The following is a 115,343-nucleotide window of genomic DNA, read 5'->3' on the forward strand; positions in this document are numbered from 1 at the left end:
CAATTCGGATAAAATAACTCTAAATGTAAGCTTAGTAACTGTCTTGACGGTTGCGGACAAATTTTGGACAAGGATGGGTGAACCGCCTATGTGGAAAGAATTTAGAGCCTTTGCTTTGAAAGGAAATATTCTCGATCTCGCGATCGGGGTCATCATCGGGGCCGCCTTCGGCAAGATCGTCGCTTCGCTGGTAAGCGATATTATTATGCCGCTGGTAGGACTGCTACTCGGGGGCATCGATCTATCCGGCCTAACGTATACGATTGGGGATGCCCCATTAAAATATGGGCTGTTTTTGCAAACCGTGGTCGATTTCCTGATCGTTTCTTTTTCCATCTTCCTCTTTATAAAAGCGATCTCCAGATTCAAACGGAAGGAAGAAACCAAACCGGAGAAAGCTCCGACACCTTCCAACGAGGAAGTCCTTTTGGCCGAAATCCGGGATTTGTTAAAACAAAACGTCCGGCTGAACAAGCCGGAGGCTCGAGATTAACAAAAGTAGCGATCCCTCGGTTGACATATTTTGAGCACTTACGTGAATCCCTCATGTCGAGAATGAGGGTTTTTTCACATTCTTATGGAATTAATAGAAATTTTTTACTGTAAAAAACTAGAAAATAATAGTTTTGTATGGTATATTATGGATGGGACAAGGTAACTCCTACCCTATGTCGAAGACAGCGCGTCCTCTACTTTGCCGAAAGTGAGGTGAACGGGCTATTTTTTTGTCGCTTCAGCCGAAAGTCGTTTGTTTAGTAGAATCACTCTAAGAGAGGATGAAATCTGCTATGGGCAAATGGTTCAAGAAAAGTAGTGCACTGTCATTCAGTATTTTGTTAGCGCTTACAAGCTATTCGGGCTGGTCCTCCCTTCCCGGCAAAGCAAGCGCAGCCGCTTCCGATTACAATTATGCCGAGGCGCTGCAAAAGTCGATCTATTTCTATGAAGCGCAGCGATCCGGAGAGCTTCCCGATAACAACCGCGTGGAATGGCGTGGAGGTTCGGGATTGCAGGACGGTGCGGACGTAGGACATGATCTGACCGGCGGGTGGTATGATGCCGGCGACCACGTCAAATTCGGATTCCCGATGGCTTCAACGGCAACCCTGCTGGCCTGGTCGGTTTATGAATATCGTGAAGGTTATGAACAGTCCGGTCAACTGGATGAAATTCTGGACAATATTCGCTGGGCAACGGACTATTTCATGAAAGCGCATACAGCTCCGAATGAGTTGTGGGGTCAAATCGGCAACGGAACGGCGGACCACAACTGGTGGGGGCCGGCCGAAGTGATGCCGATGCAGCGCCCAGCATACAAAATCGACGCCACCCATCCCGGTTCCGATCTGGCCGGTGAGACGGCCGCCGCGCTGGCAGCCGCATCGATCATTTTTAAGGACAGCGATCCCTCCTATTCCGCCGAACTGCTCCAGCATGCCAAGGAATTGTATAGCTTCGCGGATCAATACCGCGGAAAATATTCAGACAGTATAACGGATGCCAAGCAGTTTTATAATTCCTGGAGCGGTTATGCGGATGAGCTCAGTTGGGGAGCAATCTGGCTGTACCTGGCGACCCAGGAGCAGGGTTACCTGGATAAAGCGATCGCGGCAAGCGATCTGTGGAGCACCAATCAGCAAGGACAATGGGATTACAAATGGACCCATGCTTGGGATGACAAACACTATGGAGCCCAGCTTCTGCTGGCCCGGATTACCGGAGATCCCCGTTTCGTTCAATCCACAGAACGGAATATGGAGTTCTGGACGACCGGCGTTAGCGGCACGAGTGAAAAGGTAACGTACACTCCCGGAGGGTTGGCCCATCTCGATCAATGGGGCGCCCTGCGGTATTCTGCCAACCAGGCATTTCTGGCCTTTGTGTATTCCGATTGGGTGAGCGATGCCACGAAGAAAATAAACGCGCGTTCATTCGCTGAACAGCAAATTTTGTATATGCTGGGCGACAATCCGCGGAATAGCAGCTATGTCATCGGCTTCGGCGATAACTCGCCACAGCATCCGCATCATCGCACCTCTCACGGATCTTGGGCGGACAGCCAGTCCGTGCCGGTAAATCATCGCCATGTGCTGTACGGCGCGCTTGTCGGCGGACCGTCAAAAACCGACGCCTACACCGACTCGATCGGGGATTACGTGTCCAACGAAGTTGCGACGGATTATAATGCCGGATTCACCGGTGCATTGTCCAAAATGATGCTGCTTCACGGCGCCGGCCAGCAGCCCCTCTCCTCGTTCCCTGCGCCGGAAACGCGCGAGGACGAAATGTTCGTGGAGGCTTCGGTCAACGCCAGCGGCAGCAACTTCATCGAGATCCGGGCCTTGCTGAACAATCGCTCCGGATGGCCCGCACGCGCTAGCGAAGACATGTCCTTCAAATATTATCTTGATCTTAGCGAAGCGGTCGCCGCAGGTTATGGTCCGGAAGATATTACGGTGGCTGCCGGAGGCTATAACCAGGGGGCTACCGTATCCCAATTACAGCCGCACGATGAAGCGAACAACATTTACTATACGACCATTGATTTCAGCGGAACCCGCATCTATCCGGGGGGCCAATCTGCCTACCGTAAAGAGGTGCAATTCCGTATCGCCGGACCGCTGAATACGAATTTCTGGGATAACAGCAATGACTTTTCTTATCAGGGAATCGGGACTGGAAGTGCGGGACCTGTAAAAACAGCCAATATTCCAGTGTTTGACGCAGGTGTCCGGGTATTCGGCGAATTGCCGGACGGAGGAGGAAATCCGGGAGAACCCAAGGTTCCAGCAGCACCTAAAGGAGTAAAAGCAACTGCAGGCAGCGGAACCGTAGACTTGTCCTGGAATGCGGTAGCGGGAGCTGCCGATTATGTGATTCAACGTTCGGAAGCAAGCGGCGGTCCTTATACTTCCGTTGGCAGCGTGACCGGAACCTCGTTCAGCGATAGCGGTCTGATTAACGGAACGACTTATTTCTACGTCGTAACGGCGAGAAATCAGGTCGGCAGCAGCCTCCCTTCCGCTCAAGTCGGCGCTACACCTCGAGAAATCCCCATTCCTACGGAAGGGGACATAAAAGTTCAATATCGCACCAACGACACCAGTGCCGAAGATAATCAAATCCGGGCCCAGCTCAAGATCGTCAACACCGGAGACGAAAGCATTTCGCTAAGCAATGTGAAGCTGCGCTATTATTACACGATCGACGGAGACAAAACGCAGGAGTTTCATTGCGATTACGCCGCCATCGGCAGCGGCAACGTCAGCGGCTCTTTCGTCAAACTGGAATCGCCTCTTCCCGGGGCCGATTATTATCTTGAAATTTCGTTTGGCCCGAGTGCGGGCACCCTGGCACCGGGTGCCGACAGTGGCGATATTCAAATCCGCTTCAACAAAACCGATTGGACCAATTATAGCGAAAGCGATGATTATTCATATGACGGAACCCGGCAAAGTTATGCCGAGTGGGACAAGACCCCATTGTACCTGAACGGAACACTCGTATGGGGAGCACAGCCTTGAGCCAAGCCTTGATTAAGCTGACTGCCAAGATCGATAATCAAAACCATTCAATCCTTACCAAATCACATTGAAGGGATGATGGATTTATGAAAAGATCGAACGTGTTCAGGAAACCCCTCTCACTCGCATTGACCGCGGCTTTACTATTTTCCCTAATGACCGGTGTATTCGGGGCCGGCGCTCCCAAAGCGATGGCCGCCTCCACGGAGGAAACCCGCTTTCTGCAGCTTTACGATCAGCTTAAAGATCCCGCTAGCGGATATTTTTCTCCCGAAGGCATTCCCTATCACGCCGTTGAAACCTTGATGAGCGAAGCCCCGGACTACGGGCATATGACGACTTCCGAAGCTTACAGCTACTGGATGTGGCTGGAAGTACTATATGGCTACTATACGGGAGACTGGAGCAAGCTGGAAGAGGCATGGGATAACATGGAGAAATATATTATCCCGGTAAATGAAGGCGACGGAAAAGAAGAACAGCCTACCATGAGCTACTATAACCCCAACAGTCCGGCGACCTATGCTGCCGAGTATAACCAACCGGACAAGTACCCCAGCCAGTTAAGCGGACAATATGCCGCGGGCAGGGATCCCCTCGATACGGAGCTGAAAGCCACCTACGGCAATAACCAGACCTATCTCATGCACTGGCTCGTTGACGTGGATAACTGGTACGGTTTCGGAAACCTACTCAACCCGAGCCATACCGCCGCTTACGTTAACACTTTCCAACGGGGCGAACAGGAATCGGTTTGGGAAGCGGTTCCTCATCCATCCCAGGACGACAAATCGTTCGGAAAACCCGGCGAAGGTTTTATGACCCTCTTCACGAAAGAGAGCAACGCGCCGGCCGCACAATGGCGTTATACCAACGCCACGGATGCCGATGCGCGGGCGATCCAGGCCATGTATTGGGCCAAAGAACTCGGTTATGACAATGAAGTGTATTTGCAAAAAGCCGAAAAGATGGGCGACTATTTGCGCTACGGCATGTACGACAAGTACTTCCAGCAAATCGGCAGCGCCTCCGACGGCTCGCCTTCTGCCGGTACGGGTAAAAATGCTGCACACTATCTGATGGCCTGGTATACCGCCTGGGGCGGCGGGCTTGGAAACACCGGCAACTGGGCTTGGCGCATCGGCGCCAGCCATGCGCATCAAGGCTATCAAAACGTGGTCGCAGCCTATGCCCTCTCCGACCCGGAAGGCGGCTTGATTCCGTCTTCGCCGACGGCGGGCCAAGACTGGGCGACCTCGCTAAAGCGGCAGCTTGAGTTCTACTCCTGGCTGCAGTCCAGTGAAGGCGCCATTGCCGGCGGGGCGACCAACAGTTATGATGGCGCCTACAAAGCCTATCCGGCAGGAACCAGTACGTTCTACGAAATGGCTTATGATGATGCACCCGTTTACCATGATCCACCTTCCAACAACTGGTTCGGTATGCAAGCCTGGCCGGTGGAACGCATTGCGGAGTACTATTATATTCTCGCTTCCAATGGAGACACCACGTCCGAAAACTTCCAAATGACCAAGCAAGTCGTTGAAAACTGGATCGACTGGTCGATGGATTACGCCTTCGCTAACAACCGTCCGGTGACCGATTCGGAAGGCTATTACCTCGATCAACAAGGGAATCGGGTACTCGGCGGCAACGATCCGCAAATCGCCACGGTCTCCGCTCCCGGGGAATTCTGGATTCCTAGCAATCTGGAATGGCAAGGCAAACCGGACAGTTGGAACGGATTCAGCAATCATACCGGTAATCCGGGCCTTCATGTTGTCACTAAAAATCCGGGGCAAGACGCCGGGGTACTCGGCAGCTATATCAAGGCTTTGACCTTCTTTGCAGCCGCTACGAAGGCGGAAAACGGCAGTTACACCGCCCTCGGCAGCCAGGCTGAACAATTGGCCAAATCGCTGCTGGATGCCGCCTGGGGATACAACGACGGCGTGGGCATCACAACGGTTGAGCCCCGCGGCGATTATTACAGATATTTCATGAAGGAAATTTATTTCCCGAACGGTTGGAACGGAACCTTCGGCCAAGGCAACGCCATTCCGGGAAGCAGCGCCGTGCCTTCCGACCCGGCCAAAGGCGGAAACGGAGTATACGCCAGCTATATCGACGTCCGTCCGGACATTACTAACGATCCTGCCTGGTCTTATCTAGAGAACAAATTCAACACATCATGGAATCCGCAAACGAAACAATGGGATAGCGGAGCTCCGGAATTCACGTACCACCGCTTCTGGTCTCAAGTCGACATGGCTACGGCCTATGCCGAATATGACCGGCTGATTAACGGTAGAGGCGGAGGCCCGGTTGATCCGGTGGCTCCAAAAGCACCTACAGCACTTAGAGCGACAGCCGGCGATGCTCAAGTCGGCTTAACCTGGAACAAATCGGCCGGCGCCGAGTCTTATACAGTCAAACGGGCGACGGTTAGCGGCGGGCCTTACACTAACATCGCCACGATTTCCGTAAATGCTTACGACGATTTCGACGTGGTCAATGACACGACCTACTACTATGTAGTTAGCGCAAGCAATGCGGTAGGTGCCAGCCCGGATTCCGCAGAGGTCAGCGCAACGCCGACGGAGGCACCGATTCCGGCGGAAGGCGATTTGACCGTCCAGTACCGGACGAATGACAACAACGCAAACGACAATCAAATCCGGGCTCAATTCAAAATCGTCAACAACGGTGATGAAGCCATTGCGTTAAGCGACGTAAAACTGCGTTACTATTACACCATCGATGGAGACAAGGCCCAGCAGTTCCACTGCGACTATGCCGCGATCGGAAGCAGCAACGTCAGCGGCGCTTTAGTCAAAGTGGATCCTGTAGTCACCGGCGGCGACTACTATATTGAAATCTCCTTCGGCAGCGGAGCGGGAAGCCTGGCCCCCGGTGCGGACACCGGCGAAATTCAAGTCCGCATCAATAAAACCGACTGGAGTAACTATGCGGAAGCGGACGACTTCTCTTATGATTCGACCAAATCGGCATACGCCGACTGGGAGCGCGTTCCTGCCTACCTGAACGGCAGCCTGGTTTGGGGACTTGAGCCTTAATCCGTAATCATCGCAATGAAAGGCCCGGCGGACTTCATCCGCCGGGCCTTTCATGAGTTCGCCATATTTTATTGCCATCAAATCTGTTCATCCTCCGGCAATTATTGTTAAATAAAGGCAAGGCTAAACTGCTACTGGAGTACACCTCGGTAGGACTTGTACTGGCAGGAAGAAATGAAACCAAAGCTGAAGAAATCGCATCCCGCTTGAACAGGCAATTCGGGGAGGACCGAGCCAGAGGGCATTATTCCGACGCTGCCGATCCTGCTTCGCTCAAAGCGGTAATGCAACCCGCGGATCTGGCCATCGTCGCCTCCAGCACCTCGCAATACACCCGTGAAATCGCTGTTGCCGCTCTGGAAACCGGCACCGACAATCTGGATATTCAATACTCTTCTTATAAAATGGCCGTCTTAAAAGGTCTGGAGCAGGATATGATCACCGCAGGCTGTTGTTTCATTACCGACGGCGGTTTTCATCCCGGCCTTGCGGCTGTTCTCGTACACCAGGCTGCGGCTTCTTTCGATTCGCTCGAATCGGCTAACGTCGGCAGCGTCATCAAAATAAACTGGCCATCGTTAAACTTAAGCAAGGCCACGGTTCAGGAATTGGTCGAGGAATTGAAAGATTTCAACACCTCCTATTTTAATCAAGGCCGCTGGAAAAAAGGCGGCATGCGCAAAATGAATTTCGGAGAGCCATTCGGCACCTCCCGTTGCAGCGCAATGATGCTTGAAGAAATGTGTTCGCTGCCCAGCCGATACCCTGCACTAAAAGAGATCGGTTCTCTCCACCATGAAGACGGCTACAAACTCACGGCAATTCCGGTAGCCGCCTGCATCCGGCAATATTTAGACGGATCGATACGGCAACCGGGATTAAGGATGCAAGCCAACCTGGTTCATGGCGGCAGATTGCTGAAAGATATCGAGACCATGGGGGTCGTCATCAAGGAAAAGGTCTAATTTTTGCAGTCTGCCGAGCAAAGCATGCATTGACTCCTTAACATAATTCGATTATCATCTAATTAAATAACAATCGAATTTCAAAAGTTTTATTTCTGTTCCGATTTGAACAGTTTAAGGAGGATTCTTTTCCATGAACCGACAGGAAGACGAAGAGCAAAAAGCGGAGCAACGAACCATGAACCCAAAACAACAGGCGACTCAGACCAACGTCATCAAAAACTTCTTTACCGCCGAAGGAAGACTAAAGGAGTTGCCCACCAAATATAAGAAGAAATTAATCGTACTTCACCATCTTGTCTCGGAGCTGGAACCGGGCCGTACTTATACGGAGAAAGAAATCAACGAGTATATCAAACCGCATCACGAGGATTATGCGACCATCCGCAGAGAGTTTATCATTCACGGGCTCATGAGCCGGGATAGGGAAATTTATAAGCTGAACCCTAAGGAACAGTGGGACAGATGGGATAATTTATCCTGATTCTTCCTTTCATAACGGCGATCTCTACCCTTCTCTCCAGCTAAACGTTTTTTCCGCAACAGAATGGGTATAAAAGTAAAGTAATGCAAACAAACTTTACCGAGAGACCAGCCACGAAAAAGGGGGATTCCCTCATGAAACTGACCCAGGAACAGCGGATACAGTTGCACGAGTTTAACAACCTGACCAAATCGCTCAGCTTTAATATGTATGACATTTGCTATACGCGAACCAAAGAGGAGCGCGAAGCCTATATCGCCTACATCGACGAGCAATACAATTCGGACCGGCTGACGAAAATCCTGACCACTGTCGCGGAAATCATCGGTGCCCATGTGCTGAATGTCGCCAAGCAGGATTACGTTCCCCAAGGGGCCAGCGTGACGGTGCTCGTCTCGGAAGGTCCAGTCGTGGAGGTCCCGAACGAATCGTTTGAGGAATCTCCCGGGCCGCTTCCCGACAATGTAGTTATCCAACTGGACAAAAGCCACATTACCGTCCACACGTATCCCGAATATGATCCGAATGAGGGCATCAGCACGTTCCGAGCGGATATCGACGTCTCTACCTGCGGCGAAATTTCGCCGCTCAAAGCACTGAACTATTTAATTCATTCCTTTGATACCGATATTATGACGATCGATTACCGGGTCAGGGGCTTCACCCGCGATATCAACGGCCAAAAGATGTTTATCGATCACGATATCAGCTCGATTCAGAACTATATTCCCGACGAGGTGCTCGATCAATACCACATGATCGACGTCAACGTGTATCAGGAACATATTTTTCACACCAAATGCAAGTTAAGGGAATTCGATCTGAACAACTATCTGTTCGGCTACACTAAAGATAGCCTTAGTTCCCAGGAACAACTGGAAATTACGGAGCGGCTGACGATCGAAATGGACGAAATTTTTTACGGAAAAAATATCATTTGACCGGCCGTAGGCCGGTCTTATTTATTTGTGAGCGTCCACCCATCCATCCGGCTATCTCGTTTCTCTGTGAATGGTATATTTTCTTAGCCGCGGCGAATATTTACGCAGTTCGAGACGTTCCGGATGAGTTTTCTTGTTTTTGGTGGTCGTATAATTTCTGTCCCCACATTCCGTGCAAGCCAGAGTGACAACTACGCGCATTTACCTTCACCTCCTTCCTTTTCGGTACAATCCATTAAATCCGGTTCAGTTGCCCACAGCCGCCTCATAGTCCTCATCGCTGATCCAGGGGAGCGGGTTGTTGAACCCGGACCAGTCCATCTTCAACTCCTCCTCAGTCAGCAGGCAATCGTCCAGGTTCCGCTCCAGCTCGCTTCGGTCCATATCGATGCCGATCAACACGATTTCGTTCATGCGGTCGCCCCAGACGGAATCCCATTTCGCCAGCACTTCCGGTTCCATCCGGAACACTTCCTGCCGTTCTTCCTCCGGCAGTGCGGCCACCCAACGCCCGGACGGGCCGAACTGGATCGAAGGGCCTGCTTGACTCAAGCTGGCCGCCAGGTCATCATGTTTTACGGCGAGCCAAACGGTCCCTTTCGCTCTTACGACTTCAACCGGCCAGTTTTCCAGCACCTTGGCGAGCCTTTCCGGATGAAAAGGTTTCGATCTCCGGTACACGAAGGAACCGATGCCGTACTCTTCCGTCTCGGGCGTATGCTCTTCCTTCTGAAGCTCCTTGATCCATCCCGCGGACAAGCTGGCTTTTTCGAAATCAAACAGTCCCGTATTCAATATCTCCTTCGGATCCACGATGCCGTTGCTTGAAGTGATCAGCTTGGCCGTAGGCTGCAGCTTGCGCAGCACCCCTTTAAGCTCCTCCAGCTCCTCATCGCCCACCAGATCGGATTTGTTCAAGATCAGCACATCGCAAGTTTCGATCTGGTCGATCAGTAAATCGACCACATCCCGGGTATCCTCTTCCCCTGTCGCCTGGCCCCGGTCCAACAGCGTTTCGCCCGAGCCGAAATCATGCCAGAATCGATAGGCATCCACGACGGTCACCATGCAATCCAGTCTGGCAAAGGCGGTCAAGTCGATTCCCGTGTCGGGATCCTCATAAGTAAATGTCTGGGCAATCGGAACCGGCTCACTGATTCCGGTCGATTCAATCAGAATATAATCAAACCGGCCTTCCGCCGCCAGCTTTTGGACTTCCCGCAGTAAATCGTCCCGGAGCGTGCAGCAAATGCAGCCGTTGGACAGCTCCACCAGCTTCTCTTCCGTTCTCGATAATTGGGCCCCATTGCTCACGAGGCCGGCATCGATATTAATTTCGCTCATGTCATTCACGATCACGGCTACTTTCATACCGCCGCGCTGATTCAGTATGTGGTTAAGCAGCGTGGTTTTCCCTGAACCCAAATAACCGCAAAGCACGGTGACCGGTATTATTTTCGTATCTAAAGTCACTAAAGTCACTTGCCCCTTTCAAAGTTATTAACGTTTTATTTAATCGTAATTATTACGATTAATAACCTTTACTATATCCCCCTCTCTCCAAGTTGTCAACGTCAGCAGCTTTATTGATTTATTTTTTCTGAACATTCATGAAAAGTTTTGCTTTTCCGTTCTGAACTCCTGACTTTCTAAATAGTAATGATTATGATTAAGTTTCCTAAAGAGGAGATTCCCGTCGATGAACGAACCGTTTCCGCTCCGTATCCTTCCTATTTTGGCGCCTGCAGCATTCATTCTGGCTTGTCTGACCGTCCTATTGCCTCTCCCTGCGGGTTCCATCAATCTGAGCTACCTCTATACGTTCAGGACAAGCTTTCTCGGCATATTACTCGAGGCGCTGCCGTTTGTCCTGCTAGGATCGCTATTGTCTTCGCTGGTGCATTTATATGTATCCGAACAACTGCTGAAAAAGTGGATTCCCAAAAACCCCGCCGCCGGAATTTTAACCGCCTGTATTCTCGGACTTTTGTTCCCGGTTTGCGAGTGCGGCATGATTCCGCTGATCCGCAGACTGATCCAGAAAGGCATGCCGGTATACATTGCGACTGTTTTTATTTTATCGGGACCGATTATCAATCCGGTCGTCTTCGGCGCGACCTACATGGCTTTTCGGATGTATCCCGAGATGGTTTACGCCCGGATGGGACTGGCCTTTTTCGTAGCCGCCTCCATCGGGGTCATGATTTACATCACCTGGAAAAGCGACCCGCTTAAAACGGCTCCTGTCTCCAAGGCACACTCCCATTCCCACCATGCTTATCATGAACATGATCATCATGACCACGACGACCCTCATGACCACCATCATAATCACGCGTGCCACCATCACGATCACCATCCCCATTCAAATCATCACGAAAAAAAGTGGACCTCCATCTTTGTACACACGGCGGATGAATTTTTCGATATGGGCAAATATTTGTTGCTGGGCTGCATGCTTACCGCAGGAATTCAATCCTTTGTGGCAAAAGAAAGCCTGGAATCCATCGGCAGCGGCCCGGTCAGTGCCTATGTGTTCATGATGGGATTCGCATTTCTGCTGTCCCTTTGCTCCACTTCCGATGCTTTTGTTGCCCAAACGTTTCTCCATTCGTTCTCGTCCGGTTCCTTGCTCGCTTTCCTTGTCTTCGGTCCGATGCTCGATTTCAAAAATACGTTAATGCTGTTGTCTGTTTTCAAAACGAAATTCGTCATTTATCTAGCTTTTCTGATTTGCACGGTGGTCTTTACGGGGGCGGTTGCTGCAGATGCTTTCTTTTTAAGCCAATAGGAGGGAACTTATGATGAAAGAAGGGCCTGTCTTCCGGAGCCATGAACTAATCCGGGCACTTATCTTACTCGGCTTCGCCTTATATATCGCACGTTTGTCCGCCACTGGATATCTTCAATATTACGTCGCGCCGGAAATGTATCCTTGGCTACGGCTGAGCGTCATTCCGCTCGTCGCGCTATCACTCAATCTTGCTTATCGGGCTTTGTTCGGGACGAAGAACGGTATGGATTGCCATTGCGAACGCCCCGTCGCCGGTTCCAAACTTAAACATTCGGCGATCTATGCCCTATTTATCCTTCCACTACTGTTAGGAAGCCTACTTCCCGACAAGGCTCTCGGGGTCACGGCCGCATCAAAAAAAGGCATGATTCTCGGATCCCCCGTATTGACCAGGGAACAGCTGGATGGCAAGTTCAAAGCACCGGACAAGTACAATGTAGAATTTGCCGAGCTAGCCAAGCTGCTATATGTGCAAGAACCGATCGAAGTTAAACCGGAAATATATTCGGAAATCGTAGGGGCCATACAACTGTTCAAAGAAGAGTTTAAAGGGAAAAAGATCAGGCTGAGCGGGTTTGTTTACCGCGATGAGGGGATGTCACCGGATCATGAATTTGTCCTGGGACGTTTTCTTGTGCAATGCTGCACGGCTGATGCCTATCCCTTCGGCGTTCCGATTAGGCTTCAAACTAATCATCCGGCAATCCGGAACGATGCATGGCTAGAAGTTGAGGGGAACCTGATAACGGAAATTCGCGAAGGCAGGGAAGTTATCGCGGTTGCAGCCGAGCGGGTGACCGAAATTCCACGACCGGATACCCCTTATATTTACCTCAACAGTAAAGAGGTGGAACAATGGATACAAAAGGCAAGAGAGTCTTCCGGAGGTATTGGACCCGGATCTGCGGAAAAATTGTAAACACAGGCCCAGGCTTGAACCTTTCCTTTTAACGGGCATAAGCATCCACTTCATCTTCCATGGTTTCCTTGTTGGCCTTACTGCTGGCGATTTCCACGTAAACTCGGTTCGGGACGCAGATGATGGTCTCATTGGGCCGGGATATGAATCCCATGGCCATGGAAATTTTTTTGGGACAATCCGCAAAAATCATCTGAATGCCCCCGTCAAACTTTTTAAGAATATTGTGTCCGAATTCGGTTTTGATCTCAATTTCTTCCGAGTCTCCGTCCAAGGGAACGGTTTTGTACAATTGGCCGTCCACCGTGATGACTGCGTTCAGGTCTGCCGGATTATACGTATTACTTTGTTCATTAAAATAGCGGAGCCCCAGCCAGAAGATACCTACTACGACAAGCACGGCGATGAGCCACAGATCACCCTTTTTTAACTTCAACATGTCAGACTTCCCCTCGCAGATCCGGGCTCAATCCCGTTTAATTGTAATAATTACGAATACAAAACAATACTAAAAAAACTCATAGTCATTTGTCAATGCGCAATGATATGGTTGCAAGCTTGGCTGTATGATAAATCTCTTATCTCTTGGAGACTCCATCTTATATAATTTGGAAAATGAGGATTACATAGGAGGTTCGATATGAGTGTATTGATTGCTTATGCCGGTAAGTACGGCTGTACGGCAAAATGCGTGTCCATACTGGAATCCCAGTTGACGGGCCCGGTAAGTATAGTTAATTTGCATCATGATCCCCTTCCCGACCTCGCTGCTTTTGAAAAGATAATTATCGGCGGATCGATCTACTATGGACAGCTGCAAAAGCCTTGCGTCCGGCTATTCCGGGAGCATCTGAAGACGCTAATGCAAAAAAAAGTCGGAGTGTTCATTTGCTGCGGGTCCCCGGAACAATCAGACGAATTTGTCACGCGTGCGCTACCGTCCGAATTGAGGGATTCCGCACTGAAAATTTCATGCTTCGGAGGAGAATTGAAACCGGATGCCATGAACTGGTGGGACCGGTTCGTTACCTCCATGGTCGCAAAGTCCGCCGCCAAAAAGAACGCGTCTCCCTCCACCATTCTGCAAGAGGCTATAATCGACTTTTCCGCCGTCATGAATAAGGCCTAAAAAAATCAAAAGGCTGCCGCATTCCTAAGATGTCTTAAGAATACGGCAGCCTGCTCAATATAGGTCTTACTTTTGATTTTGACTCAGAATCATATCCGTAAGAATATCAACCTGCTTCTCCAAATTCAAGCCGTCAACCATCCAGAATTCCTTCATATCAAGGAAATACACATGATTGTTTTTCACGGCCGGGATGTTTTTCCAGATTGCCCCGTTCATAATTTCCTTGGCCCGCTCTGCCCCGCCGTCAGGTTCATATACGGTGACAAACATATGGTCTGCCGCATAATCTCCCAGCACTTCAAGCGAAATATCCGCACCTGTTCCCGGGAACACCTCGGACTGGATTTTCGGCAACGGCTTCAGCCCGAACATTTCATACAAGTTGTATCCCGCATCTCTTGTGTTCGGCCATACCCAAAAGTTTTTGGCCCAAATCGAGTAGGTACCGATCGTTTGATCCGGTCCGATGACTTCCTGCAACTTTTGTTTCGCTTCTTCCGCTTTTTGTTTGTAACGGGTAATGAATTCTTCCGCTTCCTTTTCGCGTCCAAGCAGATCGCCCATTGTTCTTACTTCATCGAGCGGATCGATGCCTTCCCAGCCCGAAGTGGCAAGCGTTACGGTCGTGGCAATCTTTTTTAACTGCTCCACGTTTTCCGCCGGTAAATACGACGGCACGATAATAAGGTCCGGATTTAGCTCCAGCACCTTTTCAACGGAGACGTCACCGACATTGGCTACGCCCTCCAGTTCTTTTTCCAAAAGCACGGAGTTTTCCAGAGCCAGCGATCCCGCACCGACCGGCTTCACGCCAAGCGCCAGCAAATCGCCCAAATGAGTGACCGATACAATCCGCTCCGGATGGGTCGGTACTTCGATATCCCCTTTCAGATCTTTGAATACCTTAGTCTTCGCCTCTTCCTTATTCGAGGTTTGATTCCCTGCATTCTGACCTGCTTCGCTGGTGGCCGCATTGCCGCCGTTGCCGCTGTTGTTAGCGCCATTTTGGCCTCCGCAAGCGGAAAGAACGATAGACAGCAGCAATATCGCCGCCAGTGATAATAAGCTGTGTTTCATGTAACGCATGATAGACCCTCCGTCGTCATTGATAATGATTATCATTTTCTTTATGTTCTCATAATATATCAGGAAGGCCTTCCTTGTCCACAAAAAAAGATTGCCCCCTCCTTAATCATGGAAGGGACAACCTTTTCGGTTACCTCAAATAAAAACGTTATTGGCGCTCAATCGCGATCCAGCCCTCTTCATCTACGGTCACCGTTGCACCGAGGGACTCTGCAATAAAGCGTAGCGGAACATACATCGTTCCATCCTGGTGAACGAATACCGGTTGATCCAGCGTGACCTTGTTACCGTTCACGGAAGCTTCCTTGGAACCTACGGAAACCGTAATCTGCGCGCCTGTAATGTCATCGATGATAACGATTTGCTTGGAGCCCGGAGTCCATTTCACTTCGGCATCCAGTTGTTCGGACAGATAGCGAAGCGGAACGAAGGAAGTGTTCTTTTTCGAGATCACGCCGTAGTATTCATTGTAAGGATCAAGAAAAATGGACTTATGCGTAATTTGTGCTTCGTCTTTCAGCAAATTGTAAACGACCGAACCCGGTTCGAAATTGCGTAACACTTGGCCCGGTGTCAATGTACCGTCCATGACGTCAATCACGCCGGCCGACGTATCCACTTTATCCGCGGTCACCGTGCCGCCCACATTCCAGATTTCGCTTGCCACCTTGACCTTAACGGCTTGGATCGGCAGATCTTCCGAAGCCGGCAGTGCCACGGACAACTCCAGGTTTTGCTTGCGGATGTTGAGTTTGCTGTCAAAACCAAGGTCCATCTTGAACACGGTATCTTTGCTCAGTACCGTCGAAATTTCCGGCGTTTCCGCCAACAAATCCGCCACTTGCTTATCGTAATCGGCCAGGAATTTGTTTAATTCTTCCTGGATCGCAGCCGTCAATGCTGCAACCGTCACCGCTTTGGATTCAGGCAAAGTCTCCACGTCCTCGGCATCCATAAATTCGCCGCCCATTTCAGAACTCAACAACGGGTAGAACACATCGTAAAATGTACCGATCAAATCTTTAATGCCCTGTTCATCCTTTGCGACACTTGTAAGGAATGGTTTGACCAGGCCGACCAGTTCGTCTCCTCTTACCTCAACCTGCAGGTTGGTCAGATTCACCGATTCCCCGTTTACCTTGTCACTAACCTGTTTCAACGAAATCTTGCTCGGATTCGGCAAATGCTTCAGGAGAAACTCGGTTGCCTGAACCGACAATTGCTGACTTTGTTCGCTGTAGGCAGCCATATCAGGCAAACCTGCGGCGGCGGAGTCAAGCGATATGTATATCGGCTGCTTGGCTCCTTCTACCTGGATCACCAAGCCTTTCTCATCCATCGACAATTGGAAAGGAAGATTTTTGCCGTCAAATCCGACCGTCCCTTTCAGCGAGGCCGTGCTGGCATCCTGCGTTTTGGCGCTATCTACTTTTAGCGAGAAGGAATTGATCAAATCTATGATTTTCTTGTCCTCTGCAGAGATCGCACCAGCTGCCGGTACAACTTCAACCGACATAGTTTGGCTCGATTCGCTCGATACCGGCTTAACGCTTTGCAAGAGTGCCTTGTTAATGTCAAAGCCTGCAACCGCTTGGCAACCGGCAAGCACTACTAACAGCAGCGCGAGCGGAAGCGCCAGCCATTTGGTTTTTATTATCTTCATCTGTTTATTTCCCCCTTCATATATTATATTCCATTATCATCCATGGGTTTACGGTTTGTAAATAGACAAATAGGCGGAATTATATCAATATTTCCATAGGATCAAATAATAGAGCTGTGATATAATAATTGCGGGTACAAACCCGAAACAATTGAAGAAGATCCGTGCGTTATCCGCACGGGAGAGGTTCGCGAACTCCCTCTATAAAAAACTAATGGTGCCCTGCACGGATCGCATGGGCTTGTTTTTTTGCGGTGTCAGTTCATGAACTCTCTTTCTTCTATTTCCAATAAGGCGGTTCATCGCCTTCGGAACAAATCCAAGAAGAATGAGAGGTTTTTTTATGCTTAAAAATGAAAAAGCAGTCGTTGTTTTCAGCGGCGGTCAAGACAGCACTACCTGCCTGTTTTGGGCGCTGAAGCTGTTTAGGGAAGTCGAAGCGGTCACTTTCGACTACGGCCAGCGCCATTCTCTGGAGATCGAATGCGCCAAGGGAATCGCCGCTGAGCTCGGCGTCCAATTGACCGTGCTGGACATGAGCCTGCTCGGACAATTAACTCAAAATGCGCTTACCCGCACCGATATTCCGATCGTGCATGTAGAAGGAGAGCTGCCCAGCACTTTCGTGGACGGAAGAAATCACTTGTTTCTTAGTTTCGCGGCTGTTTTGGCCAAGGGCGTCGGAGCCCGCCATCTGGTAACCGGCGTATGCGAGACCGATTTCAGCGGATATCCGGATTGCAGGGATGCCTTCGTCAAATCGCTGAACGTGACGTTAAATCTGGCAATGGACTACGAATTCGTCATTCATACGCCTTTAATGTGGATCGACAAAGCCCAAACCTGGCAAATGGCCGACGAACTGGGAGCTTTTGACTTTGTTCGCGAACGTACGCTGACTTGCTATAACGGCATCATTGGCGACGGATGCGGGGAATGCCCTGCCTGTAAGCTGAGAAGAGCCGGGATGGAGAGTTACCTGCATATGCGCGGCGAGGCCGGAGATTCTCAGGCCTCCGGGATGGAGGGACAGGAATGATGAACCGGGAACCGGGAGTATTTCGCATTGTGGAACGGCTGCATGTCTTCGGAGAGGATATCTCCGAAAACCAGCTTCGTTATCATCGGCGCCGCGTTCTTGTCAGCAAGCAATTCACCTTTGATGCGGCGCATCACCTGCATGCCTATGACGGAAAATGCAAAAACCTTCATGGCCATACGTACGAAGTCGTTTTCGGGATTAGCGGAAAGCCGGATGAGCGGGGAATCGCCATCGATTTCGGTACGGTAAAACAGATTTGGAAAGACGAAATCGAGGGCTATCTCGATCACCGCTATTTGAACGAAACGCTGCCCCCCATGAATACGACGGCGGAAAATATGGTCGTATGGCTATATGAAAAAATGGAGGCGGCCCTGTCGTCGGGCCGCTACCTCTCCTCCTTGCCGGACGCACGAACCGAATTCGTCCGCCTGTACGAAACGCCGACAAGCTTTGCCGAGGCGAGACGGGAGTGGATGCAGGATGAATAGCGGTAGCGGGATTAATTCGAGCCCCGGAAACGGGAATACCGACAATCCCGTTGGTACGCCCACGATCCCCGTGCTTGAGATCTTTGGTCCCACCGTCCAGGGCGAAGGTATGGTCATCGGCCAAAAGACGATGTTCGTCCGCACCGCAGGCTGCGACTACCGCTGCCTCTGGTGTGACTCCGCGTTTACCTGGGACGGCAGCGCCAAGGATTTGATCATCAAGATGACCCCGACGGAAATCCGGGACGAGCTGCGGAGAATCGGAGACAACCGGTTTTCCCATGTTACGCTGTCCGGCGGCAACCCCGCCCTCCTACCCCAGTTGGAGGGATTGGTATCGCTGCTCCGCGGTGAAGGCATTACTATAGCCGTGGAGACCCAAGGCTCCCGGTGGCAGGATTGGCTGGCCGAGATCCATCAGGTGACGCTCTCTCCAAAACCGCCGAGCTCCGGCATGGCTACAGATTGGCCGGTGCTGGACGACATTGTCGCCAAACTGTCAGCCCGGCCCGCTCCTTTCGCGGTGAGCCTCAAGGTCGTCGTCTTTGACGAAGCCGACCTGTCTTACACCAGGCAGGTACATGCCCGATATCCGGGCGTCGCGATGTTCCTGCAGGTCGGCAACCCCGACGTGCGGCGGATGGACATCGGTCACCACGCCGCGGATCTGCTGCATCGTTACGAAGGACTTATTGACCGGGTCATGTCCCTAAGCGATTTGAACGATGTACGCGTGTTGCCCCAGCTCCACGCCCTCGTGTGGGGCAATAGGCGGGGCGTTTGAAGCAGCTAGGGGCGGCAAGGGGTGTTGGGGGTTAGTTGGCGGTTAGTTGGGGGTTAGCTTGCGCTAACTCTCGTTTAGCTGGTGTTCTTGCCGCTGAACGCGAACAAACCGGCCGAATTAACTGGAAAACATACAGTTAATTCCGAGAATAGGAAACCAATTAAAGTAATAACTGGAAAACCTACAGCTATTTCTCCTCATTTGCTAAATTTAAGCGCGAACACGCAAAATTAACTGGAGGTTCTCCAGTTAATTACGCCGGGACAACTAAAACCCCAGACTTAACTGTAGAAAATCCAGTTAATCTCGCAGATGCGGATCAACATCCCGGGCATTCGTTCAACTATCGAGGCAAAACCATAACTAATTGATCTACCAGTGATCTGAGAGTTTTTTTATACTAAGGAGGAAAATACGATGTCAGGTAGACAACAGCAAGAAATGCAGAATGTGACACTCCTGGGCCACCAGGGTGTTAAATACCCGATGACCTATACCCCGGAAATCTTGGAGAGCTTTGATAACAAGCACCCGTATCGCGATTACTTCGTAAAATTCAATTGTCCGGAATTCACCAGTCTCTGTCCGATTACGGGTCAGCCGGACTTTGCCACCATTTACGTCAGTTACATTCCGGATATCAAAATGGTGGAGAGTAAATCTCTCAAGCTTTATTTGTTCAGTTTCCGAAACCATGGTGATTTCCATGAAGATTGCGTTAATATAATTATGAACGATCTGATTCAACTGATGGACCCGAAATACATCGAAGTGTGGGGCAAATTCACTCCGCGCGGCGGCATCTCCATTGATCCGTACTGTAACTATGGGCGTCCCGGCACCAAATATGAAGCCATGGCGGAGCACCGCTTACTGAATCATGACATGTACCCCGAAAAAGTAGATAACCGTTAAAAAAACATTTCTTTTCTCGGCTACGGCTCGGGCAGCCGCAAAGACCAAGCATTAAGACCTAAAGAGAGGAGTCGCTCGCTTATGAAACCGAAAGTGTATATTGCAAGAAAGGTCCCGCCGGAGGTGGAAGCCTATATCGGGGAACATTGCCGTTACGGCAAATGGGATCACCCGGAGCCAATCCCCCGTGCACGTCTACTTGAAAGCCTGGGCGATGCGGATGGACTTCTGACTTCCGGCGGTAAAATCAATGCGGAATTGTTGGAGCATGCCCCTCATTTGCGCGTTGTCAGCAATATCAGTGTGGGCTATAACAACTTTGACGTTGAGGCTATGAAAGCACGGGGAGTTCTGGGGACCAATACGCCTGATGTCCTGAACGAAACGGTAGCCGATTTGATTATGGGATTAATGCTGTCCACGGCACGGCGAATACCCGAATTGGACCGGTATGTAAAGGAAGGACAATGGAAACGCGGGGACGACGAAATCATGTTCGGACTGGACGTGCATCATAAAAAGCTTGGGATTATCGGGATGGGCAGCATCGGTGAAGCGGTCGCCCGCCGGGGCAAATTCGGATTCGGCATGGACGTGCTTTATCATAACCGCAACCGGAAGCCGGAAGCGGAAGCCGTCCTGCAGGCGGAATACCGCCACCTGCCCGACCTGCTACGAGAATGCGATTTCATCGTGCTGATGACGCCGTTGACGCCGGAAACCCGGGGATTGATCGGGCAACGCGAATTCTCGCTGATGAAACGGACCTCCGTATTCATTAATGCCTCCCGGGGCGCTACCGTGGACGAAGCCGCCCTAGTCCATGCCTTGGAGAACAGACAGATTTACGGGGCGGGGCTGGATGTGTTCGAACGGGAACCCGTGGCGGCCGACAATTCTTTGCTCGCCATGCCGAACGTGGTCACTCTGCCGCATATCGGGTCCGCGACGGAACATACGCGCCGGGAGATGGCGATGCTTGCCGCCGAAAATCTGGTGCTTGCATTGCAAGGACATACGCCTCCGAATATGGTTAAAGAACTGCAATAAACGCTAGTCAACTCACATCAGCAAAAAGACTATACAACAATGCATCAAAAAATCCTCCGGGATCCATGAATGATGGATCCCGGAGGATTTTTAACTTCTAAAATTACATTGGAATTGAAAATCAGCAGTGACTTTCCTTATCCCTTACTTATCTTCGAATCCCGTATGATACTTCCGCTCGCTGGAGGACGACTGCTTCGTAGCTTCCTTGTCCTTCTCATCCCGGACTTGAAGGTTCAAATCCTCGACCGGAATCGGATCCACGTTCCGCTCGCTCTCAAACCTATCAAAAAGACTGGGCTGTTCCGTAGGATACTGTTCGGGATGGTCCCGATCCGCGGAAACTTTTTCACGACGGTTTTGCTCCTGATTTACTGTACCTTTTGGCATGCTCTCACCTCGTTACGGCTTTGTACTTCCTTTATACCTCAAAACCATGAGGGATAAACATGGCGCCAACCTATGCTTAATCTTCGTCCAGAGCGGAGAGAACGTCTCCTCGTTTAGCCGTCCCGCCTCCGTATCGACCAGCAGTCGGACAAGCCAGGCCAATTCGGTCTAAGCATGCTCATACCGTCCGTCCATTAAATTGCAATACGCTCCGGGGAACGATTCCCTTGGGCTCGCAATAAATCTGATAGCAGAGGGTTCACTTGATGTTCGGCTTCAGTCACCCGTTCTCTGAGAATAGCGGCGATCTTTTCGCGTTCCCCTTTCCCGGCAAACACCAGGGCGTTGTACATGAGATGAAAAAGTGGGACTTCCTCCTTAAACCGGTCCAGCAGCAATTTTTGAAAATAGGCCCTTCCTTTGTCCGTGATCCGAAATACCGTTTTGTCCGGACGGGTGTCGCTATGAATGGTCTCCACAACTTCGATATACAATTGATTGGCCGACCGGTCGACAGCATAATAAAGAGAGCCGATTTTGAACCTGCCCTAGAAATCGGGAAATCGATCCTTCATCCGGGTCCGTATTTCATAATAAGGATGCATATTTTCTTCCATCAGCAGGCCGAGAATACATTAACGGATCGATAAAGCGTGCATATTCCGCTTCCCCTATACGTGCTGTTTCTTGGCTTTGAGCTGCTTCGCCAACATGCGGTCATTAGGCATAGCTATCACGACCACAACGGTCAACACGGCCGGAATCAGTGCCCACATAAAGGTATGCGCGATCGATGAAGACATCGCATTCGTCAATTTATCCAAAATTTCAGGTGGAATCAATGCCCGCTTTTCCGGTGACAAAGCCTCGCGCGTATCGCCGAAAGCCTGGGCCCCCTGGTCCATACCTTGGAAAGCCTCGGCCATATTGTTAGCCATCAGATTTCTTTGTAAGATTCCGAAGATGGTAATTCCGAGCGTCATGCCAAGTGATCTCAGGAAGGAGTTTGTCGAGGTCGCCGCGCCGCGCTGATGCGCATCGAACGGATGTACCGCGGCCATGCCGAGAACGGAAAATGAAAATCCGACCCCAAATCCGGTAAGGATGCTATATAAGGTCAACAGCATCCGCGACGAATCGCCGTTCAATGTACTGAGCGCAAATATGCCGGATACGAAAAAGACAACGGATATTGCCATAATCGATCGATAGGAGAGTCTCGACGCCAACATGCCGCCCATCATGCTGCCCACGACGGAACTGATCATCATCGGCATCAATATGAGTCCGGAATTCGTGGCGCTTCCGCCGAATACCCCTTGTACATAGATCGGGATATACACCGTGGCCACGATAAAGACGCTTCCATAAAAAAAAGCCAACAAACTGCTTGTCGCGTAAAGCCGGTTCCGGAACATATCAAACGAAATAATCGGCTCTTTGGCTTTCGTTTCCGCCACCAAAAACACCAAAAACAAAACGGCAAAACCCGCAAACAAACCGAGAATCATCGCCGAATCCCAGGCGTATTTCTCCCCGCCAAGTTCCAGCGCGAACATCAGGCAAACGACGGCTCCGACAAGCGAAAAAGCCCCGCTCCAGTCAATCCGCTGTTTGGCACGGGACAGCGATTCCTTGTAAAAAAGAATGATCAGGATCAGCGATATGATACCGATCGGTACGTTGATGTAAAACACCCAGTTCCATCCGAGCGAATCGGTAATGTATGCTCCAAGCAAAGGACCGAATATGCTGGAGGTACCGAATACGGCCCCCATTAACCCCGTCATCTTTCCTCGTTTCTCCACTGGAAAAATATCATAAATAATCGTAAAGGCTATCGGCATCAGCGCTCCGCCGCCGATCCCCTGGATCGCCCGGAATATGCTGAGCTGCACAATGCTTCCCGCCATTCCGCACAGTACCGATCCGATCAAGAACATGATGATCCCGAACAGGAAAAACGTCTTGCGTCCGTACATATCGGACAATTTGCCGAAGATCGGCGTGCCGGCCATGACCGCCACCATATAAGCGGAGGTAACCCAAACGAATTGTTCCATCCCTCCAAGCTCGGATACGATCGTTCCCATCGCGGTCGTCACGATGGTATTATCCATCGCCGACATCAATATGGCGAGCATCAAGCCGATCAATATCAATTTGGTATTATCTTTTTTTTCAATGCTCATCATCCGGCCCCTTAGAATTATTCAAATTTGAATATCATTACACTATTTTAGTGGAAATAGAGAAAATGTAAACCCTTTTGAACAATAACTTTTCCGACTCCGTCCCCTATGTTAACGAGCAAAAAACACTTCATTGGAGGTCATACATCCCGGCTCGATTAAGGGGTTTCTTGAAGCCGGTTACTAGAAGGTGTACCCTATACTATAGAAACAAAAGTCAGGAAAGGAAGTAGTTCGCGATGAATGCACATTGGCCCGGATTGAAACAACAAATGGAGCAGCAAGGGATTCAGACCCTGCTGATAACCGATCCCAAACATGTATATTATTTGACCGGTTTTCTAAGCAACCCGCATGAACGGTTTCTGGGAATTCTTTTTCAGCCCGGCAGCGAACCGGTCCTGGTTGTCCCCGCGCTGGATGAAGAAGCTGCCCGTGCCGCAACCGGTAGTATGGAAATCATCACCCATCTGGATACGGATAACCCCTATCATTTACTGCAAAAAAGACTTCAAGGTTCAGTCGGCACGCTGGGCCTGGAGAAAGAAAATTTGACGATAGCACGGTTTGAACAATTACAGAAGGCATTAGGCTTCACTACGACCCATGATGTCGGCCCTTGGCTTCGGGATCTGCGGGTCCGCAAAACCGCCGACGAAGTCGAAAAAATGTCCCATGCCGTCCGGCTCATCGAACAGGTGCTGCAGGAATCGCTCAAACAAGTGAAAGAAGGCGTGTCCGAAAATGAGCTCGTAGCCGAAGTGGAATATCAAATCCGTAAACTCGGCGCGGACGGTCCTTCTTTCGATTCCATGGTCCTGTCCGGCGAAAAAACGGCATTGCCTCACGGCGTTCCGGGGGAGCGTAAGCTCCGCCGCGGCGACCTGCTGATGTTCGATATCGGCGTTTATGCATCCGGCTACGCTTCGGATATTACGCGAACCTTTGCCTTCGGCGAGCTCTCGGAGGAGCAAGTGCGGATCTATGAGACTGTGCTGGCCGCGAACGAAGCGGCGATTGCGGCCATTTCACCCGGCGTCACCTTCGCCTCCATCGACAAAGCCGCCCGAGACGTCATCGAGGCTGCAGGATATGGCCCTTACTTCATCCACCGCCTCGGTCACGGGCTTGGCATCGATGTTCATGAATTTCCTTCCGTTCACGGACAAAACGAATACCTGCTGAGCGAAGGAAATGTATTCACCGTGGAGCCAGGTATTTACGTACCTGGCGTTGGCGGGGTTCGGATCGAGGACGATTGCCTGGTTACTGAAAATGGCGTCCGGGTGTTGACCTCTTTTCCAAAGCAGCTCACCTATTTGTAAAATCTCGAAACGGACTGAAAATGCAAACAAACCTCCACATCGCCCAGGCGGGATGGAGGTTTGTCGTTTATGACGCCGCCTTTGCGGGCTCGTCTTCTTCATGACGGAAATTCCGGGCAATGTACAGGAACGGAGTTCCCACGGCGGTAAGGATGAATTTAAAAATATAAGTCGTAAACAGGATTTCAAGCCAAACTTGAAAGCTGTATTCGCCGATAAAGGCAATGGAGCAAAAGATGAGCGTATCCACGAACGAACTCACCATGGTACTGCCGTTGTTCCTGATCCAGAGCTGATTTCGCTTCGGATAATATTTGCGGATCCAGGAATACAGACGAACATCGAGAAATTGACTGATAAAATAAGCAGTCAGACTACCCAATGCCAACCTCGGCATCAAACCGAATATGGTTTCCAGCGAGCCCTGCGCTATATCGCTTTCCTGCGGCTGAAAAACAAGTACCATCTGCATCAGGACCGTAGTCATGATCAGGGTGAAAAAGCCGAACCATACCGCCTTTTTCGCTTCCTGGCGGCCAAACTTCTCATTCAGCAGGTCGCTGGTCAAATACAGGCTGACATACATCGTATTGCCTAGCGTCATGACAATGCCGAACATCTCCACCGTCTTGACGACTTGTATATTGGCGATGACCGTAGCCACCCCGATCCAGGCGTATAGGCCTTTTTTCCCGAACAGCTTATAACAGAGCAGGAAAAAGCAAAAATTGACGAGCATATAAAATATGCCCCAACCTATGTTAAACACACTAAACTCCTCCTAGTTTTGATTACGCGGGATGGTTACGAACCGCGGCCGAAAATAACAGCAAGTCCCAAGATACCACATCTCCGGCCAAGTTACTATCCCTTATTTCCATTCAGCATAATTTTGAAAATGAAAAAAATGAAAAACATCATTTTCAAAAGCCTTTTTTTTCTATAAAATAGCACTAATGAACACTGGTCAAAAAGAACCAGAAGCAAGCCATACTGCCTAGAGAGAAAAAGCATCTAGAAATCAGGAGAAAATGGGGAGGATTTCCATGTCCAAAAGAAAGCATTCCATTAACCGCAAATTCATGCTCACATTTGCCGTCGTCATCGTTCTTTCATCCGTCTTGTTTAGCTCCAGTTTCTTCATCGTCTCCATGGGAATCATCAACAAAAATGTTCTTCCTCAGTTCGACAAGGTGCTTCAGACCAGTTCTAAAGATATTTTTAAGAACCTGGATACGACCCAGGCCCTCCAACTGCTGACCGGGAAGGAAAATTCGAGGTTCGTTGTGGAATCCTATTTGTCGGACAAAGTGGAAGAGTATCAATTACATACAGCTTATCTTCTTGACTTGCAAGAAGATAAAGCCACTGTAATCGGCGTCAACAAAGGATCCAAAATGAAAGTAGGCGATCAGTTGGAAGTTCTGCCGCCAATGGAAGATGCCGAGTCCAAGGGCAAAGCCAGCATCAGCGAGCTGTACTCCGACCAATTCGGCTCCCATAAAACCGCATACATGGCGCTGCCGGGCAGTTCCGCCCTACTGGCCGTCGGTATGGATGCCACTTTCATTGAGCAAAAAAGAAGCGAAATCACCTGGATTTGCTTCGGTATTTTTGCCTTCGTCATCGCTGTCGGCATGGTGGTTGCCTTTATCAACAGCCGGAGAATCACGAATCCGCTCAAGAGACTGGCCGCCGTCACGGAAAAAATGGCGCAGGGCGATTTCCGCGAACAAATCGAAATCACCTCCAAAGATGAGATCGGCCAACTGGCCGATAGCTTCCGGACGATGACCGCCCAGCTCAAGGAGATGATCGGCAAAGTCCTGGAAACGTCGAATTCCGTTGTCAGCGGTTCCGACCGATTGCTTCATTCGTCGGAGACGTTTAAAGGCCTCACCGAACGATCCGGGGCGGCAACGCTCGAAATTGAAAAAGGCAGCTTCACCATCGCTTCCACCTCGGCGGAAAACGCCCGGGCCATGGAAGAAATTTCGCAAGGCGTACAGCATATCGCCACCTCTTCCGCGGAGGTAACGGAAAAGATCGGCCAAGCCTCGGAAGAATCCAATTCGGGGAATGAGTTGGCCAAAACGGCCGTGGAACAAATGAGACAGGTAGAGCAGGCGGCCATCAAATCGCGGGAATATATTTCCGTTTTGAACGACCGCTCCGAATCCATTGCCGCCGTCGTTAGCGTCATTATGGATATTACGAAACAGATCAATATTTTGGCGCTGAACGCGGCCATTGAGGCAGCCCGAGCAGGCGAGCACGGGAAGGGCTTTGCCGTAGTGGCCGAGGAAGTCCGCAAGTTGGCCGAACAATCAAGAACAGCAACCGATCAGATCAGTGAATACCTGCTCAGCATTCGCGAAGAGGCTATGAATTCCGTTAACGCCATGGAGCTTGTCAGCCAGGAAATCAAATCGGGAACTGACCGCGTCAACCAGGCGGGTATCGCTTTCGGGCAATTGACGGATTTAATCTATAACATCAATTTGACGATCCAATCGGTTTCCGCATCCACCGAGGAAGTATCCGCCGGTACCGAAGAAGTAACCGCATCGGTAGAGGAAGCCGCGAACATTACGGCAAAATCGCTCCAAAACATCGAAGAAATCGCCAAGTATTCCGGCCGGCAGATCGATGAAATGGAGGTGCACTCCAAAACGGTGGAGGCGCTGTACGAACAAGCCCGTTCCCTTCAGGAAGCGGTGGAGAAATTCAAAATTTAGGTTGCAGCAAAAAAGACGTATCCTTGGTTTCTCAAGGATACGTCTTTTGATTTGGAAGGCTTCTTTGGATTTTCTATCGAATAAACGTACTTTACTCGCTACTCATTAGTCATTATCCCGTAGATTCGCCCAATGTCCAAATGATGGCTTACATGGTCCGCCAACCGGTCAAACGCAGCTTCTTTTCTGGATGCCGCCGATAGTTCACCGGCAAGGGGAGGCAGACCTTTATCATGGCGTACGCTATTCAGCCAAGCCCTTCTCCAGGCATCATTTTGGAACAAGCCGTGCAAATAAGTGCCGAAAACCCGACCGTCCGGTGTGATACAGCCCTCATCCCGCTCCGCTCCCCTGTCCACAGTGATTCGGAAAACGGGAATCACCCGGTCGCCACCTCCGCTTGCCACCGTCCGGCCGGAATGGATTTCGTAGCCGCTAATCTCCAGGCTTTCTCCTTGAGAATAGCTTGTGAAGTATGAGGCGTTGGGGGCGGTGGTTCCGTTGACTCGCACCGTCGTTTTACCGGGAATAAAAGTCGTAGCCACCGGTAGCCAGCCGAGGCCTGCGGCCTGGCGAGGTGTCGCCGCTTCCACCGCATCGGGATCATGCAGTTCATTCCCCAGCATCTGATATCCGCCGCAAATACCTACAAGCCGGGTGTGACGCCGTTGTTCGATGATTTTGCGTATTCCCTCGTCGAGTCGTTGATTCCGCATAAATTCCAAATCACCGATCGTATCCTTGGAACCGGGAAGAATCACAATGTCCGGATCACCTAGTTGGGACAGCTTCTGCACATAACGCAGCGATACATCCGGTTCGGCGGACAAAATATCAAAATCGGTAAAATTTGAAATCCTCGGGTAGCGGATCACGGCAATATCGAGATCCTGCCCGGCGGATGACCGGACTTGATTTGGGAACGTATCCAGCACGACCGAGTCTTCGGCCTCAATTTCCAGATTGGGCATAAAAGGAAGTACGCCGAGGACCGGGATTCCCGTTCTCTGCTCCAGCCACTCCAAACCGGGCTGCAGCAAAGACAAATCGCCTCTGAATTTGTTGATTATAAATCCTTTCACCCTGGCCCGTTCGTCCGGTTCCAGCAGTTCCAGCGTCCCGACAAGAAACGCGAACACGCCGCCGCGATCAATGTCACCTACTAGAATAACGGGCGCATCCGCCCATCCAGCCAGATTCATATTGACGATATCGCGATGCTTCAAGTTGATTTCCGCCGGACTTCCGGCCCCCTCCATCACCACGATGTCGTATTCCTGCCGCAGCCGTCCCAGCGCATCCATAACCAGCGGCTTCGCAAACGGAAGGAAATTTTCCCGATAACTTACCGCGCTTAGATCACGGTACGGTTGCCCATGAACAACGATCTGCGAATGCATGTCCCCGGTAGGTTTGAGCAGGATCGGATTCATATCCGTAGTAGCCGCGATCCCGCAGGCATCCGCCTGGATGCCCTGCGCCCTACCGATCTCCTTGCCGTCCGGAGTCACATAGGAGTTCAAGGCCATATTTTGCGATTTAAACGGTGCGGTCCTGAACCCATCCCGGGTAAAAATGCGGCACAGCGCCGTGACAATTACGCTCTTCCCCACGTCAGACGCCGTCCCCTGGACCATCAATACATTGCCTCTGACTTCCGCTGTCGCATCAGCTATGGTCTCTAATTCCGATTCACTCATTCCGTCCGCCTCCATCCAATGAAAAAAAAGACCTTGCGATGGTCATACTGATCCAACGTTATAGCGTTACTTAATTCGCCATGTTCTCCTGCAGCTCGTCCATTTTATATAGCTTGTAGCTTGCACTGTCCGGGTTGTTTGGAATCCAAGTTCTAACGGACATAAGAGACCTTAAAGGTCCCGATTTCGTGAATTCCAACTTCTAACGGACACAGGAGACGTTATTTGACGAAATATCCACATAATCGGAGGCTTTACTTCATATTAAGGGCTCTGGTGTCCGTCAGGTTTCCAAATAGGCAAATTCACACCAAATAACGTCTCTCATGTCCATTAGAATAGAACGATGCCGGAGGAGTTCCGACTTACCAAAGACTGCAGGAGAGCTCGAAGTAATGTAACTGGAGTGACTTTGGTGCGATGAGACTCAAATAATCAAGTCACCGTGCGACGTTGGCGGCTTTAGTCCTCTCTCAGCGAAAGAAAATAACCGCGAGCAAAAGCAGCATAGCCTCGAGCCCTTCATTCAAAGCTCCGTATGTATCTCCAGTAAGCCCGCCGAGCCTTGAACTGATTTTGCCGGCGACCAGGGAACCTGCAAGTATGGCAAGTAATGGCGCAGCGACAAAATATCCTCCCCAGCGCAGCCAGGAGGTGGCATCCGCGCCGTCAAGAACCCCGGCGCTCCCCAGGCTTGCTACCGTTAGCATCAACGCAAAAACGGTGGCCAAGACCATATCTTTGGCGCCAAGACCGCGAAAGCGCACGGCCAGACCCTCGCCCTCGCGTGCGGTCGGCCACTTATACATAGCTCTTGTCATAAACCAGCGGCTCCAAGCCGGAGCCGTCAACATCGCGCCCGCCGACGCTGCACTTCCGAGCTCCAGCAGCGAGGAAATCAGCGATAATTTAAGCAAAAGCAGTAATACGCAGGCCAGTACTCCCATGGCCCCGACCCGGCTGTCCTTCATGATCTCCAGCATCCGCTCGCGGGAACGGTAGCTGAGCAAGGCATCGGCCGAATCCATCCAGCCGTCCAGGTGCAGGCCGCCGGTCAACCACACCCAAATAATGAGCGTTACGGCTGCCGCAGGCAAAGAAGGCAACACCCAGCCCGCCAGGGTCCCTCCTAACCAAACGGAGATACCGATCGCCGTTCCGACAATCGGATAGTATTTGGCACTTCGCCGCAAAAGCTCCGGTGAGAAATCCAGCTCGGCCTTCACGGGAAACCGGGACAAAAATTGAAAAGCGGCCAAGATCGGCCGTCCTTTTTGCTTCATAGCTTATACTCCCTGCTTTTTAGCTCTATGGCGATGCCCGCGGTTACAAGAAACACTTGATCCGAGATCGCAGCCATCCGCCGGTTTAGAATCCCGGCCCAGTCTCTATATTTCCGGCCAAGGGGATATTCGGGCACAATTCCGCTCCCGACCTCATTCGTCACCATAACCAGTGTGCCGGGATAGGCCTCTACGGCAGCAACAAGAGTATCCACTTCCAGCTGTACCTCCCGCTCTGTAACCATCCCGTCACCGGCGACGTCGGCAGCAAGCATTACGTTCGACAGCCATAGGGTCAAACAATCGACCAAAACAACCGTGGGCCATTGCTCTGGATGGAGCTCGGGCTTGGTTACGACTTCGGTCCGGAGAATGGTCTCGGGCTTGGACTTAGTCCCGGTATGAAACCGGGCCTGAGATCCGCCTCCGGTCCCGGTTCTAGCCTCAGCTTCGGCGGCATTTTCCGTCACAGGCCCTTCCCCTCTTTGCACTTCGCATAGCACATCCGCCACTTGGAGCGGCTCCTCCACGGTGAACCACCGGAAGCCGCTGTCTTCACGCTGAGCCCGGTGCAATTCTATGCGCCGAGTCATCTCTTCATCGAAGGCTTGGGCGGTTGCGATGTACAACCCGGAGTCCGCATGTTTCATGCACCATTTTTCGGCAAAGCCGCTCTTTCCGCTGCGGGCTCCTCCCGTAACCGTCACGATCATCCCTGCGCCTCCCCGGCAGTTTCAGAGCCCTCCTTACCCGTTTCTGCACCTGTGGAAACCCCTGCGCTCTCGAACGTAGCCATCTCCGACATAATCCGGCAAGCTGCGTCCACCAGGTGAAGTGCCAAAACGCCGCCCGTACCTTCGCCGAGCCGCATGTCCAGATGAAGCATGGGCTCAAGGCCAAGCGCTTTTAACAGATACACATGGCCTTGCTCCTGCGAAACATGAGAAGCGATCATATAATTCACCGACTCCGGTGCCAGCCGTTGAGCCGCAAGCGCCGCCGCTCCGGAGATGAACCCGTCCAGCACGACCGGGCAGCGATGGGCAGCAGCACCCAGGATAACCCCGGTTAATCCGGCAATCTCAAGGCCTCCAACCTTGGCGAGCACATCTACCGGATCAGACAGATCCGGACGGTTTAATTCCAATGCCCGTTCTACGACCAGGACTTTATGACGCATCCGTTCATCGTTGATTCCCGTTCCGCGGCCGACCGTTTCCAAAGTCGCGATCCCGGTAAACGTGCTCATGAGCGCCGCGCTGGCTGTCGTATTGCCGATACCCATTTCCCCGGTAACAAACAGGGAGATTCCTCTGCGGATTGCGTCCTCTACGACTTCAACGCCAGCCATAATGGCGGCTTCGGCTTCTTCCCGGCTCATGGCCGGCCCGGATATCATATTGTCCGTGCCGTAACGAACCTTCCGCGAGATGAGGCCCGGATGGTTAATCTCCGCATTGACCCCTACATCGACGCACATCACTTCCGCTCCCGCTTGGCGGGCAAGGACGTTCACGGCCGCGCCTCCGGAAAGAAAGTTAAGCACCATCTGAGGAGTAACTTCTGCGGGAAACGCGCTGATCCCCTCTTCGCAAACCCCATGATCGGCGGCCATGACGACCACCCCTCGGTGACGGAAGGACGGCTGCACCTTTCCCGTGATTCCTGCCAGTTTCACCGCTAAGGATTCCAGCTTGCCGAGACTTCCGGGCGGTTTGGTCAAACGGTCCAAATGCTCTGCCGCCGCTGCTGAAGCAGCCGGATCCAGGGCTTGTACCGATCCGGCGATATCCATTATGGAGCGACTCATCGGCTAACACCTCTCTTTTTTCGTCTATGGTTCCATTGATACTATTCTACCATTATTATCTTGAACGGAAAAAGAACAGCATCATTAATTACTAGCTTAATCAGCCTGCTTTCCCGTCGCCTTCTGCAACAGCAGTTGAGGAACACCGGTATCGGGATGAGCCACGCTGTGGGATTTCACTTCAAATACCGACTCAATCATTCCCGGAACCAGGATTTCGGACGGAGTTCCTTGAGCTGCCAAACTGCCTTCGTTCAAAACAAGCAGGCTATCACAGTAAAGCGAAGCCAGATTCAGATCGTGCATGACGGAGATGACGGTTAGTCCTTCCTCGTGTTGCCAGCCTGCAACAAGCTCCATGAACTGCATCTGATAACGGATATCAAGATAGGTTGTCGGTTCATCAAGCAAAACGACCTCAGGTTGCTGCGCCATTACCTTTCCAAGCGCGGCCCGCTGCCTCTGGCCTCCGCTGAGACTGCTAAGCGGACGTTCCGCCAGACCTCCAAGTTCCAGCCTATCCATAATATCCTGCATTAATCTTTCCGCGTGTCCGTCTTTTTCCCTTCCCCGCCAATCCTGAAAAGGGAACCGCCCCATCTCGATGACTTCCCGGACGGTAAAAGAAACAGGCGGAAGCCCGTCTTGCTGAAGTACCGCGAGCTTCCGGGACAACTCCTTCCGGTTATAAGAGGACAGCGGCCGACCAGCCAGCTTGATTTCCCCCCGGTCCGGCGACTCAATCCCGGAAATCAGACCAAGCAAAGTGCTTTTTCCGCTTCCGTTGGGTCCGATTACTCCCCAGAACTCTCCGGGCTGCACCTTCCAGTCGATATCTCTGAGCGCGTTCAGACGCCCGTATGATTTTGCGGCATTTTTCACCTCGATCATGATATCTCCCTCTCCCGCGCTTTTTTCTTTTTATATAACAAAAAAGCGAAAAACGGAGCGCCGACAAAAGCAGTGATTACCCCGAGCGGAATTTCCGTTGGCGCAAGCAACGAGCGGGCCGCTAAATCGCTCCACATTATGAAAATGCCGCCGCCCAGCGCGGAGAGCGGGATAATGAGCCGATAGTCGGGACCCGTAATAAGCCGAATCATATGAGGAATCACAAGGCCGACAAATCCGATCACGCCGGAAACCGATACGGCCGCGGCGGTCATCAGCGTGGCCACGAGCAAAATGACCAACTTCGTCGACTCCACATTTAACCCGGAATGAGCTGCCTGACGCTCCCCCAATGCCAACAGATTCAGGGAACGGGCACGGCTCCACAAGAACAATCCTCCTAACGCCAAATATGGAAGCAGGATGGCCGTATACGACCATCCTCGCAGACTCAGGCTCCCCATCGTCCAATACAATATTTCATTTACCGTTCTTTTCGACATCGCCGTCAGAAAGGAGACGACCGCGCCGAGAAAAGACTGCATGACCACACCCGATAATATCAAACTCTCGATCGGAATTTTTCCATTTTCCCTGGCCAGCCACATTACGAGCCAAAGCGTAGTCGCCCCGGTCAGAAAGGCGATCACCGGGAGGGTGAATATGCCGAGCAATGAAAATTGCCAGCCGAAAAAGATCAGCACGGCCGCGCCTACCGCCGAACCCGAGGAAACTCCCAAGGTGAAAGGATCTGCAAGCGGATTGCGGAGCACGCCTTGATATGCGGCGCCCGCTACAGAAAGCGAAGCTCCTACCAGCATGCCAAGCAGCACGCGCGGCAGGCGTACCTGCATCACGATTTGCTCGGAAGCCATACTCCAATCAGGCTCAATCCATCGCCCGAGACCCGGAATCCGATGCAGCAGAATCCCAACGATTTCACCTGCCGGCAAGTGAACGGAACCGAACCCGATACAGATCAGCAGCGTAAAAAGAAGCAACCCCAGGCCGATCGTCCCGTAACTTACCAGCTTTGACCTCATGGCTGAATCAAGTCCGGGTAAATTGCTTTAGCTACTTCAATTAACCCTTGGGTCACGCGCGGGCCCGGACGGCTCAATAAATTGTCATCCATTCCCACGATACGTTCTTCCTTCACAGCCGTAATTTGATCCCAGCCGCCGCGGCCTTTGATGATTTCGGCCAATGTATGGTTGTTCTCATCGATTACACTTTTCGCATACAAAATGACGTCCGGATTTGCTTTAATGATATTTTCTTCGTTAATCTCGCTCCAACCAGTAATGTCGGAAGCCACGTTTTCACCACCGGCAAGCGTGATCATTTCATCCATAAACTCGCCCTTGCCCACCGTCCAGCCGGGAGAAAACTCTATATACACTTTTTTCTTCTGATCGGCAGACAAAGATTTCACAGCTTCGGTTACTGTGTCCAACTCGGCTTGCATTTGTTCGGTTACTTCTTTTGCCTCATTCTGATGGTCGGTGATTTCGCCGACCGATTTAATATTCTCTATCACCCCGTCGATCGTTTTCGGATTGGAGCGATACACTTTCATCCCGAGATCGGTCAAACTTTTGACCGTATCTTCGCCGATCAGGCTTCCAGCCAGTACCAAATCAGGCTGCGCTGCGACTACAGCTTCAACATTCACCTGAAAACCGCCCATTTTCGGCTTCTCTTTAACCGCTTCAGGGTAATCGTCGTTATCGGAAACCCCAACGATTTGCTCATCCAAACCAAGGGCGAACAAACCTTCCGTCTCCGAAGGTGCCAGCGAGACGATTCGTTGCGGCGCGGAGTCGAACGTAAATTCTGTTCCGTAAGCATCTTTTACAGTAAGCGGATAAGTCGTATGAAGCTCATCCTGCTTCGTTGCGTTCGCACCGTTTGTTTGCTGCTGTTCCTGGGTCTGACCCGCATTGTTGCTATTGTCCGCTGTACTGTTAGTGCCATTCGCTCCGCATCCGGCGGTAACGAGCAGCAAAAGCGCCAGCAGCCAAATCCCCCAAACCTTTGTCCACTTCTTCATTAGTCCCTCTCCTTCGGGTTTCTTGTTTTAGAAACGCCTGAGCCAAAGCGAAGCCCTTATTACACAAGAAAACCCATCCTGAGCGGATGGGTTACGTCTACAAAATCATTTACGGAAACCTTCAATCGACTCATATAGGACCGGTTTCCGTCTTCATTAGCAGAACGTTATCCTTTCCTCGAAGGACCGTCTAAAACTCCCGTTGGCAGGTCTCCTGACTATCAGGACGCGACGAGAACTCGCCTTCCCATCATACTTTAACGTACGACAGTGGCAAACTGAGCTTCGTCCCTGTACACAGTGGCGGGACCGTGCCGGATTTTCACCGGCTTCCCTTTTAACCCGAAGCTTGCGGCAAGCAGACTCCAGGACCTACGGGCACTTTCTATTCGCTTGATTCTAGGCTTTCTTTCTCTATGGATTATAGGGGAAAAGCTTAAAACTTACAATATGCGACACGGGTCATCTGCCAGAATACCGTCATTCCGACTTTGTTAATCTACGGACAAATCAGCCCCCAATACCCCGATTACATCCCCTTCTTTTAAAATGGGCACGGACAAAGTGATGCAACGCCGCTTGGTGATCGCCGATACATAAACCTCCGATATGACCGTTTCCCCGCTCATAGCACTACGGAACCAATCGCGTCCCTTGGCATTGAGCAGCCCTGCTTCCGGGATCGATACGACGAAAGAACCGTCGGAACAGTTTGTCCATGCCGCTTCCAGTCCCGTCTCCAGTGCCAACAGTTGCTCCAGAACAGCCCGGTGCTCATGTTCCTGCATCAAAACGATTGTGCCGTTGTTCGCCGTTTCCTGAAGTTTTCTGGCGTAAGCCAGGCCTAATTCCCGTACTGCCGCCTTCTGTTCCTCCGTTTCCTCTCCCGAGGCCGAACTGTCCCGAACCGCCTCAAGCGAGGATAGCAGTTCCTCTTGCGCCTGATGCAAGCCGCCAGCAACGCTTTGCAGCTTGCCGATATGCCCCCTTTGGGACTCCATCCGGGACAATGCACCCTCCACATGGGAAATACTCTGATTGAGACTCGTATGAACTTCCTTCATCATGCTTTTCATATTTCGCGTCATTTCCGATTGTTCCCGGCTTCGCCGTCCGGTCTCGGCCACCAACCCGTTCACCTCGGCCACCTCTTCGGAAATGAACAGGATGTCCTTGCTCATCGATTTCAGCAAATCGATGCCTTCCATCGCCGATTCCTTTCCGTCCCTTAGCGTATCCTTAACCCGGCCCACCTCTTCCGTGATTTTCCGGAACATAGGGGCGGAGTTGCCGATCGCCTTGCTGCTTTGCTCGGCCAGTTGGCGCATTCTCATGGCCACTACGTCAAAACCTTTGCCTTGTTCCCCCAATCTGGCCGCCTCAATCGATGCATTCAGGGCAAGCAGCAATACTTCGCCGGATATTCCTTCAAGCTCTCGATACAAAGCTCCGAGTTGTCTTGTATTGCGCTCCAGGTCGTTCATCGGCCCGTTGATCGACTGCTGGGATTCCGCCAGCGAGCGGATCGTCCCGTCTGCCGCCACGAGCGCTTCCGTGATCCGCGAAGCTTCGGACAGCGTCTTCTCGCTGCGGTAATGCAATTGGTCCGCCGCCTCCTGAATTCGAAATGCGGACGTAGCAACTTCCTGCATGGCAGCCAAACTTTCCTGCACCTGTTCCAAAGAACGCTCGCTGCTGTGCTTTAGCTTCAGATCCTCCACGGAGGAAATATCGGACAATTGTTGGAGCTGCTCCATACTCTCGTTCACTTCCCCCACGGCAGCCTGCAGCCTGTCCGCCGCAACCAGAGATTCATTGGCCAGCACGATCCAATCGCTTTCGGAATGCCCTTTATCATCATGTTCCGGCGGAGCTGCCGAAGGAATCGAGGAGGAATCGTCTTGTCCTTCGCGCCGAAATTTCGGGAGACTCCATGAGAGCGTAGCAAAACATATAAAGGCTATCAGGGCCACGAAAGGCATATACCAGGATAACTTTTGCCATAAAGCCATGATAAACAATAAAATAGCCGCCCCCATACCCAGTACGGATGCATTTCTTTCGATCCCGCGGAGTTGATTCATTTGTCCCCACTCCCCTTATGTAAGTTTACCTTACATTATAGAATAGGACTTAGGACATAAAAAGAGTTTTTTCGGAAAATCCATACATTTTTCTTCACAATTGGCTGTCAATTCTCTAAATATAACATAACATGTCATATAAAATATGAATATACAGATGTTTCTTAACTATGACATACCCAAACATTACGGACAAAAGAACCCTTCACTACCTGACCGTAGTCCTTAATTCGAAAGCCGCAAGCCTGCAAATCGAACTCTAACTCTTCGCTCGACACCACCACAGCAGCGTCGCTGAACCGGCGCAGGCTCGATAGCATGGCCTTTTTTTCGTCCTGGGGTAACACCGAGCATAAATTGTAGGGCATATCGAGAATGGCGGCATCATAATGCCCGCTCACATGGTTCATATCTCCGATCGAAACAAGCCCCGGGTCATCATAACCGAAATGCGCCAAGTTCTCCCGGGCTCCCCGGATCGCCAGCGGATTCAAATCCCTGCCGACGATTTGGACTCCCATTGACAGTGCCTCAATCAGCACATTGCCCATCCCGCAGCACGGATCGATCGCGCTTATCCCCTTCGGATCGGGGATGCCGATATTTACGAGCGCCCGAGCCATCGCAACAGGCAGTCCGGTGGAGTAGTTTTTCGGCTTATGCTTATGCTGCTGCCATACCGGGTCTTCCTGACGGCAGATGCCTAACATCCATCCATCTTCATACGAAAGCAGCCCGAACGTAATGTCCGGCTGGCGCATTTCCGCCGTCCCCCTGATATATGAGCCAATCCGCCGCTCCAGTTGCCGTTGCTCCTCATAACTCCTTTTCAATCCGTTTTTTAAATACAACACTTTGAAAGTGTTTCCCTCCAGCTTTAATTCCGCTGCACGGGTGATGATCTCTTCCAGCGAATGACCGGTGAACAGGACGTCAATCCGCATGGAAATAAACGGGCTCCTGTTCGGCTCGATCTTCAAAGGACTCTCTATATAAGAAAATGATCCAGGTTCTTGTCCAAACAAAGCGCGAAGCTCCATCCGGCACAGTTCCCTATCATTTTCGTGACATGCGAAAAGATAGATAAACCGTTCACGGTTATGATTTAGATTCAATTGCACGTTACCTGGTTCCTCCCGAAAGATATTGGCACGATAGTTCCTTACTCCCATCCTGGATTTCGTATTCCATATCCATATCCACATTTTCAATTTCCACTATTCATTTTTCATTGTTCCATTGTATCAGACCTTGAACGTTTTACTTTCATAAAATCCTATCATTGCATCTCTGTAAGCTGTGCCCAGTATCTTTTGGGCATATGGGACATCTGCGCGCGCGGATTGATCCGCTCCCGGATCGCTACCGTGTTATAGAACTGCTTCCACAAACTGCGATAGGCTTTCTCTTGTTCGCTGACATCCGGCAAAACCAGTTCATCCACATTCACAATAGACACCTTATCGTCCTGCGCCGCATCCGGCCGATGTATCAGCGCCTGTCCGTGGGTTTTATCGTAAATCATGAAAGACTCCTGACTGTAACGGTCGCAAAAATGGCAGGCCAAAACAGGCAGCACTATATTTTTGGGCTCAATCACGGCAACCAGCGCGTCGCCGTATACCGAAAAACGCACAAATCCCATGAACGCATGACTCTCGGAATTCAAATGCCTGACCGCTTTATGAAGCTGATGAACGGTATTCTCCGTCAGCATGTTCATCACGGCGCCACCATGCTTAAACCCGAGTCGCAGAAAGCGGTAAATCAGCAGTTCTTTTTGAGGGGAGCATGTGAGAAAGCCCAACCGGACCAATTCCCGGGCTGCCGGCGATATTTTATTCCCGATCGCTTCATAAACCCGGGTAGCCTTCTGTGGATCGGTTTCAACGTAACGGTTACCGAAAAGCACATACTGCGGATCTGAGCCGGAAGTAATATCCATCAATTCCTCCTTGCGCTCATAGCTCTCGAACACACAGCTAAGCAATCCGTCAAAACTTCCATCATAGGCATAAACAGCATTGTTTACCCAAGACATGATATCAAGTCCTTTCCGGTGCCAATCCCCAACTCGTCATCCGAAAACAGCGATAACTGCTCCACCTGAGGCTGCGGCAGGAACATGCCCAGTTCTTTGGTTGACAATAACGATCTCAAGATTGTGCTTTCGTTCACTTTCAACCCCTCAAGACGTCTGCCGGAACAGGTGATAAAATATTGGGCGCGCTTCAACACGACACCCAGCTTCTTAAGCCCGGGAAAGTCCAGCCTGAATGCCCGCCTGGCCTTCACGATCCTCTTCGCACTGGTGACCCCGATCCCCGGCACCCGCAGCAGCGTTTCATAAGGCGCCGTACTGATCTCTACCGGAAAACGGTCGATATGATTCATCGCCCAATTGCATTTGGGGTCCATGAACGGATTGAAATTCGGAGCGCGCTCGTCCAGCAGTTCCTTCGCTTCAAAACCGTAAAACCGCAGCAACCAGTCTGCCTGATACAACCTGTGCTCTCGCAGCAGCGGCGGCTTGCTGTCCAAGGAAGGCAACAAGGAGTGTTCCATCACCGGGGTATAAGCAGAATAATACACTCTCTTCAGCTTGTATTTGTGATACAACGCCTCCGTCAAGGTCAATATCTTTAAATCGCTGTCCGGAGTCGCACCTATGATCATCTGGGTGCTTTGGCCGGCAGGGACGAATTTGGGGGCATGGCGGTATTTGACAAGGTCCGTAACGTTCTCCTGAATGCCCTGCCGGATGAGCGACATCGGCTTCAAAATCGCCTCCTTGGTCTTATCCGGGGCTAGCTGACTTAGACTAGCCTGTGAAGGCAGCTCAATATTGACGCTCATCCGGTCGGCCAGCAGACCGAGCCGGGAAATCAAAGCCGGATCTGCTCCGGGTATACCTTTGACATGAATATATCCGCCAAACTTGTACTCATTACGTAGCAGTTCCAGCACACGAATCAACTGCTCGGTCGTGTAATCCGGATTCCGCATAATTCCCGAACTCAAGAATAATCCCTCTATGTAATTGCGCCGATAAAAGTTCATCGTAAGGTTCGCCAGCTCCTCCGGTGTGAACATAGCCCGCCGCGTGTCGTTGGAACGCCGGTTTACGCAATATTTGCAATCGTATATACAACTGTTGCTCATCAACACCTTCAACAGCGAGATACAGCGTCCGTCTGCGGCAAAACTATGGCAAATACCCGAGCTGACCGCACTCCCGGCCGCCCCCGCTTGGCCGCTCTTGCGTTCCACACCGCTGGATGAACAAGATACATCATATTTGGCCGAATCCGTCAAAATCGTCAGCTTATCATACACATCCATACGCCGATCACCCCTTTTGACATCTATTATAATACGAACATTTGTTCCTGTAAATAACAAGAACAATCCCTCTTATGTTTAATAAGAGGGGCTGTTGTATATGGGTCAAGGCGATGGATTACTGCTTCGGGTGCTGTGTTCATTGATAACACGCCTTTCTCCGATCTTTTAAGACAGCTATCTTCGGACCGGAGCGGAGCCGATAACCCCGTAACGCCACAATACCTTGCGGCCGAACCAGCCGAACAGGCGGTCCGTAGCAAAGCCCATTAAACCGAGACTGATGAGACCGACAAAAATCCAGTCCGTACGGAAAAACAGTCGCGAATTCCAGATCAGGAAGCCGATGCCTTCATTGGAGGCGATCATTTCCGCCCCGACAATCGCCATATACGACGTTCCCATGGCGAGCCGGACTCCGGTGAACATATACGGTGCGGTCGCCGGAACAATGACGTGAAGGACAATCTGCCATTCCGAGGCGCCCATACTGCGGGCGGCCCGGATTTTATCCTCTTCGACGGACAGCACGCCGGTCAGTGTATTCATCATCACGATAAACAGTGTGGCATAAAGGATCAGAGCGATCTTCGACTGTTCCCCGATACCGAACCAGACAAGAAACAGCGTAATGAAAGCGATTGGAGGAATAAACCGGATAAAATTCAGCAGCGGTTCCGCAAAATGACGGATAATATCCACTCTGCCGATGAGGACGCCGAGCGGTATCGCCAGCAGGCTGCCGAGCGCCCAGCCGCTGAATACCCGGTAAAAGCTAATTCCGATATATTTCGGAAGCGATCCGTCTTTGAGCAACTCAATCGCTCCGTTCACGGTATCCACAGGCCCGGGAATGACCTCGGGACCATAGAGGAGAGCACCGATTTGCCAGGCCCCAAGAAGAAATATCCAAAGCAGAAGCAAGCCTGCCCATTTCTTTTTTAACCATCCTGTCATACGTCTTCCTCCTATTCATCAAAATGCGCTTGAATCCGGCTATGATACTTATAAAACTCCGCCTCCGAAACTTCCCGGGGATACGAGAGCGGAATATCATAGATGTGTGAAATTTTCGAGGAGGGACCCGGGGACATGATGCCGATACGTCCGCCAAGCAAAATGGCCTCTTGAATATCATGAGTCACAAACACGACGGTCTTGCCCGTTTGCCGCCAAACCCGCACGAGTTCCTTTTGCATCGTCCTGCGGGTCATTGCATCCAGCGCGCCGAACGGCTCATCCATAAGCAGAATTTCAGGATCATTGGCCAGTACCCGAGCCAGTTGCACCCGTTGCTTCATTCCGCCGGACAGCTCTCTCGGAAACTTGTCTCCGTGCCCTGTCAGTCCGACCAGTTCGATATACTGTTCCGAGACGGCTCTCCGGTCGCTTTTGGGGACCTTTTTCATTTTCAGCCCGAACTCCACGTTCTGGCTTACCGTAAGCCAGGGAAAGAGCGAGGAATCGGCCTGCTGAAAAACGACCGCCCGGTCCCGTCCGGGCTTATCGATCTCGGCGCCTCCAAGTCGTAATTTCCCGCCCGTTTTGGAGATGAAGCCAGCGATCATGTTCAACAGGGTTGATTTCCCGCAGCCGCTCGGGCCCAACAGAATGAAAAATTCTCCCCCTTTAATTACCAGGTCCACGTCCTTGATGATGTAATGAAGCTCCCCGGTTCCGGCCCCGGCTTGTTCGCTGTAGCTCTTATTCAAACCCTCGATCGTGATCGTATGTTTCAGTGCAGCCCCTTGCTTCGGCAACGCTAAAGACATCTAAATCCCCTCCTATGGTGTGATGGTCACGCGGTCAGGCAAAATTTCCCGTAAGGCATCCAGCTTGATTTTGTCTTCCAACTCAAAGTCCTGCTGTATGATTCCATTCTCCACCATATATTTTTTCTGGCGGGACAAACTGTCGAGCGCGGCCTGATCGAAATCGATATTCCAATTGACCACCGACAAATCCTTCAACGTAGCTTCCCTCGGCTGTTTGACTTCTTTATACAAAATATCCGCTACCTTTTCCGGGTTCTCCTTGATAAAGGCGGAGGATTCGTCCAGTGCGCTGAGGAAACCCGACACGGCCTCCGGATGTTCCTTGATCAGCGATTCCGGCGCGACGATTTGGCTGCCGATCCGTACTTTAGTTTGCGACATGTCTGTCAGTTGGTGCACCCCTTCAATGGCTGCGAACTTCTCCACCATGACCGCCCCGGTGGCCCAAACGGCGTCCACCTCTCCTTTTTTCAAAGCGATGTACGCCTCGTCAAATCCTCCTTGACCGATCAACTTGGCATCATCGGGTTTAAGGCCGTATTCGGATAGATATTCATCCCATAGATAGGTAATAAATGTACCCCGCATAAAGCTCAGGTTCTTCCCTTTCAAATCTTCCGGCCGCTTAATGTCGTCCCTTACAAACAACTTCCACTGTTGCGCACTCAGATCCGTGGAGGTTCCGGTCGAAGCGATGATCGCAAACTCCCCTTTGCTGACGGCATTCAGAATCGGAAAATCGGCTCCCCAGGCGACATCCGCCTGCTTGATGAACAGCGAATTGATTCCTTCCGCAGGCGTGGCGAATGTCACCAATTTCGCATCGATTCCGTGTTTTTCAAAGAGTCCCTGATTCACCGCAACGCGCAGTACGGGATTGGATGAAATATCGGCGATATTCAGCTTCACCTTGGTTTGTTGTCCGTTCTCCCCTCCCGAATTTCCCGCGGCCTGGGCCTTGGATGAAGTTTCGTCACCGGACGAGCCGCAACCGGTTAGAACTATCAGGAATGTGAGAACGAACAATAATGACGATATGCCCGTTCTTTTCAAATGAGTGTTGTTCCTCTTGGATACTGGCATGGTCTCTTCTCCTTTCTTTCTCATCCTATTGTTCTCCACCCGGCTTGACCGGCTGATTTCCCTCATCGATCCTGGCTACGCATAGCGCCCCCTCTCCATAGGAAACCGTACCGTTCACAAGCACGATAGATTCAGTTCCCGTTCCCGCAGCTCCCGGAACTCTGAAGCTGGCCACGTCCAGCGGCTCGATCGCCGTTTCAACCGGTTGCGAAAGCTGGGGCACCCACTCATAAGGCACACGATAGGCCCGGTACACCATATTCGAGTTTCGCTTATTTTTGTAAGGGGAAATGTATTCCCAAACCAGTTCATGCTCCCGGGTAACTTCAAAAATCCGGCCGTCCGCGCCTTCCGTAATCAGTGTGTTGCCGTTTGGCAAGCGCTGGGCGGAGCTGATATAGGGGCTATAAAAATGGTAGGAGTCCAGCGGCGCCATGAACCCGGCTTCCGTCGGCGTGTATTGCCATACAATCTCCAGCGTGACCGGATCGATCTCCAAAATGCGGGAATGGTCGCGGGCGGCGTTTTTCTGACCAAACGCGGAAGCCGGATTCGGAGCTCCGTAACCTGCCCACCCCCCGTTATCGAACAGAAGCAGGTTGCCCTCGCCGGGCAGTCCCCTAGGAATCAGGTGAGCATGATGCTGGCCAATGATCCAGCCCAAATGTTTGACCTCGGGTGATGAATAATCCGGTCCGAGCTTCCAGACGATCTTTCCGGTTCTTTTGTCCGTGATCGCGATAATGTTGCTCTCTCTGGCATCCCAAATAATGTTATCGGGATGGAATCGCTCATCTCCGGCATCATACCAACGGTTAGGCCCCAGTGCGGAAACAGAGTTAATATGCATCCAGTCCCCCGAATGGTCGCCGAAAAACCGGGTATTGGGGTCGCGGAACAGGACGTTTTTAGCCTGCTCGTCAAAACCCAACTCATCAAAATGCTCATGCAGATTCCATTCCCAGACCATATTTCCTTCCCAGTCCACTTCGATAATCGAATCATCGAGCAGCAATTTATCCGAAATCTTGGGATCATGAACGTTTTTATGCACAAGAATCAGCGTGTTTCCCCCATCAATCCTGGGCTCCGCACCGGGAACATAATAACCTACCGGATTGCCCTCCCGCTGGTAATCGTGATGGGCTCGGGCCATCCACTGCGGATCATGCCCCGGATCCTCGATCAATTCATGCCGGTTGAACCGCCAAACGATATTTCCGTCCCAATCGACCTGCACCAGGTCAACCTCATCCTGGAATCCGTATTTCGGATCCCGCTCGGCCGTGCTGCCAAGCACAAAACCTCCGGGAAACAATTTGTTGGGAAAGCCGCGAAGTCCCTGCCACAAATGCACCTCTTTGCCGTTCATATCGATCAGCAGCGCGCCGAGGTCGGCCGCCTGATAGATCGTATAGCCGCTCCACGCTTTCTCCGGTTTATACACCGTCGCTCCAGTAGGGTATATTGTCGGGTGTCCCATGTTCATCCGCTCCTCTTTAGTAAGATAGATATTTTCCTTGCCGGTTCATTTCCTCGGCCGTTGGCCCGTCGGTTTTTATCTGCTGCTCCCTCTGCGAAGCACGCCGGGTACCCTCCGAATTCCGCATCGCCAAATCATTCAGCGTTTCGGAAAAATGATCGAGGCGGCCAATCAGCACTTTGAATAGATAATGAATCGACGTAAGCTCTTCCTCCGATAAATCCGCAAACAGAATCGAAATGCATCGCCTGCCGATGTTCCGGTTGCGGCCCATCATTTCCCTACCTTGCTCCGTAATATCGAGCCATACCGTCCTGCGGTCACCGTCTTGCCGGATTCTTCTGGCGAACCCTTTCTGCTCCAGCTTGTCACACAAGCCGGTCACGGCGCCCGACGTAAAATCAAGTTCCTCGGCCAGATCGCCCAGACGCTGCGGTCCTTCCCGGAGCATTTTCTGCAGGACGAGCAACCCCGGAAGCGAAACCCCCTCAACCTCCACTTTGTCCCGTTCCTTCACAAATCGTCTGACCATTTTTCGGAACAGCCAATCCGCTTCCTCAATCAACTCCCACTCGCTTTCGCTTCTGCTAATGACGGCCTCAACCCCTTGCAAAATAATAAAAAGGCCCCCGAAAGCATCCCTTGATCGGGAGGTCTTCCAGGAGCCTTTGGATGTCCAATCGGCTGCTACCTATCCATTCTCTTAGCACTAAGAAAATGACTGATAAAGTATTTTTCATCATATTAAACCCATTAATCACACCTGTCAAGTATGAATTAATTAAGAAAAACTATGTCAGCTATTTGCAATGTCTTTGAATCGTAGACAAAAAGCACAAAATGTCCACCGAAAAGTGGACACGACTGGGAAAAGGACTGCCGTTAGCATTATCCATATTTTGTGCCTTTATTCTCTAAAAAAACCACCAGACTTGCCATTGCACCCTTCAAAATCACTCACTCTGCAAAGGCGCACCCGTCAGATCGCGTTACCCCATGCTATTAAACTCTTGCTTATGCGTGATCCTCAGCACTTTCCCCGGTTCCACCTTCCACTTGGCATTCCAGAGCCCTTCACTGCCTGGCTCTAATATGGTGCCCAGTATGGAAATGACGCCGCCATGGGTAACGATCAGAATAGGTTCTTCCACCCGTTCGGTTACGAGCTTACGAGAAAATGCATCCAGCTCTGCATATATTTCCTTGATGCGGTCTTCAAATGCCGGCCATGCTTCGCCGCCCGGAGGCGTGACTTCCTGCGGATTATCGATCCAGTTGCGGTATTGTGGATTGTTTTTAAGCATCTCATAAGTCTGGCCTTCCCACGCACCGAAATTCATTTCCCTCAACCGGGAGTCATAGGAAGCAACGGCGGCCAACTCCGGAGAAATATACTCCAGCGTGCTCCGGCAGCGCTTAAGATCACTGCAGAATACGGCGGAAAAAGCAGTCTCCGCCAGTTCGGCCCGCAGAGGAGACAACCCGCAAGCTTCTCCGGGGAGAAGCTTTGTATCACTGTGCCCCTGATACCTCCGCTCTTTATTCCATTCGGTCATTCCGTGGCGAATCAACCACCACTCCATGTCTTGTCCTCCTTCAAATCCAGTGCATCCCGCCCGCCATCCAGATCCACAGTCCGGTTGCAATCAGCACGAAAGCCCCGGATACGACAAACATCAGCTTTGCGGTTCTCGGAATGTCATCGGGCTCCAGTTCACGCGACTTTTCACCCATATAAGCGCGAAACGATTTCACGCCGTGATACCCGTTTTCCCCGCCGAGCCGGATGCCGAGAGCTCCCGCCACCGCAGCCTCGGGATAACCGCTGTTGGGGCTGGGGTGACTGGATGCATCCCTGCGCACTGCTCGCCAGGCTCCGGCAGCATTCCATCTCAGGCACCAGGAAGCCGATATAAGCAAAAGCGCGGTCAAGCGGGCGGGAATGTAATTGACGATATCGTCCAACCGGGCGGAGGCCCAGCCGAGATGAATATACTTGTCGTTCTTGTAGCCGACCATCGAATCGAGGGTATTCACGGCCCGGTAAGCCATCGCCAAGGGGGCGCCGCCCAGCAAGGCGAAGAACAGAGGCGACACGACGGCGTCGACGATGTTCTCCGCCACCGTCTCGACCGCGCCGCGCGCCACTTCCGGCGGTTCAAGCCGCTCGGTGTCGCGGCCGACGATCATGCCGAGCGAACGCCGCGCGGCCGGTAGATCGCCGCGGCGCAAGTGGCCGCACACCTCCATGCCGGCGTCCCGCAGCCCTTTCGCGGCGATCGTAGTCCAGATCAGCAAGGCTTCGCACGCAGCGGCGAGCCAGGGGCTGATCCCGGCCAGCAGGTGAAGCGCGGCCAAGGTCAGAACAAAGCTGCCGCCCGCGACAATCAGCGGCAGCAAAAGCCCTGCGGCCCGGTAGGCGCGGGGCTTCACCAGGCGGCGAATCGCCGCCTCGACCCGCTGGATCGCCTTCCCCATCCCGATGACGGGATGAGGAAGCCAGCGCGGGTCGCCGAGCAGCCGGTCCAGCGCGTACGCGACCGGCAGCACCCACCACGCCGCCGTCACACGCGATCCTTAGCCGCTGCCCGCAGCGACTCGCTCACGGCGGCGTAAACCAGGCGGCCCACCGTGCCGCCAAGGTCCGTGGCGGTACCGGCGTAGCTGTGCAGCAGCGGCCATTCGGCACGCTGGCTTACGCCGAGCACAACCGCATCGGTCGTGGTACCGGTGGCCGAGAGGCCCGTCTCGGCGTCAAGCACGCCGAGATCGCCGAGCGCAGCGGTCTTCGCCTCGGTCGCCGTGATCACGGCGTTCACCATCGCCCCGGGCGTCAGTCGTCCGTCGACCGCCAGCATCAAATTGATCGTCCCCGGCGTCCAGGATGCCGGAAACGTCGTCCGCTTCACGCCCGCACGCGCCGCATTCGACACCCCCGCCGTGGCGCAGCAGAACACGGCGAAATCGTCGCAGCGTTCTTCCGCGACAGCGGCATGCCGCAATTGGACGGCGGTAAGCAGACCCGCCGTTTCCGCTTCCGGGTAGCCCCACGCTTGCAAGCTATCCGCAATGTCCCGCTCCGGATCATCGCACCGGTAAAAGCGGTCGACATAAATATTGACCATCCGCCTAACCGGCGTCATTCCCCCGCCATAAACCGAACTTCCCAGTCCGTCCATGACCATCGGCGCTTCCAGCAAAAGATGCCGCTCCCCGCGCGTCAATCTCAATCCGGGCCATGCGGACGATTCGTAGCTCCCGCTCTCGCTGCTATTCAAAAAAGGCGTCGTCATTTCTTCATTCCCCCCGCAAGCACTTGTTTCATTTCATGAAGCAATTTCGTACAGGCCGCCGGGTCTTTTACGGCGATCCGGATGTCCCGCTCCCCGAGTCCCGGATACATGGCACAGCTGCGCACCAGCACACCCCTTGCCCCTAAAGCTTCTTGCATGCCGGCGGCCGTCCAGATCTCAGGTAGGCGCACCAGCAAAAAATTTGCCTCCCCGGGCCAGGTGCGGCAGTCCAGGTGATCCAATTCCCGCCGCAGCACCTCTCGCTGCCGGGCAATCAGTGAAATCGTCGCCTGCTCATATTCTTGTCCTGCAGCCAGGCATATTTCTCCGGCCAGCAAAGCCAGCAAATTCACGCTCCAGGTCACTTGCTTGCCTCTCATCGCCGCAGCCGTCCGCGGATGAGATATCGCGTACCCGAGGCGCAGCCCCGGAATCGCATAGAACTTCGTCATCGACCGGATCAGAATCAGCCGGGGATAACGCTCGAGTTCCGCTAACAGTGATTGTCTCTGCGGCCCCGGAATAAAATCGATAAATGCCTCATCCACCACCACATATGTACCATATCGTTCTCCGGCTTCGGCAAACCGGTGCAGCTCATCCAGGCTGTATTGGACGCCGTTCGGATTGTTCGGCTGTCCAATGAACACCAGGTCGCATGCCGCAATGAGCCGCTCCACCTCTTCAGGCGCCGCCCTGAAATCCCGTTCCTCCTCGCCCAAAACCGAAATAACTTCCGCTCCGAACTGCTGAGACAATGTTTTATATTCCGAGAAACAGGGCTCGATCACGCCGACCTTCGACGGCGATAAAGCCAGCAACGCGAGCGCCATATTTTCGGCGGCCCCGTTACCGATTACAAAGCACGCCCCATCCGTGTCCAGACTTTGCGCCAACCGCGAAATCAGCACCCGATGACCCGGATCGGGATAGCCGGCTACCTGCGGCAGCGCCTCACTCAGCCTGTCCAGCAATCCCGGAGGCGGTCCGAGCGGATTAATATTGGCGCTAAAATCGATAAATTGCTCGGGGGCCAGCCCATATCTGGCCGAAGCCGTCCGCAAATCCCCACCATGTCCGTACACTTCCAGAATCATAAGGGTTCTCCTCTTCTCTGTACCAATAAGACTTTCAGGTGAAGTCTACCACACCTTCAAGTTAAATCAAGACCTTACATTCAGCTTATGATCTTTCACCAGGATGACGAATGCACGATCCTATTATATGATGAATGTCGAATAATGAAAAAGGAGGCATCGACGATGGAAAATGATCAAGTCGTCGAACTAGTCCACTTCTCGGAGGAACAGCATTCGACAACGCTTGACGGCTTCGAGCTTCCGGAAGAGCAGGCTCGTTTCACCGCGCTGCCGAAAGAGATACTTAGTGTGACGGAGGGGCAATACCGCATCGTCATAGCAAGTAACGGCGTTCCTGTCGGATTTTTTATGCTTCATGCTACGGATAGAGTGAAAGCTTATTCCGATAATCACAACGCCATGCTGTTGACCGCGTTGTCCATCGACCATAAGCAGCAGCGCCAAGGTTACGCCAAGAAAGCAATGCTCGCTTTGTCGGGATTCGTAATGAAGGAATTTCCATCTTGCGACGAAGTGGTTCTGGTCGTGAATCACAAGAACACACCGGCCCTTCAGTTGTATTGGACAGCCGGTTTTGCGGATACCGGAGAACGCAGAATGGGCCCGATCGGCGAGCAATTCATCATGAAATTATGTCTTAATAACTTGTAAAAAAAGCCGTTCCCACGGAGCGCGGTCACGCTCACTGAAACGGCTTTCGATTATTCTTTTTTCATACCATTATTAACGCTATGCGTAAGTCAACAACGAGTCTAAAACGTCCCCGCCAATGTCTTCCGTGATAACCTTCACAATTTCCCCGCCTTCCAAATAAGCAACGGCCGGGAAAGTCTCCTGCCCCAGTCTTGCCGCGAGGCCCGGGGATTTATAGACATCCACCTTCGTGACCTTGACCCGGTCTCCGTGAGCTTGTTCAAAGCGTTCCACGACGGGCAGCAATTCGCGGCAAGCCGGGTCCGTGGCGTTCCATAAATAGACCAAGGACGGCTTTCCGTGATTTAAGATTTGCTGCTCATAGGTTTCGCATTCCGAAATGTATTTCTCCACTCCGTATCCGGCAATCGCGCCGTCGCCGACGGCCGTCGCCACCTGCTTCAGGAACTTGTCGCACACGTCTCCGGCGGCGAACACGCCCGGAACGCAGGTCTCCATCTTTTCGTTGATTCGGACGTATCCGTTCCGGTTCAGTTCGAGTTCGCCAGCCACCATATCCGTATTCGGCGCATAGCCGATGAACAGAAAGCAGGAATCGACCGGAACCGGAATCAGGCTGCCGGTTTTCACGTTTTTGAGCACCACGGTTTCCAGAGAGTCTTGCCCTTCGAACGAATCCACCACGGTATTCCAAACGAATTCCATTTTGGTATTTTCCAGTGCCTGAGCCTTTGCGATTTCGTTGCAGTCCATTTTCCCGGGATCATGCATGACCGAAACGATGACCTTGTCGGCGAACCGGGTCAGGAACATGCCTTCTTCGATGGCCGCGTCCCCGCTGCCGACGACCATGACCGTCTTGCCCGTATTTGCCGCTGCATCGCAGGTCGCGCAGAATGAAATCCCCTTATCGTACAAAAAGTTGTCTTCGTTGCGTGCTCCCGTCAATCTAGGTTTCCCTCCGCTGGCGACGACGACCGCTTTGCATTCGTAAATGTTCCGGAACGTCTCCACTGTCTTAACCTCTCCTTGGAGGGAGACCGATCTCACGTCGGTCATTTTAAAATCTACGCCGAATTTTTTCGCTTGTTTATGAAACAACCCCATTAATTCGCTCCCCGTCGTCCCTTCGGGAAAACCCGGGTAATTCTCGATTTCGTTGGTGTAGGTCGCCAACCCGCCGACGAGCGATTTTTCCAAAATCAACGTTTTCAGCCTGGCGCGCCCGCAGTAAATCCCGGCCGTCAAACCTGCCGCTCCGCCGCCAATGATGACTACATCATATTGTTCCCGTTTCTTATCCATGCTGTCTTCCTCCCGACCCTGCCGTTTTCTGGAATAAAAGAGGCTGACTGACGCAGCCTCACGAACCCGAAATTTTTCGTTTGCTCGGTCTTAATGATCTACATGAAAAACTTGGCCAGCAATTTGCTGCCGATAAATGCCCCGACGAACAGGAACGCTCCGAAAATCCAGCCCGAGAGCGACAGCGAGGAGATGGCCGTGAACAGGGCGCCGATATTGCACCCGTTTGCCAATCTCGCGCCGTAGCCCATCAGCAGTCCGCCCAGAACCGCCGCCACGACCTGCTTTTTTGATTTGATTTTTTTGATTTTAAACTCGGAAGCGAACAAAGTCGCCAATAGCGCGCCTAACACGATCCCGAGATTGCGGATGGATCCGCCGTCGTTCATGAAGCCGGAGGACAGCGTTTTTTGCGCCTTTTCGGAGCCGAAATAAGCCCACTTGTCCACGTTTCCTCCGAACAACTCGTAAATCCAGGCACCCCAGTCCGCGAATGCGCTCGTAACTCCCCAACCTTTTGAGAACACCGCCAGATGCGCCGTGGCGAATACCGCCAATAGCACCGCTCCGGCTACGTAGCTTAATGGTTCTTTCAGCAGCCGTTTGTAAAAGCGATTCGAAGATATTTCTAGCCAAAATTGGTTCATTGCCGCAGTCACCAGCCTTTCTTCTTCCCTGAACCCTTATTTCGTTTTCTCGATGACTACTTCCCATTCGCCGTCGGCGATTTCTTCGATTTCCACGTTATGCCCTTGCTTTCTGGCCCACTCGGGAACGTTCTTCATCGCACAGCTGTGGTCGATCGAAACGATGAGCACGTCTCCCGCTTTCAGATCCGCCATCTTTTTCTCCGTTCTCATCAAAGGAACCGGACAAGCTTCTCCCAAACAATCCAATGTAAATTCAGCCATTGTAAAATCCCACCTTTAATTTAATTTTTTTAATGAAAAAAATAACTTAACTGGTTACTCCGCGCTGCCCATTTTCTTCTCCTGCCATTTGACCGCCGCGATATACAGCAGAAGGATGATCAGGAATTGAACCAGCAACGCGCCGAGCCAGCCGAATACGTCCGGCAGGAAGACGCTGGGCGACTCCTTGATGACGTTAGCCCGCCACCAGCCCATATCGTGCGCTCCCCACAGCGAGCCGATCACGAAGAAAACAAGCGACAGCATTTGCATCGTAAAGCCTTCTCCGACCCGCATCAGCGTACCGGATGCGCAGCCGCCGGCAATGACCATGCCGATGCCGAACAAAACGGCGCCAATCACCAGCGCGAAGCTGATTTGCCCTACGTTATCCATGCCGGGGATCGGATTTCCGCCCGCGAAAGCCGAATATTTAATGGCCGTAAATCCGATGGTGGCGAGCGAACAGGCGATCAGGACCGCCCGGGTCACCGACGTGCTGCCCGTGATGCATGGGTCTCTCAACGATGCGGTAAAGCAAAAGCGCGACCTTTGCAGGATGACGCCGAAAGAAAGGCCGAACAGCAGATAAACGACCATTTTGTCGTTATACTGGTTCAAGTAGAAGCCGAATCCTACCACGAGAATCGTGACCAGCAGCGCGATGGGCAGTTGGCTTTTTTTCGGCTTTCGCGGAGCCCGGTTTCTGCCGCCTGAGAATTCGGGACGATGGATTTGTCCCATAACTTGTGCACCTCCAAATATGTCTTGTTGGACTTGATTGATTATGTGAAAATAGTAACATAGTTTTGTAAAGCGCAGTCATCAGCATTTTTTATGCTGCATTAGTTTTGCTAATGGCTCCGCTTGCGCTTCATCACGGACAAACGACCCGACATGAAGTATGCTGTATTCGATGTGAGGACGGTCAACAGGAGGAATATCCGCAATGAATATGGAAACGCTTAAATTGTTTCGGGACGTGGCCGCGCTGAAAAGCATCTCCAAAGCGGCGCGCAAATCGCATCTTACTCAATCGGCCTTGAGCCAGCAATTGAAATCGTGGGAAAATATGCTCGGAACGGAACTGCTGTCAAGGAGCAACAGAGGTGCAGAGTTGACGGAAGCCGGAAGCATTGCCGAAAAATATGCGGTACAGATCTGCAAACTGTACGACGATATGATGACGGAGATCCAACAACTGCAATCCGTCCGCCGTCAATTGTCGATTTACGCCATATCCGAGGTGTGCAGCTACGCTTTGCCTTGCACCTTGTACGAAGTCAAACGGCAATTTCCCGATTGCCGCATTACGTTGAACGAGGGAACCTCGTCCAACATCGAGGAACATCTCCTGCTTGAAGAAGGGGATATCGGCTTCATTTCCGGACCTTCCTCCAAGACGGAGCTTAGCTCGCACAAGGTGTTTTCGGATAAAGTGATGCTGGTTGCCGGGCAGAACGTCCTTTGTCCCGACAAAATCACGATCGCGGACCTGCCCCGCTATCCGTTGATCTGGTTTGCTCACCACCGTGCGGTAGAATGCGCGATGCAAAATATGCTCGAGGAGACCCCCAAGCTGAACGTGCTGTACAACCTGGAGTCGATCGAAGCGGTGAAGCTTGCGGCGATCAAGGGCCACGGCATGGCCTTCCTGCCATATATGGCCATAAAAAAAGAGCTGTATGGCAAACAGCTCAGGATCGTTCATATTGACAATTTTCAAGTGCATAACGATATATACATAGTCAAAAAGAAAAACCAGCGTTGCGACGAAGATATCAAGCAGCTTCTCCGGTCCATGGAAAAAATGCTGGTCGACACTTTGTGTTAAACCTTGGCCTCAATGGTGATCTCCCAGACTCCATTGATCACTTCCTGAACGGAGCAGATCATGCCCGCGTGGTCGCAAAACTGGGATATGGATTTTCTGGCGCAGCTATGATCGGTAATCAACAGCACGCATTCACCGTTTTTGATCGCTTTTTGATGTTTTTTCAGCATCATGACGGGCACGGGACAAATTTCGCCCAGGCAATCGATTTCGATCACGGCGGCAGACCCCTCCTTTCCCTTTTGAATCCCTAATTAAACTCATTATGGCTCCGGTCCCGCCGATCCGTCAAACTCGGAATTCCTTCATTTCGCGGATGGTTTGGTTTACAATAGATGGAGAGATTACTTACCAATCCATAATAATGGGGGAATAGAGATCCATGCTGTTTATCGATAATCAGGGAATCACCGATGCGTCGCTCAATCTGGCCATCGAAGAATACGCGCTCAGACATCTGCCGCTTGAGGACGACAGTTATTTGCTGTTCTATATTAACGCCCCGTCCATCATTATCGGCAAGCACCAGAATACCATTGAAGAAATCAACGCCGAATACGTCAAAGACAAAGACATCCAGGTCGTTCGCCGCCTTTCCGGCGGAGGCGCGGTTTACCACGATCTCGGCAACCTCAATTTCAGCTTCATTACCAAGGATGACGGCCAATCGTTCCACAATTTCCGCAAGTTCACCGAGCCGGTGGTTCAGGCCCTGCACTCCTTGGGCGTCAATGCAGAAATGACCGGACGCAATGACCTGCAGGTCGGCGAACAAAAAATTTCCGGCAATGCCCAATTTGCGACCCGCGGCCGGATGTTCAGCCACGGCACCTTAATGTTCAACCTCAATCTGGAGGATGTACAAGCTTCGCTGCATGCAAATCCCGAGAAATTCAAATCCAAGAGCACCAAATCCGTGCGCAGCCGCGTCGCCAATATCGTCGATTTCCTGGATCGCAGCATGACGATCGAAGAATTCCGTTCGGAACTGTTGCAGCATATCTTCGGCATGGATGCGGCCTCCGTTCCTCAGTACAAGCTGACGGAAGAGGACTGGGCCAAAATCCACGAAATTTCGAATCAGCGGTACAAGAACTGGGACTGGAACTACGGCTTGTCTCCGGAAAGCAATGTGAAGCACGCCAAGAAATTTCCCGTCGGCATCATTGATTTACGCATGGACATCAAGGATGGCCATATCCAGGGCATAAAAATTTATGGCGACTTCTTTGGCGTAGGCGACGTGACCGATATCGAGGACAAGCTAAAGAACGTACGTTATGAAGAAAACGATGTGCGCGCAGCGTTATCCGATATCGATGTCAAACATTATTTCGGCAACCTCGAAATGGACGACTTTATCGGGCTCGTATTTTTGGAGGAATAGACGGAAGCGAAATAAGGAATAAACTGAATATCTAAAAATCCGAAGCGGAGCGCCTTGCCTCCATAACTTCGGATTTTTGTTTTTGCGGCATCTTTGTCTTTATCGCAGCAACGGATCATGTTTATTCTTTGGACGAGGATCTGTTGCGAAATGACGTAACCTGATGATGGATGAACCCGGCAAGCACCGCCAGCCAAGCCATGGCCGCAATCACCACCATAAAGCGAGGAATGCCGACCAGGAAGTGCAAGCCCAGCGCTTTGGACAACTGGTAGGTGCTGGTCGTATACATCGCTAACGGAAACGCCATCCCCCAAAACTGCGGATCATAGGTGAGCGGATAACGGTGTACGACATGGCGCCAGATCATCAAGACGAACAGCAACGGGATCCACCATGTGCCTGTAATCCAGAAAAATAAGGTAAACCCTTTCAAGAAGGGAGTGATTTCAATCAGGAGTTGAAAATGTTGCGTATTCAGAATCAAGGTTGACCCCGCCAAAGTAGCAATCGCTACAGCCCCCATGTTAATCCAGTAAGGAGGCGTCAATGCGGCATATTGGAGTTCGACAAAAGTAAACCGATAAAAGATTAATGTAATGATGCTGAGATAAAGCATGCAGCCCAGCAAAAACATGCACAAGGTAAAGAACAAGGCCATTTCCCGGCCGATTCCCATTTGGGGAGACAGCAAAGTCCCCAACACGGATACCGACTGGGTCGCAACGGCCGCGATCAGCCACGCACCGTTAATGCCTTCCGCAAGGCTGGGCTTTTTCTTTCTGACCGTTACCGCAGTAAAAAATGTATACATAATGATCACCCATAGCGCAATCCCGACCAACCACAGCACGTACGGAATGGCATAATAATGGGCAACCACGATAAATTGGCTGCCGAGAACGCATGTTGCGGCAACCCATGTAAAGAAACCGGGTCCCATGGAATGGCTCGTTAAGTCTTTAATGACGCGGGGAAGAAATTTTCCGAGGCGAATCAGGTTCAACATCCATAATACGATATAAACGACCGCGTTAAAATACAACAAGACGCGCGGAATCTGCGGGATTCCAAGCAGATGCATTGCAATAGACAAAGCCCCGGTTGCCATCACCATCGAAAAATACCCCGGAAAAAGATTCAAAATCTTGTCGCCAATCCAGCGTCTCATGATTTTCCGCCTCCATCCCACTCGATTTTATTTGAATGATGTATCAATATAGCATATTTTAATCATTAAAATTGTGATTATAACGACATTTCCCCCGGAAGGTTCGTCTCTTTCTATAATAAACTGCCATATTTTGCTTTAACCCCGGACTTACATTCCCGTAAAGGGAATAAATCATCTAAAATAATAATTGCTGAATTGAAATCTTCGCCTTGTGAGGTACAATAGAAACAGTTGCATTTTAGAGACAAAGGGGCGAACTTCAACATCCGTCCCAAAAAGGAGAGAACCCATTGTATAAACTGATTGCGATCGACATCGACGATACTCTGATCAATGACGACAAGGAAGTAACCCCCGCCACTCAGCAGGCACTGGAGCAAGCCGTGGCCAAAGGCGCCGTCGTTACCTTGGCGACCGGACGGGCTTATGCTTCCGCCCAAGCCATTGCCCGCCAAACCGGACTTAATGTTCCTATCATCACTTACCAGGGGGCGCTGGTAAAAAATCTGTTGGACGAACAAGTGCTGTATGAACGTTACATGCCTAAAGTTGCCGCGCATAAACTGTTCGAATATTGCATCGAAAACAACCTGCATCTGCAAACATACATCGACGATAAACTGTATGCCCGTGAAGAAAACCAGAAAATCATAGATTATACGATTCTTAACAAGACCAAATATTATATCGAACCGGATTTCTCCAAGCTGGTGGCCCAACCGACGCCGAAAATGCTCATCATCGACGAGCCGGATTACCTGGACGAAATTGCCCCCGTGCTTCGTGAATTGCTGGGCGACGGCGTGCACATCACCAAATCGAAGCCGCACTTCCTTGAAATCATGCACCACGAGGGAACCAAGGGCCATGCCCTGAAATTCCTCGCCGCCCACTTCGGCTGCGAACTTTCGGAATGCATCGCCATCGGCGACTCCTGGAACGACCATGAAATGCTGGAGGCCGCCGGCCTCGGCGTCGCCATGGGCAATGCCATCCCGGCATTAAAGGATATCGCCGACTACGTCACTACAAGCAACAATGAAGACGGCGTCAAACACGTCATCGACAAGTTTGTGCTTGGAGTGGAAGTATAGACTTCATTGCATATGCAAAAGCACCGGAGCTCGGCTCCGGTGCTTTTTTTAGCATAAAGTTATATTCAGCCCGGTTTCGGCAAATTCCACGCCTTCCGGTAATGGATAGTTCCGGCGCAAATCGATGTCATGCGACATATGCGTAAAAACCGTCCGCTTCGGCTTTATTTCCCGCAGAAGTTCAAGCGCCTCCTTGACGTCGTACACCGAACGGGTGGAGAAATCCGCTGTCTCATAATAAAAGCTCGTACCCAGAACCAGCAGATCCAGTCCATTTAACAGACGCCGCTGCTCCGGAGGAAGGGCGATCGAATCCGGGCAGTAGACCCATGCAAAGCCGTTTCTTTCAAGACGGTAAGCAAAGGAGTAGCCATTTTTGCCGTGGTTTACTTTCCAGCCAAGGATACTCCAACCAGCTAAACCTACTCCATGATCCACGACATGGAAATCGAGATTCCGATCGAGCCAGGGATACTGTCGCAATATCGTATCCAGCACTTCCTGTGGGGCATAAAGCTGCCCATTTCGCCCCAACCAGCGGCAAGCGTCCGCCCATTCCGGCAGGCCGCCGATATGATCGAAATGCGCATGTGTCACCAGCACGCGACCGGCAAAGCGCTGCCCTCGCCTTTCCATCGCGCTGCGCCAATCCGGGCCGCAGTCGATCAGGAACCCATCTTCTCCGTCGGCCGGGTTCCCTTGACTCTCCTGATTTCTTTCCGCTTCAACCGACACCAGCGAACGGTACCGCCGGTTTATTCCGTTCGTCCTTGCCTCTTCACAGATAGTGCATTCACAATAAACCCTCGGCACGCCCATGGCGTCCCCCGTTCCCAGAAATACTAGCCTTTCCATGACCCCACCCCTTTTGCCCATCCAACAGCACTGATTCCGGCGACGCAAAAAAACATGGTTCACCATTGTCAGGCTCCACGTACCGACAGATTTACCGTCATGATAATAGGCAACATTAAGCTTATCATAACACAAAAAAGGACGACTTCTGCTAACCGGCAGCAGGAGTCGTCCTGTTCCAAATTTAAATCATCACGCTGATTGGTCCGCCCTTCAGCGGATTTTCGACGATCCAGCTCTTCTCGTTGTTAAACAAATACGCCCGGTGCACCAACACGCGAACCTCCTGTCCGGATTTCAGCGTTTCCTTCTCCAGAGAGCGGAACGTGGTCAGCGTATGTCCTCCGACCTCCACTTCGACCAGCCATTCGCTTCCCCGGAAATGCAAATGCTTGACGATCCCGGGCTCGGTAGCGGATAGAAGCGTGAATTCATGCTCGCTGCCGACTTCAATGTACTCAGGGCGGATTAGCGCCTGTGTTCCGTCGTCCCCGCCCTCGGTCTCGAATCCTTTCAGATCGGCCGCTCTGCCCACCAGGGTGGATTGCCCGACAAACGAAGCGACAAACGGAGTATTCGGTTCCTTGTAAATATCCCACGGCGAACCTTTTTGCTCCAGGCGCCCCTCATTGATGATCATGATTTCATCCGCCACTTCGATCGCTTCATCCTGGTCATGCGTTACGAAGATCGACGTGATACCGACCCGCTCGATCAGTTCGCGCAGCCAGGACCGGAGCTCCTGCCGGATTTTCGCATCGATCGCCGCAAACGGCTCGTCGAGCAGCAGCAGCTGCGGTTCCGGGGCTAGTGCCCGGGCGAAAGCAACCCGCTGCCTTTGGCCGCCGGACAACTGATGCGGATAACGCTTCTCGAATCCTTTCAGCCCGGTCAGCTCTACGAGTTCCATGACGCGCTCCTGGATGCGGCCTTTCGAAGCCTTCTTGACCTGCAAGCCGAAAGCGATATTATCATACACAGTCATATGCTTGAACAATGCATAGCTTTGAAAGACGAAGCCGATTCCCCGATCTTGCGGTGCAAGTGCGTTTACGCGCTGGCCATGAAACAGAATCTCACCGGAATCCGGCTGTTCGAGGCCGGCCAGCATACGGAGAATGGAGGTCTTTCCGCCGCCGCTCGGTCCCAGAAGCCCGATCAACTGCCCTTTTTCGATGCCGAAGCTGACATCCTTTACCGCATGAAAACTGCCGAAATGCTTATCCAAATTCCGTACTTCCACATGCATAGGAGAAGTCACTTCCTTTCGATTTCTCTTCATCTATAATTAAATTATTTATTCATATATATTTACTTGGTTTTAATGTATAAGGACACTTTACCAAACCCGAACGACGGCGTCAATAACTTTAAATCCTCCCTGAAGTTGGCGATTCTTCCGGCAATGGGTAAAATATAAATTAGTAAACAATAGCTAATGAAAATAAAAAAAAGGAGTGTAATCCGCCATGTTACATAGCCTGGAATTGTCAACCGCCAAGCGGGACGAAATGCGCGACATCACGCGAGAAATCACTTCACTTGTCCATAAAAGCGGAATTGTGAACGGCATCGCCGTCATTTATAGTCCGCATACGACAGCGGGGATTACGATTAACGAAAACGCCGATCCGGATGTGAAGCATGACGTCCTGCTTAGACTTGACGAGGTATATCCTTGGAATCATCCAAAATACCGCCATGCGGAAGGAAATACGGCTTCCCATCTGAAAGCGATCACGACCGGTTCATCCCAAACCGTAATCATCCATGAGGGAGAATTAATGCTCGGGCGCTGGCAAGGGATTTATTTCTGCGAGTTCGACGGCCCCAGACAACGCCAGTGCCTGGTCAAATTCATTGAAGGATAATCTAGTAGGAGGCTACCCATTAACTGAGTAGCCGACCTCTCTCACCACCGTACGTACCGTTCGGTATACGCTCGTATTGTGCAGAAAAGTCATAATATCCTGCCCGTACGAGCCTTTCGTTTGTTATAGAACGAGACAGAGTAGGGCTTCCGGCGATGCGCCAGTATCCCAGACGAGAGTTCTCCATTGGTAAGCCTGCCATTCCGGTATCCCAAGCCTGCGAAGATTTTGCATCTTGGTTCTCGGCTTTTTCCACTCTTTCCAGATATACATTCTCAGGCGTCTTCAAGCCATTCATTCCAGCTTTGTAAGATCCGTTTCATGTCGGCTACATAATAGTAGCCAATCCATCCGCGAATGTAGAATTTCACTCTGTCTTTCGAATTTTTTTCCTACCGGGCGTCTGTGAGACCTCCCCGGGTAAGAGCGATAACCTTCCCCTCATCCAACTGCTACATTTACATTCTGGGATTCGGGCAGTATTAAACTTGCTTTGGTATGCAAGCTCGTCCGTCCCAGCATGCCTTATATGTGATTTCTGTTCGTCAGACAGAGGGTTTGCCTCTGGCTTATTTCAGATTCCGCCCCCGCGGCGGATACCTTGCCTTTGGCTAACAGTTCCTAATGCTAAGCCTGTAGCGGACTTTCACCGCCGAGTTATCGCCCATACCGGGCGCACATGTAAAGGACTATTTCCAAGAATAATGTGGAAACAGTCCTTCTTTTTATCATGTAATTTGATAAAATAGGTTTGGAAGGAAATAAAAAAATGACTAATATGAGGGAATATTATTATGAAAATAAAATAAGCGTATATGTTGTATTAATTCTCAAAATCCTTATGGCTAGGTTCTTTGCATATGTGTTTACAGCGCAAGAAAATGATGCACAGAATACTGAGAAAAAGATGAAGTCCTTGATTTAAGAAATATCGAAAAAAATAGGAGGTTTACCTTCATCACTTTCTCGCAATCGTCTAACTATTGCAGCGGACGAATGGTATACTGCACCTCACGGCCCAATTGCTCCAGAATATGCAAAAAAGTTGCTAAAAGTGAATTTTTAAATAGCCCACCTCTTGCTTATGTTGAATTGTTGGCAGAAGTAGCAAAAATGTACCGAGGTGAAGCTCTATTTACTTATTCACATGCAGTTGCATTGAAATATTGGAATTTCTAAATGTAGTCCAGTTCCATTTCCCTATATTAGAGATAGCGAAAACCAAGACGTTCGTATAGGAGATATTATATCTTCGTATAGCAAGTTTAAAGATTACATTAATAATATTAAAAAAGATGCTTCCAATTCCTAATTTTGAATCATAGGAAATTTTGTCCTTTTTTTATGAAGAAGAACTACACTAGCTTTACAAAGGGAGGTGATACGTTGGAGATTTATTTTGAATTAAAGTTCGATGACTTAATGGGTCTTCAAAAAGATGCTATAAATCATTCTAAGCATCATAAAAAAGTTAAATTTTGGTATTTTATTTTTGTGCTTATTCTTTTTTCGGCATACCTTAAGTTTTTTAATTTTTCTACAGTAACTGTTACTATTACAGTTATCTTTCTTATACTTTATCCTTGGATATATCGATATGTTACCATACTCTCATTAAAGAGAATCTTAAAAGAACAAAATCATTTTACAACATTAGGTTTACAAAAAATAATCATCAGTGATGAAGGAATAGTTAGAGAAACAGAAAATTCAAAAAGCAATTTTAATTGGAATCACTTTGTGAAATTAAGAAAAGATGATAAAAATTATTTTTTGTATATTTCTGATTTGCAGGCAGTAATAATTTCAAAACAAGGATTGAAGGATAAGGAATCAGAACAAAAGCTCAAAGAATATTTAAGAAAATATATTGATCCTAATATTTAAAAAAGTGGCTGTCGATTTTTCGACAGCCACTTTTTTAAACTGTATTGTCATCATCAAATATACCTATGAAGAATAAAATAACTGCCCCGGCTGTTGTAATTAATGCACCTGCTCCTGCAACAGCAGGTGATAAGCAGGCAATTCCAATGATTGCTGCTGCGACAAGCGCAACCCCGGCTACTACTTCAAGAATTACTCCGTAATTGGGTTCAGCCTCTGTAGGGACGTGTTTGAATGTATAAATTACTGAGATTTCCAGCTTTGATTTAGTGCCATCAGCTACAGAAATTTCTTTCGTATAGAGCTTAATTTCTAAAACTAATTTATTTCCTTGGGGATTCATACTAATAGCCATTATGCCGTTTTCGACCGATAAGGCTACATTATCCAAAAATTTAGTAAAATCAGAAATTTGTTCGGCGGATAATTTCACGGTACTTTCCCCTAAAATCTCCTCTGCTGAAACCCCAAGCTTACCATTAGTAATAGTTATTTTGTGCATATCATTATCGCCAAATTCATGCTCGGTTTTAGTTGAAACATCGATATCAAGTAGAAAGGATGAGTATACTCTTTCTGTTGTATTAAAAACGAAATTAGTTGAGTATAAGGACGGAATATCTTTAAGAACGGGGAACTCTGATATTGTTTTTAGCCATTGATTAATAAGTGCTTCTCTTTTAAGGTCTTGTGGTGGCTGTACTGATGCTACTCCTTTGTCTCGTCCAGAGTATGCCACTTTATCAATTCCAACCTTGCCCTCCCCTGTACCTATAGACAGCTCGAAAAATTGATCAAATGACCAGTTATCAGGCATTGGAAATCCAAGGTTACCACTAAATCCAGTTGACATGTCTGATACGAAACTGAAATCTGTTGTAAGACCCAATTCAACTGATGTGCGAATACATGTATTTCTTGCTCCATAGACGCCAATCTTATAAACAGGCATATTTTCAATTTTACCTAACTTAGCAAAAACAGATCGAATTTCTTTAAAATATGGGATGATCTTCTCAGTTACTTCATAGTCATATGCATCGTAATCAACAGCAAAATATATGGCAGTTCCAGTCCCGAAACCTAAATTTCGAGCTGCAAGATGTGCTTTATAGGCATCCACAGTCCCTTGGCCTTCTTTAAAGTGTGAGGCTCTATGTCCACCATCTTGATAAATAGGAAATACCCTTAGACCAGCGCCAAATATTATTGCCAATTCTTGAGGAGTCATAGCTTTTGATGTTACCCCACCATTACTAGTTGCAACATTACCCGTTAAATATCTTCCCACCACTTTAAATCCATTATTGACTAATGTTGCTACTTGCGCTGCTGTCAATATCGTGGCTGTGTCACATGCATGTGCAGATCTGTTTGTATCACCGTTACTTGTCATTAGCTGTTTTATAGTAGCCATGTTTGCAACGCCGGTTACAGGTAACATCATAAAAGACTGAAACTTTTTTATTGCTTCTTTAACATAATAATTATAAATCCCATCAAAATCTCCTGTATCATACTCCCTGCCGTTACAAATTAAGGCGTATTGTAAGATGCGAACGAACCTTGGAGGGCTATTACTCTCACTTAAAGTAGGGCATAGATTAATTGTTGTAGGGCCGAAGTTACCGTTTGCGACTCCTACTGCTAATCCTTCCTCAGCCTGCAAAGCATAAATCAAAGCTTTATTTGTTTCCCTTGAGTAAATTCCATCAGTCGGCATTAATCCGAAGTATCGGTTATAGTCATTGTTCAAGTTTTGTTGAGCTAATCTAATTGATTGGTGTCCCCTTAGAGATAATTTATAGGAACTCATATTCAGTAAGGCCTTCATTATCATTGATGTTACCACACCATCTTTAACCGTTAACCCCACATCTTCTTGAAACGATTTAATAATTGTTTCAGTACCTTCAAAAAAATTTCCCGTGAAACCACCAGGATCATATCCTTTGCAAAAAAGGGAACCTTGTAATATATAGTTCAAATTATTAGTGGAAGCGCCTGCTGCTTGTCTTCTGAGCGGTTGAAATAAGGCTTCTGTTTTTGGCCCAAAATTATCGGATGCTTCAGTTCCTGGAATCCCTAGTTCTAGTTGTAGGGCTCGGGTTAACGAGTAGATAGTGTTCCATCCTGTAATTCCATCCTCAACTACTTCTTTATAACCTACTCTACCGCTGTAAGTAGTGTTGAGCCATTTTTGTGTTTGAAGTACTCTTATATCCATACAAATAACCTTCTTTCCTTTTTTTAGAACTAAAAAGTCAATAAATCTTTTTAATTTTGCCTACGCTATAATCCCTCCTAACTAGTTACCCCTTAAAAAATAGCATTTTAAGATAGTTCTACTTCTCAACATATTTTTCAGGGGGTTTACATCACGAATCGATTGTAGTCAACATCATCCTGAGTATCGAGCTCAGTTAACATTCAATGCGAAATTTAAACCTTTGCCACGCAGACCAAACATTTATTACAGTGTACTGATATGTCTAGTATCCAAATTCATTTCCCAAGTCGCCTTGGAAAGCACAAAGATCAATTCATACCCCATTTATGACATTTTAGAAGGTTATTTCAATGTTTATCTTGCCAATATGAAACGTATCAAGAAAATTACTCGTCAATGACACCCGTGCATTGCTACTTCAAGAAAATAAGGGTGACTTCTGACCATAAAGCTGGTTAATTTCTAAAGGCTTCTCATTTTGAAATTTAGGTAACTTAATCAATATTCGTTCAAACGTGCTCTATACCCGGCCAAAATAAAAAAGGCCCGCGTTTATAATTACTTTGCAATACTTGCCTTTCAGTTCATTATTGAAAAAGATCCCTCACCAATTAGGCGAGGGGATGCTTATTGTTAAGCTGATGCAGCATTAACTAGAACAATTCATTATAGAGTCTTTCCAACTCTCCTACTGACAGCCTTAACTCGCTTTGCAGTTCATAATTGAACTATTTGCTAACACAGCTTCCTCATCTTTTATCCGAAGAGAACATTCTTGATTGTTGGTATATGGACGGCAATGAGTAAAATATTTTACCTAGGCATCAAATCCTACCGAGAAGTAGTAAATTGAAGTTCCCTCATGTTGCAGAGCAACTCTCAAGTTAAAATTAATTTAATCCCGTTCCATTACATAAACAACGGCTTAAGTGTCATAACTTGCTATTAAACTAAATAGATATCACCCAGAGGAGCAATTCATTACCTCTTACCAACTGCCGTAGACCGCGATTGTGTTATAGAGGGAACCTTCACTTAGCATAGGAACAAAACCAAGAGCATTGTTAATCGAAGTCCATATTCCAGAAGATGACTTGATATAATTGATTTGCAGCCAATCCGAATGATTAACCCCATTTTGTCCCTCATAGGTCGCTTTTGCGGCAACAGCTGCATTAGCAGCAACGGATCCCCAAACCTGCCCGCCCGCGTCGTAAACAGTAAGTGCTTTACGAGTATTGTAGACATGGTGAGCTTTGTTAGCTCCAGCTAGATAATCCCACAAGTTGATCGTACTATTGGGATAATCTGAGATTGGTGTTACCGCCGCTGAATTGAAGTTTACTTCTTCAAGGTCGATGTAGCCATCTACGATCTGCCCACTGGAGTTACGAAACCGAATATCGTAACTAGATCCTTCATCAGCCCCTTGAATGCCGAAGCATTCGCGAGCGTTGATCTTACCAATCGTAGATGTGCCGTTCCAATTCTTAACCGTCAGGGTTGATCCGCTCTTGTTTACTGCGATAAAATAGTTAGCCATAAAATCACCTCATAATATTAGGATATGCTCCAGCTACAATGATCATTGTTGTGAAGAAAGTGGGATTTGCAGATCAATTTTCCAACAATATTCATAGTTAGCATTAACCGGTTTGTAATGGTCTACAGAACACGGTAAAGAGCATTCTTGCAAAGGTTCATCCCTTGCATTCATTTATGTCGTTTGGGCCTAGCTAATTGTGACTCTTAATATTTACTTTTTTATGAATATCTATGAGGTATTCAACAAGGGGAATGACGACTTTTGCGATACTTTAAATTCGCACTTCTGAAATCTGCATTTTAACAATCTAAGAGCATCCTTGACATATGAATGAAATCCTTTCTAATTAAATGCATCATTGTTGAGGAAAACTACGTTTTGTGATTTTATTTTTTCATTGTAAGCAACTATAATTTTACAGTTTGCGTATTACTATATATGTACTCATTACATTCTGTTAACGAGTAGGAGGAGTCACATGATGAAATTTAAGATTATTGCAGTGCTAACCGCGTTTCTATTAATCGGGGCATCTGTGGTTATAGGCATTACCTGTTTCAAGGGTTCCCGAGTAGCTTTAAAAGCCACTACTTCAAAAACAACTCTGAGATCACCATCTCAAATAATTGAAAACAAATCTCCTTCTTCAGTGATAGAATCGACCGTTGATCAGTACCCACCGCTTGAACCAAAATCCTTAACTCCTATGGAGTCGTATCTTTCGAAAATAAAGGATGACGAATCAATCCGTGAGCAATTGTATCGTTTATACGGGCGTTTTAACGGTTTGGTAGGCAACTATGACAACTATAAAACAACAAGTAAGGAAGAATGGTTCAACTTGCTCGATTACAACTTTTTAAAGCCGGAAGTTTTCGAAAAGTTTGCGGAAGTTACAGCAAGCCCAGAACTCAAAAAGGATTTCACAAGCGTTGCTGCCTTAGTTGCTCATGCACGAAAAGGATTAGTTGATGGAATACCATCTGACGATGATATTAAAGCTTTACGCTATGCATATGAAATCGTGAACGATGTTCAAATTTGGGTATTACCGCAAAAAGGGGACAACCAAAAAGTACGTCACAAATTTGGAGCTTCGTTTGCTTTAAAAGACCATAAGCAAGCTATAATAATTGAAGAGTGGATCGCCGAGAAATCTTAATATAGGGTCTACCAAAGAGGATGAATCTATTAATGATGGGCTAAGCTATTAACGATTTAAAAAATTCATTCAGAAACCATCTATTTGAATCTTTAAAGCGTCTGTCCCAAAGCGAAAGACGCCCATTTGTTACAGTTTATGAATAAAAATACTTGGTTTGGTATGTTTAACAGACCGTGCAAAGCCAGCCCTTACCATGACTCAGTACCAATTTACAAACTTGTTTCTGAACCGAAAGTATAAATGAGGGAATTTGAGGTAAAAACAGCTTCTATATGCTGGGTTACGGCCGATTTAAGCTGTGGGGAAAATATTAACATTCGAAAAAGGAAAATCAAACGTATCTACAATTTACCGAATCGCATCTTTCGGCGAGGTACGATTTGCTAAAGAATATACAGATGACTAAAATTTTAGATTTCTATAATGTAGTACTACGTAAATTTTGCCATGTAAAGTGGTTTAAGGAATTTACTTAAAATCGTCAAAATAATGGTATGGCGTATATAACTAATTTAGAGAAATCATTAATTGAAGAATTTCAAATAAAAATAAAAGAGCGCCACCCAGAAGGGTAAGCGCCCATTCATTACGCGCTTGCTGATCCAATTAGGTATTCGGTACCGCTGATTGTTGCATACTGAATTACGTTAATTGCCTTTCCATTGTCTTCGATCCCATCTGTGCCAACATAGAAGCTTGCGCTTGTACCTGAAGAGTAGTATGTCCAACTTCGGGTGTTTACAACAACACCACCCTGGTATACAACTGTTCGAAAATTACTGTAATCCTTTGCGGGATATTGAAGCCCCGAAATATGGACTGTGATTCCAGGATTACTAGAGGTTCCCCACGATGTAGATACACTTGCCATTTTACATTCCCCCTTGGGATATTATTTATAAGGAAAGCGGCACCTTTCCTTACGAATCATTATGTCGCAATAATTATCAGCAATGTGACAAGCGACAGAATTTTTTTGAAATTTCATTATTCTCTATGGTACGTATCGTCCGCTTCCGTGCCAAGAATATCTATAAGTGTGATCTCCTTACCTTCTTTGTCCGTTATGATCAGATCGTGAAGTAAGCATCCCTGGGTGTCTTCTTCAGCGACCTTAAGTGCATCAACATCTCGTTTTCAATGCAACAAGTGGCAAACATGGCCAGCTTCGTGTCTTTGTTCGGACAGAACTTGATCGCCTTAATCAGGCCATCAGCGTTTCGATGGAGATCAGGTCCTCCAAATCTTTCGCGGTGTTATCGAGGTTGTGGACACTGAGCAATTTCAACTTCTGACCGGAGTGGCCTAAGGCAAATTTTCCAAGCATATATTCTTGAGAGGAGTGCATCAGTATCCAACAAAGACTCTTGGATACTTAAATTTAGCCATGTGGAAACCAAATAGTTTTCCATCATATTCGACTTAACTAATATTTTTCCACTACTTAGCCCGCCTTAATTTCGGGTCTCATCCTGATGCACATCGTGTCCCGCTGCCTTAGCTTGCTCAAGCAATTGAGTTGCATCATCTTGAGGTCTGAATCCGATGAGTTCCTCCAGATAATCAATTATGGAAATCCTCCCAAAACCTAGCCAGTGTAAGTTGCACAAAATTGAATTAATAGAGTTGTTACAATTACTATACTTATAGCAGGAGTTTAAGGTAGATAAGTCTAGCAAGGTTTCAGTTGTAGTTTTTCCGTATATTTCTTGCAGTGAGGAACGCCTATACCTGACCAGTATCTTGGATCTTTGTTCATGTGAAATTGTGGATTGGCATGCGTGGAGAATATATAAGGAGATGACTTGGTACTTGACGCTCTGAATGATGTATAACAGGTTAAAAAACAAGGAACTATTTTATCATTCGGTTCGTGGCCAGTAATATACTTTGATGAATAGTGAATGAAGCTTAGAAGAAATCTAGAACCTGTATAGATAACTAACTTAAGGTTCTGTCCACCTTTTGATAGAGGATCATTCAATATTAACGTCTTTATCTACTATGGCGATAAAGTGGATGGTTTCTCAATTAATCTTACAATATTAGATTAGATAGATTCACATTCTGACAAGAATTTGCTAAATGATTGTTTTGTCCGCTGAACTAATTTTCTTATTTTTGAATTGTATTCAGTCTCCCCAAAGGTGAACGCAATTTCACTATTACTAGCCCCGCTGTTAAGTAGTAAAACAACCTTTGCGTGACGCTCATTTAATTCTGCAAAGTCAGAGATTATTTTTAGTATATCCTCCTTTTCAAAAAATTCACTTTCAGCAGACATGGTGGGTTCAAGTACAGTTTCCCCAAGTGTAAATCTCTTATCAGAGTCACCGCAAATTTCGCGATCAAGTGAATCTAACTGAGCTTTATCGTATCTGCGTCCGTCTTTATCTTTTTCATCACTCTTTCTTTCATATAATCGCCATGCATCGGATTCTCGGAGTTTCATGAAGCGTTGGAACCTCGGCATAAAATTTCCAAGTGTTGGATCGTAACCCTTCACGGATTGATATAAAGCTTGTGCAAATTGAGATTCGAAGTCTTCATTAGGTATATTAACACCCAAGTTCGAGGCCCTTTTGTTTGCTCTCACAGCCATAAATTGAATGAACGGATAAATCTCTTTGAACAAATCTGTGAAAACAACTTGATTCTCTGCATTTGCGAAGTCAGAAGCCAAAGCATTGACTAAATCTTCATTAACTTTAATAGTCATTGAAGTTTCACCTCTCAACATTTAAGGTCGAAACCTTATGTCGTGAGAAAATGCGCGTGTGTGACGTTCGCAAAAGCTTAAATATTGATTTTATTAGTGATCCAAAATTATGAAGCTCTCCCTTTCCACTGGTGCAATATACAAACCCATTCATGAAAGCGCTTGCATATTTTTCGTGTATTTTTCACTCTTTTTCAAAGAAATAAATCCCGGTGACAACCAAATAAGTGATTTAGGAGAAACAATAAAAGCTAAGAGTATATAGAACCCAGCTGAATCGATTCTTATATTATATAATCTTTGTTTGTAATAATTTTACTATTATACATAAATTCTACACAAACAGTTAAATGCCTCCTTTTTTGAGTATCTTTTCATTAACTTTATAATTCATCAAAATCTTTTAATAGAAAAAGAAAAAGACAATCACCCAGCTTAGATAACTATCGCCGGCTAACTGTCTTATAAGAGCTGAATCTACAACTACTACTTCAAATGTTCCCTAAACAACGAAGATGAACTTTTATCCTTCGATATAAAGAACTGTACTTCACTATTAATATAAACATTGTATGTTCATTAGTGAAATCAAAAAATAACTTAAACAGAGAATTGCTCGTGAAAAAAGTGGTAAGTTTCTTATTTAAATATAATAATTTTTCTAAGCTTTAATGTTATTTGGGTCTTGTAAATGAGGGTCATCGAAATAATATTAAAATCAAATACTAATTCAAAAATGCAAATAATTAATATAGCGGGATTTCAAAAATATGGTCATAAACTTTCGAAAAGTGATAATTAATTCTCAGATAACAGCATCGTCTCAGCCTCAGATCTTTCACAACACGTCCAGGTAACGAATGGTAAAAACGCTGGGGAAGTCCCTATTGAAGACCCAATAAGTTTTCTTTACCATTACTTAATTCCAATCCCAACTTTATTAATAAAATGAACTCATTCGATGTTAACTTTATTAATGAGATTAGTCACATATGGCGTTTCTTTCTCGACATATAAAATCAACTTAACTTTAGAGAAAAATTCATGAAAGAAAGATAAGAGAAATATGGCTGATTACTAAAATGGTTACGCCAGAAGTATCTATAGCGAGCCACTTCTTTTCAGTTAATCGAATTAATAAGGACAAAAGAATTCATTATCGCATCTCATTTCAGACTAACTCAATCGTTTCTTGTATTAGTATCTTTACCAGTCACCTCTTGGAGTTGTTTATATTAAACGCTTTTATTTAGGATTTCATCTTAATATTGAGTCTAATATAATCCAATTAATACCTCACTTGTTAATAAAATCTAATTTCTCAGCATTTCAACTGTTGACATCATAACGACGTCACGCTTTTTCATATGGCTGCTTAGTTCATTCAAGTTTTCATTATATTTAAATTAACAACGATAAAAGAAAGACGGTAGTGTAGCGTACAGTCGTTAAGTGGTAGGACGAAGGGAAGTGTAGCTTAGACCCATTATGACATGGAGGGTTTATTATGAAGTATATTGTGATATTCCGGATGCTCTAAGGTGGGATCACTTTAGTAATGATTTATAAGAAGTTTCAAACTCTTCACCGCCATCAATTCCAAAAAAATAAAACAGATAATCGATATTAGTAAACTAAAAAATGTGAGCAAATGAAATAACAATTTATAGTTGGAGGTTTAACCCATGGAGTTACAAACTTTTGTTGAGTTAATCGGCAATGTTGGTTTTCCCATTGCCCTGTCACTTATTCTTTTACAATCAATCTTGGTTAGATTCACTAAACAGATGGATGCATTAGAAAAGCGACTTGCTCAGTTAGACAAAACGATAAATCTCATGGTTAAAACATTTCACAGTAATGTAGACAAAACGCCAATGCTTCAAGAAAAAAAGGAATCTTAAAGTCAACGAGATTTTCATCTCCAAATAATTATTCACATGTCACGCTATGTATTTTCAGTGAAATTTAATAGCAATTTATTCATAAAAACGAAAGGAATGAATATGATGGCGCTTCACGGTTACAAAATTTTTATTGATCCAGGACACGGAGGAAAGGATCCTGGTGCAACCAATGCTGGTTATAAAGAGAGCGAAATTGTATTGGAAATCGGGAAATTTTTAAAAACAGATTTAGACAATTTTGGGGCTAGTGTTCAAATGAGCAGATTAAAAGACGTATGCCCCGAGTTGCAAGACCGTGCTACAGCTTCTAATGATTTCGGGGCAAGAATATATGTGAGTTTGCATATTAACTCTGGTGGTGGTACTGGGATTGAATGCTGGGTCCATGATAATGCGGGTTTTCACACTCAATCTCTGGCTAGTTTTGTTAACCGTTCACTTGTCCAAGATCTTAATTCCACAAATCGCGGAATCAAGAAGGCCCCTTCTCAACGTAATCGAAAGAACATTTTTGTAATTGATCCTAAGAATACAAAAGCTTTAGCTATATTACTAGAAATTTTATTTATCGATAATGCAACTGATCGGGCCAAGTTAATCACTAACAAGCAAGTTGCTGCACGTGCAATCGCCAACGGGATTAATGACTTCATTGAAAATCTACCATCATCATTATAATGATCCTTTAAGGAGGCTCAAAACCAAAATTAGCGGCTGAAGAAATCAATTGAACTTTTAAGGAGATAAAAATGGAAAAACATCTGCAAATCCTGTATCGCTGTAAGTCCTGCCCAAACAATAAAATGACAGATGCCACTCCAGTATATCAATGAACTGCTTGGATTACAAAGCTACACCTCCAACAAATTGTCTCTATAGATTCACAACAAGTTCAGGCATCGCCATTAGCGTACAAAAAACCTTGTCCCATCTGCCGTTCCGAACAACAAGTAAAGCGTGACGGTCGCAATAACCGCGCATGATTCGGCAATTGAGCATCTTTGGCAGAAAGAGCTATGTGCACGTTCCAAGCTATCGCTTAGCTTGTATGCGTTGCCGAAGCAGCGGTACAGCTGCCCCCTGTGGTCATTGGCAGACCAAGAATCCGCCGCTCGCCAAAACCTCCCTTAAACCGTCTATAACGCGCGGCCGTCTCGCTCATTCCGTGGGCGATTTGTAGAATTCCCCGTAGAGGCAGCGACGGATCGGGGGGAGCCCAACCGTAGACAAACGCTGACCGGACAAAGACGGCCTGAACGGCATGGTCCGCGATATGATTGCCCGGGGGGGAATTATTCAAGACAGGCATGCCAGCCTTCCCCTTTTTCTTCTGGGACACAGCATGAGCTCTTTTTTGACGCAGAAACCGATGTATGCCGGAACGGAGAGATACAAGGAATTTATTCTGACCGAGACCAACGGTCCCAGAGTGCTTCTCTCCTTCAACCAGAACCTGGCGAATTTGCAGGCTAAGCTTCAGGGTCCTGATCATCCGAGCAAGCTCATGAACGCCTCGTCCTTCGGCCGCTTCAACAAAAGTTTCACGGCGATGCGCACGCAATTCGACTGGCTGTCCAGGGATGAAGGGGAAGTGGACGATTTCATAGAAAATCCGCTTTGCTGCTTTGTTCTCCGCGCCGGAGTTTTTCGAAGGGTTATTTGGCCTTCTGCGAGAAATTCACCGTCTGACCGGATGGCCAAGATCCAAAAGATAAACCGGTTTATGTTTTCGGGGGCGAGCAGGACCCCGTAGGTCTTCAAGGAAAAGGCGTCCGCCGGCTTGTTACCCTCTAAAAACAATTAGGGCTTCAGGATGTTGAAGCCAGGCTGTACCCGGGAGGAAGGCATCAAATGCTTCCAGGCCACAACGCTAACTCCCTTACTTTTCTGCGTATTCGTCTGGAGTCTCAATTTGCTCTCCAAGAATCTTCCGACAGTATTCCAGAAGTCTGTTCGCTGCCCGTTTGCTTTTGGCCAGCACCACAATGTAACCCGTATGCCGAATGGCGTTTACTCCTCGGCTTTTCATCTCTTTTCCAAATTCGTTCCAGATAGATGTTCGCCAGAGGCGGGACATTGGCTCTCCCTGCAGAGAACCTTCCTCTGTTTTGCAGTGCGCAACATTCTCCATAACTCCACTTTTGGATAATTCTTACCAGGTCGGTTACTCGTTTGTCTTGGATTTGTTTGCGAAATGGTTTATTAGCAGCTCATGTTTCAGTGCATCAAAGTATTTGGAGAGATCGATTTTGACTTTTACCGCCGAGTTATCACCCATGCCGGACGCACACGCACATACAAAAGACGCGGATCTCCCTGGAGAACCGCGTCTTTATTTTTGTTCATTGGGGCAAGAATCCTGCATTAGAGCATCGTACTTAATGGAAGTATGTTACGTTATTAAAGTAATGTAATAAAGGAGTGCCGCTATGATAGTGTGAACGGCTAAAGTGCGCATAGAAAACAAAAACGTCTCATGACGTTAACCGGTAACTGCTTTGACTTAACATTTTGACGTGGGCCACTGCGGCGGGCAATATTTCTTCAAAGGTCAGTCGATCTTGAATGTAAAACGAGATGAATCCGTGAATTCCCAAAAACATACTTAGCGGAAGAGACGGATTACTCTCAAGCGGGTGCCTCTCCTCTTTCAAAAAACCGCGAACGATCTTGTCAAACATATCAAAACACTTCGCCTGTTCGGACCGGCAGTAAGCCAGTATTTCCTCATCCCTAAGCATGAACATGATCTCGTATTGATGCGGATGTTCCAGACCAAATTTTATGAATTCCAGCATCAACTGTTCCGTCTTCGTCTGCCCCTCGGTCGACGGGCTTTTCGTTACCAGTTCGCACAGACGGGCCAAATGGTTGAAGTCCTGGACAACAATGGCGTAAAACAATTCTGCTTTTTCCTTGAAATGATAGTACAGAGAACCGTGGCTATAGCCCAAATGCTGCCCGATGCTCCTCATGGAAATTCCGCGATAACCTTTCGTAATAAACAAGTGCCTCGCAGCATCCATAATTCTTTCCCTCGACAACTCCTGCTCTACTGCTCTTCTAGCCATAGGCATTATTCCCCTTTAATAAAGTAAACCTGGTCACCTTCCGTCATTACAGCCTGCCCTTGCGTCATATCGGTCATCCAGTCTTTAAAGGCTTGCGCCTCGCCATCCAGCGGCAGACACAGCAATGTAACCTTGTCGGCAAACGTGGTCTCCCCAGTCCGTATCCCCCGGTTTCTGAGTTCATTCTCGGCCTTTCCGAGCCAGGTGTAGTCCAGTTCCACGAATACTTCGCGATGAAGGACCCGGGTAATGGCTTCCCCCGCTTCGATGGCTGCGACCGCTCCGTCCGTGTAAGCGCGAATCAGTCCGCCTGCTCCCAGCATGATGCCTCCGAAATACCTGGTTACGACAATAGCTATGTTTTTGAGACCCTGATTCCGGATTACTTCCAAAATCGGCTTGCCGGCCGTTCCGCTCGGTTCCCCGTCGTCCGACTGCTTCTGGATCTCGTCTCTTTCACCGATCATATAGGCTGAACAATTGTGGGTAGCGTTCCAATGCCGCTTCTTGATCTCCTCGATAAAGCTGACGGCTTCTTCCTCGCTCTGCACCGGCTTAACGTGCCCGATAAATCTCGATTTCTTGATGACGATTTCCTTATCTCCGGCTCCGCGAACCGTTTTGTAACGTTCCAGCATATGACTCCATCCTTATGAATGTGCCAAGAAGCAGCCCCTCCGGAGATTCCCGGTGAACTGCTTCCTGGCGGCTTTATTCCTGCCCTTGTAAAAATACGATTATTCGGAAAGTCTTGACTCGAGTTCCGCTTTTTCTTTCTCGTAACCCGGTTTGCCCAGCAATGCGAACATGTTCTTCTTGTAAGCCTCTACGCCCGGTTGGTCGAACGGATTGACGCCCATCAGGTAACCGCTGATCCCGCAGGCCTTTTCAAAGAAGTATACCAGATATCCGAAAGAATATGGAGTCATATCTGGAACATTGACCACCAAATTTGGTACTTGGCCGTCGGTATGCGCCAGCAAAGTGCCTTGGAACGCCTTTTTATTGACGAAGTCCAATGTTTTGCCTTCCAGGAAGTTCAGTCCGTCAAGGTCGGCCGGATCGGATTCGATCGTAATATGGCTAGGTACTTCGGTCACTTGGATGACGGTTTCAAAGATATTCCGGTTCCCTTCCTGAATGAATTGACCCATAGAGTGCAAATCGGTCGAGAAGTCGACGGCTGCCGGGAAAATGCCCTTGAAGTCTTTGCCTTCACTTTCGCCGAAAAGTTGTTTCCACCATTCCGATACATAGTGCAAAGATGGTTCGTAATTAACCAGAATTTCCGTCACTTTACCTTTACGGTACAGCGCGTTGCGGACAGCCGCATACTGATAGCTGGTATTCTCGGCCAAGTTAGGGTTACTGAATTCTTTAGACGCGTCAGCCGCACCTTGCATCATATCTTCAATGCTGATGCCTGCGGTTGCGATCGGCAAAAGACCCACAGCCGTCAATACGGAGTAACGTCCGCCCACGTCGTCCGGAATAACGAACGTTTCGTAACCTTCTTCATTCGAAAGCTTCTTCAGAGCGCCTTTCTCGCGGTCCGTCGTTGCATAGATCCGTTTACGCGCCTCTTCCTTGCCGTATTTTTTCTCCAATGCTGCACGGAAAATACGGAAAGCAATCGCCGGTTCCGTGGTCGTTCCCGATTTGGAGATGACATTAACGGAGAAATCCTTGCCTTCGATAAGATCGAGAAGATGATTCACGTAAGTGGAGCTGATGTTGTTTCCTGCAAAATAAATTTCCGGAGTTTTGCGTTTATCTTTCGGAAGAACGTTATAGAAAGAATGGGAGAGGGACTCAATCGCCGCGCGGGCGCCGAGATAGGAACCTCCTATGCCGATGACGATCAGTACGTCGGAATCGCTTTGAATTTTTGCGGCCGCTTTCTGAATGCGGGCGAACTCTTCTTTATCATATGCCGTAGGCAAGTCGATCCACCCCAGGTAATCGGAGCCGGCGCCTGTGCCGTTATGTAATTGTTCGTGAGCCGCACGAATTTGGCTTTCCAAATTATCGACTTCGTGCTGACCGACAAACTGCAGAGCTTTGCTGTAATCAAAACTTACTTTATTAGACATATTGAAAAATACCTCCATCTATTTATTTGTCTCACTACCTACCCATTGGACAACCATTGTAGCAACTTGTAATTAGGATACTGTAAATTTCCGGTGAAAACAAGGGCACAATATACAGGTTTCCGGCCTGCGTGGTAAAATATTTAAATGCTGTTCAATTCTTTTTAGAAGGTGACTACATTGAAAAAAATCGGATTTATCGGCCTTGGCACGATGGGTGCTCCTATGGCTGCGAATTTGCTCAAACAAGGTTACGAAGTTAGCGTATATAACCGCACAACGGCCAAATGCGAGCCGCTGGCAGCGCTGGGCGCAGCAATTGCCGCCACCCCCGGCGAAGCTGCGTCGGGCGCGGACACGGTCATTACGATGGTCAGCGACGACGCTTCCATCGCAGCCGTGTATGAAGGCCCGGACGGCCTGCTGGCCGGCCTGAAACCCGGCACGGCGGTGATCGACTGCAGCACCATCTCGCCAGCCCTTGTGAAGAGGCTGGCCGGTCTGGTCGGCGACCTGAGAGGCGTCTTCCTTGATGCGCCCGTGACCGGCAGCTCTCCGGCCGCCATCGACGGCAGCCTCGTCTTCATGGTCGGCGGTAAAGGAGACGTTCTCGCCAAAGAGATGGACATTTTCGAATGCCTCGGCAAAAAAGTGCTGCACATGGGCGAGAACGGTACCGGCGCCGTCGCCAAGCTCGCGCACAATACGATCGTCGGCATCAACAATCTGGCGCTGGCCGAAGGCTTCTCCATCGCGGCCAAATCCGGGCTGCCAGCCGACCGCTTCCTGGAGCTCGTCCAGCTTGGATCGGCCGGCAGCAAAGCCGCCGAGCTCAAGGGGCGCAAAATCATCGAGCACGATTTCACCAACCAATTCTCGCTGGCGCTGATGCTAAAGGACCTGAAGCTCGCCTCCTCGCTCACGGACGGAGCCAGCATCCCTTCCCCGATGCTGAACCTGGCCAAAAGCCTGTTCCAGGCCGGCCAGACCGAAGGCTTCGGGGACGAAGACCTCTCCTCTGTCGTGAAGATCTACGAAGCATGGATCGGGCAAAAGATCGGCGACCGTTCGAACTAGAATTCATGCTAAAGAGTGACCAACGGCCCTTAGCGCGCTATATGATAAATTAACTGGATTACCTCCAGTTAATTTCATCAAATTGCCTTCCAAGCCGAAATTAACTGGAAAACCTCCAGCTAATTTCGGCTTTTTGTTCTATTAGCCGCTGAGGCGACCAAAATAACTGGAGGTTTTCCAGTTATTCCACCGCCAGCCCTACCATGGGCTAAAATAACTGGAGATTTTCCAGTTATTTTGAAACACAATTAAAAAGGCAAGTACAGCGCTCGGCTTGTACCTGCCTTTTGATCTGTTTTGCCGAGAAGTCGTGACCTAACTAAGCTCCCGAACCGTAAGAGCAGCAGTAATCCGTTACACTGCGGACCTCCAGCTTGAAAGAAGCGTTCGCGGGCACGGTAAACGTGCCGCGGCCGCTGATCTCTCTCCAAAGCGTTTCTCCCGGAAGCAGAACCTTCAGGTCTCCGGACAAAATGTCCATCACTTCGAGCGAATCCGTCCCGAATTCATACTCTCCGGGAAGCATGATCCCGAGCGTGATTTTGTTGCCGTCCGGCAGCCATACGCTCCGGCTAGTTACTTTGCCGTCAAAATAAATGTTGGCGGCTTTGTCTACAGTTACATTTTTCAATTGCTGCTCCACGTTTCCCGCTCCCCTCAACGGTAAATCAAATCATTTACTTCAATTGATCCTTCACGTGCTTCACTACATTTTCAACGGTAAATCCGTATTCTTCGATCACTTTGTCCCCAGGCGCGGAAGCCCCGAAGATGTCGATGCCGATGACGGACCCCTTCTCGCCTGCATAACGCTCCCAACCGAACGGATGCGCCATTTCCACGGCGACGCGGGCTTTGACGTCCGGCAATATAACGGAATCTTTGTAAGCCTGATCCTGTTTATCGAACAGATCCCAGCTCGGCAAGCTTACGACGCGGACGTGAATACCTTCTTCAGCCAAAGCAGCTTGAGCTTTCACGGCGAGTTGTACTTCAGAACCTGTAGCGATGATTTGTGCTACCGGTTTGCCGTCCTTCGCATCGGATACAACGTACCCGCCTCGTTTCACGCCTTCGCGTGCCAGATCTGCGCTTTTCTCGAGAATCGGGAGGTTTTGGCGGGTCAGCACCAACGCTACAGGGTTGGATTGGTTTTCAACCGCATATGCCCAAGCAGCCGAAGTCTCGTTGCCGTCGGCAGGACGGATGACGGTCAGACCCGGAATAATGCGCAGGGAGGCAAGCTGCTCGATCGGTTCGTGAGTCGGACCGTCTTCGCCTACGGCGATACTGTCATGCGTAAGCACGTAAGTTACCGGCAGCTTCATGATCGAAGCCAGACGAATGGCCGGGCGCAGGTAATCGGTAAACACGAAGAACGTGCCGCCGAAAATTTTCAATCCGCTATGCAGGGCAATCCCGTTCATAGCCGCAGCCATGCCGAATTCGCGAACGCCAAAGTACAGGTTGCGTCCCTCGCGGTTTTGCGGCGTGTAGACCGAAAGACCTTTCAGATGCGTCATCGTGGAGCTTTCCAGGTCGGCCGAACCGCCCAAAAGCTGAGGCACGCCGCCGGTCAAACCGTTAAGTGCGTTACCGGAGGCTACGCGGGTTGAAACGGCCTTGTCTTCCGCGCTGTATTTCGGAAGATCATTGTCCCAGCCTGCCGGAAGTTCGCCAGCAACAGCCTGTTCAAACTGAGCCGCAAGCTCAGGGTATTCCGATTTATATTTTTTGAATGTTTCGTCCCATGCCTTGTTCGCAGCAATGCCGCGTTCTTTCACTTTGGCGAAGTGTTCGCGCACTTCTTCAGGCACATAGAAGTCTTCTTCGTAGACCCATTTGTAGAATTCCTTCGTCAGTTTCGCTTCGTCCGCGCCGAGCGGGGAACCATGCGTACCCCCGTGGCCGCCTTTACCTTGCTTGTTCGGGCTACCGTATCCGATGACCGTCTTCACTTCAATCAAAGTAGGACGCTCGGTTTCGCGTTTGCCTTCTTCGATCGCCGCTTGGATCGCGTTCAGATCGTTGCCGTCTTCTACGCGCAGCGTTTGCCAACCGTAAGCTTCAAAACGTTGTCTTACGTTCTCGGAGAAGCTGAGGTTAAGTTCGCCGTCCAGCGAAATGTCGTTGGAATCGTACAGGAAAATCAGCTTGCCCAGCTTCAGATGTCCCGCCAGGGAAGCCGCTTCGCTCGCAACGCCTTCCATCAGGTCGCCGTCGCCGCAAATGCCGTAAGTATAATGGTCGATCACTTTCAGGTCACCTTTGTTGTAAGTTGCCGCAAGCTGGGTTTCAGCCAGCGCCATACCGACAGCCATGGCGATCCCTTGGCCGAGCGGACCTGTCGTAGCGTCAACGCCTGCCGTATGTCCGAATTCCGGATGGCCAGGGGTTAAGCTGCCCCATTGGCGGAACTGTTTGAGTTCTTCCATCGGGAGATCGTAACCCGACAAATGAAGCAGGCTGTATAGCAGCATGGAGCCGTGTCCTGCGGACAGGACAAAACGGTCGCGGTTAATCCATGTCGGATGATCGGGGTTGTGGTTCATCGTTTTGGCGAACAGTTGATACCCCATCGGAGCCGAACCCATCGGCATGCCGGGGTGGCCGGATTTCGCTTTTTCGATCGCATCGATCGCCAGTGTACGGATCGTGGTGATCGACAAATTTTCAATGGTGTTGTTGTCTGACAATGGCATTTCTTTTCCTCCTTGGTCATGGAAAAATACTTGTGCGCAAAGTAAGGCTTGAGCTTGCTAAGTAAAACATTCAAATTGAAATGATCATTTTGACTTTATCTATTGTACCACTTCATGCATCCGTTTTCCATACCCATTCTTCGATGGCTGCAGTCGCTTATAGCTTTCCCTCTCTTGGCACAAGAATATTTATGTTTTGCTGCTGACGGTATTCGGCAGGCGTCATCTGCTACGTTTCCTGAAAACCTGGATAAAGTGCAGCAGAATGCAAAAACAGCCCCAAAAATTAATTGGGACTGCCGCTTTTTACTAGGCGTATTCAGGATTTTCGCGTTCGATTGCCGGTCAGATTCGGAGAAATGTCCACCCCTCGTGGAATAATCATTAAAATGTCTTTCAAAAGGTGGACACTTTTCTCCGAAAGAGATATAAACTCTCTTTTACTACTAACCCCATATCCAGTAAAAAAATAGCTTGCAAGTATCTATATATTGATTTCGACGCTCTCTGCGCTAAAACTCCTTTGTGTCCACTTTTGAAAAGACATTTTTAAGATTTTTGTCTCTTTGGAGCGTACAAACAAGCATTATATATGCGATATTGCGGCAAGTTTATATACTTCCATTCGTTCGCAAAAACCTGGACTGCTGCTCTAGCGCCGGCTGCGCCGCTTGGCATCCAACAGTCGGCCAAGGCGATCGTTCCCCGACTCGGCATCAGCCGTTGTTCCGCTTCGACTCCGCCCAGCCTTTTCCTTCTCTGAAGAAGGCTGCGACGAAGGGGCTGGAGCCGGAGAACCGGCAGGTGGCGGCGATTTGGCCGCCTGCGACATCATAGGCGACGGTTTGCTCATCGGCGACATCGTAGGCGGTGATGCGGCAGACGACGGCGGTGATGCGGCTGTCTGCGATGCCGCAGGCTGGGCGGCGGGGCTGGGAGCGGGGGGCACGCTCCCGCGCTCCGCACCATCGCCGCCTGCGCCGTAAAAGGCGGCCGCGCGCGATTTTCGCGCGGCAAGCCGGGTGAGCCCGGCATCCGCGGCAGCGCCTGCGGATGCGCCGGGCTGCGCTGCAGCCGCCGCAAGCGCGCGGGCGCGGCGGCGCCAAGGCATGGCCGCGGCGATGAGCGCCGCCATGCGGCCCCAAGGCAGCGCCAGACGCCGCACGGCGATGTCGGCGAGCCAGAGCAAGAGCGCCGCGGCCAGCAGCGGGCGCTCCCAGCCGCGCAGCGACCGCTGCGGCTGCGCGGTGAACTGGAACGCCGCCTCCGGCTTGTTCCAGTCCAAGATGCGGCCGCCAGTCAGTTCGGCCACGGCCTGCAGCTTATCCTCCGGCTCGGCCGGCGGCAGCCGGTATTCCGGCGAATACGGGATAACGAAGCCGGTTCCCTGCATCCCTGCCGGTTCTTCGCCGTTTCCGTCCGCTCCGTTCTTGTTCCGGAGCTGAAGCAGGAAGGATCCCGAAGACCTTACCGTCATACGCCCTTCGTAAACGCCCGGGGAAACCTGGGCGAGCGGGACCGTCTCCTCGCCTCCGTCTTCCCCACTGACGAGCGCTTCTAGTTCCTCCGGAGATTCGGCGCCCTCTGCCGTCACTTCGAAAGTCACCTCATTGCCGAGGACGGTCGTGTTGACTTCATAAGGCGAAGCCGCAAACTGCGGAAACGTCCACTTCACCATGTCGGCGAACAATCCGGGAAAGCTGTCCCATTTCACGAAATCGCGAGACCATTTGCCCGTCAGATCGCTGGTCCAGGCCACGGTCCGCCCCGATCCGTACTGCCATCTTGCCAGCAGCGGGTCCGGCTCCGGGCTGGATAATACCGTTTGGGCCGTCATTTTCGGCGTTGCGGCGACATAGCCGTAAATGCTCGGCAATCCGTTCTGGAACCATCCGCTCCAGTCCCCGGGCTGTACGAGCGCCGGAATGAACGGCTTGTCCACAATATAGGTTCTGGCAATCATGGCCGCCTCCCGGCTAAATATGGCCGGAAGCGTCGTCGCGTCCTTAACCAGGTAATACCGCCCCTTTGCCTCATTAGCCAGACTTTGCAGAAGATTGACATCGGCATCTTCTCCCACGGCCACGGTGGACATCGTGATTTTCCCGTCCGTCATACTCTCAAGCAGGGCATCATAACCGGAATTCACGGCGGATTGTCCGTCCGTAAGCAAAATGATATGCTTCCGCTGGGCCTCGACGTTTAGCATTTCCTCCGTAGCTGCCGATACCGCCGGAAAAATATTCGTTCCGCCCGCGCTCGGAATGCTGTTTATTTTTGCAATAACGCCTTCTTTGTCATCCAGTTTCTGCGGCTCGACCACCCACCAAGGCTGATCGTCGAAAGCCACCACGCCCACCGTATCCTTAGGCCGCAGCAGCTCCACGGTACGTATCGCCGACTCTTGGGCCAGCTTCAGCTTGTCTCCTCCCATACTGCCTGAGCGGTCGATCACGAGGATCAGGCCAAGCGAAGGGATTTCCCGCTTGCCTTCCAACTCCATGGATACGGGAAGCAGCTTCTCGATCGGGGTTTTGAAGTAACCGCCCATGCCGAAGCTTTCTTCCCCGCCAATCATCATGAACCCGACGCCGTAAGAGCGGACGGCCTGCTCGATCAGTTCCATCTGTTTGCCGCCGACCTGCTCACCGGAGACGTTATTAAACAGGATACTGTCGTATCCCGCATATTTAACCAGCTCCGACGGCAGCATTCCCGGACCGATCACAGTATGATCGATTAACCCGGAAGCCAGCGCATTTTCCAGATTGGAGGATGTTCCTTTCTTTCCTTCTACAATTAACACCTTCGGGCTACCCGTAACCCGGGTAATTGCATAACTGGCATTGTTTGCCGATTGCTCGTCTCCGTCCACAAATAATTCCGCGCGATAACGGTGCAGTCCCGGCTCTTTGGCTAAACCCTGCAGCGCAAAAAGGTTCTCCCCTCGTTCCAGCGCGACGTTCTGCCTTCCGATCTCCCGGTTGTCTTCATACAAACGAAGCTCTCCGGCTCCGGCGAACGTACTGCGGATAAGCACTTCAAAAGCAAACGCCTCCGCACGGTACAGCTTTTCCGGTACATGAAAAGATTCAACGGCGGCATCCTTCAACTCCGGCGGTACCGCCTTCAGTACATCTACGGCTATTCCGCGTTCTTTAAGCATGGCGGCTTCCGAAAGGACATTTCCTACGTTGTCTTCCCCATCGGAGATCAGCACGATCCGCCGGTTTTCCCCGCCGCCGAACTGGCTGCCCGCAAGCTGCAAGCCTCCTGCCAGATTGGTGAATCCGGAATTCACCGCCGCTTCGGAGCTTCCCCCGGAAACGGGACCGGTATCCAGATTTTTCTCAACGGCCGCATCCAGCCCTACGGCTACCGTGCCCACGCGATCACTCGGGCCTTTTTCGGCACCGGCCTTGCTGATCCAATCCCATACGGGATCATTGTCCATCATGCTGGCCGAACGGTCAGCCAAAAAGACGACTTCTTTATCTTTCACCAAAGTAAAGGTGTGAAACCCTGCCAGTACGAGCACCAGCAGTGTAATGATCGCCGTCCGTAAACCGACGGCCCATTTTCTGCGGCCTCCCTTCAGTCTGAAATCGGTCCGGTAGGCATAGAACGCCCCGATGACAAGGGGAAGTAACAGCAGCAATACCCAGGAATGATCAAATTGAACGCCCACGCTGATACACCCCCCATTCCGCTAAAATAACAAACAGCGCCAGGAGCGCAGCGGGATAAACCAGGGATTGCCGGCTTTTGGAGATGAGGCTGTCGGACTGTCCCGCTTGGCTTCCGCTCTCCATCTGATCAGATCCCTCCGCAGGTTTGTCTGAATGGATCTCTGCCACCGGGAGCTGCCGCATGCCTTCAAAAGCGGATTCCGCCGGATCGGCCGTCACTTGCACCAAAAAAGTCCGTTGCTCCGCACCTTCTGATCCCTTAACTTCAAGGCGCCACAATCCCGGAATGCCGGGAGACATTTGACGGGAGGAGACCACGCCTTGCTTCCGCTCCGCCGAAAAATGCCCCGCCCCGGCCTGCAAGGCAAAGCCCTCCTGAGGAATCCAGGTCCCCTCGACGTCATCCGCAGCTACGGGAAGATCCAACTTGGCTCCGGCCATGACCCGTCCAATGCCGGTAGCCTGCCCGGTTTGCAGCCATTCCACTGCATTGTTCACCAGAATCGGAAACTCGGGCCGCAGTGGAAGATCGCTATCTTCCAACGCAAACAGAAAAACCAGCCGGGCTACCCCCTGATCTTTTCCCGCATAAGCCGCCGGCAAGCTACCGATTTTCAGAAGTGGTTCTCCCCATACAGGAACCTCCCGCTTCAGTAACTGCCCTGTCGGCGCCTCAGATAATGACAAGTAACGAGTTACGGGATGACTTAACGTTTCCGTTTCCCCGCTTTCCGGCTGTGCTTTCTCTCCACCGCCTCCCCATGTCCATAACGGGGTTTCTTTCAACAAATCCCTCCACGCGCCCTCCCGTACGAAATCGGGCTCCGCGCCATCGATGACGATGATGTCAGGCTTGGCGTCAGGTAATGCCGGAACCCCGGAACCGCCATTCTTGCCGGTAGAGGCGCCCGGATCCATGCGCGTAACTCGGGCACCGGTCAATTGGAGCGCTTTTTCCAGAAACAGATTCCCGGAAGAGAGCAGCAGAATATTCGCTGAACCCGCCTCCTCCCGAAATGCGAACGCCTCGTTATCCGGTGCGTAAGCATCCTCGCCGCTTAACGACAGCCGATATACCTCGGCCGAGTCAAGCTGCCCGAAAGAAACCGTTGCGCTTTTCCCGCCTTCTATAACTACTTGATTGGAGGCCAACAATTGTCCGTCTCCATACAAGTCCAGCGAGGTCTCCATAATATCCTTCCGGTAGTTCTTCACGACGGCGATGCCCAAAACTCCGTCTTCTTCCCCGTCTTGCCTAACTCCGAATTGAACAATGGCGGTATTGCCCGCCTTTTCATCTTGAATGGAGTTCACTTGTACCGGAACATCGAATACAACGTTCCCGGAACCGGAGCCTTCGGGCCACTGGCTGTCCGTATAAATCTCCACGCTGGCTTCCGGGTCATTCCGGGTCAGCGCCGAAGCCAGGGACAGCGTCTCCCGGTAAGCTGCTTTTCCATAATCCGCAGACATTTCGGAGACGGCTTTCTTAAGCGCGTTCCTGTCCTTTTCCCGGGATAGCAGTACCTGAGGCTGACTTCCAAGTTTCAGCAGCGTCACCTCTTGACCCGAAGACATCCCATCGATATCCTCTTGGAGCTGCTTCTTCATCCGGTCCAGAGTCGTCCCAGGAGTGTCCTTGTCCCGCTCTTCAGTCCCCAAAACCGCGCTCATGCTGGCCGACGTATCGGCAATGATCACCGTATGTCCCTGGCGTCCGCCCTGGACCCATACGAAAGGCAGCATCAGCGCGACTACGAGCAGGGCTGCAGCAAGCAGCTGGAGCCAGAGAAGCAGCCGGCTTTGAAGTTTCTGCCACGGCCGGTTAGCTTCAATATTGCGGAGAACCCGGTCCCACAGCAAATGGCTCGGAACGATCGTATCGAGATATTTTCGCTTGAATAAATACATGATGACAATGGCCGGCAAAGCCAAGCCGAACCATAAACCCGCCCAAGAAGCAATCCCCATTACGCTATCCCTCCATCTCCGCAGTCCTATTATCTTAAGGTTCTTTTCTGCCGTTACTAAAAAGCGATGGCCCCCGCCCCCCGAAGTGCCTCAAAAATCCCCTTCTCCAGCTGCCAATGGGTCGGCGTCTGTACATAACGAATACCCCGCTCACTGCAGTATCCGGAAATATCGCCCGTATATCTGTTCAGCTCCTTCTGGTAGGCATCAAGCACTTTACCGGTGATCGCTATCTCTTTACCGGTCCCCAGCTCACTGTCCACTAAGCGCAAGTCTCCGCTAACCTCCGGCTGAAGCTCATCCTCTGAAACGACATGTACAAGTACAACTTCCTGGCCCGCTGCCAAAAAGTAGGAAAGTGTAGCCTTTACATCCTCAGTTCCGCCCTCAAACCACAAATCGGAGAAAATCCAGGTCATTCCGGGTCTGGACGGTAATGAAGACGGAGTATGCAATGCCTGGGACATATCCCCGGTACCCGACGCCGCCGCTTCTTGCAAAAAAGCAAATAGTCTGGAAGCCGAGGCTTTCCCGCGAATATTGGGGAGCCTGTTTTCAATTTTGGCCGCAAATATAGAGGCTTGAACCCGGTCTTCAGAGGCCAACGCCATATAACCGACGGCAGCTGCGAGCATTTTGGCATATTGCAGCTTGTTCTCCTGCCCCGGGACTCCCCCTTGATCTAATATCTGCCGACCCCCAAAATCCATGGATGCAGAAATGTCCAGGTAAAGACTGACGTACATTTCCTGCTCGTCCCAGTACTGCCTTACAAAAGGCCTGCCGGTACGCCGGTAGACGCTCCAGTCAAACCGACGTATGTCATCTCCCGGTGTATATTCGCGGTAGTCGGCGAATTCCAGTGAGGCCCCGAATTGCCCCGACCGCCGTTTACCCTGCACGGTTCCCCGCACTCTTTTGCCGGAATTCACCGATAACCTCTCCAGTTTGGGAAGCAGGCCGGGCGGAAGAAGCGGGCTCATCATCTTGACCCCTCCAATGCGGAGAGTACTTCTTCAATAATCAGGTCCGGGGAAATCCCCATCGCCTGGCCTTCAAAATTGAGAAACAACCTGTGCCGCAGCGCCGGCACGGCTACCGTGGCGATGTCTCCGGTAGAAACGTGCAACCGCCCCTTGGAGATCGCCCTCACTTTGGCTGCGGACACGATCGACTGGATCCCGCGCGGTCCAGAGCCAAAGCGGACATAGTTCCGCACGGCTTCCGGCGCCTCCTTCTCTTCCGGGTGAGTCATCATCAACAGGCGCACCCCATAATCCAGCACTTCGTCAGCCAGCAGCACTTCCTTCGAGGCCTTGCGGATTTCCAGCAATTCGGACGACGTAGTCTTCTTTTCCGGCACCGGCTGATTCCCCGAGGTAGTCCGGCGGACGATTTCCTTGAGTTCCTCGGGAGACGGGTAACCAACATGTATTTTGAGCATGAACCGGTCCAACTGCGCTTCCGGCAGCGGGTAGGTTCCCTCCTGCTCCAGCGGATTTTGCGTCGCTAACACAAAAAAGGGCTGTGGCAGCTTCCGGGTTTCCCCGCCGACGGTCACCGTCTGCTCCTGCATCGCTTCCAAAAGCGCGCTCTGGGTTTTCGGAGATGCCCGGTTAATCTCATCGGCCAGCACGATGCTGCTGAATACCGGACCTGCCTGAAAGACCATATCTGCCGCGCCCTGCGGACCGAAGGTGATGACATTCGTACCGGTGATATCGCTTGGCATTAAGTCCGGCGTAAACTGGATCCGCGAAAAAGACAGGTCCAGCGTATCGGCAATCGTCTTCACCAGCACGGTTTTTCCTAGTCCCGGAATCCCTTCAAGCAAGACATGTCCGCCCGCAAAAATGCACCAAAGCATCTGTTCCACGACCTCCTGCTGTCCAACAATGACGCGTGAAATCTGCTCGCGTACCTGTTCGATCGCACTGCTCCACGATTTTACCTGGGCTGACGGTTCCAACATCACAAATCTCCTCCTCTTGTTTACGCTTACGGACTGGGATCTATCTCCGTAAAATAGTTCTCCACCAGGCTCTGCATGCTTTGCGGAAGATCTTTCCGCTCCAGGGAACGTTTCGCCTCTGCCGCATAGTCGCTGTATACCTCTTCATAAGGACGGCTTACCCCGTCAAATACGGGAGATTCCCCTCCTTTTTGCACGCTGCCTCCCGTGCTTGGCCCTCCGTCGACCTGCACATTGCCATTACCCTCCAGATCGCGCGGGGTAGTTACCAGGGTCCGTCCGCCGCTACCCAACCCAGCACCGGTTCCCTGTCCAGCACTTTGACCTTGGCCTTGACCCTGGCCTGATCCACTCCCGCTACCATTTCCATTACCGTTCCCGTTCCCGTTTCCGTTGCCATTACCAGTTCCCGAGCCCGGGTTTGAACCGGTCCTCTCCGGTCCGCGCGAACCCTGACCAGTTCCGGGTTCACTGCCGGCCTCGCCCCCGCTGGCATAATTATCTCCGGCGGCAAGCTGCTCGGCGCTGCCTCCCATGCTCCACGTGTCCGACACGGCAAGCCCCGAAGCTGCCATATCTTCCGCCAGTCCCATTCCTTGCTTTGCCAAAGCGGAGGCTAGGGCGGCGGCAGCTTCAGACTGTCCGGACTCCGCATCGGACGTCCGAAGTTGCTGCTTCAATGCTTCAGCCAGTTGCTCCAGCGCCTGATCGCTCTTTACCTGGTCTCCGCTGTCAATTGCTGAAGCCGCCTGCTTCAACGCTTCCGCCAGCCGCTTGGCATCAGCATCCCCGTCCGGAGCGGATTCCGCAATTTTCTTGAGTGCATCACTCAAGCTTTGCCGTTCTTCTTGGGACATGCCAGGCAGTTTCTGCTGAAGCTCATTCATCTTTTTATCCAAATCACCGGCGTTTTCCTGCTCCAATGCGGCGGCGAGCCCTTCGGTTACCTGATGATTTTTCCAATTCGCAAGCCAATCATTTCTCTGCTGTTGCTTCAAGTCCAGCTTATCCTGCATCTCCTTCAGCCGCTGCATCGCTTCTTCCACGTTATCCAGCGCTTCGGCAGGCTCCCGGCTCCGATCCAATGCCTGCTGCAAATCCGTCAGCTCCTTGGAAAGAGCATCCTTGGCCAAAGGCTCCAGCTCTTTGGTCTCGAGTTCCTGGATCCGCTTGCCTGTCTCCTCTTGTTGGGCATGAATCCATTCCCTTTCCTTGCGGTGTTGGTCGAGCACCTGATCCATCGGATTCGGAAGCGCAACGAGCAGGATTACCGCCAGCGCACCCACTAAAGAAGGAATCCACCATTTGCGGCTACGTGGCAGCGGCAAACGTTGTTTAAGCTCCGATACGTAGGCCGTTCCGTGCTCCTCCGCCTGTTGGCGCTGCAATTGGGCCGGAAGCGAATCCTCTTCGGCGAAGGCAAGCGCCGTCGCCATAAAATCCTGTCTTTCATTTCCCGTTTCCGGGGTGTCCATTTCACGGGCGGCTTCGGCTAGCGGGATTTTGCGCAGGCGCCCCCGCAGCCAGCCTGCCGCAGTCAACAAGGCCAGACTCCCCGCGGCAAAATATAACGCACCTTCCATGGGCCAAAACCTGCTTGCCGCTAACAAAAGAGAGGCGGCAACGAGCCCGGCCCAAAAACCATGTCTGATTCCGTCCAACTCCCGGAACCATTGCAGCCGCCGGCGCACCGTGTTTAATTGACGGTTCAACTGCTCCACCTTTGCCCCCTCCTCTCAATAATTGGTGACCCTCGGTTATCCTTCTTCCCGGTTTACCGGCTGCGCTTGAAGATTCTTACGCAGCTTTCGCCCTCGCACCGGCCGGATGCGGCGGATGGCGATCCACAGGAATAAGAGAATCAAGAGACTGTAGACAAGGATGAATTCCTGCCACAATTCGATGGGTGCCGAAGACTGCAGGTTGCTCCGTTGCACCAGAAATGCCGTCTCCGAAAACGACGGTTCGAAAATGCTGATCAGCGCCCCGACCGGATTAAGTCCGAGCAGATAGCCGACCCACGAATAGGCCCGCATCGGTGTGCCGGAACTGTAATGGCTGGCTTGGTCTATACTCATGGCAAACAGATAAGCCAGCCCGGTAACCAGAAAGATCACAAGGCCCACGCCGTAGGTCATGATCACCGACAGTATCGTTCTCTTTAACACCGTGGAGAAAAAGACGCCGATCGACCCGAGCAGCAGCATCACGAACAGATAGAACAGAAACACGGATATCAGTTGGCTCGGTGACACTCCGCCATATAAAAATACGATGCTATATACCGGCAAGGTTGAGAGAATGATCAGCGTCATGAAGCTCAACGAAGATACCAGCTTGCTTAAAACAATCGTGGCCGAGCTCTGCTGCGTCGTCAGCAGCATGTTCAAAGTTTGCTTTTCCCGTTCTCCGCTGATCACCCCGGCCGTCAGCGCCGGAGTCATGAATGCAATCAATACAAGCTGCGCGATGCTCAACGCGTAAAACATCATCCGGCTCACCCCGGGATCAACTCTGCCGCCTTGAATCCCCCCGCTGGAGGTCATAACGAAAATAATGCCCATAGCGAGGAGCCCCATCACCAGCACATAAGCAAATACGGAAAAAGCAGATTTGGGAGTTCGCATCCGCAGGGTAATTTCCTTGCCGAGCACGGGATTAATGAGCACTTTACGCCAGTTGTTCATGGTCTGCTCCCCCTTTCGTGATTTCAAGGAACACGTCCTCCAGATTGCTTTGCGCCTCATGAAAAGATACAACCTGATAGCCGGCCGAAATCATGCCGCCAAGCAATTGCGACTGCTCTGCATCTCCGCCTCCGAAATGAACGTGCACGCCAGTCTCGTCATGGAACACCTGACTGACATGCGCCTCGTCCCTAAGCCGTTCCGCAAGCTCCTCCGACCGGTCCAATACGCGGATATGCAGCACTCTTTTCACCCTCAACCGGTTTTGGATCTCGCTCACTTTGCCCTGGGCGACCATGACCCCATGCTCGATCACGCCGATCTCATCGACCATTTCCGCCAACTCCGGTAAAATATGTGATGAAATGATAATCGTTTTGCCCATCAGCTTCAATTCCTTCAGAATTTCCCGCATTTCGATCCGGGCGCGGGGATCAAGTCCCGAAGCTGGCTCATCCAGAATGAGCACTTCGGGATCATGTACAAGACAGCGGGCGAGGCACAGGCGCTGCTTCATGCCGCGCGACAAGCTATCCACATAAGCATCCTTTTTGTCGCTTAAATTGACGAGCTCCAGCAATTGCGGGATTAATTGCTCCCGCTCTGCCCGCGGAATCCCGTAGCTTGCGCCATAGAAATGCAGATATTCCGTCGTCTTGAACTGATCATATACGCCAAAAAAGTCCGGCATGTAGCCGATTCTTTTGCGTACCTCATGCGGTTGTTCCGTCACCTCGAATCCACCTACCCTGGCGCTTCCCGAGGTAGGCGCGAGCAAAGTGGCCAAAATGGACATCGTAGTTGTCTTTCCGGCTCCATTCGGGCCCACGAAGCCAAACACGGTTCCTTTGGAAATCGACAGATTGACATTCTTCAAGGCATCAAACCCGCCATAGGTTTTCGTCAAATTTTGAATTTCAATCATTTTCCGGCCTCTCCTTTCAGGGCGATTTCCGGGAGGTCGAAGGAAGTCCACTCTCCGGCCGTAATTTTGATTTTCAGGTACCCATTTTTTAAATAGGATTTTGCGGTTGTGGTGAATTCAGCCTGGTATTTGTTCAAACCGTCCAGCTTTTCCCATGCTTGACTATCCCAATTCCAAATCATCGCATTCGTCTGATCTCCCGAATATGTCCAACGCAGCTCCAAATTCGAATAATGAATATCCTTGTTTTTCGGCAATTCGTACTCCAATGTAATGTCGCCGGGCGACATATTCACCCTGCCGGGCCCCTCGCTTGCCCATTCTTTGGATGTCGTTTCAGTAACCTTAGCAGCGATTAGTCCAAATGGGATCGACATTTTGCCGTTATGGGTGAAGCTTGGCGTAAAAGACTGCATAATCATATTCAGCTGCTCAGAGGCCGCTACTTTGCCGTTGACTTTATATTCACCCAGTTCTTCCTTGTTCCAGGCGAGAAATACGGGATTGCCGGAGACTAACCCGGTACCTACATATTGATTGATCATTCCACGTTGACGTTCGAGCAAATAATCGTCGTTTCTGCCTGAGGTCGAGGTATGGGGAAACAAAGCTGAACCGTAATCTTGATATACTACGGATGCAATGGAAGGGGGAACCGGAACCGATTTCCCTTTCGGAATCTCTCCCAATTTATACACTTTCCCTCCGGCCAGCAAGGCTCCATCGCTCAAATCACCGTTGGTTCCGTTCGTAACCGTACCCTGCAGATTGCCCTTGTCATCATAGGAAACCTCAATCTTCATCGCTCCGGATTGGAGCGGTTCCGATTTACTCATCCATAGCTTGGCAATCGAACGGTGCGTCATATCTCTCAATTTCACATCCGTCGCCTCCGGATTTACCCGAATCAACTGCCGGTTGGCTCCTCCCGATTGCCCGCCTCCCAATAGCCCGTCCTCTCGTGTAACGGAAACGTAAGTACCGGCCGCGAAGGTCAAATTGTAAGTGCCGCCGCGCGGTACGAACAAGGCGGTGGCTGCAGACCGCGTAGCCTGTCCCTTGCCGTCGAGTTCCACAATGCTGAGCGTATGCGTTCGTACGCTTGATTTACCGGAGGTGCCGGCAACGTAAATACCGACGCTGGCAATGACCGCAATCAGCGGAATAAGCCCCCAGGACCATTCCCGCTTATCGAATCTCTTAAGCACGTAATACAACACAGGAGCTACGATAACGGCATATCCCAGCAACAGCCAAAGCAGCAGGGAGAATGGAGGCAGCGTTAAAGACGGGAACAGATCCAGTAAGTAGCTTACGCCTGACATCATGTTCGTCCCGGAGACCCAGCCTCCCATTGTGCCGGAATTCGCCGACAATTCTTCTTTTAGTACCGTATTCCATACTGCTGCATGTCCGCCCCAGCTATGTAGGGGCTCCATCGCCATATCATAGGCGGCGTATATAACCTTGCCCTTACCTGAAGTCCAGGAAGCAAACAAGGGCAGCGATTCGGACGAGATATCCGCCCGGGCCCCCTCTTTCACTACCGCGGAAGATACGGGAAAGGGTTCGCTTAAAGACAGCGGCTTGCCTCCGATTTGCACCATCTCGGGGAAGGAGCGGACATCCGCGCTTCCTTTGAATTCAACAGGAGACAAGTCCTCCAATCCTTGAGCCGTTTTGGCGTAGCCTTGGCCCCCGCCAAGCACTAGCGTCCCTCCCAGGTTCACCCATGAACGAACGGCTTCCATTTGCTTGGCGTTGAGGGTGTCTGTCGGGTAATTGTTCAACACGAGCACATCCAAGCTGGAAAGCAATACCCCGTCTTCGGGGATTTGCTCGCCCTTCAAAGGGATGATGCCTGCATTATTCCCGGTACCGTTCAAAGCCGCCAAAAAATTCATGCTGTCGGGATCGCCTGCCAACGTGCCGATCAGCGTATTTCGATTGACGGAGCTAAGCAAATAGGGCTTGCCGGTGGCAAAAGGAATATATTTGCCCGACTCAGCCGAGCCTTCGTAAAAACGAATTTCATTGTTCTTATTGTCAAAGCTGCTGCCCAAGATGCCGAACGTGACAGCCTTGGTCGTTCCTGCCGGCAAATCGACCTTTTTTATATGGGATACGCTCGTCCCGTTATAGGGATCTTCGACCTGAACCACAAGCTCCCCGGACACGTCCGTGTTACTGTTCAGCGTAATGGTCAACGGGCTCCATTCATTCATTTTCACATTGCCCTCAAAGCCGACCTCGGTTTGAATGCCGATCGCCGGTCCCGCCGCGAAAGCCGGCTGCGGAACAAAAGCTCCGAGCCCAGTCATGACCGCAAGCACGAACAGGACAATGGCCGAGCATCGTTTTATTGAAAAAAGCACAGGACGTTCCCCTCTCTCCGATATGTATTTGCCTAAATCCATTCATAACATTAACGGTAACCGGGATAGAAAAGTTGCCCGAAAACAAAAACCGCGCGGCATATGAACTACTGTCTGCCGCGCGATTAAAAGGTCTGGATGTGCATTTTCAGTTGAATACGACGGTTTTATTCTGATGCACGAGGATCCGGTCCTCGATGTGCCATTTAACGGCTCTTGCCAGAACCACCCGCTCGATCGTCCTGCCGATCCGCTTCAGCTCGCTGACGTTGTCGCGGTGGCTTACCCGCTGAACGTCCTGCTCAATGATCGGTCCGCCATCGAGTTCCTCCGTAACGTAATGGGCGGTTGCGCCGATGATTTTCACGCCCCGGTCGTAGGCCTGGGCATACGGTTTACCGCCAACAAAAGCTGGCAGGAAGGAATGATGAATGTTGATGATCCGGTTCCGGTAAGGCTGAATCAGCGCCGGGGACACAATCTGCATGTATCTTGCCAGCACGATCAAATCGACCTTCCCATTGACGATGTCAAGCTGCTTCTGCTCGGCTTCCGCCTTCGTCTCCGGCGTAACCGGGATATGATAGTACGGAATGCCGAAGGATTCCACATACTCCTTCATATCGGAATGGTTGCTGACGACCATGGAAATTTCAGCGTCCAGGTCACCGGCCTGCCATTGCCACAAAAGCTCCACCAGACAGTGGTCTTCTTTGGATACGAAGATGGCCAGTTTCTTTTTCTTACTGAGCTGATACAAATTCCACTGCATTTCGAACTTGTCCGCGATCGACTTAAAGTCGTTCTTCAGACCGGCCACCCGGTCTTCGAGCTGCTCCAGATCAAATTCCACGCGCATGAAGAACATGCCGCCCTCCGGATCCATCGTATACTGATCCGATTGGACGATATTCGCGCCGTGCTGGTGCAGAAAATGCGAAACCGCGGCCACGATCCCCGGGCCGTCCGGACAGGAAATCAACATCCGGGCCCGGTTGTTTTCATAAGGTTTGACAGGTCGTGCACCTGTCTTGACATGTGTTTCCATCGTTCTCCTAATCCCCCTGTGTATCTTTGTATAAATTAATGCCCCGTGGACAGCCAGGCCAGCAGGCGCTGATTGACCTGTTCCTCGGAATAATCCGGGAACAAATTGGCTGCGGTTACGAGGTCGTACAATCGTTCCATCGGCTCGCGCGGATCCGCCTTTTTCGCCTTGGCGTCATTCTTGAGCAGGTTCCACGTATCCAGCACAAAAGCCCGCGGATGGATATCTTGTCCGGCAAAAAAGGCCCCGAGTTGCTCCACCTCAGTCAGCACGCTTTCTCCAAACCGCGCGGCAAGTTCGCCCCGGAGCAAGGCGATTTCCATTTCGTACATCGGGCGCTGGGTTTTGGCGTCTTTACCTACCCAAGGCGTCTCCAGAATGAACGGCCGCCCTTGCAGCGCCTCATGGTGAACGACCCTGTTGATCGCTTCAAAGCCAATCCATCCGGTACCGATTGGAGTATGGCGGTCTTTATGGGCTCCGATCGGGTTTTTGCTGTCATTGATATGAACGACCGCAAGCCGGTTTAATCCGATCAGATCGTCAAACTGACGGAGCACGCCGTCGAGATCGTTCACGATATCGTAGCCGGCATCGTGAATATGGCAGGTGTCCATGCAAATCGTCAAGCGCTCATTGTGCTGCACTTTATCGATGATCGCCGCGATCTCCTCGAAGCTGCGCCCGACTTCTGTCCCTTTTCCGGCCATCGTTTCAAGGGCGATGTTAACGTCCGTTTCATTCGTACCGTTCAGCACTTCGTTCAGACCTTCCGCAATCCGCGCAACACCGTATTCCGCATCCTTATCGGTAAAAGCCCCCGGATGCAGCACGATATTGCGTACGCCGATCGCATGGGTTCGCCGGATCTCCTCCTGCAAAAAATCAACCGCAAGCTGGTACGTATTCGATTTGTAGGATCCGAGGTTAATGATGTAAGGGGCATGGACGACGATTTCTTCGATTCCCGCCGTGGCCATCGCCGCTTTCCCCTCTTCGATGTTCATCGATTCAATCGGTTTACGCCGCGTATTCTGCGGTGCACCGGTATATATCATAAACGAGCTGGAGCCGTAAGAAGCGGCTTCCGAAGTTGCGCTTATCAGCCCTTTGTCCGAGAACGAGACATGGGAGCCTATTTTAAGCATTTTCTTTTCCCCCTTTTGGACAGTAAATCGCTAAACAACCCTATTTTATCTTGAATGCCAAAATAAAGCTAGCCGCGCCTTAGAGATTGGAGCATTCATAGCTTTCTCGAAAATAGAATGCAAGATTCAACGGAAGGCTCGAAATCAAACCGGAAATAAGGTATAATTTTTATCAATTAACAATGTCACATATTCCAATAAAGTTTTGAGGTGTGCGCTCCATGCTGAACAATGCTTTGCTGCTCCCGCTGTCTTCCGGAGGGCCCAGTAACTTGTTTTTAAACAGTATCGTTTTCTGGGGATTTCTGCTGCTCGGCATGATGGTCATCGGCGGGTTCTTTATGTTCCGGAAATTTTTAAAAGTGCTGCCCAAGGCGGACGGCAAGTCCAAACTGGACTGGCAAAATCACTGGGTCGAAGCCAGCCGGCATTTATGGAGTGATGATGCCAAAGCTTTTTTGAATATGCTGGTGCAGCCGGTGCCCGGACCGTTTCGCGATATCGCCAAACACTCGATTGCCGCCGAAATCGGCAAAATCGCCCTGGAAGAGAAGGCTTCCGAGGTGACCCGGGATCATTGTATCAAAGGGTATATATCGGCAACCCCTAAAAGGGACAACAAGTTCCTGATCCATTTTCTTGAGAAGAACCAGATCGATTATCAGCCTTACCGGCACTTAATGAATAAATAGCGCGGTAAAAAACGACATCCGGCCTGAAAATCCAAGGTTTCGGATGTTTTTCTTTCTATAGGGAAATAGGGAGATACGGTACCAATTTATTGAACAAGGGAGGCATGCTGCATGAAATATGTCATCTTTGGGGGAACCGGGTTTATCGGGCGGGCCTTGACAAGCTATTGGATGAATGAAGGCCATGAAGTGATGATCGTCTCCAGAAACAAAGACAAATCCACTGCGGGATCAGCCGGAAGTGTTCAGACGGCTCCAGCCTATTGGACTTGGGACGAGCTTGGAGAAGATCCCGCTCCGCTTGCGGGCGGAAATGTATTCGTGAATCTTGCCGGGGCGACTTTGAATCAGCGCTGGACCAGCAGGGCCAAGCAAAGCATTCTGGAATCCCGGCTAAAGGCAACCCGCGAGGTAGCGCGTCTGAGCAAGGCGATCACGCCCGGACCTGAGGTCATCTTGCAAGCATCCGCCGTCGGAATATACGGGACTTCCGTTACGGACGAATTTACTGAAAATTATCGCCTCGACCAGGTGCACAGCGACTTTCTCACCAGAGTAACGGAGCAATGGGAAGCCGCCGCAGATGAAGGGTTCGAGGGTCGTCGACTCGTTAAACTTCGGACCGGAGTCGTTCTCGGAAACGGCGGAGGTGCCTTCCCGCTGATGCGCCTCCCGTTTCTTCTCGGCGTCGGCGGGAAGATCGGCAGTGGGCGACAGTGGGTGCCCTGGATCCATCTTTACGACCTGATCCGGTTAATAGACTTTTGCGTTCAGCATTCCGGCATTTCGGGTCCGGTGAATGCGGTCAGTCCCTATCCTGTTTCCAATCAACAATTCGGCTCCTGTATAGCCCGTGTCTACCGTCGTCCGGACTGGATCCCTTTGCCGGGGCCAATTTTAAAGCTTCTGCTCGGTGAAATGTCTTCACTGCTGCTGGAAGGGCAAAAGGTAGTACCCGAAGCTGCGCTCAGGGCCGGCTTCACTTTCGCTTACCCGGGACTGGAGGAAACTTTAACGGAATTGAAATCAAGGAAGTAATCCCTAAAATCAAACAGCATCGGTCAGAATAGGGCTCCCCCCTCTGATTCGATGCTGTTTGATTTATTGATGTTAGATTTTCGACTTTGTAAGCAAATACAGGAAGTAAGGAGCCCCGATAATCGCTACAACAATGCCGGTAGGGATTTCGGCCGGCTGTAGGACCCATCTGCCCAGCGTATCGCCGACGATCACCAGAAGACCTCCGGCAAGCGCGGAAGCCGGAATCAGGTATTCGTGCTTCGGCCCTACCAAACGTCTCGCCAAATGCGGCGCGATCAGGCCGACAAACGAAATACCTCCCCCGATCGCGACCGATGCCCCGGTCAACCCGACTGCTGCGGCCAGCAATCCAAGCCGGGAACGCTCGATTTGCGTGCCGAGTCCCGTTGCCGTCTGGTCACCCAGACTAAGCACATTCAGAGCCCGTGACCGTATGAAAACATACGGCAGCAGAATAACGATCCATGGCAACAAGGCCCATACATACTTCCATGAAGCTCCCCAGATGCTTCCTACCAGCCATACCTGGAGCAGTTGGAAGTCTTCCGGACGCAAACGAAGCTGCAAAATGATCATGGCGGCATTGATCCCCGCCGCCAGCGCGATACCAACCAGTACCATGCGGATCGGCTGCAATCCGTAATGTTTCTTGTAAGAAAGCACATAAATCAAAGTCGCGGCAATACTCGAACCCAGGAGTGCGAGGAAAGGCATTAAAAATACGGGTGCCGCGGCGGTCGTCGGATAAAACGAGATAAACAGAGTGACGGCCAGCCCGGCGCCCGCGTTGATGCCCAGCACCCCGGGATCTGCCAGCGGGTTACGGGATATCCCTTGGAAAATACAACCGGACACGGCCATGCCCATCCCGATTAATACGGAAATAATAATCCTTGGCAGCCGGAATTGATATAAGATAAGTTCCTGTTTGTCCGTCCCCATTCCAAAGAAAGTCCGGAACACATCGCCTGGAGATAACCTGATGTAACCCGTATTCATGCTGATAATGAAAACGATGACAATCAAAACGGCAAACAGAAGAATAACGGTATAGGCCTTGGCCGCTTTCTTCCGCAAATGGGCTGAGTAATCAGGTGCGCTCATTCCAATCCCCCTTTCTGCTTTAACGCCAGATAGAGGAAGCAAGGAACCCCGATCACAGCAATCAACGCACCGATCGGAACTTCATGGGGCGGATTGATCATCCGTGCCGAAATGTCGGCAAACACCATAAGCAAACTGCCTAGTACCGCCGATGACGGAATTACCCAGCGGTAATCTACTCCAACCAGGAACCTTGCCACATGAGGTATCATCAGGCCAACAAATCCGATCGCGCCGACAAGCGACACCGCGCTACCGGCAAGGATCAGAACAAAAATCATGCTGACCGCTTTAATCACGCCCGTTCTTTGGCCCAAGCCCTTGGCAACCTCATCGCCAAGACTTAGCAGGGTTATCGATCTGGAAAGAGCCAGAGCGCCCAGCAGGCCGACAGCTATCCAAGGGGAGACAAATTTGAGTTGCGTCCAGGTCGTCCCGGATACGGCACCCGCATACCAGAAGGCAAGATCCTGGCCTACCTTGAAATAGATCGCGATTCCTTCACTGATGGCCACCAGCAGCAAGCTGACCGCTGCTCCGGCCAGAGTCAGCCGGACAGGAGTCATGCCGCCTTTGGATAAAAAACCGATTCCAAAAACGAGACCGGCACCAACCCCGGCGCCAGCAAACGAATAAAACATCATCATCAGAAATGAAGTTCCGGGGAAAAGAGCAAAACAAATAGCCAGAGCAAGACCGGCACCGGAATTCAAGCCCAGAAGACCGGAATCCGCCATGGGATTCCGCGTCATTCCTTGCATGATGGCCCCGGCAACCGCCAGCGCGGCGCCGATTAATGCCGCGGCAATCGCGCGCGGGAGCCGCAAATCCAGGATAATCTGATGCTGCGTCAAGTCGCTGTTAAAATGGAACAACGCATTCCATACCGTTCCCATTTTGATGTTGGCCGCTCCTACGGAGATGGACAGCCCGATCGCGAACACAAGTAAAGCGACACCGCCGAATAAAATCAGGGTTGCCGCGACCGGCCGGGACCGATATTGGGGCTTCGAAGACTGAGTGGAGACTGTCATGAGTTTAAAACCATCCTTTTGACATGTTACGATGATAAATTATGTAAACCGGAGCATGAAAGTAAATCTATCTCCATTGAGAATGATTCTCGCTTATTATACTCTCTTTCGTCAGGATAATCTACGTTGTCATCCAAAATCATAGTTAACTGCTCTTCCGCAATATATAGGTTCCTTCGGCAATCATAAAGTCATCATCGGGATTCAAAGCATATTCTTTGTAAGGTGACATCATTTCCCCGCACAGTCTCGTCCCGTTCCTGGAACCAAGGTCCTTCAAGCTGCACTCTCCGGAACGGACCATCACTTCCACATGGGCTCTGGACACCCCGGCCGTACCATCCACATATTGCGCCATTTCCCCGGAACGTCCAATCACAAAACTGCCCGCCTTAAGCGGTATGAACTCGGGCGGAGTCCGGTCGGAAGTAATCCGCTCGAGTACAAACGTCGCGGCAGCAAGCATGGAGTGACCGGTTCCCGGGGCCGCATGCCTGCCCAGAAGCACCGTTTGCGTTTGTGGGGCAAGCGCGGTGTTTACCGCTTGCTCCGCTTTCAAGGACCGTGATTCCAGCTTGGGGAGAGCAGAAGAACGACGCTCCCTGTTATCCGCGAAGTCTTCGGGAATACTCTTCATCGACTCTTCTTGCCATCCCCAATCATTGGTATGAGACTCCCCCCTCTTTCCCCCAAACGCTTCGAAATAAGACGGTATTTCGGCCTGTTTGGAATCTCCAGGAAAATGCAGCTTCCCCCTTAAAAGTAATAGGGCAATTATAGCCAGGATCACGGTCATAGCAAAACTAATGATAAGAGTAATCATTGCAGGATGATCCAGATAGGCAAACTTCCATATCACGGCGATGACAAGCAGTACCCCAAGCAAAATATAAGTTCTTTTGGAAGATCGTTGTATTGTTTCTTCTTCATTTCCGCCCCCTGCAGTCTCCGGGGCTTTTACAGGCTGATCATAGCCAAAAGCAAAGGAACGCGGGGTATCGGCAATACCCGGCTCCGCCATTTGCATCGGCAAATATTCTTTAACTATGACAGGAGAATGCGAAGGGGATTGGAATTTGGGCATCTTCGTAACCTGAGCCCCGGTACCTGACGTAGCCGAACTGGCAGGCTGATCATCTACCAGCAAGTCCAGCAGCATCCTTTTCATTTCAGCCAGGGAAAACATCTCATCCGAACAAAAACGGAGCAACCGCTGGATACCTCCTCCTTCAATGACTGTGACACTGGTCATCATCCCGGTGATCAAAGAAAGCAGCATTTTCGTCAGCGGCTCCTCCGCAAGAGGATCCAAAACCGGAACATAAACAAAATGCAGGATGCCGAAAGCCAGAACATCTTCCACGAAAATATGGTCCACATTCATTATATATTTATCCGGTGAGAGCAAATACCGCTTGCTGTCATCCAATGCGGTCACTACTTGCAGCAGAAGGCTGTACAACTCCGCCATGCCGATTTTTTCCTGCTTGAGGCATTGAGACAGCATTCGCTTGCCCGTTATTTCGTACTGCAGACTTACCGCGAAATCTACTTCCCTGACGTCAAGCTGCAATAAATTCGGTACGGTTACCGAACTCAACATAGTCCGCTGAACCTGGTTAATGTGACTGGAATCCAAACCCTCTTTGGCGGTCAAAACCATATATGTTCCGCCGTTCCTGACAAAATCGGTGACTAGTTCCAGCATAGTAGCCCACTCCTTAATCGCTAGGCAAAATAGTATACCGCCAGGATCGCACCCGGCAGAACCGCGAGCATAAACGGAATTTGCAACTGTTTTTTTGTACCAGTCACAACAGGTTCCCAGCTTCGCAGAATAATTGCACCCAGCACATGGCCAAGCACTCTCCTCATCCGCGAAAATACTTCGCGGCGTACTATCAATACAACGATACCTATCAGCCCGGCAGCTAAAATGGAATACATCATGACGTATAAAGCCAGCAAGGTCCCTAACCATGCTCCGATTCCGCCGAATAACTTCACGTCTCCCCCGCCTACCGCGCCAAGCCAGTAGAGTATCAGCATCAGTCCGAAACCGGCAACCGCGCCTTTTATCGCAAACAGCCCACCGGCCCATCCACCGGATATAAAATGCCAGGCTATGCCCGTGACCATGCCGCTAACCGTAATCGTATTCGGTATTTTCATTGATTTGATATCCGTTATAAATGCAGCACCTAACATGATGAAGCATCCCAGCAAACTCCCCGTCATCACTACAAAAACACTCTCCGTTTCAATAGAGTATCCGGCAATATGGAGCCGGCCTATTTGGTGGAAGCCCCAGGACTTTCAACGTTGAATTGCGCCGTCGTTTTCAGCCCCTCTTCCGTTTCGATGACAAAAGTCCAAGTTCCGGGCGTCGTATTCCCTCCTACCAGCCATTCCCACGTTACGGTGCCGTCTTCGTTAGCCGAGGCTTCACCCAGGTATTTTGCCTGACTGACCCCGCTTTTGTAATGTACCGTCAATTTCGCGGTCGTTCCCGGTGCAATCTTGGCCGTGATCCTGGCGCGGCGACCGGCGTAGGCAGGTTCAGGCTTTGTAAGGATGATGGCGGGCTGCCCCTTCGTTCCCTCATCGTCTCCACTTTCATCCTCATCCACAAGCTCTTCCGTATCGCCTATCCACAATCTTTCTTCAGCCCTCGTCTGAAGTACAATAGACCGCCCCGTAAAAGGAATTTTAATCGGTAACTCATAGCTGAGTTCGAGACCGAAATAAGGACTTTTTCCGCTTTTCAAGTCAGGAACGGTGACCCTGCTTACATGAATGCGATCCTCATTCAGCCAGGTGCCATTCAGAAACGGTCGGATCATGGGCTTCACCACCGGGTCCAACATGCTTTCCGAAATGCTGTTCTTGATATCTTGCAGAGGTTCTTCGCCTTTCCGAGCCGCTGAAGAAATCCAGTGGGATAACGGGGATGGAAGTTCTGAAGCATACTGATCACTCCACTCCGACAATGAGAGCTCCGGCATGTTCCAGGTCGAGGGCGAAGCGACGCTACCTTCCGGCGAATGCCCGTCACCACCTGTTGCCCCTCCTTCTGTCCGGTTCGAGACCCCCAAGGCGACTGGATACATATGAGCCGATACTTGCCTGACCACATTCGATGCGACAGAATCCATTTGAGTGGAAAACAAGGTCAGTTGGACCATGTATATGAAGAAGAAAATAACCATTACAAACACCGGCATAACCAGGGAAGCCTCCAGCACGATGCTTCCTTCTGATGGACCATTGCCTTTTAACGTATTACCTTTTGGCCCTTCAATAGGAGAAGTCCGCTTGTTTAGCCGCATAATACTTGCTTCCTTCCACTTTGCCTTCTAGAACCCCAGCCGCCCCCATCGCTTTGGCAACCCCGGGGATGAACCAAAGCGGAATCCCCGCGGTAACCGTACCCTTCAGATACGTCGACCGCTCCTCCGTCCGAATTCCCGTATTCATCCGGATCACGGCCAGCATTCGTGAAAGTCTTCGCTCATTTCGTCCATGGAGCAACAGGAAGATTCGCAAATGATCCCGGTATGTAAGCTTCACCTTTAAATAATCGCTGAGTACTAGCGAGCCTTTTTTCGTCAATTCGATCATGTCCTTTACGGCATGCTCGACCCCGTACAATAAGGCAGCCGCCAGAACCAGGAGCGGATTTCCCTTGGCTCCGTTCTTGATGAGCCCCTCCATCGTCCGGATCGCCAGACGCATCGTAAAAATCTCTCCGTACGCCGCTGCAATATTCCCGGCCGGATTATGAAATCCATAAAGAATATACTCCACTTGCTGTTTCTCGGCCGCAAAGGAATCAGCCAAGACATCCAACTTTTCCTGCCCGCTTCCTTCCAAAAGTTCATCCAGGGTGCTGAGATCGAGAAACTGAAAATAATTAACGATATATTCGGTTTGAAAACCGCTGTCCGACATGCCTTTCATGAAGCCGGAAAGGCCTCCGTAAAGGGAATCCATTCCGGCCATGGCTTCACTCCCGGTATCGTAGGGATCCTCGTTGACCGCGCGCTTGTCTTCATCCCCGTCCAAACCGCGCTGATTCATTTCCCGGTTAGCCTTGTAAAATGATTCCAACTGATCAAACTGCTTCTGCTGTTCTTTCAATTTGTCTTTTAATTCCGAAATCCCCTTGATCAGGTTATTAGCCTCCTTCAGCTTGCCTTGGGCTTCACGCTCGGTCTGCTTTCGCTCCTCGTCGGAACCCCGGTGCGCTTCCAGCATTTTTTTGTTTTGCTCCAAAATGTTCCCGGCCCCGGAATCACCATAAGCGCGCATGTACTTATCCGCCTCCCGATTCATGCCGCCCACGGCCGACTCCAGCTCCCCGGTCGAGGTTGAGGCCGAAATGACCGGCCCCTCCAGGGAAAGGAAAGAATTCACGGAAACGTGAAAAGCAGAAAAAAGTGAAGCCTGCGCGTCTATATCCTTTTCGAAATCCGTAAACAACGATTCCGGTAAAAGCAGATTGGCGCTCTGCTGACGAATCTTGGCAATTTCATCTCCGCCCGTCACCGTCCCGTTCCTGCTGGTGCTCTCCATGGCAGATACTTCGTTATAGCCATTCTGAGCCGAACGCTGCTCCGCTTCCTTCATAGTAAGTCTCATTTGCTCATTGAGTTCTCTGGCTTCGTTCAAAAACTCCTTAGCCTGCGGAAGCAATGAATCGTGTTGTTCCTGCGCATTCCGATTAGCATCTCCAAGTTTGCCGAACAAGCGGGAAGCCGCATACTGATAACGGCTGATTTCCAGCGAATACATTCGCTCAAGGGGTTCACGGGCCCGGTCCTCCTCCACTTTCCAGGCATAATCAGCGTACTGTGCCGCGACATCCGCGGCTGTGGAGATCCCGTCTCCAAACGAATCGCCGTCAGAAAGACCGGAACCTCCAGAGCGTGGAATAAGCGGCATGATTTTCCCGGCCGCGTGCGCAACCTGGTTCTGTTTCTGAAGCAGTTCATCCAGCTTCGCCTCCCGCCGGTCGTAAAGCTTTTGCAGCTTGCCCAACAGGTCCACCGTGTTGGACGCCTCCTTCATGACCTGTGACATCGGTTTAAACCGGTTGACCACCTCAATCGTAAAATCAATGGGGGCCTTGTACTTCATCTGCTCCCGGATTTGCTGTTCAAAAACCGAGTAAGTGCCGAGCGGACGCTGAAGCTCTACAGTAGATGAGTCAAGACGTGCTTCGGCAACCGGCAAATCGTCGCTACGATTCATTAGCTCAAGCTGAGCTTGAAGCACCTTGGACATAATATAGTCCGCATCCGTCTCCCCAAAAGCGAACAAGCCGTATTGCTCTACAAGTTCCGGATCGTATGCGGACATAACCGATCGTGATGCGGCATGTGCCAGCATTTCTGTTTTCGCCTGCAAAGCGGCCATGCGGGCAAAATCTATGAATATGGTAACAAAGGCGAACACTGCCGCAAAAATCATGATCAGAAAAACCGAAACGGCTCCTCGTTCTGAACGACTTCGATGAAACATCCTGCTCCACCCTTCCTTTCCGGATATATCATGTACCGGTTACTTCCCGAACAGTTCCAGCGCTTTTCCGGCTTCCTGCTTATCCATAGTTTCTCCTCCGTCGCTTTTGAATTTAGCCCCATAATACCTGGCCAGCTCTACAGTCCGTATCCATTCCACAGGCTCCACCACATAGGATTCCGCTTGCACCTCTTGCGTCAAATCGCCGATCACCCGCTCCAGCGGTACAAGAGGTATCAGACGGCTCAAAGATACCTCAACTTTGCGCAGCAACAGCTTATTTTCATATTTCATCGTCCCGGTCATCCCGGAGGGAAGAGCTTTGCCTGTACGATACAGCTTGTAAAGAGGCAATGGATCCTCCGGTATCCCTTCAATGGGGAGCGGAAGATCGTCGGAAGGCACCTGCCTGGAAATACCGAAGATGGATTTCAGCATGCCGTCATCGGTAAACCGCCAATACAGCGAATCATATTGACTTTCGGCAAAAGCTCCGGTCCGGGATTCCCGCTTACTGTTATCCCACACGTAAGCGCTTCGCTCGGCCGCCACGGCGGCAGCTTGACCAAGCAGCATCCTTTGATAAATAAACAGGCAAAAAAACAACAGGATAAGAATCGTTGTAAAAATAACGGGGAAAACCAACGAAGCTTCCAGCGTGAAGCTTCCTTCACGGTTCCTTAACAGGCGTATCATTGTCCGTCCATGAAGTTTTCCGTCTTGGATTTGGCCTTTCCGAGCAGGCTTGTGACGATTTCCTTCAGTTGCGTCCTGAAGATGACGGCGATAATTACGATTACTGCGACTATCAAGATCATTTCCAGCATCCCCAGTCCATCTTCATTCCGCCAAAATCTTTCCACTTTTCCATGAATTAATGCCACCATTGCTTTCATCCCTCCCAAATTGTTTACCGCTGACAATTAAAGCTACAAATCCATGATCATGAATGCCGGTGCCCCGACTAAAATGACTACCACCAAAAAAAGCAGCACCATAGGAAACACGAGCTTGGAAGAAGCCTGTTCTCCCAACGTTTTGCTTACGGCTTTCCGCCGTTCCCACAAGGAACGCGATAGATCGCGGAGCGCCAATACAAAATCATTCCCCCCGCGGCGAAAATTCAACAGCACGGCGGTCGTAAAAGCAGACACTTCCTGTATGCCGCAACGCTTGCTAAACCCTTCCATCGCCTGCTGGAAAGAGTAGCCGCTCTCCCATTCCCTCTGCATCTGTAAAAGCTCACGGTACAATGGATGTTCCGCCTTCTCTTTAGCGCGTTCCAGACTATGTTTGATCGCCTGCTGCACCGTCGACCCGGCCCCGACAAGAAGGATGATTCGGTTCAGGAACTCCGGCAGTTCCAGCAGCACCTCGCGCTCGCGCCGCACGACCTTGCGGTGCAGATCACTGATCAAAGCTGCCGGCAGCAGTACCGCTAACACCGCCCCCATAACGATCCCGCCGAAATCTCCGTTCGTGAGCAAAGATAACAAACTACCCAGAACCAGCAGGAGCCAGCTGTAGGAAAGCATCTCCGCCAGGAACAGCAAGGTATACTCTCCTCCACGGCGATCTCCGCAGATTTTTTGCACCGAGCGTTGAATTCTAAAGAAAAAGAACGGGAGCCTCTGCGATATTTTCAGTTTTTCGAGCAGATACAGCATGGGGGGAGCCAACCGCTGCAACCGGATGCCAGCCATCGCCATTTCCGAACAACCGCCGTATTTGCCTGAAGCTCTATAAAACAGCCACCCCCAACCGGATAGCAGGAGAAACAGCAAACTGCTCCAGATCGGCAACAACCAAATCTCCTCCTAATAAATGAGAATCATTAAACATGAAAACATCAGATGACAATGTCTACGATTTTCAAAATCAGCCAGGAGCAACCTGCGAACAACAAGAGCGCAAAAGCTGAAATGATCAGACCGACTCCGCTGTGCAGCGGTTCCATATAATCCGGGGAAGAAAGATCCATAAACACCAGAAAAAGCACAGGAGCAGCGAGCATCCCTTTCGCCTCGAAGCGTTTTTGGGCAATCATAACCCCGATCTCCTGGCTGATCTCCAACTTCTCGCTAATGATCGCGGAAGTCCGCCTGACAATCTCCACCAAATCTCCGCCGGAACGTTTACAGGTCGTGAACACATCGGCAAAATTGCTGATATCCTCCATGGCAGCCCGGCGACTGAAATCCTGGAGCGCTTCTTCAATCGGCTGCCCGTATTCCATCCGCGTGCAAATAATGCCAAGTTCAACCATCAAATCATTGTTCCCGTCAGGATACAGCAGCCTTAAATCGGCTATCGCTTCGCGAAAACCGTTTTCCACCGAACGGCCTGCCGCCAGAGAAGAAGAGAGTGAATATAGCGCCTGTTTGAAGTGCAGGCCGAGAGCCTCTCTTCTTCGACGCAGCAAGTACCGGCTCCAGTATCTCGGAACCGCGCATGCACCGCACATCAAGACCAGGGAGAGCAATAACGAATGAAAAAAGATATAGCCTACGACGTACAACCCTATGCCGCCAACCAGCAGGCAAGCCAGTTTTTGGCCGCCGGAAAGGACGTACGCCCGATAATCTCTCAATCCTGCCTGTCCTTCTATTGCCGAATCCTCCAACAGATTCTCGGAGCCTGCCTTTCCAATATTCAAGGACGATCACCTTCCTGATCCCCGGCTTCCGTAGAAATACCCGCCATTCGCAGCTTCTCCGTGTGCAGCAATTGGTTTCCGGTGCTCTCCAATTGGCCGATAATTTTGCCCGATACCTCCTCTTTCTCCTGAAATTGATACAGCCGGTTCAACACCACCTCCCCCTCCTTCATTCCAAAGACCTCAGAAATTTCGGTCACTCTTCGCGAACGGTCGCGGAGTCTCGAAAGATGAATGAATATATCGATAGCAGAAGCTACTTGCTGCCTGACCACCCCGATCGGAAGGTCGGCCCCGCTCAGCACCATCGTCTCCAGCCGGCTAATCATATCGCCCGTACTGTTCGCGTGGCCGGTGGAAAGCGAGCCGTCATGTCCGGTATTCATCGCCTGAAGCATATCCAGGGCTTCGCCGCCCCGAACCTCGCCGACGATTATCCGGTTGGGCCGCATCCGGAGCGAGGAGCGGATCAGATCCCTGACCGTGATTTCTCCTCTGCCCTCCGTATTGGCATTGCGGGTTTCCAGAGAGACCAGATTAGGGACGGTCACGATCTGAAGCTCCGCCGAATCTTCAATGGTGATCACCCGCTCGTCGGTCGGGATATATTGAGATAGTGCGTTAAGAAAAGTCGTTTTACCGGATCCGGTCCCCCCGCTAATAAAAATGTTGTACTTGCTCCTTACCAGCATCTGCAGCCAGCTGGCCGCCGCCTTGCTCAGCGAGCCTTTCTCGACCATGTCGTCCATCGTCATGGGCCGTTCCGGAAATTTCCGGATCGTCATGGTCGGCCCTTTCAGCGCGATCGGCGGAAGTACAATGTTAACCCTCGATCCGTTCTTGAGCCGGGCATCCACGATGGGAGAGGATTCGTTCACGACCCGGTTAACCCCGGATACAATACTTTGAATAATGTCTTCAAGCCGCTCCTTGGACTCGAAAGAGACCGGCAAACGACGCACCGCTCCATCCCGCTCGACAAAAATTTCATCGGGACCGTTGATCATGATCTCGGTTACGGTCACATCGTCAACGAGAGGCTGCAAAACATCCAGGCCGCGAAAAGAGTCATACAAGCGCCGGACCCACCTGCGCTTCTCAGTAGACGTAAGGTGAGCAAGGCACTGTTCTTCAAGCACCCGGCGCTCGATATAATCCATCAATTGATCGTCCTGCATGGATGAAGTCACATCAAGACCGGAGCGAATTTCTCCCCGCAACAAAGCAAATGAATCGTCCTTCATCTTGCTGTACTCCCCTGCTCGTCCGCTCCATTCATGCGGGGTTTTAATTCACGACACAGCTTCATTACATCACGCTGGTAAACCGGGGAGTGCATAAGACCGCTGCTCTGCGGGCTCCCCTGGCTCCAGGCGGGGATAAAAGATAATGTAGCCTCAATGGTCATATCCCTTTTGGGTAGTGAAACCGTAACTTCGCCCGAAACCCGGTTAGCCGCAAAAAGCGTTTTACCGATTACCGTGTTATACATGGAAGGATTGGAACGCTCCAGGTGACCTAGCCAAACTCCGGTCTTTCGCATGACGTCCCAGTCGTCCGTTACCAGCCAAACCAGTTTGTCCGATCTTTCCAGGACCGTTTCCGTCCGGTTGTTTGGAAATGAATCCGTATCGATGATTACCGTGTCATAAAGCCCGCTGCACGCAATGTAATCGATTAGCTCCGCAGTATCTTTCCGCTCCATCTCCAGCAATTCATTTAGATTATCCACAGGTCCGAATGTATCTCCCTGCAGTACCGGATGTCTGTATGCATAGGCGGAAACCGGAAATTTAAGAGGCTCCTTTCGGTCTTCCGCCGATTTCAGATCATACAGCAACCTCGCCAATCCCGTGCGTTGCCCTTCCTTCCTTGCTTCCTGACCCTCAAGCCAAATTCCGCTTTGTACCGTTTCCAGATTCAAATAGAAGACCTTGCCTCCCTCAGCAGCCAATTGCCTGGCCACATTCAGGGCAAGCGTAGTTTTTCCGCAGCCTCCCACCGTAGATGTCACTCCAATAAGCATGGCCCTACCCTCAAGCGGAGTTATTCCCTCCCTGGTGGTCCCCCGGAGTATTTCAAGCAGGTCAGATAGCAAAAGATGCAGCGGTTGATATTTCGATAACTGCCTCCAGGGCCCGGATTGACGGCCTCCTTCGCTTAAACAGATCAAAGAAACTCTTCCTTGGATTTCTGCGTCAACGGACTCAAGAAAAGAAAGTTCGCCCAGCACGGAATCTACCATCTCCGCGCACGCCAGAAATTTCAAAAACGCATCCTTGCGGCTGAAAGCCGTAATAATCAGTCTCCGGTCGAATTCGCTGCAGCGCACGTAATGCAAAAAAGGTTCGATATACTGCTCATCCTGAACAGCCAATACAAGCCTGACGGGTAACACGGTCCACCACCTCTCAGGGAACACAAAAAAGCACCGCCCAATAACCGATATCTCGGTCAAATGGACGGTGCTTCCGTTCCCGTATTCCTGAAATTTACAGTTAGGATAACATAGATAGTCTAATCAGACAAGACCTATTTCTTCCTCTGTCCTGTTTTATTAATCTTCCAAAAACCTCTTCCTAATTTCCGGGGTAGGTACCATGCATGCCTCATCCCTGCCGAACCAGCGGTAACGGCGGGCAGCTATCCAATCATATACCGCATTGCGAATGATCGGAGGAATCCAAATAAGAATATACAGTATCGGCCACGGAAAGCGTAATTTCCTGGCGATGCGAAGCGCTGCCGTCGAGCGGGTATAATATGAACCGTCCTCCACGAGTACAATCGTACTTAGCTGCCCGGCCTCCGGAATCTTTCCGCCAAGCAAGCGTCTCGCTGCAGACGATTGCAGTGAGGCAAAATGAAACACTCCCCGCGGGTCCTGCGCTATCATGAACTTCACCGCTCCCTGGCAAAGATGGCAGACTCCGTCAAATAACACCACTGCCTGTGCCTCGCTTTTTTCGGAACCCATTCCCTTTCCTCCCGCCTTGCATCTATAGAAAAAAGCACGGGGTCTGCAACCCCGCGCCTACTATCCAAACCTCTGGCCGTTATTATGCCAAAGCCTTGTCAATCCATTGTCCGTCTTCAATTTGACGCCCGATATCTCCGGCAAAACTATCCATGCATTTGCATATGAAATCTTTGCGGCAGACCGGACAAGGTGTTTTCTGCAAACGGCTGATATTCGTTAGCCGCCATTCCGGAAAACGATGGTAAAATACACGGCACTCCGTTCCATCGGCCAACTTAACGATAAATTCGTACAATCCCTCTTTGTCGTTGCTTCCTGCCTTGGTCACGTTCTCAACATTCGGTCTGTAAGACATGGTTATCACCCGTATTATCAAATTATAATCCTGTTTTAGTACTTAGACATATTAAATAATTTTGGGCGGCGTGTCAACTTGGAAGGGGATGACAACAGCTTCCGTTGCATGAGGATAACATGAAAAAGACTTCCCTTACATTATATCCGAAGGAAGTCTTTTTTATTGAAAAAGGCCGAAGCCTACTCCACAAGATTCAATTTCACTACAATGTTCCCTCGCGTCGCCTTGGAATACGGGCAAAATTCGTGGGCTTGATGCAGCAGTTCCTGGGCCTTGGAGCGTTCCACGCCAGGCAACTTGACGTCGATCTCCACGCTCAATCGGAACCCCCCGTCAGAATCGTCCTTCCCGATGCTTACGTGATGGGTCACTTCCGACTGGTCCGCCTGGACCCCTGCTTTCTCCGCTACATTCGCCAGTGCGCTCGCAAAGCAGGCCCCATATCCGGCGGCAAACAACTGCTCCGGATTGGTGCCGCTCCCACCTTCTCCCCCTAATGATTCGGGCATACTAAGTTCAAGATTCAAAACACCGTCCGAGGTAGCTACCGTACCGGTCCGTCCGCCTTTCACCGTGGCCGTGGCCGTATATAGTTTCTCCATGGTTAATGCCTCCTTGGGAAAAATAAAGTTGAAGTCACAGTCCATTTAAAGCAAAATACTAATTTTGAAACCGCTATAGGCAGAAAAAAGTTTCCCTAGACAAAAATTCTTGTAGGTGTACAATATAAAAGAAAGTAACGCATCGGTCCTTCGTTTTCAATTGATTTTGACCTGCATTTTACTCAATAGAATAAGGTGAGATACCATGAATGAAATTCAAGATAAGGCAGGAACCGGTATCCCAGGCTGGAAAATGAACGGCACGCAGCCGTCATTGCCTGAAGCCCATCGCTCCATGCGCATTCCGACTACCGGTTCTTGGTTCAGAAAATTTCTCGCATTTGCCGGCCCGGGTTATATGGTTGCAGTCGGTTATATGGACCCCGGCAACTGGGCGACCGACATCGAAGGCGGTTCCCGCTTCGGCTACACGCTGTTATCCGTTATCTTGTTATCCAATCTGATGGCAGTCCTGCTTCAGTCCCTTTCCGGCAAGCTGGGTATCGTGACTGGCCGGGACCTTGCGCAGGCCTGCCGGGATCATTATTCCAAGCCCGTCGTAATCGCGCTGTGGCTGCTTTGCGAACTGGCGATCGCCGCTACGGATCTTGCCGAAGTGATTGGGGCGGCTATCGCCCTCAACCTGCTGTTTGGCCTGCCCATCATTTACGGGGTTATGATTACCGCCGTGGACGTGCTGCTGATTTTACTGCTACAGAATAAAGGTTTCCGAACGCTTGAAATTTTCGTCGTCGTGCTTATTGCCACCATCGGGATCTGCTTCGGCATCGATCTGTTTCTCTCCAAACCGGATATGGGGCAAGTAGCTTTGGGGTATGTACCCAACGCGGACATCCTCCGCCGGCCGGAAATGCTTTACATCGCTATCGGCATTCTAGGCGCAACCGTCATGCCGCACAATCTTTACCTGCACTCTTCCATCGTGCAGACAAGGCAGTATAATCGGTCTTCCGCTGGGAAACGGCAGGCGATCAAATTCGCAACCTGGGATTCGACCATTGCGCTTACCTTCGCCCTGTTCATCAATTCAGCCATCTTGATCGTTTCTGCCGCAACGTTCCATTCGGCTGGAATGACCCAAGTCGCCGACATCAGCGAAGCATATCATCTGCTCACCCCGATTGTCGGGACCACGCTGGCGAGTGTGATGTTTGCGATTGCTCTGCTGGCATCCGGGCAAAACTCGACTTTAACGGGAACGCTAGCCGGTCAGATCGTCATGGAAGGCTTCGTGAACATTCGCCTGAGACCGTGGCTTCGGCGCCTGATCACGCGTTTGATCGCCATTATTCCTGCGGTGATCGTCACCGCCATATACGGCGAAAGAGGTACTCAGGATCTGCTCATCTTCAGTCAGGTTATCCTGTCCCTGCAACTCCCGTTCGCAGTGATCCCGCTGGTCAAGTTTACTTCCAGCAAGACCAAAATGGGCGAGTTTGCCAACAAACTATGGCTGAATATCCTCGCCTGGCTGATAGCGGGCATCATCGTTGTGCTGAATGTTTATTTGTTGGTTCAAACGATCATCTCATAAAAATAACCCCCGCAGGCTACCTGAGCAACGCCCGGCGGGGGTTTCCGTTTCCTATGCTATTCCTTAATTTCTTTAAATGACGCATCATATAGCCGGAACATCGTCTTGTAGCCGGATTCGTCAATCTTGATGCCGACATCGAGACGGCCGGTGATCTCGAGCGGCTCCGACTTGTATCTCAACTTGACGTCCTCCGGGACAAACACAATCATAATCTTGTTCCAATAGGTTTCGTCCCCATTATCGAACGGGCACTCCGCTCCGGGTTCGGGAATAAGTAGGAACCAGTTATTTTCAAAGGATAAAACTTCACCCATGAATCCCTTAATGGTCACGGTTGAACCGCTAAGATCCCAAAACGATTCGGACGGAGTGGTCTGATCCTCCCCGTCAAAAAACTGCGACCATCCGATCGACTGAATCGTCTTTTCCTTCGCCTCTGTTTTCGCGTCCCCTGACGCTGACGCCGCAACTTTCGCCTCCGTTTTGCCCGAGCTTGCTCCCGCAGCATTTCCAGAAGCTTCTTTCGTCTTAAGCTCTGACTTTCCTTTCTCGACATTAGCGGAGCTGGACGTTTTGTCGGGTTTTTGAGACTCCGCTGTTTTTGGTTTTGCCTCGCTGCCTGATTTCGTTCCCGGAGCGGTCTTCATTTCTGTGAATTGCTTGGTTTGTGGCATCGACGAAGCAGACTCACCGGACTCCTTAATTTCTTGGCCCTTCTCAGGTTTCACCGCTTTCTCACCCTTTGCCGACTCCTGGGATGTTTCAGTTTCACCCGATCCAATCGATGTTGAATTTCCGTTTGATTCGTTTGATTCGATAGTTCCGTTTGAAGCCTTTATCTGATCGTCTGCCCCCGTTACTTCAGTTCCTTCTACCGATTCCACCATTCCGGCCGAAGCGGTTGACTGCGTGAGACTTCCCGCAGCTTCGGCAAAAGAGCCCGCACCCCCGCTGACCTGCTTATCCTGACCGCATCCTTGCAAGAGAATAGCGAGAAGGATCAAGATTCCATACGACAATATCGTCCCCTTTTTCTTCATGCAACCACCTCCCTAAGCTTTAAATAAGGCCAGCGGATCCAGCCGATAC

The 115,343-nt window shown here is 50.4% G+C and carries 105 protein-coding genes, 1 pseudogene and 2 riboswitches (1 of these 108 only partly in view); of the genes and pseudogenes, 30 read left to right on the forward strand and 76 right to left on the reverse strand.

Annotation, left to right across the window (positions count from 1 at the left end):
* Window positions 1–88: 88 nt before the first annotated feature.
* From mscL to speD, 6 genes are all read left to right on the forward strand, one after another.
* Window positions 89–493, forward strand: a complete 405-nt coding sequence (gene mscL / locus DFP94_RS10415) for a large conductance mechanosensitive channel protein MscL (RefSeq protein WP_114496428.1) — start codon at window positions 89–91, stop codon at window positions 491–493.
* A 295-nt stretch (window positions 494–788) separates the two neighbouring features.
* Entirely contained in the window at window positions 789–3,524 is a 2,736-nt protein-coding gene (locus DFP94_RS10420; RefSeq protein ID WP_114496429.1) for a glycoside hydrolase family 9 protein, read from the forward strand.
* A gap of 155 nt (window positions 3,525–3,679) precedes the next feature.
* Window positions 3,680–6,601, forward strand: a complete 2,922-nt coding sequence (locus DFP94_RS10425; RefSeq protein WP_425459256.1) for a glycoside hydrolase family 48 protein — start codon at window positions 3,680–3,682, stop codon at window positions 6,599–6,601.
* Window positions 6,602–6,672: 71 nt separating this feature from the next.
* Complete coding sequence (locus DFP94_RS10430) at window positions 6,673–7,566, forward strand: saccharopine dehydrogenase family protein (protein WP_181873095.1); 894 nt, start codon at window positions 6,673–6,675, stop codon at window positions 7,564–7,566.
* A 133-nt stretch (window positions 7,567–7,699) separates the two neighbouring features.
* A complete protein-coding gene (locus DFP94_RS10435) occupies window positions 7,700–8,050 on the forward strand; it encodes a DUF2087 domain-containing protein (RefSeq protein WP_114496432.1) in 351 nt (116 codons plus the stop codon).
* A 134-nt stretch (window positions 8,051–8,184) separates the two neighbouring features.
* On the forward strand, window positions 8,185–8,991 hold the full coding sequence (gene speD, locus DFP94_RS10440) for an adenosylmethionine decarboxylase (RefSeq protein WP_114496433.1): 807 nt from the start codon (window positions 8,185–8,187) through the stop codon (window positions 8,989–8,991).
* Between the two features lie 51 nt (window positions 8,992–9,042).
* Here speD and rpmG read toward each other — a convergent pair whose 3' ends face one another.
* Both rpmG and DFP94_RS10450 read right to left on the reverse strand, forming a co-directional pair.
* Window positions 9,043–9,192, reverse strand: a complete 150-nt coding sequence (rpmG, locus tag DFP94_RS10445) for a 50S ribosomal protein L33 (RefSeq protein ID WP_059046469.1) — start codon at window positions 9,190–9,192, stop codon at window positions 9,043–9,045.
* Window positions 9,193–9,237: 45 nt separating this feature from the next.
* Complete coding sequence (locus DFP94_RS10450) at window positions 9,238–10,464, reverse strand: GTP-binding protein (protein WP_114496434.1); 1,227 nt, start codon at window positions 10,462–10,464, stop codon at window positions 9,238–9,240.
* Between the two features lie 226 nt (window positions 10,465–10,690).
* Between DFP94_RS10450 and DFP94_RS10455 the strand changes: the two genes are divergently transcribed.
* Window positions 10,691–11,782 carry a permease gene (locus tag DFP94_RS10455; RefSeq protein WP_114496435.1) on the forward strand — a complete coding sequence of 364 codons (1,092 nt, stop codon included), beginning with the start codon at window positions 10,691–10,693 and terminating at the stop codon, window positions 11,780–11,782.
* 10 nt (window positions 11,783–11,792) lie between these two features.
* Window positions 11,793–12,704 (forward strand): TIGR03943 family putative permease subunit, encoded by a 912-nt coding sequence (locus DFP94_RS10460; RefSeq protein ID WP_245954702.1) that lies wholly within the window; start codon window positions 11,793–11,795, stop codon window positions 12,702–12,704.
* Window positions 12,705–12,732: 28 nt separating this feature from the next.
* Here the strand turns inward: DFP94_RS10460 and DFP94_RS10465 are convergent, their stop codons facing one another.
* Window positions 12,733–13,143, reverse strand: a complete 411-nt coding sequence (locus DFP94_RS10465; protein WP_114496436.1) for a NusG domain II-containing protein — start codon at window positions 13,141–13,143, stop codon at window positions 12,733–12,735.
* Window positions 13,144–13,344: 201 nt separating this feature from the next.
* Between DFP94_RS10465 and DFP94_RS10470 the strand changes: the two genes are divergently transcribed.
* Window positions 13,345–13,833 carry a flavodoxin domain-containing protein gene (locus DFP94_RS10470; protein WP_114496437.1) on the forward strand — a complete coding sequence of 163 codons (489 nt, stop codon included), beginning with the start codon at window positions 13,345–13,347 and terminating at the stop codon, window positions 13,831–13,833.
* Window positions 13,834–13,899: 66 nt separating this feature from the next.
* On the opposite strand, the gene DFP94_RS10475 is transcribed toward DFP94_RS10470, so the two are convergent.
* Together DFP94_RS10475 and DFP94_RS10480 are read right to left on the reverse strand one after the other, a co-directional pair.
* The gene (locus tag DFP94_RS10475; RefSeq protein WP_114496805.1) at window positions 13,900–14,922 is read right to left on the reverse strand and encodes an ABC transporter substrate-binding protein; all 1,023 of its coding nucleotides are present in this window, start codon (window positions 14,920–14,922) and stop codon (window positions 13,900–13,902) included.
* A gap of 148 nt (window positions 14,923–15,070) precedes the next feature.
* Complete coding sequence (locus tag DFP94_RS10480) at window positions 15,071–16,585, reverse strand: copper amine oxidase N-terminal domain-containing protein (RefSeq protein ID WP_114496438.1); 1,515 nt, start codon at window positions 16,583–16,585, stop codon at window positions 15,071–15,073.
* A gap of 177 nt (window positions 16,586–16,762) precedes the next feature.
* Window positions 16,763–16,806: riboswitch (PreQ1 riboswitch) on the forward strand.
* Window positions 16,807–16,928: 122 nt separating this feature from the next.
* Here DFP94_RS10480 and queC point away from each other — a divergent pair.
* From queC to DFP94_RS10505, 5 genes are all read left to right on the forward strand, one after another.
* Entirely contained in the window at window positions 16,929–17,624 is a 696-nt protein-coding gene (queC, locus tag DFP94_RS10485) for a 7-cyano-7-deazaguanine synthase QueC (protein ID WP_114496439.1), read from the forward strand.
* Window positions 17,624–18,118, forward strand: a complete 495-nt coding sequence (gene queD / locus DFP94_RS10490) for a 6-carboxytetrahydropterin synthase QueD (RefSeq protein ID WP_114496806.1) — start codon at window positions 17,624–17,626, stop codon at window positions 18,116–18,118. The genes queC and queD overlap by 1 nt, the downstream gene beginning before the upstream one ends.
* Window positions 18,111–18,902: a 7-carboxy-7-deazaguanine synthase QueE gene (gene queE, locus DFP94_RS10495; protein WP_114496440.1), complete on the forward strand. Its 792-nt coding sequence runs from the start codon at window positions 18,111–18,113 to the stop codon at window positions 18,900–18,902. The genes queD and queE overlap by 8 nt, the downstream gene beginning before the upstream one ends.
* Window positions 18,903–19,319: 417 nt before the next feature.
* Window positions 19,320–19,817, forward strand: coding sequence for a preQ(1) synthase (gene queF, locus DFP94_RS10500; protein WP_114496441.1), 498 nt, complete (start codon window positions 19,320–19,322; stop codon window positions 19,815–19,817).
* An 81-nt stretch (window positions 19,818–19,898) separates the two neighbouring features.
* Window positions 19,899–20,867, forward strand: a complete 969-nt coding sequence (locus tag DFP94_RS10505) for a 2-hydroxyacid dehydrogenase (RefSeq protein ID WP_114496442.1) — start codon at window positions 19,899–19,901, stop codon at window positions 20,865–20,867.
* A gap of 144 nt (window positions 20,868–21,011) precedes the next feature.
* On the opposite strand, the gene DFP94_RS10510 is transcribed toward DFP94_RS10505, so the two are convergent.
* The 3 genes from DFP94_RS10510 to DFP94_RS10520 all read right to left on the reverse strand — a co-directional run bounded on the left by DFP94_RS10510 (window position 21,012) and on the right by DFP94_RS10520 (window position 23,449).
* Window positions 21,012–21,257, reverse strand: coding sequence for a hypothetical protein (locus DFP94_RS10510; protein ID WP_114496443.1), 246 nt, complete (start codon window positions 21,255–21,257; stop codon window positions 21,012–21,014).
* Window positions 21,258–21,451: 194 nt separating this feature from the next.
* On the reverse strand, window positions 21,452–21,751 hold the full coding sequence (locus tag DFP94_RS25275) for a hypothetical protein (protein ID WP_147273848.1): 300 nt from the start codon (window positions 21,749–21,751) through the stop codon (window positions 21,452–21,454).
* A 177-nt stretch (window positions 21,752–21,928) separates the two neighbouring features.
* Window positions 21,929–23,449: an MDR family MFS transporter gene (locus DFP94_RS10520; RefSeq protein ID WP_425459252.1), complete on the reverse strand. Its 1,521-nt coding sequence runs from the start codon at window positions 23,447–23,449 to the stop codon at window positions 21,929–21,931.
* 239 nt (window positions 23,450–23,688) lie between these two features.
* Between DFP94_RS10520 and DFP94_RS10525 the strand changes: the two genes are divergently transcribed.
* Window positions 23,689–24,774: a M24 family metallopeptidase gene (locus DFP94_RS10525; protein WP_114496446.1), complete on the forward strand. Its 1,086-nt coding sequence runs from the start codon at window positions 23,689–23,691 to the stop codon at window positions 24,772–24,774.
* Between the two features lie 67 nt (window positions 24,775–24,841).
* Here the strand turns inward: DFP94_RS10525 and DFP94_RS10530 are convergent, their stop codons facing one another.
* Window positions 24,842–25,543 (reverse strand): queuosine precursor transporter, encoded by a 702-nt coding sequence (locus tag DFP94_RS10530; protein WP_114496447.1) that lies wholly within the window; start codon window positions 25,541–25,543, stop codon window positions 24,842–24,844.
* Window positions 25,544–25,820: 277 nt separating this feature from the next.
* On the opposite strand from DFP94_RS10530, the gene DFP94_RS10535 reads away from it, so the two are divergent.
* Entirely contained in the window at window positions 25,821–27,512 is a 1,692-nt protein-coding gene (locus tag DFP94_RS10535; protein WP_114496448.1) for a methyl-accepting chemotaxis protein, read from the forward strand.
* A gap of 98 nt (window positions 27,513–27,610) precedes the next feature.
* Here the strand turns inward: DFP94_RS10535 and DFP94_RS10540 are convergent, their stop codons facing one another.
* The 20 genes from DFP94_RS10540 to DFP94_RS10635 form a co-directional block, all read right to left on the reverse strand.
* Window positions 27,611–29,212, reverse strand: a complete 1,602-nt coding sequence (locus DFP94_RS10540; RefSeq protein ID WP_114496449.1) for a cobyric acid synthase — start codon at window positions 29,210–29,212, stop codon at window positions 27,611–27,613.
* 473 nt (window positions 29,213–29,685) lie between these two features.
* The gene (cobS, locus tag DFP94_RS10545; protein ID WP_114496450.1) at window positions 29,686–30,495 is read right to left on the reverse strand and encodes an adenosylcobinamide-GDP ribazoletransferase; all 810 of its coding nucleotides are present in this window, start codon (window positions 30,493–30,495) and stop codon (window positions 29,686–29,688) included.
* Window positions 30,492–31,208 (reverse strand): bifunctional adenosylcobinamide kinase/adenosylcobinamide-phosphate guanylyltransferase, encoded by a 717-nt coding sequence (locus tag DFP94_RS10550; protein ID WP_114496451.1) that lies wholly within the window; start codon window positions 31,206–31,208, stop codon window positions 30,492–30,494. Before DFP94_RS10550 ends, cobS begins: the two co-directional genes overlap by 4 nt.
* Window positions 31,205–32,305 (reverse strand): nicotinate-nucleotide--dimethylbenzimidazole phosphoribosyltransferase, encoded by a 1,101-nt coding sequence (gene cobT / locus DFP94_RS10555; RefSeq protein WP_114496452.1) that lies wholly within the window; start codon window positions 32,303–32,305, stop codon window positions 31,205–31,207. The genes DFP94_RS10550 and cobT overlap by 4 nt, the downstream gene beginning before the upstream one ends.
* 96 nt (window positions 32,306–32,401) lie before the next feature.
* Entirely contained in the window at window positions 32,402–33,196 is a 795-nt protein-coding gene (locus tag DFP94_RS10560; RefSeq protein WP_114496453.1) for an ABC transporter ATP-binding protein, read from the reverse strand.
* Window positions 33,193–34,239, reverse strand: coding sequence for a FecCD family ABC transporter permease (locus tag DFP94_RS10565; protein ID WP_114496454.1), 1,047 nt, complete (start codon window positions 34,237–34,239; stop codon window positions 33,193–33,195). Before DFP94_RS10565 ends, DFP94_RS10560 begins: the two co-directional genes overlap by 4 nt.
* Window positions 34,236–35,249 (reverse strand): ABC transporter substrate-binding protein, encoded by a 1,014-nt coding sequence (locus DFP94_RS10570; RefSeq protein ID WP_114496455.1) that lies wholly within the window; start codon window positions 35,247–35,249, stop codon window positions 34,236–34,238. Before DFP94_RS10570 ends, DFP94_RS10565 begins: the two co-directional genes overlap by 4 nt.
* 187 nt (window positions 35,250–35,436) lie before the next feature.
* Window positions 35,437–35,640: riboswitch (cobalamin riboswitch) on the reverse strand.
* A gap of 103 nt (window positions 35,641–35,743) precedes the next feature.
* A complete protein-coding gene (locus DFP94_RS10575; RefSeq protein ID WP_114496456.1) occupies window positions 35,744–37,333 on the reverse strand; it encodes a methyl-accepting chemotaxis protein in 1,590 nt (529 codons plus the stop codon).
* A gap of 164 nt (window positions 37,334–37,497) precedes the next feature.
* Window positions 37,498–38,454 (reverse strand): TRM11 family SAM-dependent methyltransferase, encoded by a 957-nt coding sequence (locus DFP94_RS10580; protein WP_245954703.1) that lies wholly within the window; start codon window positions 38,452–38,454, stop codon window positions 37,498–37,500.
* Between the two features lie 158 nt (window positions 38,455–38,612).
* Entirely contained in the window at window positions 38,613–39,374 is a 762-nt protein-coding gene (locus tag DFP94_RS10585) for a TIGR03915 family putative DNA repair protein (RefSeq protein ID WP_114496457.1), read from the reverse strand.
* Entirely contained in the window at window positions 39,362–40,675 is a 1,314-nt protein-coding gene (locus DFP94_RS10590) for a putative DNA modification/repair radical SAM protein (protein ID WP_114496458.1), read from the reverse strand. The genes DFP94_RS10585 and DFP94_RS10590 overlap by 13 nt, the downstream gene beginning before the upstream one ends.
* Window positions 40,676–40,852: 177 nt before the next feature.
* Window positions 40,853–41,632: an ABC transporter permease gene (locus tag DFP94_RS10595; RefSeq protein ID WP_114496459.1), complete on the reverse strand. Its 780-nt coding sequence runs from the start codon at window positions 41,630–41,632 to the stop codon at window positions 40,853–40,855.
* Between the two features lie 11 nt (window positions 41,633–41,643).
* The gene (locus DFP94_RS10600; RefSeq protein WP_114496460.1) at window positions 41,644–42,447 is read right to left on the reverse strand and encodes an ABC transporter ATP-binding protein; all 804 of its coding nucleotides are present in this window, start codon (window positions 42,445–42,447) and stop codon (window positions 41,644–41,646) included.
* A 12-nt stretch (window positions 42,448–42,459) separates the two neighbouring features.
* Complete coding sequence (locus DFP94_RS10605; RefSeq protein ID WP_181873096.1) at window positions 42,460–43,533, reverse strand: ABC transporter substrate-binding protein; 1,074 nt, start codon at window positions 43,531–43,533, stop codon at window positions 42,460–42,462.
* 25 nt (window positions 43,534–43,558) lie between these two features.
* Window positions 43,559–45,016, reverse strand: coding sequence for an aryl-sulfate sulfotransferase (locus DFP94_RS10610; protein WP_114496462.1), 1,458 nt, complete (start codon window positions 45,014–45,016; stop codon window positions 43,559–43,561).
* A gap of 16 nt (window positions 45,017–45,032) precedes the next feature.
* Window positions 45,033–45,629, reverse strand: a complete 597-nt coding sequence (locus DFP94_RS10615) for a MarR family winged helix-turn-helix transcriptional regulator (protein ID WP_342768239.1) — start codon at window positions 45,627–45,629, stop codon at window positions 45,033–45,035.
* A gap of 376 nt (window positions 45,630–46,005) precedes the next feature.
* Window positions 46,006–46,599, reverse strand: coding sequence for a histidine phosphatase family protein (locus DFP94_RS10620; protein WP_114496463.1), 594 nt, complete (start codon window positions 46,597–46,599; stop codon window positions 46,006–46,008).
* 13 nt (window positions 46,600–46,612) lie between these two features.
* Entirely contained in the window at window positions 46,613–47,566 is a 954-nt protein-coding gene (gene cbiB / locus DFP94_RS10625) for an adenosylcobinamide-phosphate synthase CbiB (protein ID WP_425459253.1), read from the reverse strand.
* Between the two features lie 14 nt (window positions 47,567–47,580).
* The gene (locus DFP94_RS10630) at window positions 47,581–48,309 is read right to left on the reverse strand and encodes an adenosylcobinamide amidohydrolase (protein WP_114496465.1); all 729 of its coding nucleotides are present in this window, start codon (window positions 48,307–48,309) and stop codon (window positions 47,581–47,583) included.
* Window positions 48,306–49,406, reverse strand: coding sequence for a pyridoxal phosphate-dependent aminotransferase (locus DFP94_RS10635; RefSeq protein WP_114496466.1), 1,101 nt, complete (start codon window positions 49,404–49,406; stop codon window positions 48,306–48,308). The genes DFP94_RS10630 and DFP94_RS10635 overlap by 4 nt, the downstream gene beginning before the upstream one ends.
* A 165-nt stretch (window positions 49,407–49,571) precedes the next feature.
* On the opposite strand from DFP94_RS10635, the gene DFP94_RS10640 reads away from it, so the two are divergent.
* Window positions 49,572–50,060, forward strand: coding sequence for a GNAT family N-acetyltransferase (locus DFP94_RS10640; protein WP_114496467.1), 489 nt, complete (start codon window positions 49,572–49,574; stop codon window positions 50,058–50,060).
* A 78-nt stretch (window positions 50,061–50,138) separates the two neighbouring features.
* On the opposite strand, the gene DFP94_RS10645 is transcribed toward DFP94_RS10640, so the two are convergent.
* From DFP94_RS10645 to DFP94_RS10660, 4 genes are all read right to left on the reverse strand, one after another.
* The gene (locus tag DFP94_RS10645) at window positions 50,139–51,368 is read right to left on the reverse strand and encodes an FAD-dependent oxidoreductase (protein ID WP_114496468.1); all 1,230 of its coding nucleotides are present in this window, start codon (window positions 51,366–51,368) and stop codon (window positions 50,139–50,141) included.
* Between the two features lie 98 nt (window positions 51,369–51,466).
* Window positions 51,467–52,015: a YeeE/YedE thiosulfate transporter family protein gene (locus tag DFP94_RS10650; RefSeq protein WP_114496469.1), complete on the reverse strand. Its 549-nt coding sequence runs from the start codon at window positions 52,013–52,015 to the stop codon at window positions 51,467–51,469.
* A gap of 36 nt (window positions 52,016–52,051) precedes the next feature.
* Window positions 52,052–52,279: a sulfurtransferase TusA family protein gene (locus tag DFP94_RS10655; RefSeq protein ID WP_114496470.1), complete on the reverse strand. Its 228-nt coding sequence runs from the start codon at window positions 52,277–52,279 to the stop codon at window positions 52,052–52,054.
* A gap of 54 nt (window positions 52,280–52,333) precedes the next feature.
* A complete protein-coding gene (locus tag DFP94_RS10660; RefSeq protein ID WP_181873097.1) occupies window positions 52,334–53,023 on the reverse strand; it encodes a YeeE/YedE thiosulfate transporter family protein in 690 nt (229 codons plus the stop codon).
* A gap of 205 nt (window positions 53,024–53,228) precedes the next feature.
* On the opposite strand from DFP94_RS10660, the gene DFP94_RS10665 reads away from it, so the two are divergent.
* Window positions 53,229–54,113, forward strand: coding sequence for a LysR family transcriptional regulator (locus tag DFP94_RS10665; protein WP_114496471.1), 885 nt, complete (start codon window positions 53,229–53,231; stop codon window positions 54,111–54,113).
* Here DFP94_RS10665 and DFP94_RS10670 read toward each other — a convergent pair.
* Window positions 54,110–54,331, reverse strand: a complete 222-nt coding sequence (locus DFP94_RS10670; RefSeq protein WP_114496472.1) for a sulfurtransferase TusA family protein — start codon at window positions 54,329–54,331, stop codon at window positions 54,110–54,112. The genes DFP94_RS10665 and DFP94_RS10670 overlap by 4 nt on opposite strands.
* A 164-nt stretch (window positions 54,332–54,495) precedes the next feature.
* Here DFP94_RS10670 and lplA point away from each other — a divergent pair, with 164 nt between their 5' ends.
* Window positions 54,496–55,500, forward strand: coding sequence for a lipoate--protein ligase (gene lplA / locus DFP94_RS10675; RefSeq protein ID WP_114496473.1), 1,005 nt, complete (start codon window positions 54,496–54,498; stop codon window positions 55,498–55,500).
* Window positions 55,501–55,621: 121 nt separating this feature from the next.
* Here the strand turns inward: lplA and DFP94_RS10680 are convergent, their stop codons facing one another.
* Window positions 55,622–56,671 (reverse strand): tellurite resistance/C4-dicarboxylate transporter family protein, encoded by a 1,050-nt coding sequence (locus tag DFP94_RS10680; protein WP_114496474.1) that lies wholly within the window; start codon window positions 56,669–56,671, stop codon window positions 55,622–55,624.
* A 293-nt stretch (window positions 56,672–56,964) separates the two neighbouring features.
* Between DFP94_RS10680 and DFP94_RS10685 the strand changes: the two genes are divergently transcribed.
* The gene (locus DFP94_RS10685; protein ID WP_114496475.1) at window positions 56,965–57,768 is read left to right on the forward strand and encodes a Cof-type HAD-IIB family hydrolase; all 804 of its coding nucleotides are present in this window, start codon (window positions 56,965–56,967) and stop codon (window positions 57,766–57,768) included.
* Between the two features lie 48 nt (window positions 57,769–57,816).
* Here the strand turns inward: DFP94_RS10685 and DFP94_RS10690 are convergent, their stop codons facing one another.
* Window positions 57,817–58,623 (reverse strand): MBL fold metallo-hydrolase, encoded by an 807-nt coding sequence (locus DFP94_RS10690; RefSeq protein WP_114496476.1) that lies wholly within the window; start codon window positions 58,621–58,623, stop codon window positions 57,817–57,819.
* 184 nt (window positions 58,624–58,807) lie between these two features.
* Window positions 58,808–59,872: a sulfate/molybdate ABC transporter ATP-binding protein gene (locus DFP94_RS10695; RefSeq protein ID WP_114496477.1), complete on the reverse strand. Its 1,065-nt coding sequence runs from the start codon at window positions 59,870–59,872 to the stop codon at window positions 58,808–58,810.
* Window positions 59,873–60,092: 220 nt separating this feature from the next.
* Here DFP94_RS10695 and DFP94_RS10700 point away from each other — a divergent pair, with 220 nt between their 5' ends.
* Window positions 60,093–60,494, forward strand: a complete 402-nt coding sequence (locus DFP94_RS10700; RefSeq protein ID WP_114496478.1) for a secondary thiamine-phosphate synthase enzyme YjbQ — start codon at window positions 60,093–60,095, stop codon at window positions 60,492–60,494.
* 275 nt (window positions 60,495–60,769) lie between these two features.
* On the opposite strand, the gene DFP94_RS26510 is transcribed toward DFP94_RS10700, so the two are convergent.
* Window positions 60,770–60,865 carry a group II intron maturase-specific domain-containing protein gene (locus DFP94_RS26510; RefSeq protein WP_220270909.1) on the reverse strand — a complete coding sequence of 32 codons (96 nt, stop codon included), beginning with the start codon at window positions 60,863–60,865 and terminating at the stop codon, window positions 60,770–60,772.
* Between the two features lie 1,015 nt (window positions 60,866–61,880).
* Here DFP94_RS26510 and DFP94_RS10710 point away from each other — a divergent pair.
* Window positions 61,881–62,381 (forward strand): YcxB family protein, encoded by a 501-nt coding sequence (locus DFP94_RS10710; RefSeq protein WP_181873098.1) that lies wholly within the window; start codon window positions 61,881–61,883, stop codon window positions 62,379–62,381.
* A 34-nt stretch (window positions 62,382–62,415) separates the two neighbouring features.
* Here DFP94_RS10710 and DFP94_RS10715 read toward each other — a convergent pair whose 3' ends face one another.
* A complete protein-coding gene (locus DFP94_RS10715; protein WP_114496480.1) occupies window positions 62,416–64,608 on the reverse strand; it encodes a glycoside hydrolase domain-containing protein in 2,193 nt (730 codons plus the stop codon).
* 991 nt (window positions 64,609–65,599) lie between these two features.
* Window positions 65,600–66,154 carry a hypothetical protein gene (locus DFP94_RS10720; RefSeq protein WP_114496481.1) on the reverse strand — a complete coding sequence of 185 codons (555 nt, stop codon included), beginning with the start codon at window positions 66,152–66,154 and terminating at the stop codon, window positions 65,600–65,602.
* Between the two features lie 481 nt (window positions 66,155–66,635).
* Here DFP94_RS10720 and DFP94_RS10725 point away from each other — a divergent pair, with 481 nt between their 5' ends.
* Window positions 66,636–67,319 carry a hypothetical protein gene (locus DFP94_RS10725; protein ID WP_114496482.1) on the forward strand — a complete coding sequence of 228 codons (684 nt, stop codon included), beginning with the start codon at window positions 66,636–66,638 and terminating at the stop codon, window positions 67,317–67,319.
* Between the two features lie 589 nt (window positions 67,320–67,908).
* On the opposite strand, the gene DFP94_RS25280 is transcribed toward DFP94_RS10725, so the two are convergent.
* The 3 genes and pseudogenes from DFP94_RS25280 to DFP94_RS10740 all read right to left on the reverse strand — a co-directional run bounded on the left by DFP94_RS25280 (window position 67,909) and on the right by DFP94_RS10740 (window position 70,041).
* A complete protein-coding gene (locus tag DFP94_RS25280) occupies window positions 67,909–68,193 on the reverse strand; it encodes a hypothetical protein (RefSeq protein ID WP_147273849.1) in 285 nt (94 codons plus the stop codon).
* A gap of 134 nt (window positions 68,194–68,327) precedes the next feature.
* Window positions 68,328–68,649 (reverse strand): annotated as a pseudogene (locus DFP94_RS26005) (sigma factor); the annotation flags it as partial.
* A 723-nt stretch (window positions 68,650–69,372) separates the two neighbouring features.
* Window positions 69,373–70,041, reverse strand: coding sequence for a hypothetical protein (locus DFP94_RS10740; protein WP_114496483.1), 669 nt, complete (start codon window positions 70,039–70,041; stop codon window positions 69,373–69,375).
* A 1,685-nt stretch (window positions 70,042–71,726) separates the two neighbouring features.
* Here DFP94_RS10740 and DFP94_RS10745 point away from each other — a divergent pair.
* Both DFP94_RS10745 and DFP94_RS10750 read left to right on the forward strand, forming a co-directional pair.
* Entirely contained in the window at window positions 71,727–71,945 is a 219-nt protein-coding gene (locus DFP94_RS10745; RefSeq protein WP_114496484.1) for a YvrJ family protein, read from the forward strand.
* A gap of 102 nt (window positions 71,946–72,047) precedes the next feature.
* Window positions 72,048–72,626 carry an N-acetylmuramoyl-L-alanine amidase family protein gene (locus tag DFP94_RS10750; RefSeq protein WP_245954705.1) on the forward strand — a complete coding sequence of 193 codons (579 nt, stop codon included), beginning with the start codon at window positions 72,048–72,050 and terminating at the stop codon, window positions 72,624–72,626.
* 361 nt (window positions 72,627–72,987) lie between these two features.
* Here DFP94_RS10750 and DFP94_RS25475 read toward each other — a convergent pair whose 3' ends face one another.
* Window positions 72,988–73,257: a hypothetical protein gene (locus DFP94_RS25475; RefSeq protein WP_181873135.1), complete on the reverse strand. Its 270-nt coding sequence runs from the start codon at window positions 73,255–73,257 to the stop codon at window positions 72,988–72,990.
* On the opposite strand from DFP94_RS25475, the gene DFP94_RS10755 reads away from it, so the two are divergent.
* Window positions 73,222–73,701 carry a serine aminopeptidase domain-containing protein gene (locus tag DFP94_RS10755; protein WP_245954765.1) on the forward strand — a complete coding sequence of 160 codons (480 nt, stop codon included), beginning with the start codon at window positions 73,222–73,224 and terminating at the stop codon, window positions 73,699–73,701. The two genes, DFP94_RS25475 and DFP94_RS10755, sit on opposite strands and share 36 nt — an antisense overlap.
* A 721-nt stretch (window positions 73,702–74,422) precedes the next feature.
* Here the strand turns inward: DFP94_RS10755 and DFP94_RS10765 are convergent.
* The 3 genes from DFP94_RS10765 to DFP94_RS10775 all read right to left on the reverse strand — a co-directional run bounded on the left by DFP94_RS10765 (window position 74,423) and on the right by DFP94_RS10775 (window position 77,112).
* Window positions 74,423–75,019, reverse strand: coding sequence for a TetR/AcrR family transcriptional regulator (locus DFP94_RS10765; RefSeq protein ID WP_114496488.1), 597 nt, complete (start codon window positions 75,017–75,019; stop codon window positions 74,423–74,425).
* A gap of 5 nt (window positions 75,020–75,024) precedes the next feature.
* Entirely contained in the window at window positions 75,025–75,657 is a 633-nt protein-coding gene (locus tag DFP94_RS10770) for a YigZ family protein (protein WP_114496489.1), read from the reverse strand.
* 99 nt (window positions 75,658–75,756) lie between these two features.
* Window positions 75,757–77,112, reverse strand: coding sequence for a glucose-6-phosphate isomerase (locus tag DFP94_RS10775; protein WP_114496490.1), 1,356 nt, complete (start codon window positions 77,110–77,112; stop codon window positions 75,757–75,759).
* Between the two features lie 180 nt (window positions 77,113–77,292).
* Here DFP94_RS10775 and DFP94_RS10780 point away from each other — a divergent pair, with 180 nt between their 5' ends.
* The gene (locus DFP94_RS10780) at window positions 77,293–78,189 is read left to right on the forward strand and encodes an NAD(P)-dependent oxidoreductase (protein WP_114496491.1); all 897 of its coding nucleotides are present in this window, start codon (window positions 77,293–77,295) and stop codon (window positions 78,187–78,189) included.
* Between the two features lie 319 nt (window positions 78,190–78,508).
* Here DFP94_RS10780 and ppnP read toward each other — a convergent pair whose 3' ends face one another.
* The 12 genes from ppnP to DFP94_RS10840 form a co-directional block, all read right to left on the reverse strand.
* Complete coding sequence (gene ppnP / locus DFP94_RS10785; protein WP_114496492.1) at window positions 78,509–78,832, reverse strand: pyrimidine/purine nucleoside phosphorylase; 324 nt, start codon at window positions 78,830–78,832, stop codon at window positions 78,509–78,511.
* Between the two features lie 34 nt (window positions 78,833–78,866).
* Window positions 78,867–80,891 carry a transketolase gene (tkt, locus tag DFP94_RS10790; protein WP_114496493.1) on the reverse strand — a complete coding sequence of 675 codons (2,025 nt, stop codon included), beginning with the start codon at window positions 80,889–80,891 and terminating at the stop codon, window positions 78,867–78,869.
* 652 nt (window positions 80,892–81,543) lie between these two features.
* Entirely contained in the window at window positions 81,544–84,579 is a 3,036-nt protein-coding gene (locus tag DFP94_RS10795) for a VWA domain-containing protein (RefSeq protein WP_114496494.1), read from the reverse strand.
* Window positions 84,563–86,551, reverse strand: coding sequence for a vWA domain-containing protein (locus DFP94_RS10800; protein WP_114496495.1), 1,989 nt, complete (start codon window positions 86,549–86,551; stop codon window positions 84,563–84,565). The genes DFP94_RS10795 and DFP94_RS10800 overlap by 17 nt, the downstream gene beginning before the upstream one ends.
* A 56-nt stretch (window positions 86,552–86,607) precedes the next feature.
* Window positions 86,608–87,537 (reverse strand): DUF58 domain-containing protein, encoded by a 930-nt coding sequence (locus tag DFP94_RS10805; protein WP_114496496.1) that lies wholly within the window; start codon window positions 87,535–87,537, stop codon window positions 86,608–86,610.
* Window positions 87,534–88,523, reverse strand: a complete 990-nt coding sequence (locus tag DFP94_RS10810) for an AAA family ATPase (protein WP_114496497.1) — start codon at window positions 88,521–88,523, stop codon at window positions 87,534–87,536. Before DFP94_RS10810 ends, DFP94_RS10805 begins: the two co-directional genes overlap by 4 nt.
* Window positions 88,524–88,549: 26 nt before the next feature.
* Window positions 88,550–90,244 carry a phage tail tape measure protein gene (locus tag DFP94_RS10815; protein WP_114496498.1) on the reverse strand — a complete coding sequence of 565 codons (1,695 nt, stop codon included), beginning with the start codon at window positions 90,242–90,244 and terminating at the stop codon, window positions 88,550–88,552.
* Between the two features lie 36 nt (window positions 90,245–90,280).
* Window positions 90,281–91,210: an ABC transporter permease gene (locus DFP94_RS10820; RefSeq protein WP_114496499.1), complete on the reverse strand. Its 930-nt coding sequence runs from the start codon at window positions 91,208–91,210 to the stop codon at window positions 90,281–90,283.
* The gene (locus DFP94_RS10825) at window positions 91,194–92,135 is read right to left on the reverse strand and encodes an ABC transporter ATP-binding protein (protein ID WP_114496500.1); all 942 of its coding nucleotides are present in this window, start codon (window positions 92,133–92,135) and stop codon (window positions 91,194–91,196) included. The genes DFP94_RS10820 and DFP94_RS10825 overlap by 17 nt, the downstream gene beginning before the upstream one ends.
* The gene (locus DFP94_RS10830) at window positions 92,132–94,510 is read right to left on the reverse strand and encodes a DUF7408 domain-containing protein (RefSeq protein WP_114496501.1); all 2,379 of its coding nucleotides are present in this window, start codon (window positions 94,508–94,510) and stop codon (window positions 92,132–92,134) included. The genes DFP94_RS10825 and DFP94_RS10830 overlap by 4 nt, the downstream gene beginning before the upstream one ends.
* Before the next feature lie 148 nt (window positions 94,511–94,658).
* Complete coding sequence (gene purU, locus DFP94_RS10835) at window positions 94,659–95,558, reverse strand: formyltetrahydrofolate deformylase (protein ID WP_114496502.1); 900 nt, start codon at window positions 95,556–95,558, stop codon at window positions 94,659–94,661.
* Between the two features lie 35 nt (window positions 95,559–95,593).
* A complete protein-coding gene (locus DFP94_RS10840) occupies window positions 95,594–96,706 on the reverse strand; it encodes a deoxyribonuclease IV (RefSeq protein WP_114496503.1) in 1,113 nt (370 codons plus the stop codon).
* Between the two features lie 221 nt (window positions 96,707–96,927).
* Here DFP94_RS10840 and DFP94_RS10845 point away from each other — a divergent pair, with 221 nt between their 5' ends.
* Together DFP94_RS10845 and DFP94_RS10850 are read left to right on the forward strand one after the other, a co-directional pair.
* Complete coding sequence (locus tag DFP94_RS10845; protein WP_114496504.1) at window positions 96,928–97,398, forward strand: DUF2621 domain-containing protein; 471 nt, start codon at window positions 96,928–96,930, stop codon at window positions 97,396–97,398.
* A 111-nt stretch (window positions 97,399–97,509) separates the two neighbouring features.
* On the forward strand, window positions 97,510–98,436 hold the full coding sequence (locus tag DFP94_RS10850) for a TIGR01777 family oxidoreductase (protein WP_114496505.1): 927 nt from the start codon (window positions 97,510–97,512) through the stop codon (window positions 98,434–98,436).
* A gap of 72 nt (window positions 98,437–98,508) precedes the next feature.
* Here DFP94_RS10850 and DFP94_RS10855 read toward each other — a convergent pair whose 3' ends face one another.
* From DFP94_RS10855 to DFP94_RS10925, 15 genes are all read right to left on the reverse strand, one after another.
* Complete coding sequence (locus tag DFP94_RS10855) at window positions 98,509–99,543, reverse strand: FecCD family ABC transporter permease (protein WP_114496506.1); 1,035 nt, start codon at window positions 99,541–99,543, stop codon at window positions 98,509–98,511.
* Window positions 99,540–100,577: a FecCD family ABC transporter permease gene (locus tag DFP94_RS10860; protein ID WP_114496507.1), complete on the reverse strand. Its 1,038-nt coding sequence runs from the start codon at window positions 100,575–100,577 to the stop codon at window positions 99,540–99,542. Before DFP94_RS10860 ends, DFP94_RS10855 begins: the two co-directional genes overlap by 4 nt.
* 145 nt (window positions 100,578–100,722) lie before the next feature.
* Window positions 100,723–102,285: a DUF6382 and FHA domain-containing protein gene (locus tag DFP94_RS10865; protein ID WP_114496508.1), complete on the reverse strand. Its 1,563-nt coding sequence runs from the start codon at window positions 102,283–102,285 to the stop codon at window positions 100,723–100,725.
* Window positions 102,286–102,305: 20 nt separating this feature from the next.
* Window positions 102,306–102,785: an A24 family peptidase gene (locus DFP94_RS10870; protein ID WP_245954707.1), complete on the reverse strand. Its 480-nt coding sequence runs from the start codon at window positions 102,783–102,785 to the stop codon at window positions 102,306–102,308.
* An 83-nt stretch (window positions 102,786–102,868) separates the two neighbouring features.
* Window positions 102,869–103,906, reverse strand: coding sequence for a TadE/TadG family type IV pilus assembly protein (locus DFP94_RS10875; protein WP_245954709.1), 1,038 nt, complete (start codon window positions 103,904–103,906; stop codon window positions 102,869–102,871).
* Window positions 103,875–106,100, reverse strand: coding sequence for a TadE/TadG family type IV pilus assembly protein (locus tag DFP94_RS10880; RefSeq protein WP_114496509.1), 2,226 nt, complete (start codon window positions 106,098–106,100; stop codon window positions 103,875–103,877). The genes DFP94_RS10875 and DFP94_RS10880 overlap by 32 nt, the downstream gene beginning before the upstream one ends.
* A 39-nt stretch (window positions 106,101–106,139) precedes the next feature.
* Complete coding sequence (locus DFP94_RS10885) at window positions 106,140–106,796, reverse strand: TadE/TadG family type IV pilus assembly protein (RefSeq protein WP_245954711.1); 657 nt, start codon at window positions 106,794–106,796, stop codon at window positions 106,140–106,142.
* On the reverse strand, window positions 106,793–106,987 hold the full coding sequence (locus tag DFP94_RS10890; protein WP_114496510.1) for a Flp1 family type IVb pilin: 195 nt from the start codon (window positions 106,985–106,987) through the stop codon (window positions 106,793–106,795). The genes DFP94_RS10885 and DFP94_RS10890 overlap by 4 nt, the downstream gene beginning before the upstream one ends.
* A gap of 42 nt (window positions 106,988–107,029) precedes the next feature.
* Entirely contained in the window at window positions 107,030–107,905 is an 876-nt protein-coding gene (locus tag DFP94_RS10895) for a type II secretion system F family protein (RefSeq protein ID WP_245954713.1), read from the reverse strand.
* A gap of 44 nt (window positions 107,906–107,949) precedes the next feature.
* Window positions 107,950–108,750 (reverse strand): type II secretion system F family protein, encoded by an 801-nt coding sequence (locus DFP94_RS10900; RefSeq protein ID WP_245954767.1) that lies wholly within the window; start codon window positions 108,748–108,750, stop codon window positions 107,950–107,952.
* 2 nt (window positions 108,751–108,752) lie between these two features.
* The gene (locus DFP94_RS10905) at window positions 108,753–110,000 is read right to left on the reverse strand and encodes a TadA family conjugal transfer-associated ATPase (protein ID WP_114496512.1); all 1,248 of its coding nucleotides are present in this window, start codon (window positions 109,998–110,000) and stop codon (window positions 108,753–108,755) included.
* Window positions 109,997–111,154 (reverse strand): P-loop NTPase family protein, encoded by a 1,158-nt coding sequence (locus DFP94_RS10910; protein WP_114496513.1) that lies wholly within the window; start codon window positions 111,152–111,154, stop codon window positions 109,997–109,999. Before DFP94_RS10910 ends, DFP94_RS10905 begins: the two co-directional genes overlap by 4 nt.
* Before the next feature lie 159 nt (window positions 111,155–111,313).
* Window positions 111,314–111,733: a thiol-disulfide oxidoreductase DCC family protein gene (locus DFP94_RS10915; protein WP_114496514.1), complete on the reverse strand. Its 420-nt coding sequence runs from the start codon at window positions 111,731–111,733 to the stop codon at window positions 111,314–111,316.
* 82 nt (window positions 111,734–111,815) lie between these two features.
* A complete protein-coding gene (locus tag DFP94_RS10920; protein WP_114496515.1) occupies window positions 111,816–112,091 on the reverse strand; it encodes a hypothetical protein in 276 nt (91 codons plus the stop codon).
* A 182-nt stretch (window positions 112,092–112,273) separates the two neighbouring features.
* A complete protein-coding gene (locus DFP94_RS10925) occupies window positions 112,274–112,696 on the reverse strand; it encodes an organic hydroperoxide resistance protein (protein ID WP_114496516.1) in 423 nt (140 codons plus the stop codon).
* A gap of 205 nt (window positions 112,697–112,901) precedes the next feature.
* Here DFP94_RS10925 and DFP94_RS10930 point away from each other — a divergent pair, with 205 nt between their 5' ends.
* On the forward strand, window positions 112,902–114,251 hold the full coding sequence (locus tag DFP94_RS10930; RefSeq protein WP_114496517.1) for an Nramp family divalent metal transporter: 1,350 nt from the start codon (window positions 112,902–112,904) through the stop codon (window positions 114,249–114,251).
* Window positions 114,252–114,307: 56 nt separating this feature from the next.
* Here the strand turns inward: DFP94_RS10930 and DFP94_RS26010 are convergent, their stop codons facing one another.
* Both DFP94_RS26010 and DFP94_RS10940 read right to left on the reverse strand, forming a co-directional pair.
* The gene (locus tag DFP94_RS26010; RefSeq protein ID WP_245954716.1) at window positions 114,308–115,294 is read right to left on the reverse strand and encodes a hypothetical protein; all 987 of its coding nucleotides are present in this window, start codon (window positions 115,292–115,294) and stop codon (window positions 114,308–114,310) included.
* Window positions 115,295–115,306: 12 nt separating this feature from the next.
* Window positions 115,307–115,343: the final stretch of an ABC transporter permease gene (locus tag DFP94_RS10940; RefSeq protein ID WP_114496518.1), read on the reverse strand. 1,181 nt of this gene lie beyond the right edge of the window; the window shows 37 of its 1,218 coding nt (coding positions 1,182–1,218); its start codon lies beyond the right edge, outside the window; the stop codon is at window positions 115,307–115,309.

The sequence above is a fragment of the Fontibacillus phaseoli genome (assembly GCF_003337355.1).
Taxonomy (GTDB): Bacteria; Bacillota; Bacilli; order Paenibacillales; family Paenibacillaceae; genus Fontibacillus; species Fontibacillus phaseoli.

Excerpts from the sequence above, each read along its gene's own strand:
- DFP94_RS10750 (WP_245954705.1), top strand. The coding sequence starts at position 72,048 with ATGATGGCGCTTCACGGTTACAAAATTTTTATTGATCCAGGACACGGA.
- DFP94_RS10465 (WP_114496436.1), bottom strand. The coding sequence starts at position 13,143 with ATGTTGAAGTTAAAAAAGGGTGATCTGTGGCTCATCGCCGTGCTTGTC.
- DFP94_RS10475 (WP_114496805.1), bottom strand. The coding sequence starts at position 14,922 with ATGCGTTACATGAAACACAGCTTATTATCACTGGCGGCGATATTGCTG.
- cobT (WP_114496452.1), bottom strand. The coding sequence starts at position 32,305 with ATGAGTCGCTCCATAATGGATATCGCCGGATCGGTACAAGCCCTGGAT.
- DFP94_RS10745 (WP_114496484.1), top strand. The coding sequence starts at position 71,727 with ATGGAGTTACAAACTTTTGTTGAGTTAATCGGCAATGTTGGTTTTCCC.
- DFP94_RS10775 (WP_114496490.1), bottom strand. The coding sequence starts at position 77,112 with ATGTCTAATAAAGTAAGTTTTGATTACAGCAAAGCTCTGCAGTTTGTC.
- DFP94_RS10690 (WP_114496476.1), bottom strand. The coding sequence starts at position 58,623 with ATGGAAAGGCTAGTATTTCTGGGAACGGGGGACGCCATGGGCGTGCCG.
- DFP94_RS10725 (WP_114496482.1), top strand. The coding sequence starts at position 66,636 with ATGATGAAATTTAAGATTATTGCAGTGCTAACCGCGTTTCTATTAATC.
- DFP94_RS10575 (WP_114496456.1), bottom strand. The coding sequence starts at position 37,333 with ATGAATCAACTCCGCGGGATCGAAAGAAATGCATCCGTACTGGGTATG.
- DFP94_RS10590 (WP_114496458.1), bottom strand. The coding sequence starts at position 40,675 with ATGGATGTGTATGATAAGCTGACGATTTTGACGGATTCGGCCAAATAT.
- DFP94_RS10885 (WP_245954711.1), bottom strand. The coding sequence starts at position 106,796 with ATGATACGCCTGTTAAGGAACCGTGAAGGAAGCTTCACGCTGGAAGCT.
- DFP94_RS10605 (WP_181873096.1), bottom strand. The coding sequence starts at position 43,533 with ATGCCAGTATCCAAGAGGAACAACACTCATTTGAAAAGAACGGGCATA.
- DFP94_RS10420 (WP_114496429.1), top strand. The coding sequence starts at position 789 with ATGGGCAAATGGTTCAAGAAAAGTAGTGCACTGTCATTCAGTATTTTG.
- queE (WP_114496440.1), top strand. The coding sequence starts at position 18,111 with ATGAATAGCGGTAGCGGGATTAATTCGAGCCCCGGAAACGGGAATACC.
- DFP94_RS10560 (WP_114496453.1), bottom strand. The coding sequence starts at position 33,196 with ATGATCGAGGTGAAAAATGCCGCAAAATCATACGGGCGTCTGAACGCG.
- DFP94_RS10825 (WP_114496500.1), bottom strand. The coding sequence starts at position 92,135 with ATGATTGAAATTCAAAATTTGACGAAAACCTATGGCGGGTTTGATGCC.
- DFP94_RS25475 (WP_181873135.1), bottom strand. The coding sequence starts at position 73,257 with ATGCCTGTCTTGAATAATTCCCCCCCGGGCAATCATATCGCGGACCAT.
- tkt (WP_114496493.1), bottom strand. The coding sequence starts at position 80,891 with ATGCCATTGTCAGACAACAACACCATTGAAAATTTGTCGATCACCACG.
- DFP94_RS10915 (WP_114496514.1), bottom strand. The coding sequence starts at position 111,733 with ATGGGTTCCGAAAAAAGCGAGGCACAGGCAGTGGTGTTATTTGACGGA.
- DFP94_RS26010 (WP_245954716.1), bottom strand. The coding sequence starts at position 115,294 with ATGAAGAAAAAGGGGACGATATTGTCGTATGGAATCTTGATCCTTCTC.
- DFP94_RS10920 (WP_114496515.1), bottom strand. The coding sequence starts at position 112,091 with ATGTCTTACAGACCGAATGTTGAGAACGTGACCAAGGCAGGAAGCAAC.
- DFP94_RS10740 (WP_114496483.1), bottom strand. The coding sequence starts at position 70,041 with ATGACTATTAAAGTTAATGAAGATTTAGTCAATGCTTTGGCTTCTGAC.
- rpmG (WP_059046469.1), bottom strand. The coding sequence starts at position 9,192 with ATGCGCGTAGTTGTCACTCTGGCTTGCACGGAATGTGGGGACAGAAAT.
- DFP94_RS10565 (WP_114496454.1), bottom strand. The coding sequence starts at position 34,239 with ATGAGGTCAAAGCTGGTAAGTTACGGGACGATCGGCCTGGGGTTGCTT.
- mscL (WP_114496428.1), top strand. The coding sequence starts at position 89 with ATGTGGAAAGAATTTAGAGCCTTTGCTTTGAAAGGAAATATTCTCGAT.
- DFP94_RS10610 (WP_114496462.1), bottom strand. The coding sequence starts at position 45,016 with ATGGGACACCCGACAATATACCCTACTGGAGCGACGGTGTATAAACCG.
- DFP94_RS10680 (WP_114496474.1), bottom strand. The coding sequence starts at position 56,671 with ATGAGACGCTGGATTGGCGACAAGATTTTGAATCTTTTTCCGGGGTAT.
- DFP94_RS10850 (WP_114496505.1), top strand. The coding sequence starts at position 97,510 with ATGAAATATGTCATCTTTGGGGGAACCGGGTTTATCGGGCGGGCCTTG.
- cobS (WP_114496450.1), bottom strand. The coding sequence starts at position 30,495 with ATGAAGCAAAAAGGACGGCCGATCTTGGCCGCTTTTCAATTTTTGTCC.
- DFP94_RS10810 (WP_114496497.1), bottom strand. The coding sequence starts at position 88,523 with ATGTTGGAACCGTCAGCCCAGGTAAAATCGTGGAGCAGTGCGATCGAA.
- DFP94_RS10525 (WP_114496446.1), top strand. The coding sequence starts at position 23,689 with ATGAATGCACATTGGCCCGGATTGAAACAACAAATGGAGCAGCAAGGG.
- DFP94_RS10865 (WP_114496508.1), bottom strand. The coding sequence starts at position 102,285 with ATGCTGGAACTAGTCACCGATTTTGTCAGGAACGGCGGAACATATATG.
- DFP94_RS10925 (WP_114496516.1), bottom strand. The coding sequence starts at position 112,696 with ATGGAGAAACTATATACGGCCACGGCCACGGTGAAAGGCGGACGGACC.
- DFP94_RS10660 (WP_181873097.1), bottom strand. The coding sequence starts at position 53,023 with ATGGGACAAATCCATCGTCCCGAATTCTCAGGCGGCAGAAACCGGGCT.
- purU (WP_114496502.1), bottom strand. The coding sequence starts at position 95,558 with ATGGAAACACATGTCAAGACAGGTGCACGACCTGTCAAACCTTATGAA.
- DFP94_RS10480 (WP_114496438.1), bottom strand. The coding sequence starts at position 16,585 with ATGAAGATAATAAAAACCAAATGGCTGGCGCTTCCGCTCGCGCTGCTG.
- queC (WP_114496439.1), top strand. The coding sequence starts at position 16,929 with ATGCTTAAAAATGAAAAAGCAGTCGTTGTTTTCAGCGGCGGTCAAGAC.
- DFP94_RS10520 (WP_425459252.1), bottom strand. The coding sequence starts at position 23,449 with ATGAGCATTGAAAAAAAAGATAATACCAAATTGATATTGATCGGCTTG.
- DFP94_RS10650 (WP_114496469.1), bottom strand. The coding sequence starts at position 52,015 with ATGAACCAATTTTGGCTAGAAATATCTTCGAATCGCTTTTACAAACGG.
- DFP94_RS10820 (WP_114496499.1), bottom strand. The coding sequence starts at position 91,210 with ATGAACAACTGGCGTAAAGTGCTCATTAATCCCGTGCTCGGCAAGGAA.
- DFP94_RS10695 (WP_114496477.1), bottom strand. The coding sequence starts at position 59,872 with ATGCATGTGGAAGTACGGAATTTGGATAAGCATTTCGGCAGTTTTCAT.
- DFP94_RS10770 (WP_114496489.1), bottom strand. The coding sequence starts at position 75,657 with ATGCTGGAACGTTACAAAACGGTTCGCGGAGCCGGAGATAAGGAAATC.
- DFP94_RS10425 (WP_425459256.1), top strand. The coding sequence starts at position 3,680 with ATGACCGGTGTATTCGGGGCCGGCGCTCCCAAAGCGATGGCCGCCTCC.
- DFP94_RS10600 (WP_114496460.1), bottom strand. The coding sequence starts at position 42,447 with ATGTCTTTAGCGTTGCCGAAGCAAGGGGCTGCACTGAAACATACGATC.
- DFP94_RS10665 (WP_114496471.1), top strand. The coding sequence starts at position 53,229 with ATGAATATGGAAACGCTTAAATTGTTTCGGGACGTGGCCGCGCTGAAA.
- DFP94_RS10620 (WP_114496463.1), bottom strand. The coding sequence starts at position 46,599 with ATGGAGTGGTGGTTGATTCGCCACGGAATGACCGAATGGAATAAAGAG.
- DFP94_RS10640 (WP_114496467.1), top strand. The coding sequence starts at position 49,572 with ATGGAAAATGATCAAGTCGTCGAACTAGTCCACTTCTCGGAGGAACAG.
- DFP94_RS10455 (WP_114496435.1), top strand. The coding sequence starts at position 10,691 with ATGAACGAACCGTTTCCGCTCCGTATCCTTCCTATTTTGGCGCCTGCA.
- DFP94_RS10715 (WP_114496480.1), bottom strand. The coding sequence starts at position 64,608 with ATGGATATAAGAGTACTTCAAACACAAAAATGGCTCAACACTACTTAC.
- DFP94_RS10720 (WP_114496481.1), bottom strand. The coding sequence starts at position 66,154 with ATGGCTAACTATTTTATCGCAGTAAACAAGAGCGGATCAACCCTGACG.
- DFP94_RS10870 (WP_245954707.1), bottom strand. The coding sequence starts at position 102,785 with ATGTTAGGTGCTGCATTTATAACGGATATCAAATCAATGAAAATACCG.
- lplA (WP_114496473.1), top strand. The coding sequence starts at position 54,496 with ATGCTGTTTATCGATAATCAGGGAATCACCGATGCGTCGCTCAATCTG.
- DFP94_RS10535 (WP_114496448.1), top strand. The coding sequence starts at position 25,821 with ATGTCCAAAAGAAAGCATTCCATTAACCGCAAATTCATGCTCACATTT.
- DFP94_RS10905 (WP_114496512.1), bottom strand. The coding sequence starts at position 110,000 with ATGAAGGACGATTCATTTGCTTTGTTGCGGGGAGAAATTCGCTCCGGT.
- DFP94_RS10470 (WP_114496437.1), top strand. The coding sequence starts at position 13,345 with ATGAGTGTATTGATTGCTTATGCCGGTAAGTACGGCTGTACGGCAAAA.
- DFP94_RS10860 (WP_114496507.1), bottom strand. The coding sequence starts at position 100,577 with ATGACAGTCTCCACTCAGTCTTCGAAGCCCCAATATCGGTCCCGGCCG.
- DFP94_RS10510 (WP_114496443.1), bottom strand. The coding sequence starts at position 21,257 with ATGCCAAAAGGTACAGTAAATCAGGAGCAAAACCGTCGTGAAAAAGTT.
- DFP94_RS10435 (WP_114496432.1), top strand. The coding sequence starts at position 7,700 with ATGAACCGACAGGAAGACGAAGAGCAAAAAGCGGAGCAACGAACCATG.
- DFP94_RS10755 (WP_245954765.1), top strand. The coding sequence starts at position 73,222 with ATGATTGCCCGGGGGGGAATTATTCAAGACAGGCATGCCAGCCTTCCC.
- DFP94_RS10875 (WP_245954709.1), bottom strand. The coding sequence starts at position 103,906 with ATGCGGCTAAACAAGCGGACTTCTCCTATTGAAGGGCCAAAAGGTAAT.
- DFP94_RS10930 (WP_114496517.1), top strand. The coding sequence starts at position 112,902 with ATGAATGAAATTCAAGATAAGGCAGGAACCGGTATCCCAGGCTGGAAA.
- DFP94_RS10805 (WP_114496496.1), bottom strand. The coding sequence starts at position 87,537 with ATGATGAGCCCGCTTCTTCCGCCCGGCCTGCTTCCCAAACTGGAGAGG.
- DFP94_RS25280 (WP_147273849.1), bottom strand. The coding sequence starts at position 68,193 with ATGGCAAGTGTATCTACATCGTGGGGAACCTCTAGTAATCCTGGAATC.
- DFP94_RS10550 (WP_114496451.1), bottom strand. The coding sequence starts at position 31,208 with ATGATCGTGACGGTTACGGGAGGAGCCCGCAGCGGAAAGAGCGGCTTT.
- DFP94_RS10765 (WP_114496488.1), bottom strand. The coding sequence starts at position 75,019 with ATGGCTAGAAGAGCAGTAGAGCAGGAGTTGTCGAGGGAAAGAATTATG.
- DFP94_RS10800 (WP_114496495.1), bottom strand. The coding sequence starts at position 86,551 with ATGGGGATTGCTTCTTGGGCGGGTTTATGGTTCGGCTTGGCTTTGCCG.
- queF (WP_114496441.1), top strand. The coding sequence starts at position 19,320 with ATGTCAGGTAGACAACAGCAAGAAATGCAGAATGTGACACTCCTGGGC.
- queD (WP_114496806.1), top strand. The coding sequence starts at position 17,624 with ATGAACCGGGAACCGGGAGTATTTCGCATTGTGGAACGGCTGCATGTC.
- speD (WP_114496433.1), top strand. The coding sequence starts at position 8,185 with ATGAAACTGACCCAGGAACAGCGGATACAGTTGCACGAGTTTAACAAC.
- DFP94_RS10700 (WP_114496478.1), top strand. The coding sequence starts at position 60,093 with ATGTTACATAGCCTGGAATTGTCAACCGCCAAGCGGGACGAAATGCGC.
- DFP94_RS10630 (WP_114496465.1), bottom strand. The coding sequence starts at position 48,309 with ATGACGACGCCTTTTTTGAATAGCAGCGAGAGCGGGAGCTACGAATCG.
- DFP94_RS10460 (WP_245954702.1), top strand. The coding sequence starts at position 11,793 with ATGATGAAAGAAGGGCCTGTCTTCCGGAGCCATGAACTAATCCGGGCA.
- DFP94_RS10890 (WP_114496510.1), bottom strand. The coding sequence starts at position 106,987 with ATGGTGGCATTAATTCATGGAAAAGTGGAAAGATTTTGGCGGAATGAA.
- DFP94_RS10645 (WP_114496468.1), bottom strand. The coding sequence starts at position 51,368 with ATGGATAAGAAACGGGAACAATATGATGTAGTCATCATTGGCGGCGGA.
- DFP94_RS10585 (WP_114496457.1), bottom strand. The coding sequence starts at position 39,374 with ATGTCTTGGGTAAACAATGCTGTTTATGCCTATGATGGAAGTTTTGAC.
- DFP94_RS10845 (WP_114496504.1), top strand. The coding sequence starts at position 96,928 with ATGCTGAACAATGCTTTGCTGCTCCCGCTGTCTTCCGGAGGGCCCAGT.
- DFP94_RS10540 (WP_114496449.1), bottom strand. The coding sequence starts at position 29,212 with ATGAGTGAATCGGAATTAGAGACCATAGCTGATGCGACAGCGGAAGTC.
- DFP94_RS10635 (WP_114496466.1), bottom strand. The coding sequence starts at position 49,406 with ATGATTCTGGAAGTGTACGGACATGGTGGGGATTTGCGGACGGCTTCG.
- DFP94_RS10840 (WP_114496503.1), bottom strand. The coding sequence starts at position 96,706 with ATGCTTAAAATAGGCTCCCATGTCTCGTTCTCGGACAAAGGGCTGATA.
- DFP94_RS10855 (WP_114496506.1), bottom strand. The coding sequence starts at position 99,543 with ATGAGCGCACCTGATTACTCAGCCCATTTGCGGAAGAAAGCGGCCAAG.
- DFP94_RS10655 (WP_114496470.1), bottom strand. The coding sequence starts at position 52,279 with ATGGCTGAATTTACATTGGATTGTTTGGGAGAAGCTTGTCCGGTTCCT.
- DFP94_RS10595 (WP_114496459.1), bottom strand. The coding sequence starts at position 41,632 with ATGACAGGATGGTTAAAAAAGAAATGGGCAGGCTTGCTTCTGCTTTGG.
- DFP94_RS10880 (WP_114496509.1), bottom strand. The coding sequence starts at position 106,100 with ATGTTTCATCGAAGTCGTTCAGAACGAGGAGCCGTTTCGGTTTTTCTG.
- DFP94_RS10570 (WP_114496455.1), bottom strand. The coding sequence starts at position 35,249 with ATGAAGAAGTGGACAAAGGTTTGGGGGATTTGGCTGCTGGCGCTTTTG.
- DFP94_RS10505 (WP_114496442.1), top strand. The coding sequence starts at position 19,899 with ATGAAACCGAAAGTGTATATTGCAAGAAAGGTCCCGCCGGAGGTGGAA.